Origin of the sequence: Pseudomonas urmiensis, assembly GCF_014268815.2 — a bacterium.
In the GTDB taxonomy this organism is placed as follows: Bacteria; Pseudomonadota; Gammaproteobacteria; order Pseudomonadales; family Pseudomonadaceae; genus Aquipseudomonas; species Aquipseudomonas urmiensis.
The window spans coordinates 918,099-1,033,441 of sequence record NZ_JABWRE020000001.1 but is presented as its reverse complement, the minus strand read 5'-3'; the positions used below and the strand labels follow the sequence as shown (position 1 = coordinate 1,033,441).

The window sequence follows — 115,343 nt, the reverse complement described above, 5'->3', positions numbered from 1 at the left end:
GAACAAGGGCCCGGCCGGCCCCTGCGACCACTGTTGCTCAACCACCCGGCGCTCCTGCGGCGAGGCCAGGGCCAAGCGGTCCAGACTCGCTTGAGGCGCGCCCACCAGGGCCTGCAGCAGGTTCAGCCAGTGCTCGCCCATCCGCTCGATACGGGCCCGGTCGAACAAGTCGCAGGCATAGGTGAAGGTTGCCAGCACGCCGTCGGAACGTTCCACGGTATCGAGCGACACATCGAACTGCGAACTGCCCTCGTCCAGGTCGACCTCCTCGACCACCAGGCCATCCAGGCTCTGGCCGGTGACCTGCTCGCCGAGGTCGCGCAGGTGGTTGTACATCACCTGGAACAAGGGGTTGTGGCCCAGCCCACGCTCAGGCTGCAAGGCTTCGACCAACGCATCGAACGGTACGTCCTTGTTGGCCTGGGCTTGCAGGCTGGCTTCTTTGGTCTGGGCCAGCAACTGCTCGAAGCTGGTGCTGTAGTCCACCTCCAGGCGCAATACCAGGGTGTTGACGAAGAAGCCGATCAAGCCCTCGAGCTCCAGCCGGTTACGGTTGGTCATCGGCACGCCGATGTTGATCTTCTCACTGGCACTGTAACGGGCCAGCAACAGCGCGAACGAGGCCAGGAAGACATGGAACAAGGTGGCGTTGCCGGCCACCGCCAGCTGACGCAAGCCTGCGGTCAATGCGCCGGGCAGGTGAATGTCCAGCCGCCCGCCCCGATAGCTCTGCACCGCCGGGCGCGGTCGGTCTGCCGGCAGCTGCAACACGCTGAAGTCATCCTCCAGGCGTGCTTTCCAGTAACCGAGCTGATCCTCCATCTGCCCTTCGCCAAGCCGCTCGCGCTGCCAGCTGGCATAGTCGGCATACTGCACCGGCAGCGCTGCGAACAGCGGCAGCGGCGCGCCCTTGGCATGGTGGTTGTAGAGCGCAATACACTCGCGAACCATGATGCCCATCGACCAGCCGTCAGAAACGATATGGTGCAAGGTCAGCAGCAACAGGTGCTCATCGGCGCCGACTTGATAGAGCTTGACCCGTATTAGCGGCCCTGCGGCCAGATCGAACGGACGCTGGATCTCGGCCTGCAAGAGCGCGGTCAGCGCCTCGTCCGGCAACTGGCCAAGCCACTGCTGCTCAAGCTTGACCTCAAGTTGCTCGCTGATGCGCAGGCCCGGCACCCCTTGGTACTCTTCGAAGCGGGTGCGCAGGGCTTCATGGCGCTGTACCAGCGCATTGATGGCAGCGCTCAACGCGCCTGGGTCCAACGCGCCGCGAATGCGCACCACCATGGGGGTGTGATACGCCGAGCTGTGCGGATGAATTTTCCAGAACAGCCACTGCCGGTACTGGGCATGGGACACCGGCAGCACCTGGTCGCGCGCCAAGCTGATGATCGGCGCATCGCTGACCTGGCCGAGTGCTGCGACCGCTTCGCTGAAGCGGCGCAGATCGCCAGTGTCGAACAACAGCCGCAACGGGATATCGATCCCCAGCTGGCGCCGGGCACGGGAGACGATCTGCGTGGCCATCAACGAATGGCCGCCCAAGGCGAAGAAATTGTCGCCCAGCCCAACCTGCTCGACCGCCAATACCTCCCGCCACAGACCTGCCAGGCCGATCTGCAATGGGCTGACGGGCGGCTCATAGTGTGGCGCCCGGCATTCCTGCTCCGGCTGCGGCAAACGGGCCAGGTCGACCTTGCCATTGGCGGTCAGCGGCAGGCTGTCGAGAAACAGCACACGCGCGGGAATCATGTGCTCCGGCACGGTCGCCTTGAGCGCCCGCTGCAGGGTGTCCTGCGCCGTGGCGTGATCGGCGCTGCGCTGCACCAGCAAAGGCGCGACCACGTAGGCGATCAGTTGCAACTCATTGGCCTGGGCCCGCGGTCGAACCAGGGCTTTTTCGACGCCTTCAAGCCCCTGCAGACAGGCCTCGACTTCACCCGGTTCGACCCGATAGCCACGGATCTTGATTTGCTGATCACGCCGACCGACGTACAACAGGCGCCCCTCGCGATCACGGCTGACCGCATCACCACTGCGGTACATGCGCGCCCCTGGCGCGCCCGACGGATCTGGCACGAAGCGTTCCGCAGTCAAGCCCGGGCGGCCGATGTAACCACGGGCAAGACCGGCCCCGGAAATGCACAGCTCGCCTTTGGCCTGACCCGGTGCGGTCTGCAGCGATGCATCGAGGACCTGCACACGGCTGTTGAGCAACGGCGTGCCCAGCTGGGCGACTTGCCCCGGCTGCAGCTCGGCGGTCAGCACACCGACGGTGGTTTCGGTCGGACCATAGTGATTGATGATCTTCAGCTCAGGGCGCAACGCGGCGATCCGCGACAACAGCGCCGCTGGACAGGCCTCACCCCCCAGGACCAGGCAGCGCTGCGGCAGTACCCGCGCATCGCCACAGGCATCGAGCAATGCCGCCAGGTGCGAGGGCACGATCTTCAGGGCGTCGATGGCTTGATCATCGAGGTAGCTGGCAAAGCCATCGGCGTCCAGCACCGCATCACGTTGCAGCAGGTGCAGGGTCTTACCCGTGCTCAATGCGCCAAACAGCATGGTATGGCCCAGGTCGGCGGCAGGCGTGGAGATCATCGCCAGCTGTTCGAGCGCAGCCAAGGGCAGGCGCTCGGCCAAGCCATCGAGGTAATTGGCCAAGGCCGCATGGGACACGCCCACGCCCTTTGGCGTGCCCGTGGTGCCTGAGGTGTAGATGATGTAGGCAAGGTTGTCGCCCTGCACCGACGCCGGCGCCTGCAGCACTGGCGCCTGATCTGGGCAAGGCGCATCGAACGCCACTTGCCGCACCTGTGGGCCAAGGTTGTCCATGCCGCCCTGCGGCCCCACGACCAGGGATATGCCGGCGTCACCCAGCATGAACGCCAGACGCTGTCCAGGCTGGCCCGGCTCCAGCGGCACATACGCAGCGCCCGCCTTGAGAATCGCCAGCAGGCCAACCAGCATGTCGACCGAGCGATCAGCCCACAGCCCCACCGCCTGCTCGCTACCCACCCCCAGCGCCTGGAGTTCAAGGCGCAGCGCTTCGGCGCGCAGCTCCAACTGCTGATAGCTCAGCGAGCCCTGACTGCTGACGGCCGCGAGGCGATCCGGGTGCGCCGCCGCCGCTTGGGCGAAGCGCTGATGAACCGGCAGCGGCGCGGGTCGCTCGATCGACGGCAGCGGCACTGGCGCAGCGGCCAGCGGCCAATCGCCAAGCGCCGAGCCGTCATCCTGGCTGAGCGCGGCCAGCAGGCGCAGCCAGTCCTGGCTCATGCCGGCGATGGTTGCCTGGTCGAACAGGTCAAGGGCATAACTGAAGGCCGCGCGCAGCTCCCCAGCCACTTCCACGGTGTCCAGCGTCAGGTCGAAACGGGCGATGTTCTTGCGCAGGTCGAGCTTCTCCAGAACCAGGCCGGAGCCGGTCTGGATGGCGCCTACGTCGGCCACCTGCGCTTGATGGTTGAACAGCACCTGGAACAGCGGGCCATGGGCCGAGTTGCGCTCCACCCCCAGCACTTCGACCAATTTGTCGAACGGCACGTCCTGGTGGGCCTGGGCCTGGGTCGCGCACTGGCGGACCTGGCCCAGCAGTTGGGCGGTGTCATGGGTCGGATCTATGCGGGTCTGCAGGACCTGAGTATTGATGAAGCAACCGATCAGCCCTTCCACTTCGCTGCGATTGCGGTTGGCGATCGGCACCCCGACGCGCACCGTGTCATGCCCGCCGTAGCGATACAGCAAGGTCTTGAAGGCTGCCAGCAGCACCACGAACAAGGTGACGTTGTGGCGCTTGGCGAGGGTCTTGAGGCGCTCGGCCAGGTCCGCTTCGATCGCCACCTCCAAGCGCTCGCCACGATGACTGGGGCGGGCTGGCCGCGGACGATCGCTGGGCAGTTGCAGGACGGGATGCTCGTCGCCAAGGTGCGCCAGCCAATAGGCCAGCTGACGCTCCTGCTCGCCGGCCTCCAGCCAGCTGCGCTGCCACAGGGCAAAGTCGCGGTACTGGATGTCCAGCGCGGCCAGGGCCGATGCGCTCCGGGCGCTAGCCGCATCGTACAGCCTGACCAGTTCGTCGATCAGGATGCCCAGCGACCAGCCATCGGCAATGATGTGGTGCAGGGTGATCAGCAACAGATGCTCCTGCTCGCCGATGCGCAGCAGACGCACACGCATCAGCGGTCCATTGACCAGATCGAATGGCGCTACCGATTCTTCCGCGCAGGTCGACTCGATGCGCTGTTGCTGCGTCTGGCCTTGCAGGTGGCCAAGGTCCAGCAGCTGGACCGCGACCTGCAGATGCGCCTGTACGCACTGGCGCACCTGGTCATCGGCTTCGCGAAACACCGTGCGCAGCGCCTCGTGGCGCTGGACCAGGGTGTCGATGGCGCTTTGCAGGGCGGGCACGTCGAGCACGCCGCGCAGCTTGACCGCCAGGGGCAGGTTGTAGGCGCCGCTGTGCGGATCGAGCTGCCAGGCGAACCACATGCGCTGCTGGGCGTAGGACAGGCTGTCGCGGGCCGGCACCTGGACCCCCGCCGCGATCGGCAGGAGGGCGAAATCCACCCCCTCGCCCTTCATCGCATCCAGGAACAGACGACGCTTGCCAGCGGGCAGCTCGATGAAGCGTCGAGCCAGTTTGAGTGAATCTTGGGCATTCATACTGTCGGTCCTTACTGATCTGCGGCTCGGCCTTGGGCAAAGCGTTTTCAGTAGAACGAGCAGATGAGAAGTGAATTTAGCGGCGTGGCGCAGGCCTGTGTGCAAGCGCCAGGTTGTACGCCACCTGATACGGTGGCGTACGGTGGGAGCCGCGCCAAGGAAGCCTCAGCGAGCCTTCTCGCTGTGCCCCTGCGCCATGGCGACGACGACTTTGCGCGGCCCGGTGAACGGCGCCCGAGCGTGAGCGGCGAGCATGTTGTCGAGCATCAGCACATCGCCCTCCTGCCACGGGAAGCTGATCGCGCACTCGTCCAGCACAGCGCGAATGCGCTCAAGCACTTCATGCTCGATGGGCGTGCCGTCACCGTAGTAGACATTGCGTGGCAGGTCCTCCTCGTCGACGATCTCAAGCAGGCTTTCGCGCACCTCGGCCGGTAGATTGGAGACGTGGAACAAGTGCGCCTGGTTGAACCAGACCTGATCGCCGGTCCATGGATGAGTGGCCACCGCCTGACAGACCTGACGGGTGCGCAGTTCGCCGTCGTCTTTCCACTCCCACTCGATGTGGTGGGCACGGCAGTAGGCTTCGACGACACTGCGATCTTCGGTGTTGAACACCTGCTCCCAGCCCACATCCAGGCCATTGCCATAGTTGCGGACATACATCAGGCGCTTGCTGGCAAAGCGTTCGAGGATGTCGGCCGGCATCCGCCGATAGACTTCGCGGCTGTCGGCGATCGGCGTTTGGCCGCCGGTCTGGGCGGCGATCATGCTGTAGAACCAGATACGCATCGGCCAGTCGAGGCTGTAGGCCTGTTCGTTGTGCAGCGGGATACTCTGGTGCGCCGGGTATTCGGTGGAGGTATACACCCCTTGGGTCACATTGCTGCGTGGGGTGGAACCGAACTCGTAATTGAGCAGCGGATGACCGAACGCCTGGGCGAACTCGCGAAACGCCGCGACCTCCCCCACTTCGAAACCGCGAAACAATATCCCTGCGCAGTGATCCAGGTGCTGCGCCACGATCTCCTTGAGCTCGTCGAAGCTCTCCAGCAGCCCAAGCCCTGGCTCGGGCGCTTCGACCAGCAGCGGCAGCGAGCCGCGCTCAGGCATCAATGGCCGCACCTTGATATCGGCAAGTTCACTCATCTGTGTCTCCCCATCCGCGTCACACGCCACGGCTAAGGTGGCGTGCGCCGCGCATTGGCGTTAATCGTATTCATCACGGGCAGGCCGCCCGCGTTACTTGGGCAAAACCTGTTCAGGCGCTGCGCACCGCTACTGCCAACGCCGCGGCAAACCGTTCTGCGACCTCGTCGATCTGCTCGGCACTGATGATCAACGGCGGCAGGAAGCGCACCACCGCGCCATGGCGGCCGCCCAGCTCAAGGATCAAGCCGCGCTTGAGGCACTCGCGCTGCACCTTGGGGGCCAGCTCGCGCGCTGCCGGTGGATGGCCCAAGCTATCCAGGGCGCCTTGCGGGTCGACCAGCTCGACCCCAAGCATCAAGCCGCGCCCGCGAATATCGCCCAGCTGTGGGTACTGGCGTTGCAGATGCTGCAAGTGGCCGCGCAGGCGCTGGCCCATGGCCTCGGCGTGCTCGGCCAGGCGATGCTCGACCAGGTAATCGATCACTGCGGAGCCTGCGGCCATGGCCATCTGGTTGCCGCGGAAGGTGCCGGCATGGGCGCCGGGGGTCCATTGGTCCAGCCACTCGCGGTACACCACCACCGCCAGCGGCAGGCTGCCACCAATGGCTTTGGACAAGGTCACCACATCCGGGACGATGCCGGCGTGCTCGAAGGCGAACATCCGCCCGGTGCGGGCAAAGCCGCTCTGAATTTCGTCGACGATCAGCGCCACCCCGGCCTGCTCGGTGATCCGCCGTACACCGCGTAGCCATTCGATGTCCGCCGGTATCACCCCGCCTTCGCCCTGCACCACTTCGAGAATGACCGCCGCTGGCAGCGGCACCCCGCCTTCCGGATCGAGCAGCAGGTTTTCCAGGTAGTGCAGGTTGGCCCGCACACCCGCCTCACCGCCCAGGCCGAACGGGCAGCGGTAGTCGTAGGGGTACGGCATGAACTGCACGCCATTGCCGAGCAACGCGCCCAGGGGTTTCTTCGGCCCGTGGCTGCCCATCAGGCTCAATGCGCCCTGGGACATGCCGTGGTAGGCACCCTGGAATGCCAGCACGGTGCTGCGCCCGGTGGCGGTGCGCACCAGTTTCAGCGCAGCTTCCACCGCATCGGTGCCGGTCGGGCCGCAGAACTGGATCTTCGCCTCGCGGCGCAAGGTTTCGGGCAGGATGCCGAACAGGTCCTGGACGAAGCGGTCCTTGACCGGCGTGGTCAGGTCGAGGGTATGCAGCGGCAGCTCGTCCGCCAGCACGCGCTGAATCGCCTCGACCACCACCGGATGATTGTGCCCCAAGGCAAGCGTGCCAGCACCGGCCAGGCAGTCGATGAACTGGCGGCCTTCGACGTCTTCGACATACAGGCCACGGGCGCGCTTGAGTGCCAGGGGCAGGCGTCGTGGGTAGCTGCGGGCGTTGGATTCCTGTTGTTGCTGGCGCACCAGCAGCGGCGAATCGGTGAACTCATACAGCGGTTGCGGCGCTGCGCCTGGCAGGATCTGGGCAAGGCTGGTAGCGGTCGACATCGGAGAATCCCTCGCAAATGAATGGTGGGCCCGCCACGTCCCTGTAACCAGATATGTGTCGGGTGAGCATCGTTTGGAGAACGCTTCAGCGCAGGGAGGATTTAGTGATTGGCTAGCAAGTTTTGTCGCCTCCACGGGCCTCTTCGCGGGCAAGCCCGCTCCTACAGGTACCGCGCTGGCTTCGAGGTCAACGGGGTGCCTGTGGGAGCGGGCTTGCCCGCGAAGAGGCCGGTCGTGACACCACAAAACCGGGCTGGCTGCCGATCTCGGCAGCCAGCGCTTAGTTCAGGCGCCGGCAGTCAAAGCGCCTCCAGCTCGGCCATCAGGTCACTGAGCCGGTCGACCTTGTCGTCGTCCAGCGCCGTGTCCTGCAAGCCCTGCACGTAGCTGGCCAGCTCCTCTACCGTGCTGCACTCGAACATCGCCCGCAGCGGCACGTTGAGCTGCAGCTGCTTCTGCACCCGCGAGGCGATCTGGGTCGCCAGCAACGAATGCCCGCCCAACTCGAAGAAGTTGTCGTGCACCCCTACCCGCTCGGCCTTGAGCACATCGGCCCAGATCCCGGCGAGGGTCTGTTCCAGCTCGTTGCGCGGCGCCAGGTAGGCCTGGCTGTGCTGGCTAGCGATGTCGATGGCCGGCAGCGCCTTGCGGTCGAGCTTGCCGTTGGCGTTGTGCGGCAGGCTGTCGAACCAGCCCCAGTGCAGCGGCACCATGTACTCCGGCAGATCGGCGCGCAGGCGTTGCTTGACCTGTTCGAGCAGCGCGGCGTCGGCGACGATGCCCTGATGCGCGACCAGATAGCCCACCAGGTGCTTGCCGTTGGCGCCCTCCTGCACGCCTACCGCCGCATCGCGAATCTCGCCCTGCTCGTGCAGACGGGCTTCGATTTCGCCCAGCTCGATGCGATAACCGCGGATCTTCACCTGATGGTCAATGCGCCCGACGTACTCGAGCACGCCATCCGGCCGGCGCCGCGCCAGGTCGCCGGTACGATACAGACGCTCGCCCGGCGCGCCATAGGGATGCGGGATGAATGCCAGTGCCGTGCGCACGGGATCGCCGACATACCCACGGCCAACCCCGGTACCGGCGACACACAACTCGCCCACCGCGCCCAAGGGCACCAGCGCCTGGTCCTCGTTCAACAGGTACAGGCGGTTGTTGTCGGTCGGCGTGCCAATCGGCAGGTAGCTGCCCTGGGTCGATTGCGCATCGACGCGGAAGAACGCCACGTCATCCGAGCATTCCGCCGGTCCATAGGCGTTGACCAGGCCAATCGCCGGATAGCGCTGCAGCCACTGCGCGGCCAGCTCAGGCGGCATGGCCTCGCCGGTCGGCAGCATCCAGCGCAGGCCATCCAGGTGCTGGTGATCGTTGGCGAGCATGCCCTGGATCAGCGACGGCACGCTTTCCAGCACGGTGATGCCGCTGGCCTGGACATGCGCCAGCAAGCCTTGCGGATCATGGGCGATGGCATTGGGCACGATCTCTACCCGGGCGCCGAACAACGGCGCGGCGAGGAACTGCCAGACCGAAATGTCGAAACTCTGCGAGGCGGTCTGGGCGATCACGTCCTGCTCATCCAGTACCAGGTACGGCACCTTGCTCAGCTGGTTGTTGAGCATGCCGCGCTGCTCGACCATCACCCCCTTGGGCAGTCCGGTGGAGCCGGAGGTGTAGATCACATAGGCCAGGTTGTCTGGCCCACTGTGAATGCCCAGGTCATGGCTGGCCACAGCGCTGCCCTGGACGTCTTCCCACACCAGCAGTTTCGGTCGTACCGCACCCGCCACTTCATCGAGCAACTGGCGCGCCTGGTCGGCTTGCGCAGCGCTGCACACCAGCACTGGCGTGCGGCTCAACTCGACGATGCGCTGCAGGCGCGCCGCCGGCAAGCCAGGATCCAGCGGCAGGTAGCCGGCGCCGGCCTTGAAGCTACCGACGATCATCCCCAGCAAGGGCAAGCCACGCTCGGCCAGCAGCGCCACCGGTTGATCGAGGGTCACCCCCGCCGCGACCAGGGCATGGCCCAGGCGGTTGGCCGCCAGGTTCAGCCCGGCATAGTCGAACGAGGCCTCCAGGCAGCGCGCGACGATCCGCTCGGGATGCGCGGCAACCCGCGCCTCGAACAGCTCCACATAGCTCTGTTCCAAGCTGTAGGCATGCTCGGTGCGGTTGCACTCATCGAGCAGCAAGCGTTGCTCCTCGGCACCGAGCAATGGCAGCTCGGCGACATCGCCGTCGAAGCCTTCGACCAGCGCCAGCAGCAGGCGCTTGAACTCGGCCAGCAAACGCTCGACGGTCGGGTAGTCGAAGTAGCGCTGGTCGAACGACAGGTGCAGGCCCAGGTCATCGCCCGGGTAGCACACCGCTGTCAGCGGGAAGTTGGTGTGGGTGCGACCTGAGTCGGAGCTGGCGTTGAGGTGCTGGGCGTGATCGAGCACGGCGGTTTCCACCGGCGCGTTCTCGAACACGAACAGGCTGTCGAACAGCGCCTGGCCCTTGGGCAGCTCGCTACGCTCCTGGATCGCCACCAACGGCAGGTACTCGTACTCGCGCAGTTCCATGTTGCGCTCCAGCAGGCCTTGCAGCCACTGGCGCACGCTCTGGCGCTGGCCGGCTGCCGGCAACTGCACGCGCAGGGCGACGCTGTTGATGAACAGGCCAACCGTGCGCTGCATCTGCGGCAGGCTGACCGGACGCCCAGCCACCGTCACCCCGAACACCACGTCACGCTCGCCGCTGTAGCGCGCCAGGAGCAAGGCCCAGGCCGCCTGGGCGAAGGTGTTGATGGTCAGCTGGTGAGCCTGGGCCAGCTCGCGCAGACGCACCCCTTGCGGCACGTCCAGGCGGGTGTAGCAGTCGCCGACGATCATGCCGTCGCCGGCATGGTCATGGCGCAGCGGACGGTCACTGGGGAGCGCCGTGGCGCGCTCGAAACCGGCCAGGTTGGCCTGCCACCACTGGCGCGCCTCGTCGAGGTCCTGGCGTTGCAGCCAGCCGATATAGTCGCGGTAGCGCGGCGGCACCGGCAGTTGCGCCTGGCGGCCTTCGCCGAGGGCCTGGTAGATCTCGAAGAAGTCGTTCATCAACAGCGAGCGGCACCAGGCATCGATCAGGATGTGGTGGTTGCTCATCATGAACCAGTAGCGCTCATCGGCCACACGCACCAGGCGCAGATGGAACGGCGCCTGGCTCAACAGGGCAAAGCCGGCTTCGCGTTCTTCTTTATGCAGGGCCTGCAGGCGCGCTTCCTGGGCCTGCGCGTCGAGGCCGCGCCAATCCTGGTAATCCACCGGGGTCTTGCCCGGCTTGTGGATGATCTGCAGCATCGCTTCGCCGGCATTCCAGCTGAACGAGGCGCGCAGGGCTTCGTGGCGTGCCACCACCGCTTGCCAGGCCTGGGCGAAGCGCTGCGGGTCGAGCGCGCTGTTGATCCGGTAGCGGTCCTGCATGTAGTAGATGCCGGTGCCCGGCTCGAGCAGGGTGTGCAGCAACATGCCTTCTTGCATCGGCGTCAGCGGGTAGACGTCTTCGATCTCGGCCGCGGCGATGGGCAGGCTGTCGATCTGCTCCTGGCTCAGTTGCGCCAGGGGGAAGTCCGACGGGGTGAAGCTGCCGTTGCCCTCTGCCAGGCAGTGCTCGACCAGCGCCAGCAGTTCACGGCGATAGGCCTCGGCCAGCTCGGCGATGGTGCGCGCGTTATACCGCTGGTTGCTGAAGGTCCAGCGCAGCTGCAAGGCGCCGCCATAGACCTGGCCATCGACGCTGAGCCAGTTGGGCAGCGGCGCGTCCAGGTCATGGGCCAGGCCAGCTGGCGCATCCAGCGGCTGGAACAACGCCGCCGCATCGAACTGCTGGTCGAACTGGCCCAGGTAGTTGAAGGTGATCCGCGCCTGGGGCAAGGCCGCCATGCGCTCACGCCCGGCGTCATCGGCCAGGTAGCGCAGCACGCCGTAGCCAAGGCCCTTGTGCGGCACCTGGCGCAGTTGCTCCTTGATACGCTTGATCGAGCCTGCGCGGGCTTGCTCGCCCTCGCCCAGCTCGGGGCTCAAGGCCAAGGGATAGGCATTGGTGAACCAACCGACGCTGCGGGTCAGGTCGAGGTCTTCGAACAAGCCTTCACGACCATGGCCTTCGAGCTGCACCAGCACCTCGCTGTCACCACTCCAGCGGCACAGGGTACGCGCCAGGGCAGTCAGCAACAGGTCGTTGACCTGGGTGTGATAAGCGGCGGGTGCCTGTTGCAGCAGCTGGCGGGTCTGCTCGACATCCAGGCTGATCGCCAGGGTCTGGGCATGACGGTGCAGGTTGCCGCCTTGCGGATGATCACACGCCAGCTCGTGGCGGACACTGGCCAGCTGGCCTTGCCACCAATCGAGCTCATCACGCAACGAATCGCTACCAGCATAGGCCGCCAGGCGCGCCGCCCAGTCGCCCATCGCGTGGGTCTTGGCCGCCAGCGCCTCACCGCGGTACAACGCCTGCAAGTCTTCGAGCAGCACCCGCCAGGACACACCGTCGACCACCAGGTGGTGGATCGCCAGCAGCAGGCGTTGGCCGCCCTGCCCGTCGCTGACCAGCAAGGCGCGCAACAGCGGCCCCTGCTCCAGGTCGAGGCTGCGCTGCACATCGCTGTACAGCGCCTGGCAGTCGTCGAGATTTGCCACGGTAGCGGTCCACAGCAAGGGCTGGGCGCTTGGCTGGGCGTACCGCCCCTGCCAGCGACCGTTCACCTGGGTGAAATTCAGCCGCAGGCTGTCGTGGTGAGCGAGCAAGCCCGCCAAGGCCTGCTCCAGGGTTTGCGCCTGCAACGGTTGGCGCACCTGCAACAGCACGGCTTGGTTCCAGTGCTGCGGCTCGGGCACTTGGCTGTCGAAGAACCAATGCTGGATCGGCGTCAGCGCAGTGCTGCCCTGGCGCGGGCCTTGCTCGATGTCGCTTGGCGCCTCGCTGCGGCTGACCACCGCCGCCAGGGTCTGGATGGTCTGGTGCTGGAACAGGTCACGCGGGGTGAACTGCAAGCCCAGCTGCCGCGCCCGGCTGACCACCTGGATCGACAGGATCGAATCGCCGCCCAGTTCGAAGAAGTTGTCCTGCACGCCCACCCGCGCGACGTTGAGCACCTCGCGCCAGACCTGCGCCAGTTGCGCTTCCAGCTCGTTGGCCGGGGCCTGGTAGTGCTGCCGCGCCTGCTCCAGGTCCGGCGCTGGCAGTGCGCGGCGATCGAGCTTGCCGTTGCCCATCAGTGGCAACTGATCAAGCAGTACCAGGTGCGCAGGCACCATATAGTCCGGCAGGTGGCGGCGGGCATGCGCCTTGACCGCTTCGCGCAGGCTGGCCTGAGCCTCGCTGTCGGCCAGCGCCTGGTCGCAGAGCAGATAGCCGACCAACTGCTTGCCGCCCGGCAGGTCGAGCGCCAGCACGACTGCCTCGTCGACCTCGGCATGTTCTTGCAGGCGGCTTTCGATCTCGCCCAGCTCGATGCGGAAACCGCGGATCTTCACTTGCTGGTCGGCGCGGCCAACGTACTCCACCAGACCGTCAGCGCGCAGGCGGACCAGGTCGCCCGTGCGGTACAGACGCCCCCCATCATGGCTGAACGGATCCGCGACGAAGCGCTCGGCAGACAGCCCCGGCCGGTCATGATAACCCTGAGCCAAGCCGGCACCGCCGACATACAGCTCGCCGATGCCACCTTGCGCCAGCAGCGCCAGGTCTTCATCGAGGATGTACGCGGTACGCGCGCCGATCACCCGGCCAATCGGCACACTGCCGGCATCGGCGGGCAGCGTCTGCGGGGCCACGCAGGCCAGCGGCATGACCACGGTTTCCGTCGGCCCATAGGCATTGAAGAGCTGCTCTGGGGTGAACGCCTGGCGGATGCGTTGCAGGTGCTCACCCGTCAGCGCTTCGCCACCGGTAATGACCAGGCGCACCGGCAATTGCTCGCCAACACTTGCCAGGTACTGGGCGAGCTGGCTGCCGTAGCTTGGGGTGAAACCGAGGATGCTCACCTGCTGCTCGCGCACCAGTTGGCAGATGTCCTCGGCGCCCCACTGGCCTTGGGCGCGGATCACCACCCGCGCACCGCACAGCAACGGCACCAGCAAGCGCTCGGTGGCAGCGTCGAAGTTGATCGAATAGAAGTGCAGTTCGCAGTCGTCGCTGCGCATGCCGAAGGCAGCGATCACCGCCTGGCAGTGCATGCCGATTTCCCCATGGCTGACCACCACGCCCTTGGGCTTGCCAGTGGAGCCGGAGGTGTAGATCAGGTAGGCCTGGTGCTGCGGCAGGTTGAGGTTAGCCAACGGCCCATCGCTGTAGCTGGGCAGTGACGCTGCGTCATCTTCCAGGCACCAGCGCGCTACGCCCGCAGGCAACGGGCCGATACTGTCGAACAGCGCACGCTGGCCCAACAGCAAGCCGATGCGGCTGTCCTCGATCATGTAGTGCAAGCGATCGAGCGGGTATTCCGGGTCCAACGGCACGTAGGCGCCCCCAGCCTTGAGGATCGCCAACAGACCAACGACCATTTCCAGCGAACGCTCCAGGGCCAGGCCGACGCGCACCTGCGGACCGACACCACGCTCGCGCAGGGCACGCGCCAGGCGGTTGGCTTGCTGGTCGAGCTGGGCATAGCTCAGGTGCTGGCCAGCGAAGGTCAGCGCACGGGCGTGCGGCGTGCGCTCGGCCTGGGCGGCGAACAGCCCGTGCAGGGTGTGGCCCAGGTCGAAGTCATGCTCGCCCTGCAATTGGCCAACCAGCACTTGCTGCTCGGCGCCGCTGAGCATCGGCAGTTCGCACAGGCGTTGCTGCGGGTTGTCGATCAGGCCGATCAACAGCTGCTGCCAGTGCTCGGCCATGCGCGCGATGCGTGGCTCGTCGAACAGGTCGCAGCTGTAGGTCAGGCAGCAGCCCAGGCGACCGTCGAGGTCGGTGACTTCCAGATACAGGTCGAACTTGGTCGCGCTGGCGTCGTTGACCAGGTAGTCGACCTGCATGCCGGCCAGCTCACGGCTCTGCTGGAAGGCCCAACGCTGAACGTTGCACATCACCTGGAACAGCGGGTTGTAGGCACTGCTGCGCGGTGGCTGCAGGGCTTCGACCAACTGATCGAACGGCAGGTCCTGGTGCGACTGGCCTGCGACGATGGTCTGGCGCACCTGTTCGAGCAGCTCAGCGCCGCGCATCTGGCCATCGAGCTCGCAGCGCAGCACCTGGGTATTGAGGAAGGCGCCGATCAGGCCTTCGCTTTCCGGGCGAATGCGGTTGGCCACCGGCGCGCCGATGCGCAGGTCGCGTTGGCCGCTGTAGCGGTGCAGCAAAGTGGCCAGGGTAGCGGTCATGGTCATGAACAGGGTCAGGCCACGTTCGCTGTTGAAGGCGCGCACGCGGGCGGCCAGGGCGGGGTCGAGGTCGAAGCGATACAGCGCGCCCTGGTGACTCTGCACTGCCGGGCGCGGGCGGTCCGTCGGCAACTCCAGCACTGGGTGTTCATCGCCTAGGCGCTGTTGCCAGTAGGCCAGTTGCCGTGCGCCTTCGCCCCCTTCCAGCCACTGGCGCTGCCACACGCTGTAGTCCAGGTACTGCACCGGCAACGGCGCCAGGGGCGATTCGCGGTCGTCGACGAAGGCCTCGTACAGCTCGCCCAGTTCGCGGGCGAAGATGTCCATGGCCCAGCCTTCGGTGACGATGTGATGCAGGGTCAGCACGAAGTAGTGCTCACGCTCCTGGGCCTTGACCAGGCAGGCACGCAGCAATGGGCCGCGCTCCAGGTCGAACGGCTGGTGGGCCTGGGCGTCGGCCAATGCCTGCAGACGTTGTTGGCGCTGCGGTGCTGGGGTGGCGCTGAAGTCATGCCATTGCACCTTGAGCGCGCTGTGCTCGGCCACGCACTGGTACGGCACGCCATCGATGCTGGGGAAGGTGGTGCGCAGGGTCTCGTGCCGGGCGATCAGTGCATGCAGGGCGCGCTCGAAGGCATCCACGTGCAAGGTGCCACGCAGGCGGGCCATGCCACCGACGTTGTAGGCGGGGCTATCGGGCTCCATCTGCCAGAGGAACCACATGCGTTGCTGGGAATACGACAGCGGCACCGCCTGACGACGGTCGACCCGGGCGATCTCGCCCTGCTGGTTACGTTCGCCACGTTCGCGGATGCTGGCGATTGCGGCGCAGAACGCTGCCAGCTCACTGGCCTCGAACAGCACCTTCAGCGGCAGCTCGACATCCAGTGCCTGGCGGGTCCGCGAGACGATCTGGGTGGCCAGCAACGAGTGGCCACCGAGGGCGAAGAAATCATCCTGCAGGCCGACTTGTTCCAGGTTGAGCACCTCACGCCAGATGGCCGCGACCTGCTGCTGCAGCTCGGTCTGCGGCTCGACATGCTCACGCTGCTGCCAAACCGGTGCCGGCAGGGCTTTGCGCTCGACCTTGCCGCTTGGGCCCAATGGCATTTGCGCCAGATGGATTAGTTGCGCCGGGACCATGTACGCCGGCAAGCGCTCGGCCAAGGCAGCCAGCAGCGCAGCGCTTTGCTCGACGCCGCTGTAGTAGCCGACCAACTGGGCGCCGACGGCATCCTGGTGAATCAGCACCACCGCCTGTTCGACACCCGCCTGGGCCAGCAGGCTCGCCTGCACTTCTTCGGGCTCGACGCGAAAACCACGCACCTTGACCTGCTGGTCGAGACGCCCGAGGTATTCCAGGGCACCCTGCTCAACCCACCAGCGGGCGCGGTCGCCACTGCGGTACAGGCGCTCGCCGTTACCATCGGCTTGCGGCACGAAGCGCTCGGCGGTCAGCCCAGGGCGGCCCAAATAACCGCGGGCCAGGCCCACCCCACCCAGATACAGCTCGCCGGCAACACCCGGCGCGCTCAGCTCCAGCTGATCATCGAGGACCCGGCACAACACATTGGCCAGCGGCCGGCCAATCGGCGAGCGCTCGCCGTCCGCGCTCTGGCAATGCCAGTGGCTGACGTTGATGGCGGTCTCGGTCGGGCCATAGCGGTTATGCAACTGCACCTGGGGCAGCAGCTGCAGGACGCGCTCGCGCAGGTTGGCCGACAACGCCTCACCGCCAGAGAACAGCCGACGCAGGCTGGTGCAGTTGGCGGCCAGTGGTTCCTGGACGAACACCTGCAACAGCGGCGGCACGAAGTGCAGCGTGGTCACCCCATGCTGCTGGATCAATTGGGCGATGCGCTGCGGGTCGCGATGCTCGCCGGGGCCTGCAAGGACCAGCGTGCAGCCGGTGATCAGCGGCCAGAAGCACTCCCACACCGACACATCGAAGCTGATTGGCGCTTTTTGCATCAGCACATCGCTGTCATCGAGCGCGTACGTGGCTTGCATCCACTGCAAGCGCTCAGCCAAGGCCGCGTGGGTGTTGCCCACGCCCTTGGGCTGGCCGGTGGAGCCGGAGGTGTAGATCACATAGGCGAGGTTGTCGCCGTCCAGGTGCAGGCCCGGCGCCTGGCTGGGCCAGCTGTCCAGGTGCAATTGATCGAGGGCGATGGTGCTGACCCCAGCCACCTGCGGCAGGCGCTCGAGCAGGTTGCTGTGGCTCAACAGCAGGCTGGCCTGGCAGTCGCCGAGCATGTAGGCCAGGCGCTCTGGCGGATAGTCGACATCCAGCGGCACGTAGGCGCCACCGGCCTTGACGATCGCCAGCAGGCCGACCAGCAACAGCGGCGAACGCTCCACGGCGATGGCCACGCAGGTGTCGGGGCCGACGCCCTTGTCGCGCAGGTAATGCGCCAGGCGGTTGGCCTGCTGGTGCAGGCTGGCGTAGTCGAGGCTGCCGCCTTCCCACACCAGCGCGGTGCGTTCAGGCGTCAGCCGCGCCTGTTCGTTGAGTTGCTCGACCAGCAGGCGCTGCGCCACGGGCGCGGGCGCCTGGCCCCAGCCCAACAATTGTGCGCGGGCCTGCTCATCGAGCAACTGCACCTCGCCCAAGGCCAACTGCGGCTGCGCACTGACCTGTTCGAGCAACGCCAGCAAGTGATTGGCCAGGCGCTTGATGGTGCTGGCTTCGAACAGCTCGGCGGCATAGTCGAAGGCCAGGCTCAGGCGGCCTTGATGATCTTCTTCACTGTGCAGTTGCAAGTCGAACTTGGCTTCGCGGCTGTGCCATGGCAGCTCTTCGGCGAGCAAGCCGGGCAGACGGCGCAGCGCCGACAAGTCGCGTTGCTGGTGGTTGAACATGACCTGGAACAGGCCCTGCTCGCGGGCCTGCGGCAAGGCTTCGAGCAGTTGCTCGAACGGCAAATCCTGATTGGCCTGGGCGTGCAGGGTCGCTTGGCGCACCTGGGCCAACAGCTGGGCGAACGACTGCCGACCATCGAGCTGGGCGCGCAGCACCTGGGTATTGATGAAGAAGCCGACCATGCCCTGGGTTTCCAGGCGCGGGCGGTTGGCATTGGGCACGCCGACGCGGATGTCGCCCTGGCCGGTATAGCGGTGCAGCAGGCCTTGCCAGGCGGCCAGCAGGACCATGAACAGGCTGGCCTGCTGCTCGTGCGCCAAACCCTTGAGCGCGTCGGCAAGCTTGGCCGGGACTTTCACACTCAGGCGTGCGGCGCGCTTGTCGCGTTGGCTGGAGCGGGGGTGGTCGCTGCCCAGGTCGAGCACCGGCAGTTCATCGTCCAGCTGGTGTTGCCAGTGTTCGAGCTGACGCGCGGCCTCGCCTTCAGCCAGCCACTGGCGCTGCCAGATAGCGTAGTCGGCATAGCCCAGCGGCAGCGCCGCCAGGCTCGCCTGCTGGCCCTGGCAGCGGGCCGCGTAGAGGCGGGCGAACTCGTCGAGCAGAATATTCAGCGACCAACCGTCGGCGATGATGTGGTGCAGGGTCACCCACAGCTGATGATCCTCGTCATCCAGCCGCGCCAGGGTCACCCGCAGCAACGGTCCTTCGACCAGGTCGAACGGCTGTTGCGCCTCGGCTTCACGACGGGCAGCGACTTCAGTCGCATCCTGCCCGTGCAGATCGACCTGCTGTAGAACAAACCGCTGCTCAGGCAGCACCCGTTGCAGGGCCTGGCCATCGATCTCGCTGAACACCGTGCGCAACGATTCGTGGCGGGCCACCAATGCCTGGAAGCTGTGCTCCAGGGCGGCAACATCCAGCTCGCCGCGCAGGTGCAAGCCAGCCGGGATGTTGTAGGCAGCCGACGTCGGCTCCAGTTGCCACAGCAGCCACAGGCGATTCTGCGCCAGCGATTGCGCCAATGCCTGGCCACGGCCCAGCGTGTCGATGCGGCCATTGCCCTGTCCGCCCTCGGCGAGCAGCGCGGCCACGGCTGCACTGTAGTCGGCCAGCAGCGGCGCCTCGAACAGCGTGCGCAGGCTCAGGTTGATGCCCAACGCGTCGGCCAGCCGCGCAGTGACCTGGGTGGCGGCGATGGAGTTGCCGCCCAGCAGCAGGAAGTGATCGTCTGGCGCAACCGCCTCGACCTTGAGCAATTCGCGCCAAATGGCGGCAATGCGGGTTTGCAGTTCATCAGCCGGCGCAGCGTCTAGCGTCTGCTCGGCGACGGCCGGGAAGCGTGCGTAGCAATCCAGGCTGCCATCGTCCATGCGCAGGCGACAGGCTGAGCGTTGCAGTTTGCCGCTGGAGGTCTTGGGCAAGGCACCCGGGTTGAGCAGCAGCACCACTGCCGGGGCCTGGCGGCAGGCGTCGGCGATGACCTGGCGCAGGGTCTTGATCAGCTCTTGCGGCGTGTGCGCCTTTTGCACATTGCGGCTGATCTCCACGGCAACGCCAATGCCCTCCTCGCCTTGATCATCAACGGCGAACACCGCCACCCGGCCCTTGCGCAGCACATCGACCTCGCGCTCCAAGGTCTGTTCCAGGTCCTGCGGGTAGAGGTTCTGCCCGCGCACGATGAGCATGTCTTTCAGACGCCCAGTGACGAATACCTCGCCCTCGCGCATGAAGCCCAAATCGCCGGTACGCAGCCAGGTCTGGCCGTCCAGCTCGACGAAGGTGCGCGCGCTGGCCTCGGGATTGCGCCAGTAGCCCAGGGCGATGCTCGGGCCACTGGCCCAGATTTCACCGACCAGGTTGTCGCCCAGCACGCATTGGCGCTGCGGGTCGACGATGCATAGCGCATGGCCTGGCTGGGGGTAGCCGCAGCTCATCAGCACGCTGCCTGTGCCTGGCTCGGCGCGGTGGCTGGCAAACGCTTGGGCGTCGATCTCCAGCGCGGCAATGCCCTGGCCACGACGGCTGCCGCTGACGAACAGGGTCGCCTCGGCCAGGCCATAGCTGGCGAAGTAGCTCTGCGGGTCGAAACCGCACACCTGGAACTTGCTGGCGAAGGTCTCCAGGCTGTCCTGGCGGATTGGCTCGGAGCCGGAATACGCCACGCGCCAGCGGCTCAAGTCGAGCCCAGCCAAGGCCGCCTCGCTGACCCGCTCGCTGCACAAGCGGTAGGCGAAGTCCGGGCCGCCGCTGATGGTGCCGCCATATTCGCTGATCGCCTGCAACCAGCGCTGCGGCCGCGCCAGGAAATACCCCGGCGACATCAGCACGCACGGCACGCCGCTGAAGATCGGTTGCAGCAGGCCGCCAATCAGGCCCATGTCGTGGTACAGCGGCAACCAGCTGACGATCACATCGTCCGGGTTCAGGTCGATGCCAAAGCCGTGGCGAATCAGTTGCTCGTTGGCCACCAGGTTGCCGTGGCTGACCTGCACGCCCTTGGGCAGCGCGGTGGAGCCGGAGGTGTACTGCAAAAAGGCGATGTCATTGCCGGCCAACTGCGGCTGGCGCCATTGATCGGCCAAGGCTGGGGCCAGAGGGTCGACGGCCAGCAGCTCAGGCGCGGCGTCACCGGCCAGAGCCTCAAGGCCCTGCAAACTGTCACACAGCGCCTCTACCGTCAGCAGCAAACGCGGTTCGGCATCGTCGATGATCGACAGCAGGCGCTCTTGGTGATGACGGCGCGACGACTCTGGCGGATAGGCCGGCACCGCGATCACCCCGGCATACAGGCAGCCGAAGAATGCCGCGACGTAGTCCGGACCACTGGGGAACAGCAACACCGCCCGATCGCCAAACTCGGCGCGCTGTTGCAGCGCCGCGGCGATGGTTCGCGCACGCAGGTCGAGGTCCCGATAACTGAGTACGGCCTGCTCGCGAGGATCATCGGCCAGAAAGCGCAAGGCGATCCGGTCCGGGGTCTGCGCGGCGCGTTGGGCCAAGGCCTGGACCAGCGAGTGCGGGAGTTCGAAGGCGTCCGTCATGGGGTGTTCCTGCCAGTGTCTGGGTGAGTCGCACCGAACGCCGCCACGCAAGGTTGGAGGGCAGGGTTCGGCAGCTGGATGTACACAGGGGAACGGATGGGCGAGGCAAATAATTAACTGCGCAGAGGGCGGAACAGCGCGTCGCGCGGCTAGCGCGAAGTGAACCGGTTCACGCGGGTAAGCTTAGAACCAATACGAATGGAGTCTCATTAACTTTCGTATTTGACAATCATTATCATTGGGAATAGCTTGTCGACCGTCGTTGGAAGCATGCAGTTACAGGTTGCTTCCTTTCCTCAGAGAACAAGGTGATTTCCATGGCGGAACAACTATCCACAAGTAAGTGCGATTCACCATTACTCCAAGCATTCGTCGACAACCGCAACATCCTGGTCAAAATTGCCGCGCGCATCACCGGCTGCCGTTCGCGTGCCGAAGATGTGGTACAGGATGCCTTCTTTCGGCTCAGCGCAGCGCCGCAGATCACCTCCTCGTTCAAGGCCCAGTTGAGCTATCTGTTCCAGATCGTGCGCAACCTGGCGATCGATCACTACCGCAAGCAGGCGATGGAGCTGAAGTACTCCGGCAGTGAGGAAGAAGGCCTCAACGTGGTGATCCAGAACGCCTCGCCGGAAGCCACCCATATCAACCTGGCGGCCCTCGAACACATTGCCGAGGCGCTCAACGAGCTGCCCCAGCGCACCCGCTACGCCTTCGAGATGTACCGCTTGCACGGCGTACCGCAGAAAGACATCGCCAAAGAGCTCGGCGTCTCGCCGACCCTGGTCAACTTCATGATCCGCGATGCCCTGATCCACTGCCGCAAGACCGCTACCCGTCACTGAGCTGCGGCAAGCACAAGCTGCAAGAAAAAGCCGCACACCGCACCGCTTCTCCTTGCAGCTTGCCGCTCCAAACTTGCAGCTCGAGCCGCTAGGCGAGCGTGCAGCGATCGAAGAAGCGCTCGCGCCCCAGGATCATCAGTGCCGCGCGCTTGTGCGGAAAATCGAACTCCTTCTCGCAGTGAAAGCACTGATCGTGCATGTAGCCAATCATCTTGGCGTTGTCCGCCCGCGGCTCGGCTACCACCCGCTGGGTGCGCGGGTCATCCAGGAACAGGTAATGCACCAGCGCCGACATCCAGCTGGCGACCTTGTGCGGCCCGCGATGGTTTTCTTCACCTACCAGCATGTGGATGCCGCGGTCATAGTCGTCGGCTGGGTAGAACGGCGCGATGCGGTCTTCCTTGGCCCAGTAGGCTTCGAAGTAGGCGAACGGCTGATCATCGAAGCAGCCGATCAGGGTGAGGGTATGGGGGTCGGCTTCAAGTTTGCTCAAGTACTCGCGGTGCTGCTCGAGGCTGCCCTGCTCCTGCCAGAAGTGCGCCACTCGCGGGTTGTTCTGCCAGCGGTTGTAACGCTCAAGATCGTGCTCGATCTCAAGCGTGCGCAGCGACACCCAGGCCCCCAGGCGTGCATCGAAACGTCGATACACTTCACCGCGTGGCTTGGGTGCTCGTAGCGGGTGGCGCTTGCCGTTGCTGATGTGCATTTGCTGGGGATAGACTCCGTCATGCGACTCGCCCAACCACGGCTGGGGCAACTGCCAGAACAACGTGCGTTCGCTGCGGTACACGCCGGCGTCTTCGGTCGCCAGCAACAGGCCGCTGGCTTGGGCTTGCGCCAGCGGATCGCTCAGGTGCCATTGCAGGCGCTGGCATGCAGGGTCGCGCGCAAACAACCAGTAGCTGGCAGCCCACAGAGCCTGCTGGCGGCGCTCGGCACAGATCGCTTGCACGTGCACCTCAAGCACCTCGCCGGGCACCAGCCGGAGCTGGATCAGCGGGCGTCCTTCAAGGGTCAAACTCAGCCGACAGTCGCCCTCATCGGCGCTCAAACTGCGCCAACGTGGCAGGGACAGCGGCTGTGAAGCGGCATCGAACGGCATGGTCTTGGCTCACCGGAAATGAAAGAGAGGCTCACTCCTGAAACGTGGCCACTTCCGGCTAATTTAGTCGACGGGGGCTGCGACGGTGATTCGGTAGGGCTTGAAGATGCGCAATAGCTCGCCATTTTCACGCAGGCGCCGCATGAGTTGCGCGAAGGCCTGGGGGCTGATCGGCGCTTGCGGTCGCAGCAAGGCATAGTGATGGTAGACCTGGTCGACCCGCTCGGAAGCCATCAATTGGCTGCGGCTGTCGGGGTTGCGTGCCAGGAAATCGCTGAAGAACGAGCGCGTGACCAAGGCAATATCGGCCCGCCCGCGCTGGACCATCGACAGGTTGCTGTCATGCGAATAGGTCAGCGTCGCGCCGTAGGTCTGGCGCAGGTAATGCGGATCGGAGTTGAACTCGGCGAAGGCGTAGTGATAGCCGTTGTACAGGGCCAGGCGCTTGCCGCGCAGGTCCTGGAAATACTGCTGATCGCGGCTGCCTTGCTGGTGGGCGACGAAGATCTCGGCATCTTCAAGGCCCATGTCTACCGCCTGGTAGGCAATTTGCTGCCAACCCCATTTGGGGTTCTCGAAGATCGCCATGTCGGTGCGGCCTTGCTGGAAATCACCAAAGCGGCGCTGGATCGAGGTGGGCACCAGGACGAAGCGATAATCATCTTGCAACGCGTTGAGCGCCTCGGCCAGTTGTGCCAGCAAGCCACTTTCGCCGCCCTGCTCGGGGCGCACGGTATAAGGCGGGAAATGCGCCGCACCGATCCTCACCTCGACCACCGCCGCAGCCTGGCCTGCTGCGCCCAGGCACAACGCGGCCAAGCTCAGCAAGCAGGACACGGCCTTGAGGCTGGGGGCTGGAGTCAAGACGAGACACTCATCACGGTATGCGACCTTAATGCGCCTAAGCTAGGCGTTTTCACAGGCGTACACAACCGCCGGATATGCCAAAGTGCCAGGGGATGTCGGACGCCGCAGACTTTGGCTACTCTCTAGCGAGACTTGCGAGGGAGCCTGGCATGGGCCATTGGTTGGTGATCGACCTGGAGGCTACCACCGACGACGGTGGTTGGCCGGTCACGGAGATGGAAATCATTGAAATCGGCGCGAGCCTGGTAACCCGTGAAGGCCGCGAGGTTGACCACTTCCAGTGCTTCGTCAAACCGAAACGGCGACCGCAATTAACGCCCTTTTGCCGTGAGCTGACCCATATCAGCCAGGCTGATGTGGATGCTGCTGCGTGTTTCAAACAGGCCTGGGCGCAATTCGAAGGCTGGCTTGGCCAGCAGGCGCAAGATCTGCAAGCCTGGGTCAGCTGGGGTGACTATGACCGCAGGCAACTGCTACAGGAGTGGCATGACTACAAAGTGCGCAGCATTCTCCAGGAGCTGCCGCACATCAACCTCAAGCAGCGCTTTGCCAAGGCGCGGCACTTGCAGCGCCCGGCTGGCCTGAACAGTGCCCTGCAACTGGCTGGCCTGCAGTTCACTGGCCAGCAGCATCGGGCCCTGGAAGATGCGCGTAATACCGCGCGTTTGCTACCGCTGAGCTTGCCTGTCGAAGGCACCTGAAAGCAGATGACGACGGGGCAGGCCTTGGGCATACTGGCCAGCCCTTTTTTCATCGCTTTTTCAGGAGTCGCCCATGTTCAAGGTCAATGAATACTTTGATGGCACCGTCAAGTCGATCGCCTTCACCGGTAGCGAAGGCCCGGCCACCGTTGGCGTCATGGCCCCGGGCGAATACGAGTTCGGTACTGCCAAGCGCGAGATCATGCACGTGGTTTCCGGCGCGCTGAACGTCAAGCTACCAGGCAGCGACAACTGGGAAAACTTCACCGCTGGCAGCCAGTTCAATGTGCCGGCCGACAGCAAGTTCCAGCTCAAGGTAGCGGTTGAGACCGCTTACCTGTGCGAGTACCGCGACTGATTGTCGTCATAGGGGCTGCTTTGCAGCCCATCGCTGGCTTGCCTGCGATGGGCTGCAAGGCGGCCGCAAAATGCGCTAACCAAGAAACGCCGCAATTCGCTCAGCCGCCGTCTGCAAATGCCCCTCATGGGTCAAGCCCGAGGCCTTCAATGGCTTAAGGTCATGGTCCGCCGCCCCCAGCCAGCACACCTCGATCGCTGGCGACAGCTCATAGCCCTCGACCGCCTCGCGGTTACCCAAGGCATCGCGTTCGCCCTGAATGATCAAGGTCGGCGTGCGCAGCCCGGCCAAATGCTCGACCCGCGGCTTCTCGGGTTTGCCCACCGCATAGAACGGATAACCCAGGCACACCAGTGCATCGGCCTCAAGCTCATCGGCCAGCAAACTGGCCATGCGCCCGCCCATCGACTTGCCGCCAATGGCCAGCTTGCCCGTGACCAAAGGTCGCACCTGCCGGTACACCTCGCGCCAGCATTGCAGTAACACCTTCTGCGGGTTGGGCGGGCGTTTGCCGCCCGTTAGCCGCCGCTCGGCCATGTAGGGGAATTCAAAGCGCACCACCGCTACCCCTTGTGCCGCCAGCCTTTGCGTCATGTCCTGCATAAACCCGCTGTCCATCGGCGCGCCCGCGCCATGGGCCAGGATCAGACCACCCACATAGCCCTGTTCGCCGCCCATTTGCGCAGGATCGCAGCGCAAGCCTGGGACATTTGCCACTTGCGCCCATTGATCCCCGTCAATACCGGCACTTTGCCCATTAATCATGCTTGCCTCGCTGTTTAGCCTGCCTATAACCGTGGATGGGAACCCATACATGAACACAACAACCAGTACCGCCTATAACTACAAGGTGGTCCGCCAATTCGCCATTATGACGGTGGTGTGGGGAATCGTCGGGATGGGGCTCGGCGTTTTCATCGCCGCTCAACTCGCCTGGCCCGCCCTCAACTTCGACCTACCGTGGACCAGCTTCGGCCGCCTGCGACCGCTGCATACCAATGCGGTGATCTTCGCCTTCGGCGGCTGCGCGCTGTTTGCCACCTCCTATTATTCGGTGCAGCGCACCTGCCAGACCACCCTGTTCGCACCAAAACTGGCGGCGTTCTCGTTCTGGGGCTGGCAGCTGGTGATTGTGCTGGCGGCCATCAGCCTGCCGTTGGGCTATACCAGCTCCAAGGAATACGCCGAGCTGGAATGGCCGATCGACATCCTGATCACCATCGTCTGGGTGGCCTACGCGATCGTGTTCTTCGGCACGCTGATCAAGCGCAATACCAAGCACATCTACGTCGGTAACTGGTTCTTCGGTGCGTTCATCCTCACCGTGGCGCTGCTGCACATCGTCAACAACCTGGAAATCCCGGTCAGCCTGACCAAGTCCTACTCGGTGTATGCCGGGGCCACCGATGCCATGGTCCAGTGGTGGTACGGGCACAACGCGGTGGGCTTCTTCCTGACCGCAGGCTTCCTGGGGATGATGTACTACTACGTGCCCAAGCAGGCCGAACGCCCGGTGTATTCCTATCGCCTGTCGATCGTCCACTTCTGGGCGCTGATCACCCTGTACATCTGGGCAGGCCCGCACCACCTGCACTACACCGCCCTGCCCGACTGGGCGCAGTCGTTGGGCATGGTGATGTCGCTGATTCTCCTGGCCCCGAGCTGGGGCGGCATGATCAACGGCATGATGACCCTGTCGGGGGCCTGGCACAAACTGCGCAGCGACCCGATCCTGCGCTTTTTGGTGGTGTCCCTGGCGTTCTACGGCATGTCGACCTTCGAAGGGCCGATGATGGCGATCAAGACGGTCAACGCCCTGTCGCACTACACCGACTGGACCATCGGCCACGTCCACGCCGGCGCCCTGGGCTGGGTTGCGATGATCTCGATCGGCGCGCTGTACCACACCATTCCCAAGATCTACGGCAAAGAGCGCATGTACAGCCTGGGCCTGATCAACGCGCACTTCTGGCTGGCGACCATCGGCACCGTGCTGTACATCGCCTCGATGTGGGTCAACGGCATCGCCCAGGGCCTGATGTGGCGCGCGGTGAACAGCGACGGCACGCTCACCTACTCGTTCGTCGAGACCCTGGTGGCCAGCCACCCAGGCTTCATCGTGCGCTTCGTCGGTGGTGCGATCTTCCTCAGCGGCATGTTCCTGATGGCCTGGAACACCTGGCGCACGGTGCGCGCACCGGCCGCCGTCGCCGCCCCTGCGAACGCCCAGCTGGCCTGAGGAGACAAGCCTGATGAAACATGAAGTCATCGAGAAAAACGTCGGCCTGCTGGCACTGTTGATGGTGTTCGCCGTCAGCATCGGCGGCCTGACCCAGATCGTCCCGCTGTTCTTCCAGGACGTCACCAACAAGCCGGTCGAAGGCATGAAGCCCTACACCGCGTTGCAGCTCGAAGGCCGCGACATCTACATCCGCGAAGGCTGCGTGGGTTGCCACTCGCAGATGATCCGCCCATTCCGTGCCGAGACCGAGCGCTACGGCCACTACTCGGTGGCCGGTGAAAGCGTCTGGGATCACCCGTTCCTGTGGGGCTCCAAGCGCACCGGCCCGGACTTGGCCCGGGTGGGTGGACGCTACTCGGACGACTGGCACCGCGCGCACTTGTACAACCCGCGCAACGTGGTGCCGGAGTCGAAGATGCCGTCCTACCCATGGCTGGTCGCGCACCAGGTCGACAACAGCCATACCGACACCAAGATGCGTGCCCTGCGCACCCTCGGCGTGCCGTACAGCGACGCCGACATCGCTGGCGCCCGGGACGCGGTCAAAGGCCACACCGAGATGGACGCGTTGGTGGCGTACCTGCAGGTGCTCGGCACCGCGATCAAGAACAAGAGGTAAGCGATGGAACTGTCAATCGACATCGGCATGATCCGCGGCCTGGGCACCCTGGTGGTGATGATCGCCTTCATCGGCCTGAGCCTGTGGGTTTTCAACCGTCGCCGCGACCGTGATTTCGCCGAAGCGCGCCTGCTGCCCTTCGACGATGACCGCCTGCCCCCCGCCGGGCAGGAACCTGCCATGAGGAGCACCCAGCAATGACCACCTTCTGGAGTACGTACATCAGCGTACTGACCCTCGGCAGCCTGATCGGCCTGACCTGGTTGCTGCTCGGCACCCGCAAGGGCCAGAGCAAGGACACCACCGACCAGACCATGGGCCACGCCTTCGATGGCATCGAGGAGTACGACAACCCGTTGCCCAAATGGTGGTTCTGGCTGTTCGTCGGCACCCTGGCCTTTGGCGTCGGCTACCTGATCCTGTATCCGGGCCTGGGCAACTGGAAAGGCGTACTGCCCGGCTATCAGGACGGCTGGACGCAAGTGAAGGAATGGCAGAAGGAAATGGACAAGGCCGACGCCCGCTTCGGCCCGATCTTCGCCAAGTTCGCCGCCATGCCGGTGGAGGAAGTGGCCAAGGATCCGCAGGCGCTGAAGATGGGCAGCCGGCTGTTCGCCTCCAACTGCTCGGTGTGCCACGGCTCGGACGCCAAGGGCGCCTATGGCTTTCCCAACCTGACCGACAAGGATTGGCGCTGGGGCGGCGAGCCGGAAACCATCAAGGCCTCGATCATGGGCGGCCGCCATGGCGTCATGCCGGCGTGGTCCGAGGTGATCGGTGAGCAGGGCGTAGCCGATGTGGCGGCGTTCGTGCTGACCCGCATGGATGGTCGCAGCCTGCCGCAAGGGGTCAAGGCTGATCCGCTCAAGGGCCAGGAGATCTTTGCCGCCAACTGCGTGGCGTGTCATGGGCCTGAAGGCAAGGGCACGCCAGTGATGGGCGCGCCTGACCTGACTCACCCACAGGCGTTCATCTATGGGTCGAGCTTTGCCCAGCTGCAACAGACCATTCGCTATGGTCGCCAGGGGCAGATGCCGGCCCAGGAAGAGATTCAGGGGCATGACAAGGTGCATCTGCTGGCCGCTTATGTGTATAGCCTGTCGCAAGAGGAGCCTGCTGAGACTGTAACCGCCAAGTAATCGCCGCAAGCCTTATCGCGGGGCAAGCCCGCTCTCACGCACAACGTGGGAGCAGGCTTGCCCCGCGATGCGTTTCCCCCCTCCCCCTTGCACCCCCCTCGAACAGAACTAAGCTTGTTGCCCAAGTGACCGCGCATCGTGCGCCGGTCTGCGACGCGGCGCATGGCCTGAGGCTGCGCAGAACTTTGGAACGCTTTACCTACGGCTTTGGGATGATGTCTTGCGTGCCCTGGCCCTCGAAAAAAAGCTTGACCGATCGATCAGAAAAAGGTGAAAAACGGTACACATTACAAATATTTATTTGTGTACAATCCTCCGAACCCGACAACCGCGGGACGGCGGTGAGAGGGCCTGGACACGGGTCGGCGCAAGGATCCTTGCGTTGCCATAACCCTAGGGGTTACCGATACTGGCGCCGATTTTTCAACCAACAAGAACTACCCAAACCGTGGAACCTTAGAATGAGCACAGCAATCAGTCCGACTGCTTATAACTATAAGGTCGTCCGCCAGTTCGCCATCATGACGGTGGTCTGGGGGATCCTTGGCATGGGCCTGGGCGTCTTCATCGCCTCGCAACTGGTATGGCCGCAGCTTAACCTGGACCTGCCATGGACGAGCTTCGGACGCCTGCGCCCACTGCACACCAACCTGGTGATCTTCGCCTTCGGAGGCTGTGCACTGTTCGCCACCTCCTACTATGTGGTGCAGCGCACCTGCCAGACCCGGCTGATCTCCGACAGCATGGCCGCCTTCACCTTCTGGGGTTGGCAGGCGGTGATCGTCGGTGCGCTGATCACCCTGCCGATGGGCTACACCACCACCAAGGAATATGCCGAGCTCGAGTGGCCGATCGCGATCCTGCTGGCCATCGTCTGGGTCACCTACGCGCTGGTGTTCTTCGGCACCATCGTCAAGCGCAAGACCAAGCACATTTATGTTGGTAACTGGTTCTATGGCGCGTTCATCGTGGTCACCGCGATGCTGCACATCGTCAATCACATCTCGCTGCCGGTCAGCCTGTTCAAGTCGTATTCGGCGTATGCCGGCGCAACCGACGCGATGATCCAGTGGTGGTACGGGCACAACGCCGTGGGCTTCTTCCTGACCACGGGCTTCCTGGGCATGATGTACTACTTCGTACCCAAGCAAGCCGAGCGGCCGATCTACTCCTATCGCCTGTCGATCGTCCACTTCTGGGCACTGATCACCCTGTACATCTGGGCCGGCCCGCACCACCTGCACTACACCGCGCTGCCTGACTGGGCGCAGTCGCTGGGCATGGTCATGTCGATCATCCTCCTGGCGCCCAGCTGGGGCGGCATGATCAACGGCATGATGACCCTGTCGGGAGCCTGGCACAAACTGCGCACCGACCCGATCCTGCGCTTTTTGGTGGTGTCGCTGGCGTTCTACGGCATGTCGACCTTCGAAGGGCCGATGATGGCGATCAAGACAGTCAACTCGCTGTCGCACTACACCGACTGGACCATCGGCCACGTCCACGCTGGCGCCCTCGGTTGGGTTGCGATGATCTCGATTGGCGCTGTGTATCACATGATTCCCAAGCTCTACGGCCGGGCGCAGATGCACAGCGTCGGGCTGATCAACGCGCACTTCTGGCTGGCGACCATCGGCACTGTGCTGTACATCGCCTCGATGTGGGTCAACGGCATCACCCAAGGCCTGATGTGGCGCGCGATCAACGATGACGGCACGCTCACCTACTCGTTCGTCGAGGCGCTGCAGGCCAGCCATCCGGGCTATATCGTCCGCGCCCTGGGCGGTGCGTTCTTCGCCTCGGGGATGTTGCTGATGGCCTACAACGTGTTGCGCACGGTACGTGCCGCTGATGCCACGCAAGCGGAAGAAGCCGCCAAGATCGTCGTCGTGGGAGCCCACTGATGAAGCATGAAGCAGTCGAGAAGAATATCGGCCTGTTGGCCTTCTTCATGGTCATTGCCGTGAGCATTGGCGGCCTGACCCAGATCGTCCCGCTGTTTTTCCAGGACGTCACCAACAAGCCGGTCGAAGGCATGAAGCCGCGCACTGCGCTGGAACTGGAAGGGCGCGATATCTATATCCGCGAAGGTTGCGTGGGTTGTCACTCGCAGATGATTCGCCCGTTCCGCGCCGAAACCGAGCGTTATGGCCACTATTCGGTGGCCGGTGAAAGCGTCTGGGATCACCCGTTCCTGTGGGGCTCCAAGCGTACCGGTCCGGACTTGGCCAGGGTGGGTGGGCGCTACTCCGATGACTGGCACCGCGCGCACCTGTACAACCCGCGCAACGTGGTGCCGGAGTCGAAGATGCCGTCCTACCCGTGGCTGGTCGAGCACAAGCTCGACGGCAAGGACACCGCGAAGAAGCTCGAAGTACTGCGCACCCTGGGCGTGCCGTACACCGACGCCGACATTGCCGGCGCCGCCGACGCGGTCAAGGGCAAGACCGAGATGGACGCCCTGGTGGCGTACCTGCAAGGCCTTGGCACCATCATCAAGAGCAAACGGTGACGCTGATGGATATCGGAATGATCCGCGGCCTGGGCACCGTTGTGGTGATGGTGGCCTTTGTCGGCCTGGCCCTGTGGGTGTTCAACCCACGGCGCAAGAAGGAGTTCGACGAAGCCACCCAACTGCCCTTCGCGGACGATCCCAAGGCCAGCCGGCACGTCGAGCAAGCGCACGCTAAAGCGCAAGAGAAAGCTTCTGGGAGCAAACAAGAATGACAACCTTCTGGAGTCTGTACGTCACAGTCCTGACGTTGGGCACTATCTTCGCCCTGACCTGGCTGTTGCTGTCGACCCGCAAGGGCCAGCGCGAAGAGGTCACCGACGAGACCGTCGGGCATGCCTTCGACGGGATCGAGGAATACGACAACCCGCTGCCCAAGTGGTGGTTCTGGCTGTTCGTCGGCACCATCATCTTCGCCCTCGGTTACCTGGTGCTGTACCCCGGCCTGGGCAACTGGAAAGGCGTGCTGCCAGGCTACAGCTACCTGGATACCGACAAGCAGACCGAGTTCGCCAACGGCGAGCCAGGCTGGACCGGCGTGCATGAGTGGGAAAAAGAAATGGCCAAGGCCGATGCCCGCTTCGGGCCGATCTTCGCCAAGTTCGCCGCCATGCCGATCGAAGAGGTGGCCAAGGATCCTCAAGCGCTGAAAATGGGCGGGCGGCTGTTTGCCTCCAACTGCTCGGTGTGCCACGGCTCGGATGCCAAGGGCTCGTATGGCTTCCCCAACCTGACCGACAAGGATTGGCGCTGGGGTGGCGAGCCGGAAACCATCAAGACCACCATCATGAATGGTCGTCACGGGGTGATGCCGGCCTGGGCCGAGGTCATTGGCGAGCAAGGCGTGGCCGATGTCGCCGCCTACGTACTGACCAATCTGGACGGGCGCAAGCTGCCGGAAGGGATCAAGGCCGATGCTGCCAATGGCCAGAAGATCTTCGCCGCCAACTGCGTCGCCTGCCACGGGCCTGAAGCCAAGGGTACGCCGGCCATGGGTGCGCCTGACCTGACCCATCCGCAGGCATTCATCTACGGCTCAAGCTTCGCCCAGTTGCAGCAGACCATCCGCTATGGCCGCCAAGGCCAGATGCCGGCCCAGGCTGAGCTGCAGGGCAATGACAAGGTGCACCTGCTGGCGGCCTACGTCTACAGCCTGTCGCACCAGGAGCAAACCACCGAGCAAGCCGAGTGATCTTGCGCAACGGCCCTGCCGCTTCCAACCGGAAGGGCCGTTGCGGATTCGACCGAGCCCGGCAATCGCACCCTTACAGGAACAGCTTCCGGCTTCTGCCCCGTCACTCCCCTCTCAACACTCCCTCCAGCCAGGCGTACCGCCTGACTTACCAAGAGGGAGCTTGCATGACTGATCTGGATCGACGCTTCGAAACCGTTCTGCCGCCCAAACGGCCCGGCCGCCATGGCAACCGCGCTACACCGCGCGCGTTCGTCTTCGCCTCAGACCCCCAGTACCCGTGGACGCCAGCTTCGGATTTGAACCTGGAGCAAAGCGCTGCCGACCGGGACCAGGAATCGGCGCAACTGATCAACCAGCAGTACGCCAATATTGCCGACTACCGCACCCATATGGGCGGCACGGCAATACCGGTGATGATCAACGGCGACATGACGGCCTATGGGCACGGCTGGCAACGCAAGGTGCTGTATCCGATCCTTGAGCGGCACTTGCAGGACAATTACTACTTCGGCCTGGGCAACCACGATTACGAGAACAACACGACCTTCAACAACGGTGCCGCCCGCGACAGCATCCTGGACCTGATCGATCACCACCGTGAGCGGGTCGACACCATGGACATCAGCGCCATTACAGATCTTCAGCAGACCCATTACAGCGGCAGCCTGGCCTACAGCATGAATTTCGGCAGGGTTCGCCTGATCCAGCTCAATAACGAACCCACCTATGAGCTGGGCTTTCAAAGCGGTTGGGCCTGGCCGCTCGAGCATCGCCATCGCTTCGATATCAGTGGCTCGTTGCAGTGGCTCGAAGGCCAATTACAGGAAGCCTACGATAGCGGGCAGATCATCCTGCTGAACCTGCATAAGCCCAACGAATGGGCCAGCCAAGAGGAACGCAACCGGTTCCGCGCGATGATTGCGCACTACCGCGTCGATGCTGTCTTTGCCGGGCACCTGCACCGCGAGGCTGGTCGTTTTTATCGAGACACGAGGGCCGTTGGCTCAATCCCCCTTTACCTGAGTGGCTCAGCCTCGCAGAGCACCTACCTGGTCGCAGAACTAAACGACAGCGCCGACAGCCTGAGCGTACGCCTGGTGCGAGGCAACGACTGGCGCTCAGCCGAGGAGATCGACCAGCTGCAACTGTATAAGCCATGAAGGCAGCAACTAAACGCAATGTTCATGTGGACTGTCAATTGATCCACATCAAATGAACAGCGCATACACCAACCCAGCACTTTACCCAATGCGACCAAAAGTCGCAGGGTGAACCTAGGCGCCACGACGGGCGTATCATGCTCGCAGGCGCCTACTACACCTGACCGCGGCCGGCATGCACTAGCCGCGGCATTTACCACTGCCGTGGGACTTGATGATGAGCAAGCAAATTCCGGTACATGATGTCACCCCGCCTGCCAAACAAGGAAAGGACTCTGTCGACCTCTACGCTGCCCGTGAAAAAATCTACACCCGTGCCTTCACCGGAGTGTTCCGCCGCCTGCGCATGGTCGGCGGTGCTGTCCTGTTCCTGCTCTACTTCGGCACCGTGTGGCTGAACTGGGGCGGTCACCAGGCAGTCTGGTGGAACCTGCCTGAGCGCAAGTTCTACATCTTTGGTGCGACCATCTGGCCGCAAGACTTCATCCTGCTCTCCGGGATCCTCATCGTCGCCGCTTTCGGCCTGTTCTTCATCACCGTGTTCGCCGGCCGCGTCTGGTGCGGTTACACCTGCCCGCAGAGCGTCTGGACCTGGATCTTCATGTGGTGCGAAAAGGTCACCGAAGGCGACCGCAACCAACGCATGAAACTCGACCGCGCACCGATGAGCGCCAACAAGCTGCTGCGCAAGACGGCCAAGCACAGCATGTGGCTGCTGATCGGCTTCGTCACCGGGGTGACCTTCGTCGGCTACTTCTCGCCCATTCGCGAACTGGTGATTGAGTTTTTCACCGGCCAAGCCGACGGCTGGGCCTACTTCTGGGTTGGTTTCTTCACCCTGGCCACCTATGGCAATGCCGGCTGGCTGCGCGAGCAAGTGTGCGTGTACATGTGCCCATATGCGCGCTTCCAGAGCGTGATGTTCGACAAGGACACGCTGATCGTCTCCTACGACCCGCGGCGCGGCGAAACCCGTGGCCCACGCAAGAAAGACCTCGACTATAAGGCCAAGGGCCTGGGCGACTGCATCGACTGCACCATGTGCGTGCAGGTCTGCCCGACCGGCATCGACATCCGCGACGGCCTGCAGATCGAGTGCATCGGCTGCGCGGCGTGCATCGACGCCTGTGACAGCATCATGGACAAGATGAACTACCCCAGGGGCCTGATCAGCTATACCACCGAACACAACCTGTCGGGCCAGAAGACCCACCTGGCCCGCCCGCGCCTGATCGGCTATGCGCTGGTGTTGCTGGTGATGATCGGCGCCCTGGCCACAGCCTTCGCCACCCGCTCGCTGGTCGGTTTCGATGTCAGCAAGGACCGCGTGCTGTACCGCGAGAACGCCCAGGGGCGGATCGAAAACGTCTACAGCCTCAAGGTGATGAACAAGGATCAGCGCGACCACGTCTACGTGCTCGACGCCACTGGCCTGCCGGATCTGAAGCTTGAAGGCCACCGCGAGATTCGCGTTGCCGCCGGTGATATCGTCAGCCTGCCGGTGCAGCTGTCGGTTGCCCCCGAGCAGTTGCCCTCGACCACCAACGAAGTCATGTTCATCCTCAGGGACGCCGACGACAACGGCACCCTGGTTGAAGCCAAGAGCCGTTTCATCGGCCCGCAAATACGCTAAGGAATCGCTGCATGCCTGCCACCGCCACCAGCCCCTGGTACAAGCACCTCTGGCCCTGGATCATCATCGCCATCCTGACCACCTCGGTGTGCCTGAGCCTGACCATGGTCAGCATTGCCGTGCGCAACCCGGACAACCTGGTCAACGACAACTACTACGAAGCCGGCAAAGGCATCAACCGCTCGCTGGACCGCGAGCTGCTGGCGCAGACCCTCAACCTCAAGGCGCGGGTGTACCTGGACGAGCTGACCGGCGAAGTCGAGCTGCGCCTGACCGGTAACAGCGATCCGCAGACGCTGGAATTGAACCTGATCTCGCCGACCCAGCCGAACAAAGACCGCAAGGTTACGCTGGCACGCAGCGAGCCGGGGCGCTATGTCGGCCAACTGGATGACAAGGTCGAGGGGCGGCGTTTCGTCGAGCTGCTGGGCAGCCAGGATGGTCATGTCTGGCGCTTGTTCGAGGAGGAAAAGGTCGAGCATGGGCTGACCCTGGAGCTGGGTGACGAGGCCCTGCAAGGGGCTGAGCGTCACCAGTGAGTAATGCCATGAGCTCGGCTTGCGTACATCACCGCGTGGGCACGGGACACGTGGGAGCTGGACACGTGGGAGCGAGGCGCGTGGGAGCGGGCTTGCCCCGCGATAGCGTCAGTCATGACCACGGGCGTGTCAGAACTGACGCTATCGCGGGGCAAGCCCGCTCCCACGCGCCTCGCTTCCACGACCCTCGCTCCGACGAGCCTAGCTTCCACGCGCCTAGCTCCCACGCGAGCTGCATGCGCGTCCTCCAAAGCAAATTGTGCAAGGCAGTAGACCTGTGACCCAGCCCACCCCCTGCTACCACTGCGCCCTACCCGTCCCTGCCGGCAGTCGCTTTAGCGCCGTGGTCCTTGGTGAACCCCGCGCATTCTGCTGCCCCGGTTGCCAGGCGGTGGCCGAATCCATCGTTGCCGGCGGCCTTGAGCACTATTACCAACACCGCAGCCAGACCAGCGCCAACCCCCAAGCCCTGCCGCAACAGTTGCAGGATGAACTGGCGCTGTACGACCGCAGCGATGTACAACAGACCTTCGTGCACCATGCCGATGACCTCGCCGAAGCGACGCTGATGGTCGAAGGCATCAGCTGCGCCGCCTGTGGCTGGCTGATCGAAAAGCACCTGCGCAACCTGGACGGGGTCGCCGATGCGCGACTCAACCTGTCCAACCATCGCTTGCTGATCAGCTGGGACGACCGCCAACTGGCCCTGTCCAAGCTGATGGCCGAGCTGCGCCACATCGGCTATGCCGCCCACCCGTACCAGCCCGACCAGGCCGCCGAGCAACTGGCCCGGGAAAACCGCAGCGCCCTGCGCCGCCTGGGCGTGGCTGGCCTGCTGTGGTTCCAGGCGATGATGGCGACCATGGCTACCTGGCCCGAATTCAACATCGACCTGAGTGCTGAACTGCACACCATCCTGCGCTGGGTCGCACTGTTTCTCACCACGCCGATCGTCTTCTACAGCTGCGCACCATTCTTCAAGGGCGCTGCTCGCGACCTTCGCACCCGCCACCTGACCATGGACGTTTCAGTCTCGCTGGCCATCGCCCTGGCGTACTGCGCCGGGATCTGGACGGCAATCACCGGCAGTGGCGAGCTGTACTTCGACACCGTCGGCATGTTCGCGCTGTTTCTGCTTACTGGCCGCTACCTGGAGCGCCGCGCCCGCGAACGCACCGCCGCCGCCACCGCGCAACTGGTCAACCTGCTGCCCAGCTCCTGCCTGCGGCTGGACCGCGACGGGCGCAGCGAGCGCATCCTGCTGGCCGAGCTGCAACGGGGCGACCAGGTACAAGTGCTGCCCGGCGCGGTGATTCCCGCCGATGGGCGGATCATCGAAGGCCGCTCGAGCATCGACGAGTCGCTGCTGACCGGCGAATACCTGCCGCTGGCGCGGCGCGTTGGCGACCGGGTGACGGGGGGCACGCTCAATGTCGAAAGCACCCTCACTGTCGAGGTCGAGGCGCTTGGCCAGGAAACACGCCTGTCGGCGATTGTCCGGCTGCTGGAGCGCGCCCAGTCGGAGAAACCGCGCCTGGCGCAGATCGCCGACCGCGCCTCGCAGTGGTTCTTGCTGTTCACCTTGGTCGCCGCAGCCGCTATCGGCCTGCTCTGGTGGCAACTGGACGCGTCGCGGGCATTCTGGATCGTCCTGGCCATGTTGGTCGCGACCTGCCCCTGCGCGCTGTCGCTGGCTACCCCGACTGCACTGACCGCTGCTACCGGCACCTTGCACAAGCTCGGTTTGCTGGTCACCCGTGGCCATGTGCTGGAAGGGCTGAACCAGATCGACACGGTGATCTTCGACAAGACCGGCACCCTCACCGAAGGCCGCCTGGCGCTGCGCAGCATTCGCCCGCTGGGCGCGCTCGCTGCCGACCGCTGCCTGGCGCTTGCCGCTGCGTTGGAAAACCGCTCCGAACACCCCATCGCCCGCGCCTTCGGCCGCGCTGCGCAGCCTGCCGAGCAGGTACAAAACGTGCCAGGCCTGGGCCTTGAGGGCGCCGTCGACGGCCAGCGCCTGCGCATCGGCCAGGCCAGCTTCGTCTGCGCCCTGAGCGGCGCTGAAATACCTGTCGTACCCGAGCCGCGTGGCCAGTGGCTGCTGCTCGGCAACCGCCAAGGCCCACTGGCCTGGTTCGGCCTGGACGATCGCCTGCGCGAGGATGCCAAGGATCTGCTCGACGCCTGCAAGGCGCGCGGCTGGCAGACACTGCTGCTGTCAGGCGACAGCTCGCCGATGGTCACCGAAGTGGCCGCCCAACTTGGCATCGACCAGGCCATTGGCGGCCTGCGCCCGGACGACAAACTGGCACGGCTGCGCGCGCTGCAGGCCGAAGGGCGCAAGGTGCTGATGCTCGGCGACGGGGTCAATGACGTGCCGGTGCTGGCCGCAGCCGACATCAGCATCGCCATGGGCTCGGCCACTGACCTGGCCAAGACCTGCGCCGATGCGGTGCTGCTGTCCAATCGCCTGCAAGCGTTGGCGCAGGCCTTCGACCTGGCCCGCCGGACCCGGCGTAATATCCTCGAGAACCTGCTGTGGGCGACGCTGTATAATGGCCTGATGCTGCCGTTTGCCGCCCTGGGCTGGATCACCCCGGTCTGGGCTGCCATCGGCATGTCGCTCAGCTCGTTGATCGTGGTGCTCAATGCCCTGCGCCTGACCCGGCTCAAAGACGACGCCTTATCGCCGGGCAAGCCCGCTGCCACGCTGCAATCGCTGGCCTGAACCGCCCCGCGATGACAGTTATTGAAGGATGACCGTATGCCTGCCCTCTACATCATGATCCCCGCAGCCCTGCTGATCGTTGGTGTGGCCGTGTACATCTTCTTCTGGGCGGTGGACAGCGGCCAGTACGACGACCTCGACAGCCCCGCGCACAGCATCCTGTTCGACGACCAGGACCCACAGCACCAGGCTGCGGTCAAAGCCGATGGCGACACGCCCAAAGACGAGGACCAAACCCCTCGTGGCTGACCTGCTTCCTCTGCTTGGCTCAGCCCTGGTACTCGGCCTGCTCGGTGGCGGCCACTGCCTAGGCATGTGCGGCGGCCTGATGGGCGCCTTGACCCTGGCCATCCCTCCAGAACAACGCAGCCGGCGCCTGCGCCTGCTGCTGGCCTACAACCTCGGGCGGATCCTTAGCTACACCTGCGCAGGCCTGCTGCTCGGCCTGGCCGGTTGGGCGGTGGCCAGCAGCCCGGCGGCCCAGGGGCTGCGGGTGGCGGCGGCGTTGCTGTTGATCGCCATGGGCCTGTACCTGGCCGGTTGGTGGAGCGGGCTGACCCGCATCGAAGCTCTTGGGCGCGGGCTGTGGCGGCATATTCAGCCGCTGGCCACGCGGTTGTTGCCGGTATCGAGCTTGCCCCGAGCGCTGCTGCTCGGCGCACTGTGGGGCTGGCTGCCCTGTGGACTGGTGTACAGCACCCTGCTGTGGGCGGCGAGTCAGGGCAATGCCGGCTACAGCGCGGCGCTGATGCTGGCGTTTGGCCTGGGCACCTGGCCGGTGTTGCTGGCCACAGGGCTCGCCGCAGAGCGGGTCAACGCCCTGCTACGCCGACGCAGCGTACGCATGGCCGGTGGCTTGCTGGTGATCATGTTTGGTTTGTGGACACTGCCAGGGCCGCATCAGCACTGGCTGATGGGCCATTGATCCACGCTCAACCCAAGAGCCTGTTTCCTTCCATTTCAAGCAACAGCACTTAGAGAAATTTCCCACGCCAGCATCAGACCGGTCTGCTTTTGATCGGGAAGCCCTTCCTTGCACCATCGCTCCCCAACGGATGCCCTGCCCCGCCAGGAGCCATCCCGGCCCATGGATCGGCGATGCAGGAAGCCAAGATGCTCTCTCAACAGGATGTGCGCTTTACCTCCAGTAGCGTTGACGACAGTGCCTTCGCTGTCGTCCGGGTCACACCCGCCCGCTCGGCCACGGAGCACAGCCGATGAGCGCCGCCCCTTCAACTCACCGCGAAGTGGCGCTGGTCCCGGCCAACACCCTGCACCAGAGCGACGTCGACTTCAGCATGAAGAAGCTCGACCAATGGCTGCTGCGCATGACCAACGACACCGTCGGCTGGAACACCATCCACACCGTTGGCTCGGTCTTGCCAGGGGTTGGCGGCGTCTTTGCCGCCATCGATGCTATCGCAGACCTGATTACCCTGATCGATGGCAATCAGGATGACGTCGTTACCTGGATCAGCTTTGGCATCAACGTCTTCGGCATCATGTCCTTCCCCGGCGTCGGCGCCGCCCGGGCGGCAATCCGCCCGACCCTGCACATGCTGCGCAGCCACAGCAAAGCCACCCTTGGCAATGCCTTGCTGACCGCGCTGGAAAGCAACCTCAACGCGCTCGCCCCCGGCGCCATTGAAGACTTTGCCACCGCGCTGCAACAGGGCCTTGCCAGCCTGCTGAGCCAGATCGCCGACAAGATCAAGCAAACCTGCCTCAGCTTCGCCAGCATGATCCGCTCGGTGGCGAGCCCGGAAGGCCAGCGCAAGATCGCGGAAACGGTCAAGAGCGGGAAAAAGTTCGTCGCCTCCACCGGCATTTTGGGCATGGCCATTTCCCTGCTGATCGACGACCCGCGCATGTCCGATGCGACCGTGCGCAAACTGCTGGAAGTGGCCGATACCGCGCAAACCATCGGCGCCAACGCCCACCGGAAAATCAACGCCCTGGCCGACCCGAGCAACACCCAGAGCATTGGCTACCTGGTCAGCATGCTGCTGACCGCCCTGGCCAATCGCAAAGGGCGCAAGGCCCAGGCGCAGAACATCGCCCCGCACGGCACCAGCCAGGCCACTGCGGTGAGTGGCCAGGGCCAACTGGTCGCCCGCTCCAGCGAAGCCCCGGCCAAAGCCGATCCGTCCGCCAAGAAGGACGGCTGCCCCTCGACCTGCCGCAGCATCAGCTTCGCCCGTGGCAGCGAAACCCTCACCCACACTGATTTCAGTTTGCCCGGCTGCTTTGCGCTGCAGTGGTCACGCACCTACCGCTCCAGCCTGGCGGCGTTCGACGGTGGCGTGTTCGGCGCCCGCTGGATCACGCCGTTCTCGACCTGCCTCGATGTGCTCAAGCAGGGCGTGCTCTACCACGCCGCGGACGGTCGCAGCCACACCTACCCGCTGCCGAAAATCGGCAAGCACCATTACGACGCCATCGAAGGCCTGGTGCTGATTCGCACCCAAGAGACGCAACTGGTCATCGCCCGCGGCTATGCCAGCCAGGAAAGCTACCAGCGCCAGGGCGAGCGCTTCGTGCTGCAGAGCATCCGCCAACGCGGCGGCGCGCGTATCGACCTGCACTATGAGCACCATCACCAGGGCACCCCGGTGCTGTCGGACCTAGTGACCTACCAGAACGAGGTGCAGCACCAGCACCTGGCCACCGCGCTCGACGAACACGGTCGGATCAGTGCGCTGTGGCAGGTGCGCAACGGCCAGCCACACCGCCAGCTGGCCGCCTATCGCTACGACGAACACGGCGACCTGCTGCAGGCCGACGATGAGCACCAGGCCAGCTGGAGCTACCAGTACCAAGATCACCTGATCACCCGTTACAGCGACCGCAGCGGGCGCGGCATCAACCTGCAATGGCAAGGCACCGGGCCTGACGCCAAGGCGGTGCGCGAGTGGGCCGACGATGGCAGCTTCGATACCCGCCTGGCGTGGGATGCCGATGTTCGCCTGACCTGCGTCACCGACGCCCACGGCCAGGTCACCAAGCACTACTACGACGGCCTGGGCTTTACCTACCGGGTGATTCATCCCGATGGCAGCGAAGAGTGGTTGCTGCGCGACACCGCCAAGAACATCACCCAGCACCTGCACGCCGATGGCAGCACCGAGCGCTTCGCCTACGACGAGCGCGGCAACCTGCTGCAACATACCCGCGCCGACGGCAGTTGCGTGCACTACGCCTACGACGACCACGACCAGCTGCTCAAGACCCGCGACGCCGAAGGCGGCCTGTGGCGGCGGGACTACGACCAGCGCGGCAACCTCATCGAAACCATCGACCCGCTGGAAAACACCACCCAGTACCGCTACAACAGCGACAACCTGCCCATCGCCGTAGTCGATGCCAATGGCAACGAAAAAACCCTCGCCTACACCGCCGACGGCCTGCTCAGCCAGTACACCGACTGCTCCGGCCACACCCGCCACTGGCACTACGACCCCTGCGGCCAGCTGATCCGCTACACCGACGCCCTCGGCCAAGTCACCGAGTACGCCTACGAAGCCGGCCAACTGGCCCGCCTCACCCACCCCGACCACAGCGTCGAGCAGTTCGAGCGCGACGCCGAAGGCCGCTTGCTCAGCCACACCGACGCGCTGCAGCGGCGCACCTGCTGGGCCTACAACGTCGCCGGCCTGATTGCCACGCGCACCGACGCCCAGGGCCACACCCTCGACTACCGCTGGGACCGCCTCGGCCGCCTGCTCGAACTGCGCAACGAAAACCACAGCAGCGCCCGCTTCAGCTACGACAGCATGGGCCGCCTGCTGAGCGAGACCGGCTTCGACGGTAAAGGCCGCAGCTACCATTACCACGCCGAAAGCGGCGTGCTCGCCCAGCAGCTGGACGAAGACCGGATCATCGAGTTCGCCTTCGACCGGCTCGGCCGCCTCAGCCAACGCCACGCCGGCCACCGCCATGGCCAGCACTGGCAAAGCGAAGCCTTCCACTACGACGGCAACGGCCAGCTGCTCATGGCCGAGAACAGCCAGAGCAAGCTGCAGTGGTTCTACGACCGGGCCGGCAACCTCAGCCGCGAGCACCAGTACTACCGCTTTCTCGACACCCCCAGCGTGGCCATCTGGCAGCACGAGTACGACGCCCTCAACCAACGCTGTGCCACCACCCGCCCGGATGGCCACCGGGTCAGCTGGCTGACCTACGGCAGCGGCCACCTACTGGCGATCAAGCTCGATGACGCCGAGCTGCTCAGCTACCAGCGCGACGCCCTGCACCGGGAAATCGGCCGCGTGCAAGGCAACGGCCTGCAGCAACGCCAGCAATGGACGGCCAACGGCTACCTGCACACGCAAAGCCTCACCCGGCCCGGCAGCAACGACTACCTGCGCAAGCGCCAGCACCACTACGACCCCGCCGGCCAACTGACCACCATCGACGACAGCAACCGCGGCACGCTCAGCTACCGCTACGACCCGCTCAACCGCCTGCTCGGCGCACACAGCCGGCTAGGCGCGGAAACCTTCGCCTTCGACCCCGCCAGCAACCTGCTCGACCCCCACGAAGCGCCCCAGGCCAACGGCCTCAAACGCAGCCGGCAGATGGACAACCTGCTGCACCAGTACCTGGGCAACCACTACCGCTACGACCCCCGCGGCAACCTCAGCGAGCGCTGGCTGGACGGCCAGCACGGCCGCTTCACCTGGGACCTGTACGACCGCCTGGTGGGCTACGAAGACGCCCGGCTCAAGGTCAACTACGGCTACGACGCCCTCGGCCGGCGCCTCTACAAGCAATCGGCTGCCAAGTACCAAGACCGCGCGCAGGCCGGCCCGCTGTGGAACCGCAAGCAACGCCTGGACCTCGATGAGCGCTACGGCTGCAAGAGCAGCATCTATGGCTGGGACGGCGACCACCTGGCGTTTGAAAGCACCTACCACCCGCGCGGCGAACGCACCACACACTACCTCTACGAGCCAGGCACCTTCGTGCCGCTGGTGCAGGCCTCGTACGAGCAACAAATCGCCCTGCTGCCCGAGCCGAGCTATGACGGGCCGTATGACATCGATCAGGATCCGGTCTGGCAATACCAGCCACAGGCACCGGCCTTCAAAGCGCTGGATTGGTACCAATGCGACCACCTAGGAACCCCGCTGGAGCTGACCGATCAGCACGGCGAGATGGTCTGGCGGGCGGACTATCAGGCCTGGGGGCAGGCCCAGGTGAGGCTGAGCGAGGCGGCGCAGCGCAGGAAACTCGACACTGCGCTACGGTTTCAGGGGCAGTACCTGGATGTGGAAACCGGGCTGCATTACAACCGGTACCGGTACTATGATCCGCAGGTGGGGCGGTTTGTTTCGGCGGATCCGATTGGGTATGCCGGGGGGCTGAATCTTTATCAATATGCGCCGAATGCAGTTGAGTGGGTTGATCCACTGGGCCTGGCTTCAAATAGAGACTTCAGACCGACCGCAAACCTCGACAGGAAATTATCCGCCCTGCAAAACGCCCAATCAACTTCGGAAAGAGAACGTATCTTACCGGACGGTAGAGTTAGGTACTATGAAAAAGAGAAACTTTCACGTACTCCAGGGCCAACGAGAGGAAGATCACACGCTACGGAATACAACCCGAGAACGGGACAAGTGAGGGCATGGGAGGAGACTTATGATCACTCAGGAAAAATAAATCGAGTCCACCCAAAAATGAATAACGGCAAACAACTGAATCTCCCTCATTACCCGCCAACTAAAGCAGATATTGACCAAGGATTAGCCACGCCAAACGGCAGGGCAATTACATGCGGATGCCTAAAATAAATGAGCGAAGAAATAAACAAATCGAGAATCGCGAAAGAAATCCTAGAGCACTTACATGCTCATACTTACATCCCCGACCAAATGGCGCTATTTGTATATCTAATATGGCTGGATGAGAAAATATACTTTTACGAAGATGAAAAATTCTGTGAAATCATCAAAGACCTACGAAGCATGGATGCTGGAGATGAATTCACCTATACAAAAGAAGAGATCATAGAAATGCTCACCCCCTACATCACACCCATTGGATAAGAACTGGAAACCCACCATTAAACCCCTGAAAATAATCGAATACAGGATGACTTCTAAAATTTATCCTTAATACGTGGAAAGAGCTTAATCCTATCCTGACACCAAAGTAGCGCTCTTTAATAATTTAGCTCAACCGCGTGCAAGGCAACGGCCTGCAGCGACGCCAGCAATGGACGGCCAACGGCTACCTGCACACGCAAAGCCTCGCCCAGCCGGCAGCAACGACTACCTGCGCGCCGAACGCACCACCCACTACCTCTACGAGCGAGACACATTCGTGCCGCTGGTGCAGGCCTCGTACGAGCAACAAATCGCCCTGCTGCCCGAGCACAGTTATGACGGGGCGTATGACATCGATCAGGATCGGGTCTGGCAATACCAGCCCCAGGCACCGGCCTTCAAAGCGCTGGACTGGTACCAATGCGACCACCTCGGAACCCCGCTGGAGCTAACCGATCAGCACGGCGAGATGGTCTGGCGGGCGGACTACCACGCCTGGGGGCAGGCCCAGGTGAGACTGAGCGAGGCGGCGCAGCGCAGGAAACTCGACACTGCGCTACGGTTTCAGGGGCAGTACCTGGATGTGGAAACCGGGCTGCATTACAACCGGTACCGGTACTATGATCCGCAGGTGGGGCGGTTTGTTTCGGCGGATCCAATTGGGTATGCCGGGGGGTTGAATCTTTATCAATATGCGCCGAATCCAGTTGAGTGGGTTGATCGTCTAGGACTATCAAGAGAAAAATGCAGCTGTAGCATATTCCCTGATGGAAGTATCGGTGAACTGAGAGCAAACGGAAAAAAAGACGCTCACCATATTATCCAAGATGCCGCAGTTAGAGAGCTACCAGGCTATAACACTAATCACGCTCCTGGAGCCCAGCTGGATGGCCCTTCCAATAAGGTAGGAACGTCACATTACTCTGCGACCCAAGTACAGCGACAAGCAGGAGGTGGCACGTATGGTGCTGAAAGACGAATAGGTTATAAGGCATTAAGAGCCGCAGGACTCTCGCCTCAGGATGCGCGCGCTGAGATTTTACGTGCAGATGGCTATTTTGAGGAAATCGGGGTAAGCAAGTCCACAGTCACACGGGCAGTTGGAAATAGACGAGGAGTCAAATAATGGAATCTCACAAGATCCTAGATATGATTTGCAAAGTAGTCTCCTTACTCAGCTCTGAAGAGTATGACGAACTCGAAAAACTCACCTCTGGAACAAGATTATCATCCCAAGAACTAAAACAAGCCATCTTGGAATACGGCGAAAAGATATGCCCACTACCGCCCGAAGCATTGAGAGAAGTAATTATTATTAACATTTGCGGATCAAACCACAAATCATGGTCAGTCACATGTCCTCTATGGACCGATAGCAAAGAACGTTCAGATTTAACCATTGAAATGACCATCAAAGAAAATTATCCAGAGGATATTACAGTTGAGATTGATAACATCCATGCACTCTGAGCACCCGAGCAATCTTATAATGAAATCATGATTTAAAAAACCAACCCAAGTCGCTGACAGAGAGAATTAAAATGCCCGTAGCCCCGCTCAGCGAGATACTCAGCACCTACCTAGATGGAGCCTCACTGGACAACCCTGGCATCATAGACCTACCGAGCTTCTCCACGGCAGCACTGAACGAATCCAACTATTTATTAGTGGGATCAAGAGATGACCTTCATTTTTACGAAAAAGAGCTAAAAACCGACTACAAAAATAAAACAATAAGCATCCAAAATAAAATTTACTACCACCTAGACAAACTAATGTTTATTGGACTGCAAATCGAACCAGCAATACGAGTTACCACTCTAATCAAAAAACACAACAAGAACATCAGGGGCAACGGCACAATCAAAAATATAGAACTTTACCTCACTCACGACCTCAAAGACGGAGCGATCATATTTAATCACAACACCCTATGCAGATTCAGCCAGTGGACCAGCAAAGGCGCATACCTTGCAACGACAATAGAAAGCATTACAAACACACAAGATGAGCTTAAAAACATCTCGCTCAATCAAATTAAAAAAACAATGAACCCCTCCAGCGCCACCATTCACACAAGTTCTTCACCACTCCGTCGCACGCCCGCACTCCATCGACTGACAAGTACAATTACGAGCATCGATGCAACCAAAATATAGAACACCAAAAATTTGAAGGCGACATAAATAACTCACAATGCCCATAAAGAAAATAAACGTAGAAGAATTCAAGCTCATATTGATCAGGTTCTCGGAAATCCAAGAAGCCTTAGTTGCTGCATTTCTAGAGCTGTCAAAAACCAAAGGTCAGTGGCCCACCAAGGGAACCATTCTCCTTAACAACGAACGATGGGCATACAGGAAACATGGAGCAGGGGTTTGTTTCACAAGTAAAAATACAGGAGAAGAAATTGACGCACATTCTGGAATAGAACAAAAGCCATACAAAAAAGACTCATGGCGCCTTGAAATCTACTTTGCATCACTTGACAGGAAAATCGTCTCCTTCAACCAGAGAACTTATGATTCCCACATCGACTGCGACATCAAATGCCTGATGTCAAAACTGGCAAACCAAAATGAATTAAAAGCCATTGGTTACACTTCAGAATAACCGACGCGCTTGCCTATCACTGGTCACACTACTAGCACTTCGGCCAACCCAATCTTAACCGAATGACACTGAATAGATCGAAAAATAAACTTCAACAACAGCTACTCTAGCACTCTTACATTGAGCTACCACACCAACAATTAAAATCAAAGAAAAGCCACGAATACCCTCAACTCAAAAAAAGACAAAAAAACTGTCAAACGTTTCCGCGTCAGAACCGAGTAAGCCGTGATCAAGCTATATTTATCTAGAACAGTGGCAGAAGAGCCCGCCAGCGATTTTGATATGGGTGATATTGAGCTAATCATAGACAGCTTTATTTTCAACTCAAGCGCCAGTCCGCGGCATCAATGCATGATATACATTTCTCTTATAGAGCTGATCGACAAACTGACCGACACGAAAGCAAAACGATTCGAATTTGTAGCCGTAGACTCATCGTTCTCCATAAAATTTAAAAATATAAAATCGACAGTCGAAATCATCCACAACCACCAGATCACGCCCGCCATCGACCGAGTAGAGCTCCTCAAAGCGGTAGACGAAGGCTTGAACGAATTTCTTTCAACGGAAAAGAACTGTCTCCCAACACACAGCCGCATTGCAGCAGATCTTTGCAACGCAATAAACAATTTGAAAACAACCCTCCTAAAATTCGAAAACAATCCACCTTAGCGACATGCAAGCGGCCTACCCAGATCAGAGCTTCAGAATCAGCTGAGCAGCAAAGGACGTAGATGAGCCAATTAGATTAGGCTGCAGAATTGAACGCCCACTGATACTCAAGCGCAAAGCAAACATTCTATGAACAAGACTATTGCAAATGAAATTCACCCCTTACAAGAGAGACCTACTCCACAGAGCAAGCCAGGGCAAAATCATAGTTAATCACCTTGAGAAAAAACTGGAAAAACTATTAATACCCACTCAGGCCCACAAAAATCTCATAGACCTTGCCAAAACCGATAAAATTATTGGAATTCTTAACGAAATGAAGGTCATCGAATGCACCGAGAGAAAATTCACATGCATAAATGAGTGCTTTTCATTCGTAGCATCCGAAGTCTCGGGGCGTAACTGCTACATACTAATTGATGATGACTGGAAATATTGTGGAGCTTTGCATATAGACCCCGAAGTGCGACTAAATACCGAATTCAATTTCGATGAAAACAACAGTGATGAAATAAGATTTATTTTCTGCGACTTAACAACCCAGATAACCATTGACTATTTTCAAGACACAACAAACCCACCATATGAATGTACGCTAAAAAGATACACACCCATATACAGCACCTATCTTATAACCTGAGGAAAATCGATAACTTAAAGTAAATCACACAGCCATAGCCAACGGAACGAGAAAATATTACCTACCCCACCACTGAGCGGTGTCCGCCTGAGCAAGGAAAGCTACAGCAAGAAAATCCGTTCGTTTCACCCGAGATCCGTATGAGTGCAAGGTGGCTTTATGGAACTTTACTCATCGCTCAAAAGCACTTATAACAACTCAAACAACGCCCATGACGACCGCTGAAAAACCTTTCGAAACAACCAAAGACATATTTGTCGACAATGAAACCTTTACAATCAGGAAAAATCCAAAAAACTCCAAAGCCATACTATCCGCCGCACTGATTGCTTATGATTCAGACACGCTCCAAAACACCCAAGCAAAAGCTATAGAAGAGCTTTACAACCAGATACTCAAAAATGTACCGAATTACACCCCCTGGCTTTTAGTCAGCAATGGCGCCATGGTGCAAACAAATCGAATTGTAGAATATTACGGTCTTTGGCGCGCCTTTGAAAAAAACGGAATAGTTTTACCTAAGGGACAACGAACCCAAGAATACGCATTACGCGATGCCAAAGAGGTTCAATATTTTGGTGCCATCCTTCTAGACAACCCTGAATTTTTACAGATTGCAAAATTAACCGCCCCAGACTCTTCCGCTCACCTCATACTGACCAGCAACGCGCGCTCAATTCTTGGACTATTGCAGAAAGGGTGGCACTACGATTCAAAAAAACACCCCACCGACTTACTGCATCATCTTAGCCTAACCTCTAACTGCCTAATCCACCCTATTGGTGAATTCGACGACATTGAGGGTGGAGCAGTAGCAATAGCCTCTCCACAGATTATCAGCAAATGTTTCAGAGACACAGCACATAGGTCTGACTGAGAAAACCTGGACACTCTCACTCCTACTTTATGACTAGAACAGCACCTACACAACCTAGCCTTTTATAACCGCAACCAAAACTGCAGCACTATAAAACGAGATAGGTGAGTTGCATCAGCAGAACTCACTCACCACATAGACAGGTTAACTATTTATACACATACATAAAAACGCAAAGCACTTCGAACACCTGTACCTATTCAAACTGATGGAATATCAAAATGAACCTGATACGACTCTACGAAAAAATAATTGCCAAAGAGGCTTACAGAGACCTCGAAGTATTTTTTTGCGAAATCGATAGTTTTGAAGAGATTCCTTTAATATCGAGAGACAGCAGGCTTGCAAAGCTGCAAAAAATGCTCAAACAGGACGACGCATCTGAATTCTTACTAGGGCTTGCCTATTTTCTCCTCAATACAATTCGCTTGATTGGCCGCTCTAAGAACATCAAATACGGACTGCTTGCAATCACATACGTAGATTTTGATGAGCGTGAATACGGCCCTACACTCAGACCCCACTTATTTTTCTACCCTGACGAACCAGGCCAGAAGCTCTATGACACCCTGCTAAAAAAACAGCCACCAAATGATTCAACAGAAATGTTACACATTAAAAGCACGTTTAAATCTTGCAATCTTTTAGAGCAATTTATTTTTATTGAAAGCCGATGGTTTGACGAGGCGTGCAAGGAAGAACTGATCCGAATATTTGCCATACCAAAACAATCTTAAACACCTGACGGTGCGGCCCAGACTATCACCCCGCAATGACTCATGAATCCACTCAGAGAAAGTCGAAGTGAATGATTCTATATGCACTAGAGGGAATATATCATGAGACGTAGATACTCCCCTGCCCCTAATCGATGGAGTTCGCCATAACCGAGTGAACCTTTAAATTACAACAGGATGGGCATTAGCTGACAAATACATGATAAAAGACTATTTACCGCTTACTCACCTACTGCGCAGGCATGCAGACTTTATTGGAAATGTAAGCACGGGACCGGTAAATCCATAAATACGAACAACATTCGATATCGAGAGGCGAATAGATGATTAATAATGCTGACGAATTTAAAAAATATGTGGAAAGCGACGACAATGAACAGCTTTCAAAGTCAAGAGACTCCGCGCCAGATGAAGTATGGCTAGAAGTTATAAATAAATACCCAGAGCTGTGCTCCCAAGTAGCATCAAACAACACAATCTCAGAATTAATCCTAGAGCAACTATCTTTAAATGAATCGGATGCGATTCGCTGGGATATCGCGATGAAACGGCGTATAAACAGGGCAACATTCGAGCGCCTAGCAAAAGACCCTGAGCCGAGTGTCAGGGAAAGAATCGCGTGCAACCCGAAGGTGCCAAGGGATATTTTAGAGGAACTCTGCAAAGACCCCGACCCACTAGTTTGCAACGCAGCCAATGAGAAATTGAATTTAAAAAAATCTGAATTGTGACCTTGGCTCACCAAAGACTAGCCCAACCGATATACTGCATCACACTGCCAGTGCGACTCAAGCTGAGCGCCCCCCCCCTTGAATCTCCCCACTGCACAGCCCAACCCGCCCAGCGCCTCTACGCCCGTTGATACAAATCAACATGAATTGTTACCGCCCCCCCTAGACTCCGGACACTGCTGCTCCTATACCGGGGACTACCCTCATGCTCGACGACCTGCGTTGGGATGCCGACCTGATCCGCCGCTACGACCTGGCCGGCCCTCGCTACACCTCTTACCCAACCGCGGTGCAACTGCACAGCGAGGTGGGCTCGTTCGACCTGCTCCACGCCCTGCGCGAGAGCCGGCGGGCGGTGCGGCCGTTGTCGCTGTACGTGCACGTGCCGTTCTGCGCCAACATCTGCTACTACTGCGCCTGCAACAAGGTGATCACCAAGGACCGTGCGCGGGCCCTGCCCTACCTGCAACGCCTGGAGCAGGAGATCCAACTGATCGCCTGCCACCTGGACCCCAAGCAAAAGGTTGAGCAGCTGCACTTTGGCGGCGGCACGCCAACCTTCCTCAGTCACGTCGAGCTGCGCCAGCTGATGGCCAGCCTGCGCCAGCACTTCCACCTGCTCGACGACGATTCTGGCGACTACGGCATCGAGATCGACCCGCGTGAGGCCGACTGGTCGACCATGGGCCTGCTGCGCGAACTGGGCTTCAATCGGGTCAGCCTCGGCGTGCAGGATCTCGATCCGGTCGTGCAGCGTGCGGTCAACCGCCTGCAGAGCCTGGAGCAGACCCGCACGCTGATCGAGGCGGCGCGCACCTTGCAGTTCCGCTCGGTCAACCTCGACCTGATCTACGGCCTGCCCAAGCAGACCCCAGAAGGCTTTGCCCGCACCGTCGAAGAGGTGATCCGCCTGCAGCCAGATCGGCTGTCGGTGTTCAACTACGCGCACCTGCCTGAACGCTTCATGCCCCAGCGGCGCATCGACAGCAACGATTTGCCGGCCCCGGCAGCGAAGCTTGAGATGCTCCACGCCACCATCGAGCAACTGACTAACGCGGGTTATCGCTACATCGGCATGGACCACTTCGCCTTGCCGGACGACGAGTTGGCCATCGCCCAGGAAGAAGGCACCCTGCAACGTAATTTCCAGGGCTACACCACCCATGGTCACTGCGATCTGATCGGCCTGGGGGTTTCGGCGATCAGCCAGATCGGCGATCTGTACTGCCAGAACAGCAGCGACCTGAACACCTACAAAGAGACCCTGTCCAGCGCGCAACTGGCGACCCAGCGCGGGCTGCTGTGCAACCAGGACGATCGTATTCGGCGGGCGGTGATCCAACAGTTGATCTGCCACTTCGAGCTGGAGTTCGAGCAGATCGAGCGGCAGTTCACGCTGGATTTTCGCGGCTATTTCAATGCGCTGTGGCCTGAACTGCAGGCCATGCACCGCGACGGCTTGATCAGCCTGGACAGCAAGTGCATCAAGGTCCTGCCGGCTGGGCGGCTGCTGGTACGCTCGGTGTGCATGGTGTTCGATGCCTACCTGGGGCTGCACAATCGTCAGCGCTTTTCGCGGGTGATCTGACGTACAGCGAGACGATCAACCGCATGGACATCCTCGCGTGGCGAGCACACTATTGGCCAGTGACAGGCTGCGGCCAACCAGAATCGCAGCCCGGTCAGCGCGCACCAAAATAGCGCAAGCTGGCCTACAGCCTATGCCGTCGGTTATCCTTACGGCTTATGTGTGCTTTCCCACAAGGATCGAAGAAATGTCCGAGCCAGTTAAACTGCGCCCACACAACCAGGCCCATTGCAAGGATTGCAGCCTGGCCCCCCTGTGCCTGCCCCTGTCCCTTAACCTTGAAGACATGGATGCACTGGATGAAATCGTCAAGCGCGGCCGCCCGCTGAAGAAGGGCGAGTTCCTGTTCCGCCAGGGTGACAATTTCGGCTCGGTCTATGCGGTACGCTCCGGCGCCCTGAAGACGTTCAGCCTGAGCGACAGCGGCGAAGAGCAGATCACCGGCTTCCATCTGCCCAGCGAGCTGGTCGGCCTGTCCGGCATGGACACCGAAGCCTATCCGGTCTCGGCCCAGGCCCAGGAGACCACTTCGGTCTGCGAGATCCCCTTCGAGCGCCTCGATGAGCTGTCGGTGCAACTGCCGCAGTTGCGTCGCCAGCTGATGCGGGTGATGAGCCGGGAAATCCGCGACGACCAGCAAATGATGCTGCTGTTGTCGAAAAAAACCGCCGACGAGCGCATCGCCACCTTCCTGGTCAACCTGTCGGCGCGCTTCCGCGCCCGCGGTTATTCGGCCAACCAGTTCCGCCTGAGCATGTCGCGCAACGAGATTGGCAATTACCTAGGCCTGGCGGTAGAAACCGTTTCGCGAGTGTTCACCCGCTTCCAGCAAAACGGTCTGATCACTGCCGAAGGCAAGGAAGTGCATATCCTCGACCCGATCCAGCTGTGTGCATTGGCGGGCGGTGCAATCGAAGTCTGAAGCTAACGGTTCGGGGTATACTTGCTGCTTGGTTTTTCAGGATACCCCTTTCATGCACAGCGACACCTTCGACCTCAAAGCCCTGATCCGCCCGGTAGTGGACTTTCCCAAACCGGGGGTGATCTTCCGCGATATCACGCCGTTGTTCCAGTCGCCGCGCGGCTTGCGCTATGTGGCCGACCAGTTCATCGAGCGTTATGTCGAGGCCGAATTCAGCCATATCGGCGCCATGGATGCGCGCGGCTTTCTGATCGGCTCGATCATCGCCCACCAACTGAACAAGCCGCTGATCCTGTTCCGCAAGCAGGGCAAGCTGCCGGCTGACGTGCTCTCTGAGGGCTACCAGACCGAATATGGCGAGGCCTTCCTGGAAGTGCATGCCGACAGCCTGTGCGAAGGCGATTCGGTGCTGATCTTCGATGACTTGATCGCCACCGGCGGCACCTTGCTGGCAGCTGCCAATCTGGTGCGTCGCACGGGTGCTGAAGTGTTCGAGGCGGCGGCGATCATCGATCTGCCGGAGCTGGAAGGTTCGCGTCGGCTGCAGGCGGCGGGTGTGCCGACGTTCTGCCTGACTGAGTTTTCGCTGAGCGAATACTGAGTGCGTTCAGTTGATTGATGGGCCAGCCTGGCTGGCCTCATCGCGGGGCAAGCCCGCTCCCACGATAGCGCACCGTAGCGCTGCCAAGTTGGCGCTAGACCCAGATTGGCGTGGGAGCGGGCTTGCCCCGCGATGAGGCCCTATCAAACGCCAGAGATCAGCGCCCGCCCGGCGAAACGATGATCTTCACATTCTCCTCCTTGTTGTTGACCAACTCCTCGAACCCCAGCTCGACAATCTGCTCCAGGCCAATGCGCCCCGTCACCAGCGGGCGGATATCCAGACGCCCATCGGCAATGAAGGCAATCACATCGGCAAATTCGCCGTTGTAGGCCAACGCCCCAAGCACCTGTTTCTCGGTCGAGACCAGATCGAAGAAGTTGAACGCACTGGGCTCCTCGAAGATCCCCACCAGCACGCACTTGCCCGCTTTGCGAATGGCATCGATGGCAAGCTTGGCGGTGTGCTTGTTGCCGATACACTCAAAACTCACATCCGCGCCCAGCCCCGCCGTTAGCCCGCGGATCTCGGCCAGGGCATCGCATTGGCTGGGGTCGAGCACGGCACTGGCGCCCACTTGCAGGGCCTTGGCCTTACGTGCCGAGGACATTTCCAGGGCGATCACCTGCGCCGCGCCCGCCGCCTTGGCACACATGATGGTACACAGGCCGATGGTGCCCGCACCGACCACCACCACGTTCTGCCCCAGCAGGCTGCCGGCCTTCTTAACTGCATGCATGCCCACCGCCAGTGGCTCGATCAACGCCCCCGCCTCACGCGGGAAACCTTCTGGCAAGCGGTACAGCAGGTTGGCCGGTACATTCACTCGCTCGGCAAAGGCACCGTTGTTCATCAGCCCGGTAAAAGCCAGCTGTTCGCAGATGTTGTACAAGCCATGGGTGCAGTAATAGCAGCTGCCGCAATGCTGGCAGGCATCGGCCGCCACTGCATCGCCGACGGCGTAGCCGGTGACACCCTCGCCGAGCTTGGCGATCTCGCCGCAGAACTCATGACCCAGGATGCATTGCCCCTGGATCCCGGTCAGCGGATGCGGCGCCTCGACCGGTATGAACACCGGGCCTGCGACGTATTCGTGCAGGTCCGAGCCGCAGATCCCGCACCAATCCACCTTGATCTGCACCCAGCCAGGCGGCGGATCGTCCGGCAGCGGTACCTGTTCGACGCGAATATCGTGGCGGCCATGCCAAACGGCGGCGCGCATATGGGTGTGGCTCAGGTCGTTCATTATTGTTGTCTCCAGGCTCACGTAAGTGACTCAGTGTTTGCGCAGGAACGCCTGCAAGGCTTGGTTGACCTGCTCGGCAGCCTCCATCTGCACCATGTGCCCAACCCCGTCGATCAGCAGCACTTCGGCTTCTACGCCTTGGCTGTGGCTGGCGGGGATGATCGCGTCCTGACTGCCCCAAACCACCAGGGCCGGATGTTGCCCAAGCACCCCGCGCAAGTCGTGACGCTGGCGATCGCCCTCGGCGATGCTCGCCGCCAGTTGCCGCAGGGCGCTGTCGACGCCTTCCAGGCGCTTGAACTTGAGCATGTCCTCGAGCATCTGCCGGGTCACCAGGCCCTGATCGGCAAACAGCTTGCTCATGTGTGGCTTGAGCGCATTGCGATTGCCCGCCTCGACGAAGCCCTGCAGGTACTGGCCATTGATCTGCGCGCCTAAGCCGGCGCTGGCGATCAGGCTCAGGCTGGCCACCCGCTGGGGTGCCAGGCGCGCCAGGTTGAGGCTGACCGCGCCGCCCATCGAGTGCCCTGCCAGGTGGGCGCGGGGAATGTCGAGGTGATCGAGCAGCGCCAGCAGCGCGTCACTCAATTCATCCAGATCGCCCCGTTGCAGGGCCTTGGCCGACTCACCATGGCCGGGCAGATCGAGCGCTATGACCCGACGCTCGGCCGCCAGCGCCGGGTGGTTGAACAGCCAGTTGTTCAGATCGCCAGCAAAGCCATGCACCAGCACCAGCGGCGTGCCGCCCTCGCCCAGCTCGAACCAGCGCAACAGCCGGCCGCCGACCTCGGCCTTCTGCGGCGTCGGCCCCTGGGCTTGATCGGCGCCGCCGTCGGCCACGAACTCGGCCTGAAAGCGTTGTACCACCGCATCGATCTCAGCCTCTTGCGCCTCGCCTTCGACCACCACCGCCAGCAGCGCACCGACCGGCAAGGTCTCGTCAGGCTTGGCTACTTGCCGGCGCAGCACGCCACTGAATGGCGCCTCGACGCTGCTGCTGATCTTGTCGGTCTCGACATCCAGCACTTCATCGCCTTTGTTGATCTGCTCGCCTTCCTGCTTGAGCCAGGTGTCGACCCGGCCCTCGGTCATCGACAGGCCCCATTTGGGCATGGTCAGGGTATGGATCTGGCTCATGCGGCGCTCCTTGCAGCTTCGATGACCTTGCGCACGGCAGCCTCGATCTTCGCCGCAGTGGGGATGTACAGGTCTTCCAACGCATCGGAGAACGGCACCGGGGTGTGCGGCGCGGTGACCATCTCGATCGGCCCCTTGAGCGATGAGAAGGCTTTCTGTGCCACCAGCGCGCTGATGTCGGTGGCCATCGAGCAGCGCGGGTTGGCCTCGTCGATCACCACCAGCCGACCGGTTTTTTCCACACTTTCCAGGATGCTGTCTTCATCCAGCGGGCTGGTGGTGCGCAGGTCCAGCACTTCGCAGTCGATGCCCTGGCGCGCGAGGTTGTTGGCCGCCTCCATGGCCAGGTGGACCATGCGCCCATAGGTCACCAGGGTCACGTCGTCGCCGTCGCGCAGGTAGTTGGCTTCTCCGAAGGGTACGGTGTAGAGCTCCTCGGGGACCTCGCCTTGCATGCTGTAGAGCAGTTTGTGCTCGCAGAAGATGACCGGGTCGTTGTCGCGAATCGCCTGGATCAGCAAGCCCTTGGCGTCATACGGCGAAGAGGGGCAGACCACTTTAAGGCCGGGGATGTGGGTCCACAGCGAGGTGAGCATCTGCGAGTGCTGGGCGGCGGCGCGCAGGCCGGCGCCGACCATGGTGCGCATCACCAGCGGGGTCACCGCCTTGCCGCCGAACATGTAGCGGAACTTGGCCGCCTGGTTGAGGATCTGGTCCAGGCAGCAGCCCGCGAAATCGACGAACATCAGTTCGCACACCGGACGCAGGCCCTGGGTGGCCGCGCCCACTGCAGCCCCGACGTAGCCGATCTCCGACAGCGGCGCATCCAGCACCCGACCGGGGAACTGGTGGTAAAGACCTTTGGTCACCCCCAACACACCGCCCCAGGCATCGTCCTCGCCAGGCGCGCCGGCCCCGCCAGCCACGTCTTCACCAATGATGAACACGCTCGTGTCGCGGCGCATTTCCTGGGCCAGGGCCTCGTTGATGGCCTGCTGGTAGCTGATCTTTCTTGCCATGATGATTCTCCTGTCGTTGTTGTTGTGCCGGAGTCAGGGATAGGCGACGTAGACGTCGGTGAGCAGGTCGGCCGGTTGCGGCTTGGGGTCGGCTTTGGCGCGGCGCACGGCGTCCTCGATCAGGTCTTCGACCTGGGCATCGATGGCATCGAGTTGCTCGGCGCTGAGCACGCCGCTACGGGTGGTCTTGTTACGGAACTGCAGCAGGCAGTCGCGGGTTTCGCGCAGGTTCTTCACTTCATCCGGGGCGCGGTAAGTTTGTGCATCGCCCTCGAAGTGGCCGTAATAGCGGGTCAGCTTGACCTCGATCAGCGAAGGGCCTTGGCCGGCACGGGCGCGCTCGATGGCAGCGCCAGCGGCTTCATGCACAGCGAAGAAGTCGAAGCCATCGATGGTGACCCCGGGCATGCCAAAGCCTGCCGCGCGGTCGGCGATATGGTCACAGGCCACCGACCAGTTCGACGCGGTAGCCTCGGCGTAGCCGTTGTTCTCGGCCACGAAGATGCACGGCAGGTTCATGATCGAGGCCATGTTCATCGCCTCGAACACCGCGCCCTCGTTGGAGCCGCCATCGCCGAAGAACGCCACCGAAACGTCATCGCGGCCCTTGAGCTTGGCCGCCAGGGCAGCGCCCGCGACCAGCGGCGCACCGGCCCCGACGATGCCATTGGCGCCGAGCATGCCCTTCTCCAGGTCAGCGATGTGCATCGAGCCGCCCTTGCCGCCGCACACGCCGGTCTTCTTGCCGTAGATTTCGGCCATCATCCCGTACACATCGACGCCCTTGGCGATGCAATGGCCGTGGCCGCGGTGGTTGGAGGCAATACAGTCGGAGTCGCGCAGGTGCGCCATGACGCCGGCCGCCGACGCTTCTTCGCCGGCGTACAGATGAACGAAACCGGGGATTTCGCCGGTGGCAAACTCCACATGCAGACGCTCTTCGAAGGCACGGATCGTGCGCATCACTTGATAGGCGTGGAGCAATTGCTCGGAACTGAGGTGAGTGGACATCTTGTTGTTCTCCAGGGTTGTCTCAACACAGGTTTGCAGGGAGCTGCCGGTGACCGCGCGGTACCGCCAGCAGGTGATGACGGGCGGCATGCGCCAGCACGGCCTCGACGTCGATGGTCAGCGGGCCTTGATGGTCGAGGGTGATGGTGGGGGTGTCGTGTTCGGCGAACTCGATCTCGCGTTCGCCATCCAGGGCCAGGGTGCCGCTGGATAGGCTCAATGAGTAGGCGACGCCGGGCGTGAGTGCGCCGCTGGCGGTGATCCCGCAGCCTTGCAGCAGGCCGGGGGCCAGCGGCGCCAACAGGGCCTGCTCAGCGCCGGGATGCAGGCGCACCCAGGCGCCTTCAGCGGCCTGGCGCGACACCGGGCACCACAGCCCGCAGAGCGCCGACAGGCCAATCGCGTGGGGTTCGGCGAAGCAGGCGAACACTTCTGCCAAGTCTTCGCTGCGGCTCAATGCGCGCGCGCCGACGAAACGTTGTGGGGAGACGGCCACTTCGACCAACGCCCATTCGCACAGGCCTTGCTCGGGCACGCGCACCAGCAGGCGCTTGTTGCGACGTAGGCCGATGCTGGAGGGAATGCGACCACTGGCCACCAGGCCACCCGCAAGGCCGGCGCTGGTCGCCTCGCGCAGCTCCGGGAAGGCATTGTTGGTGCCGGTGGAAAGGGTCAACAGCGGCACGTCACCGGCCTCGGCTGCCACCGCCTTATGCGTGCCATCGCCGCCCAGTACCGCGATCAGGCTGGCGCCGCGCTCGACCATCCAGCGCGTGGCCAGACGGGTATCGGCGACCGTCTGGGTCAGTGGCAGATCGAGCACCTGCAGCGCCGGCCAATGCTGGTCGCGGGCAACTGGGCCGCCGCTGGCCTTGAGCACAGCGGCGGCGATCCCGGTCATATCGGTTGGCAACAGCACCTGGGCGATACCGGTGGCGCCGAAGGCTGCGAGCAGACGCTGGATGGCCGAAGCCTTGTCGGTACTGGAATAGAGCCCTGCGTTAGCGGTCAGGCGACGCAGGTCGCGGCCCGAAGCTGGGTTGGCAATGATCCCGACGATTGGCGCGGGTCGCGGCATGGCGCACCTCATTTTCTTGTTTGCCAGGGCTAGAGCAAGGGCGGTGCCAGCTTTGCAACTACACGCGCCAGATGCCGAGCCAGAGCGCTTCCAGCGCGACAAGACCCGCCCCTGCGCCAGCCGCTGCGAGACGCTGCGTACCGGTCAGGCCAGGCGCTGGGCGAGACGCTGAGACGCAGCGTCTCAGCGCCACCGGCAAGCACGTGGCGCTTGTCGCCGCTCGCCCACAAGCGCTTAATGGCCGCATAACGACAAGAACACGAGAACCGGAGGCCCCAATGCTTGCCGCGAACTCCCGAGCCCATGTCGACTGTGTCAGCCGGGTAGTGAAGAACGCCGATCGCCTGCCCCAGGCGCCGGTGCCTGCGCTGATCCTCGACTCCTGGCGTCGGTCCATGGACCTGTACCGTCTCGATCCCGGCTCCCAGCAAGGGCCACGCATCCTTTCGCAGAACCTGCTCAACGAATGCCGCGAGCGCGCCGAACTGTTCCTGCGTATCGCCAGCGACGCGGTAGCGCGCTTGCATGGCCGGGTGAGCGGTGCCGACTATTGCGTACTGCTCACCGACGCCCAAGGGCGGACCATCGACTACCGGGTGGAAGCGGCGATTCGCAACGACTGCCGCAAGGCCGGGCTGTACCTGGGCACCTGCTGGTCGGAAGGCGAGGAAGGCACCTGCGGGGTAGCGGCAGTGCTGACCAACAAGGCACCGGTCACCGTGCACAAGCGCGATCACTTTCGCGCCGCCTTCATTGGCCTGACCTGCACCGCAGCACCGGTTTTCGACCCACAGGGCGAGTTGCTCGGGGTGGTCGATGTGTCGGCCCTGCAATCGCCAGATGACCGCCGCAGCCAACATCTGATTCGCCAATTGGTGGAGCAGACCGCGCGGGAGATCGAAAACGCCTTTTTCATGCACAGCAGCCAGGGCCACTGGGTGATGCGCGCCCATGGCACGCCCGGCTATGTCGAGAGCCAGCCAGACTACCTGCTGGCCTGGGATGGCGATGGCCGCCTGCAGGCGCTCAACAGCCTGGCACGCCAGCACTTGCTCGAGCGCCACGGGCGGTTGCCGGAACATATCGGCGAGCTATTCGACCTCGATCAGCTACGTCGCGCCAGTGACGCCAGTGCCCAGCGCCTGCCCGGCTGGCAACTGTATGGCCGGGTCAGTGCGCCGCGCTGCCTGCGTCCACGCGCCCAGGCGCCGCAACACACCCAGGACCCACGCATCGAGCAGCACCTGCGCCTGGCCACGCGGGTCAAGGACTGCAACCTGGCGGTGCTGGTGCAAGGAGAGACCGGCGCCGGCAAGGAGGTGTTTGCCCGCCAGCTACATGGACAAAGCCAACGCCGCACTGGCCCCTTCGTCACCCTCAACTGCGCAGCGATTCCAGAAAGCCTGATCGAAAGCGAGCTGTTCGGTTATGTCGCCGGCGCCTTCACCGGGGCATCGAGCAAAGGCATGCAAGGGCTGCTGCAACAGGCCGATGGCGGCACGCTGTTTCTCGACGAGATTGGTGATATGCCGCTGAGCCTGCAAACCCGCCTGCTGCGCGTACTGGCCGAAGGCGAAGTCGCGCCCCTGGGTGCGGCGCGGCGTGAGCGGGTGGATATCCAGGTGATTTGCGCCACCCACCGGGATTTGGCGGCGATGGTCAGCGAGGGGCGCTTTCGCGAGGACCTGTACTTTCGCCTGGCCAATGCCCGCTTCGAGCTGCCGCCCCTGCGTGAGCGGGCTGATCGGCTCGGGCTGATTCATCGCATGCTGGCTGAGGAGGCGCAGGCTTGCAGCGTTGAAGTGATGTTGGCCGATGCCGCGTTGGAAGCGCTGCTGACCTATCGTTGGCCGGGTAATCTCAGGCAATTGCGCCAGGTCCTGCGCTATGCCTGTGCGGTGTGTGATGGCGGCCAACTGCGGCTTGAGGATTTACCGCAAGAGGTGCGTGGAGAGGTCGAACCTGCTGCCCAGGCCAGTGCTTCCAGCCCGGCGCGACAGGTGCTGCTCGATGCGTTGATTCGCCATCGCTGGAAGCCGGGGGAGGCCGCCCGGGCATTGGGGATTTCCCGGGCGACCCTGTATCGGCGGGTGCATGAGCACCGGATCGAGATGCCACGGATGAAGGTTTGACGGGTGTCAGTTACGGCCTCTTCGCGGGCAAGCCCGCTCCCACAGGGATTGCACAAAGCTCAAGGTCTGCGCGGTGCCTGTGGGAAATCACTCGACGCCCAGCCCACAGACACAGCGCAAAGCTAAAGGTCTATGCGTTACCTGTGGGAGCGGGCTTGCCCGCGAAGAGGCCGCTACAGCCTCACAGCGAAATCGGCCGACGCCCAGCGAAGGCATGGGCCAAGGTGCCGCCATCCACCAGCTCCAGCTCGCCGCCCAGCGGCACGCCATGGGCGATCCGCGAGGCCACCAGGCCCTTCTCATTGAGCAACTGGGCGATGTAGTGCGCGGTCGCCTCGCCCTCCACCGTCGGGTTGGTCGCCAGGATCACTTCACTGAAACTGCCCTGTTCCTCGATCCGCGCCATCAACTGCGGAATGCCGATCGCCTCCGGCCCCAAGCCATCGAGCGGCGACAGATGCCCCTTCAACACGAAGTAACGCCCGCGATAGCCCGTCTGCTCGACCGCGTAGACATCCATCGGCCCTTCCACCACGCACAACTGGGTATCGTCGCGGCGCGGGTCGGCGCACTGCGGGCACAGCTCCTGCTCGGTCAGGGTCCGGCATTGGCGGCAATGGCCAACGCCTTCCATCGCCTGGGTCAGCCTCTGGGCCAGGCGCAGGCCGCCGCTGCGGTCGCGCTCGAGCAACTGCAAGGCCATACGCTGGGCAGTTTTCTGACCAACGCCCGGCAGAATGCGCAGGGCGTCGATCAGTTGGCGGATGAGGGGGCTGAAACTCATGGGAAAGGCCTGACAGTTCAATGAGAGGCGGTTTATACCGGCCAAGGCAGGCAGCGTCAAATCAGCTACAGCGCAGCGGCAACTGTCCTACCTGCTGTTGCAATTGACACTGGCTGCCCGGCCCGCGTTCACCCCAGGCCGGGCCTTTTCCACCGGCCGTCACTCAGGCCGACTTGACCGCCCCACGCAGGGCTGGGTCTTGGTCGTCGCGCTTGGGTGAGCGCACGGCCAGCACCGCAATCAGCGAGATAGTGACAGTGCCCAACAGATACAGGGCCACCGGTTGCCAGTCACCGTTGTAGCGGCTGAGCAGGTAGGTGGCGATCAACGGTGCGGTGCCGCCAGCCAGTGCTGCGCCCAACTGGTAGCCGAGGGTGATGCCGGTGTAGCGCACGCGGGTGGAGAAGATCTCCGAGCTCATGGTGCCCAACACCGCAGTAATCGGCGCCCAGAGCACGCCGAAGGCGATGATCGTAGCGACCATCAGGCCCCAGGTGCTGCGCGTATCGAGCAGTTTGAAGTACGGCACGATGAACGCCGCCATCAGCAAGATGCCACCGATGTAGACGGCCTTGCGCCCGACCTTGTCCGACAGCCAGCCCATTAGCGGAATCATCAGCGAAGCCACGGCCGCGGCGATCATCACCGCATTCAGGGTGCTGACCTTGTCATAGCCCAGGGTACTTACCGCGTAGCTGACCACGAAGGTCGAGAAGATATAGAAAGGTGCCGTTTCCACCACCTTCAGGCCAGCGGCGATCAGCACTTCACGCCAGTGGTCGCGCAGGGTTTCCACCAGGGGCATCTTGGCGACGTTGCCCGACTCCTTGGCCTTCTTGAAGTCCGGTGTTTCATCCAGGCCGTGACGAATCCACAAGCCGAGGAACACCAGGTCAGCGCTAAGCACGAACGGCACTCGCCAGCCCCAGCTGAGGAACTGCTCTTCAGGCAACATGGCCATCAGGCTGACCGCCATGGTCGCCAGCAGCATGCCGACGGTAACCCCCACCTGCGGCACGCTGCCGAACAGGCCTTTACGCTTGGCCGGAGCGTATTCGTAGGCCAACAGCAGCGCCCCGCCCCACTCCCCGCCGATGCCCAAGCCCTGTACCACCCGCAGAGCGATCAGCAGGATCGGCGCCCAGACGCCGATGTGCTCGTAGGTCGGCAAGCAGCCGATCAGCACCGTGGCGCCACCCATCAAAGACAGGGTGATGACCAGGGTTTTCTTGCGACCGATACGGTCGCCGATGTGGGCGAAAATCACTCCGCCGATGGGCCGTACGAAAAAAGTCAGAGAAAACGACAGGTAAGCCAGCAACAACCCGACCACCGGATCGAAGTTGGGGAAGAACAGCTTGTTGAATACCAGCGCGGCGGCGGTGCCGTAGAGGAAGTAGTCGAACCATTCGATGGAACTGCCGGTAAGGCTGGCGACCAAAGCGCGGCCGCGCCCCTGGGTCGCGGTGGGGGTTGCACTGGACGGCGTCATGCGAGTCTCCGTTTTTTTGATGTTATGTCGGCGAGCACAGGGTGGAGCAAGGCAAAGAGCAACCAGGTTGCACCCATGCCAGCGGATCTTAGTGAAAGCTCTAAAAAAGGTACAACCCAGATTAAACGTTTAACCCGCAATTATTTTCAGAAGACAGTGGAAATGCGCTGTTTTGGTTCAAGTTTTACAGCGGAAATTGCGTATAGCGCCATAGCGGTGCGCACGACTGCGCAGTCACCAAGTTGCCAAACCTCAACACTTTTTTGTTTTTGCTTTTTGTGGTTGCACCCAGTTGCACCCATATTTAAAAAGCCCTTACTCTGAAAAGACATCACAACAACAACCAAGGGGACTTGCCGGTGAAAACGCTGTTTATTGGGTATGGCCGCATGGGCGCTGCATTGGGCGATGCGTGGCTGGCCACAGGCTTGATCGAGCAGTTGAGCATCGTCGATCCGGGGCTAACTGGCGCTGGCGGCGACGGTCGTTATACGCGTCTGGCCGATGTGCCCGACGAGGCATTCGAGCTGATCGTGCTGGCCGTCAAACCGGCTTATGCCAGTGAGGCCCTGGCAGGGCTCAGCGATCGGCAATGTGCGCAAGCCTGCGTGATTTCGGTGGCTGCCGGGGTCACCCAGGCGACCTTGAGTGCAGCCCTGGGGCAGCGCTGCCCGGTGGTGCGAGCCATGCCTAATACTCCAGTGCTGGCCGGAGCCGGTTGCACCGGGCTGTATGCAGGCGACGAGCTGGAGGCGAGTCAGCGCACCAGGATCGGCCAGTTGTTCGAAGCGGTTGGCTTGGCATCCTGGGTCACGACAGAGAGCCAGCTCGATGCGGTTACAGCCATCAGCGGCAGTGGCCCGGCGTATTATCACTTGTTCAGCGAGGCACTGGCGCAAGCAGGGGTCAAACTTGGACTTACTGCTGAATTAGCAGGCGCCCTGGCGGCACAAACTGCGTTTGGCGCAGCAACTTTGCAACAGCGGCATGCCGATTTCGCCGAACTTCGTCTGGCGGTTACTTCGCCAAATGGCACGACGGCGGCGGCGATTGAAGTGTTTGAGAATGGGGAGAAGTTGCGCGACTTGGTCGAAGCGGCAACTGCAGCGGCCTATCGACGATCCGTGGAGTTGTCGCAAAACAGCTGAAGTCAGTTTATTAACTAACCGTTCAAGTTAAAAACGTGCTGCGTTATCTTTTACGGGCACGTTGAGCGTGGCATCGTTGTTGGACGTTGTGACCCTATCGCGGGGCAAGCCCGCTCCTACAGAAATTGTGCAAACGTGTAGGAGCGGGCCTGCCCCGCGATGAGGTCAGATCAAACAGCGCATTTGCGCAACGCTGGATCAGAACGGCATCTTGAAGCCTGGCGGCAACTGCATGCCAGCAGTCATGCCACCCATTTTCTCCTGGCTGTTCTGCTCGACCTTGCGTACCGCGTCGTTGACGGCGGCTGCGATCAGGTCTTCGAGCACTTCCTTGTCTTCCTGCATCAGGCTGTCATCGATGCTGATGCGCTTGACGTCATGACGACCGGTCATCACCACGCTGACCAGGCCCGCGCCCGATTGCCCGGTCACTTCAGCGTTGGCCAGCTCTTCCTGCATCTTGGCCATTTTTTCTTGCATCTGCTGCGCCTGCTTCATCAGGCCGGCCATGCCACCTTTCATCATGGGGTACACCTCGATTGGGTCATGTGATGCGGCCAAGCACGCTGCCGGCCGCACGGATATCGGTTCAATCGCCCTGACTGACCAGGGCCTCTACAGGCTCAATAGTATCCTGACGCACGGTCGCGCCGAACTGCCGGATCATCTGCTGGATGAGCGGATCACGCTCGATCGACACTTCAGCCTCATGCTGACGCTCCGAGCGCTTGCGCGCCGCAGCTTGCGCCGGGGTTTCCTGCTCGGGGCGGATCAGCTCGATGCGCAGCTGCAAGGTGCGGCCCAGGTGCTGGTTGAGCGCCTCGTTGAGTCGCCGCTGCTGGGTCGAGTTGAACAGTGCGCCCTGGGCTGGGTCCAGGTGCAGCAGCCAGTCATCGCCGTCGGCAGCGATCAGGGTACAGTTTGCCGCGATGTTGCCTGTCATGCCGGACACAGGCAACTGCGGGAATAATTCCAGCCATTGCAGCGCAAGACCGGTGGCCGGCTTGGAGGCTGGCAGAGGCTCGGCAACCGGGGCGGTTTCAGCCTCATGGACATGCTCAGCCAACTCATCCAGGTAGCTGAAGCCTGCCGGATCAGACTCGGGCGCGTAGTAATCTTCATCCAGCGGCGGCTCGTCGTCCCGATCCATGCCAACAGCGTCATAGGCAGAGGGATCGAACGGCGGCTGGTCATCGCTTGGCGGCCCGGCTTGCGGCGCAGGCGGCGCGACTGGAGCAGGCGCTTGCAGCACCGGCTCGGCCGGCACTGTCGCCTCCTCCCACGGCAGATCGACAACCTCTTCCTCAATTGGCGCAGGTTCTTGGACGGCAACCGGCGCCTCTGGCGCGGGCTCAGGCTCGATAACCGGCTGCGCGGCAACCGGCTCCAGCACCGCAGGCTGCGCCGTCACAGGCGCTGCAACGGGCTCGTGCGCCTCGACCGGCGCTGGCAGGGCCGGCGGTTCAGCGACCGACGCTGGCGCTGCCACCGGTTTTGCAGAATCAGCTGTGGCCTGGCTGATCCCCACTGGCTTTAGCACCGGGGTCGGCGCGTCGTCGGTATCGGCGGGGCGGAACGCGAGCATGCGCAGCAGGACCATTTCAAAGCCACCGCGCGGGTCCGGCGCCAAGGGCAAATCGCGGCGGCCAATCAAGCCCATCTGGTAGTAGAACTGCACATCCTCGGCGGGCAGCGCCGAAGCCAGGCTCAACACCCGCTCGCGGTCGCCCTGGCCGTTGTCCACCGCCTCAGGCAGCGCCTGGGCAATGGCTACGCGGTGCAGCACGTTGAGCATCTCGGCCAGCACGCCACTCCAATCCGGCCCCTGCTCGGCCAAATCACGCACCGCTTGCAGCAGCGCCCGCGCATCACCTTCGAGCAGCGCCTGCAGGACGCCGTACACCTGGCCATGGTCGAGCGTGCCGAGCATCGCCCGGACATCAGCGGCCAATACCTTGCCTTCACCGAAGGCGATGGCCTGGTCGGTCAGGCTCATGGCGTCGCGCATCGAGCCATCGGCCGCGCGCCCAAGCAGCCACAGGGCATCTTCTTCGAAGGGGACGTTCTCGGCACCGAGCACATGGCTCAGGTGCTCGACCACCCGCTCCGGGCTCATGTTCTTCAAAGAGAACTGCAAGCAGCGCGACAGGATGGTCGCCGGCAGCTTTTGCGGGTCGGTGGTCGCGAGGATGAACTTGACGTACGGCGGCGGCTCTTCCAGGGTCTTGAGCAGGGCGTTGAACGAGTGCGTGGAGAGCATGTGCACTTCGTCGATCAGGTAGACCTTGAAACGCCCACGGCTCGGCGCGTACTGCACGTTATCGAGCAGTTCGCGGGTGTCTTCGACCTTGGTGCGGCTGGCGGCGTCGATCTCGATCAGGTCGACAAAACGCCCTTCGTCGATCTCCCGGCACACCGAACAGGTGCCGCAGGGGGTCGAGGTAATACCGGTTTCGCAGTTCAGGCACTTGGCGATGATCCGCGCGATGGTGGTCTTGCCGACCCCGCGCGTGCCGGTGAACAGGTAGGCGTGATGCAGGCGCTGGTTGTCCAGGGCGTTGATCAAAGCCTTGAGCACATGGGTCTGGCCGACCATTTCGCGGAACGAGCGCGGACGCCATTTTCGTGCAAGAACCTGATAACTCATTAAAAAACCATCGCAAACTGAACGAGCGGAAGATCGCTAATGCTAGCGGAGCGGGGGCAAAATTGCACCCGGCCAATCTCGTCTAAGCTAAGCAACGCACGACTAGGCTCAGACCCTAGGGAGTAATCAGGGAGGAAAACCGTGCGGCGAATCCTGGCGATCCTGCTGTTGTGCTCCACTCACAGCCTGGCCCAACAGCCGGTGCTGCGCTTCTCGGTCGCCGAAAGCTGGAGCATGCCACTGATCCGCATCGAGCACCAACAGCCGGTCGAAGGCATTCTGTTCGACCTGATGCAAGCCGCCGCGCGCGAGGCCGGGGTACGCGCCGAGTATCACCTGATGGCTCGCCTGCGCCTGCAACAGGCGCTTGAAGACGGCGATATCGACGTGCGCTGTTATGTCGCCACCCACTGGCTGATCGAACGGCCGGGCAACTACGTCTGGAGCGTGCCGTTGATCCAGCAGCGCGATTTGCTGGTCAGCCGCAGCGCCGACCTGGCCCCCATCAACCCAGAGCAATTGCCAGCACAGGCCATCGGCACGGTGCTGGGCTATCGCTACCCGACCCTCGATCCGCTGTTCAGCCAAGGCCGGCTGCGCCGCGAAGACAGCCGCAACCAGCAACTCGCCCTGCAAAAGCTCGAGGCCGGACGTTACCGCTATGCCGTGAGCAACCAATTGTCATTGCACTGGTTCAACCGCCAACTCCCTGCAGCGCAGCGCTTGCGCGCACAGAGCGTGCTCGAGGAGCAATCGTTGGGCTGCATGGTGCGCAACGATCCAACCCTGCCCACTCAGGCACTGCTCAGGGCGCTGGTGCGGATCAAGCAGTCCGGAGAAGTCGAACGGATAGTCCAGCGCTACACCAGCCAGGATGCTGCGGGTCAGATCGTCAGCGGCTCAACTCACTGAAAGCCCCAACGCACTGAGGTACAGGCCCAGACCAAATACGCCATGCGTGGTCAGGCTACGCAGGCAGTTTCGCAACGGTGTGGGAGTATTGTTGGCAAACAGACCTGCGCCAAACGCCGGCTGCACCACACACAACGGCACCAGCACCGAAGCCAAGCCGAAGCCCAATGCAGGCAGCAGGGACGGCGTGCGTAGCCAGCCCTCCCCGGCCAGGCCGACCAGCAGCGCTGCGAACAGCAACCCAGTCGCGTAGTGCAGCGCCCATCCCCAGGCCAACTCATGCCTGACCGGCGCAGCCTTGGCGATGGCCGGGTGATACACGCGCCCCTGCAGCAAATGCCCGGCCCAGCGCCCGACCATGGCGTAGTTGAGCGTGGCCACACCCAGCCGTTTGAGCAGCAGCGTCCACAGGTCCATGACCAACGTGGCACCGATACCGATCAGCGCAATGTAAGTAATGAAGGTAGTAGCAGTCATGGCGAAACCCTTGGCAGATTGACGGAAAGGCCCAATGCCGCGCAGCATAGAAGTTGAAGTCAACTTCAAGTCAAGGGACCACCCATGGACATCGCCGATGTCGCCAAACGCACCGGAGTACCGGCTTCGACGCTGCGTTACTACGAGAACAAAGGTTTGCTCAAGTCGCTCGCAGGCAAAGGCCAGCGCCGCCAGTTCGCTGCCGACGTGGTGGATCGCCTGGCGGTGATCGCCTTGGGCCAGGCAGCCGGGTTCTCGCTCGATGAAGTGGCGAGCATGCTGGTCGATTTGCAGGTGAACCGCGAAATGTTAGTGGCCAAGGCTGACGAGATCGATGCACGGATCAAGCGCTTGCAGGCCATGAGCAAGGGGCTGCGTCATGCGGCGGCGTGTCCAGAGGAAGACCATCTGGCGTGTCCGAAATTTCAGCGACTGCTGAAACTGTCGGCTGCTGGCGTGCTGGCTGTTGAGCGCAGTCAGATGCGGAGCTAGACGTTAGGGATGCCGTCGTTTGAACCGGCCACCTCGCAGGCAAACTTGCGAAAAGTCAGACACGATCAGCCACCTACCACGCAGGCAAGTGATGAAAATTCTTCGCAAGGAGGCGGCGAAAACACTATCAGGCCAAGGAGACGGAGCGTTTTCCGACCCCTGAAATGGAGGCGGCCCCACCAGCCACACCCCGGCACTCGATGTCCCCGCCTTGGCTGCTCCCTTCCGGGCCTGACCAGGTAAACGGGTAATCAATGCGGGGGGACCGATGGGGCCACCACTACGCTGCTCGCCGTGTGACGAGCCGCGCCATTGTACCGGTCTGAGGCGAAGTTACAACCTCTGCCTCAAGAAAAAACCATCATTTCTCAATGACTTGTCCCGTCGGGCGATTAGACGGCGATGCCCTGCTCGGCCAAGAAGGCGATAAACGCGTCTTCATCCAGCACCTTGACCCCCAGTTCGCTGGCCTTGGCCAGCTTGGAGCCGGCACCTGGGCCTGCGACCACGCAGTGGGTCTTGCCGGAGACCGAACCGGCGACCTTGGCCCCGAGGCTTTCCAGCTTGTCCTTGGCGATGTCGCGACTCATGCGCTCCAGGCTGCCGGTGAGCACCCAGGTCTGCCCGGCCAGGGGCAGCCCTTCGACCACTTTCTTCTCGCTGGCCCAGTGCATGCCAAATGCCTGCAACTGCGCTTCGATAGCACGCGCCAACTGTTGATTGGCCTCGCTCTTGAAGAACTCGCGCACGGCATCGGCCTGTTTGCTATTGAGGGCTTGGCGCAGATCGATGCCATCGGCTTGGATGATCTGGTCCAGGCTACCGAGTTTGGCCACCAGCTTTTCAGCGCCGGTCGGGCCGACCGAGGCGATATCGAGCTTGGCGATCATCCCGGCCAAGGTGGTGCTGGCGGCGAACTCCGCGGCCAGCTCGCCTTCTTCCTGCAACTGCATGCCGCTGGCGAGCAACTGCTGGATGACGTCGCGGTTGTGCTGGTCTTCGAAGAAGTTGTGGATCTCGTGGGCGACTTCCAGGCCGATGTCGGGCAGATAGGTCAGCACCTGCGGCAACGCCTGCTGTACGCGCGCCAGACTACCCAGCGAGCGCGCCAGGACCTTGGCAGTCTCCTCGCCGACATCAGGAATGCCAAGGGCATAGATGAAGCGCGCCAGGCTCGGCCGCTTACTGTTTTCAATCGCTTCGAGGAGTTTGTTGCTGGACACCTCGGCAAACCCTTCAAGCTCGACAATTTGCTCGAACTTGAGGCTGTACAGGTCGGCTGGCGAGCGGATCAGGCCTTCGTCGACCAGTTGCTCGACGCTCTTCTCGCCCAGGCCATCGATATCCATGGCACGGCGCGAAACGTAGTGAATGATCGCCTGCTTGAGCTGCGCAGCGCAGGCCAAGCGGCCGACGCAGCGATACACCGCGCCTTCGCTAGTGGTTTCCTTGCCCTTGCTGCGCTTGACCAGCTGGGTGCGCTCGACCTGCGAGCCACACACCGGGCATTGGCTGGGCACCTGCACCGGGCGGGCATCCTCGGGGCGGCGTTCGAGCACCACCTGCATCACCTGGGGGATCACGTCGCCGGCCCGGCGAATGATCACCGTGTCGCCGATGCGCAGGCCCAGGCGGGCGATTTCGTCCATGTTGTGCAAGGTCGCGTTGGACACCGTCACGCCGGCCACCTTCACCGGCTTCAAGCGCGCGACGGGCGTGACCGCACCGGTACGGCCGACCTGGAACTCGACATCGAGCACTTCGGTAAGCTCTTCCATGGCCGGGAACTTGTGGGCGATCGCCCAGCGCGGCTCGCGGGCGCGAAAGCCCAGCTCACGCTGGGAGGCCAGGTTGTTGACCTTGAACACCACGCCATCGATCTCATAGGGCAGATCATTGCGCCGGGCACCGATGTCCCGGTAGTAGGCCAGGCACTCTTCGATGCCTGCGGCGTGCTTGAGCTCGCGACTGATCGGCAGGCCCCAGGCCTTGAGCTGCTCAAGAATGCCGATATGGCTGTCGCCGATAGTTTCCGACACTTGGCCCAGGCCATAGCAACAGAACTCCAGCGGGCGGCTGGCGGTAATTTTCGAATCCAGCTGACGGAGGCTGCCAGCGGCAGCATTGCGTGGGTTGGCGAAGGTCTTGCCGCCGCTTTCGGCTTGCGCGGCATTGAGCCGGTCGAAGCCGGCCTTGCTCATGAACACTTCACCACGCACCTCCAGCACCGCCGGCCAACCACTGCCCTGCAGCTTGAGCGGGATGTTGCGCACAGTCCGCACGTTGGCACTGATGTCTTCACCGGTGCTGCCATCGCCACGGGTAGCGCCCTGCACCAGCTGGCCATCGCGGTACAGCAGGCTGACCGCCAGGCCATCGAGCTTGGGCTCGCAGCTGTAGTCGACCGCGCCTGGCTGATCGAGACCTTCCACCACCCGCCGATCGAATTCGCGCAGGTCGGTTTCCTCGAAGGCGTTACCCAGGCTGAGCATGGGGATCTCATGACGCACCTGGCTGAATGCCGCCAGCGCCGCACCGCCGACACGCTGGGTTGGCGAGTCGGGGGTTACCAGGTGCGGGTGCTCGGCTTCCAGCGCCTTGAGCTCATTGAACAAGCGGTCGTATTCGGCGTCCGGCACGCTGGGTTCATCGAGCACGTAATAGCGGTAGTTGTGCTGATCGAGCTCGGCACGCAGTTCATGGATTCGGGATTCGGCGTTCATGGTCATCTTCTCTTGCAAAGCAAAAGAGCAGCCCCGGGGCTGCTCTTGCGCTTGAATCATTCGCGGGCGGGATCGAGGCAGGATCCGCCCGCTCGGGTGTTACAGCTTTGAGCGATCAGCGCTTCTGGGTCAGCGCGCGGCGCTCGAACTCGACGATGCGCTGGCGGTAGTGCTCGATGGTCTGCGCGGTCAGCACGCTGCGCTGATCGTCCTTGAGCTCGCCATTGAGCTCATGGGCCAGCTTGCGCGCTGCGGCAACCATCACATCGAAGGCTTGCTTGGGATGACGCGGGCCTGGCAGACCGAGGAAGAAGCTCACCGCCCGGGTGCTGAAGTGGTCGATGTCATCCAGGTCGAAGATACCCGGCTTGACCGCGTTGGCCATCGAGAACAGCACTTCGCCGTGGCCAGCCATGCTTTCGTGGCGGTGGAAAATGTCCATCTCGCCGAAGCGCAGACCGCTCTCAAGGATGTTCTGCAGCAGGGCTGGGCCCTTGAAGCCGCCTTCATCACGAGAGATGACGCTGATCACCAGCACTTCTTCAGCCGGCGGCAACTCTTTGACCGAGCTGTTGCTGGACGAAGACGAGCCACTGCTGCGGCTGTTCTCGGCGGCGTAGTCATCGTCGGCATCGGCGAACAGGTCGGGTTCACGCGAGTCGGCCGCCAGGTTCAGGTCGCCCTGCTGTGGCTCGCTATGGGCACGTTTGCCGCGCTTGGCCGCCTTGGCCGGTTTGGCTTCGCGCTCACGCTCGCGTTCGCGCACCGGGGCGCTCATCGAAGGCAGGTCGGTTTCGTCCAGCTCGGGCTCTTTGTGCTGGCCTTCGAGCACGCGTGCAGGGCCGAGCACCTCGGCGCCGCCCTCTTCATCGGGCAGGTTGGAGTAGCTGCGATCCAGACGGAATTTCAACTTGCCCTTGCCGCCACGCATGCGTCGCCAGCCGTCGAAAAGAATACCGGCGATGACAATGATGCCGATGACGATCAGCCACTCGCGCAGACCGATTTCCATGTAATCCCGTGCCTCTATAAAAAATATGCTTGAAAACAAAGGGTTCAAAGCCCTTTAACACGTGGCGCCAACTCTATGTTCTGACAGGCGTTTTACCCACGCAAAATACACGTGACATTAAGCTAGCACGACCAAAGGCAACTTTACACCGTCTGTCGCACATGACAGGGGGTTTTACCTACAGAAAACGCCCTATCTTCGCTCATCAGGTATCAACCATGGCCATTGCTTCCTCCACATCAACTGCAACAAGACGTGAACAGCCCGGTTCGTGCATGGTCACCCCCATCAGTTGATCGGCCATTTCCATGGCAATCTTGTTATGGGTGATGTAGATGAACTGCACGGTCTCGCTCATTTCCTTGACCAGCCGGGCGTACCGCCCGACGTTGGCATCGTCCAGCGGCGCATCGACTTCATCGAGCATGCAGAACGGTGCCGGGTTGAGTTTGAAGATGGCAAATACCAACGCCAGGGCGGTCAGGGCTTTTTCGCCGCCGGACAGCAAGTGGATCGTGCTGTTTTTCTTGCCCGGCGGGCGCGCCATGATCGTCACCCCAGTATCGAGTAAATCTTCGCCCGTCAGTTCCAAGTAAGCACTGCCGCCACCGAAAACTTTTGGAAAAAGTGCCTGTAAACCGGCATTTATCTGATCAAAGGTATCCTTGAAGCGGTTGCGGGTTTCCTTGTCGATCTTGCGAATGACGTTTTCCAAGGTGTCCAACGCTTCGACCAGATCGGCATCCTGAGCGTCCAGGTAACGCTTGCGCTCGGACTGCTGCTGGTACTCTTCGATGGCCGCCAGGTTGATCGCCCCCAAGCGCTGGATGCGCGCCTCGACCTGCTCGAGCTCCTGCTCGGTGCCCTGTTCGCTGGCGTCGGCTTCGAGGGTGGCGAGCACCCCTTGCAGGTCGAAGCCATCGGCGAGCAACTGCTCCTGCAGGGTGGTGCGGCGCAGCACCAGGCCTTGGGATTCCAGGCGTGACTGCTCAAGCTGGCCGCGCAGCAACTGGGCCTGTTGCTCGGCCTGGGTGCGGCGCTTCTCAGCGTCGCGCAATTCACGGTCGGCTTCGTCCATGTGCAGGCGCGCCAGACGCATTTCTTCATCGACGCTCATGCGCCGTTCGAGCAGCTCTTCGAGCTTCAGGCGCAATTCCTCTTGCGGCGCCTCGCCCTCCTCCAGGTTCAGGCTCAGTTGCTCCTGGCGCTCACTCAGGCGCGCGGCTTGCTGCTCGAGACGCTCCAGGGCCTGGCGGGTGGAGTCATGCTGGGCGCGCAACGAGCCCAGGCGCACCGCCAGTTGATGGGCGTGATCCTTGTGCTGGCGCGCTTCCTGGCGGACCCGATCGAGGCCTTCGCGCAAGGTATCGCGACGGGCCATCAACTGCTCGCGCTGCTCGGTATCCTGGGCCATCAGGTCCAGGGCCTCTTGCAGAATCAGCCGGGCCTCACCCAGCTGCTCATGCTCGATGGCGCGTTGTTCGTTTAGCTCGGTGAGCTCTTCTTCGAGACGGCGGCGGCGCAGTTCCAACTGTTCGGCGCGGGCGCGGCCAGCTGACAGGCGGGCCTTGAGCTCACCCTGCTGGCGGTTCTCATCCTGGCTGCGGCGGCGCAATTGCTCGCGCTGCTCTTCCAAATCCCGCTGCTGCTCGCGCTGCCCCTGAAGCTGCTGCTCCAGTTGTTCGAGCAGGGCCTGCTGCTCCAGCTGCTCCTGGGCCAGGCGCTCGATTTCCTGCCCGCGAGCCAGCACGCCACCTTCGGCCTCACCGGCGCGGCTGACCCGCAAGAAATGCCGCCCCACCCAGTAACCATCGCGGCTGACCAGGCTCTGCCCTTCGCTTAATCCGGCACGCTGAGCCAGTGCCTGCTCCAGGTTTTCTACCGGACGCACCTGCCCCAGCCAGGGGCTCAAGTCAGTGCGCCCCTCGACCTTGTCCAGCAGGCTGCCCGGCAGCCGCGCAGCCTCGCCTACAGCCAGCAGCAGGCGCAGATCGCCCTGCTCGAGCGCGGCGAAATCAAGCTGGGTGAAGTCATCCACCAGCACCGCTTGCAGGTCGGCGCCCAGCACAGTTTCCACCGCCAGCTCCCAACCCGACTCGACGCGCAGCCCCTCGGCCAGTCGCGGGCGTTGCTCAAGGCCTTGGCCGCGCAGCCAGTCGGCGGCGCCAGCGGCAGGCTCCAGGGCCGCTTGCTGCAAGGCTTCGAGAGACGCCAGGCGACCGCCCAGGCGCTGCTGATCGCCCTGCAACTGCTGATGTGCCTGAGTCGTTTGCTGGAGCTGCTCACGCACTCCTTCCAGGCGCTCGACCACCTCCTGCTCGGCCATCTGCAGCTCTTCGAGCAGCAGCTCGCTGCTGGCAACCTGCTCGGTCAGCTCAAGCGTAGCGGCGTCCTGCGGGTCGGCGCCAAGCTGGTCGCGTTCCTCGCCTAACTTGCGCTGGCGCTCAGAGAGCCGCTCAAGGCTGGATTCGAGTTGCTGCAAGCGCGACTGCTGAACCTCGGCCTGCCGCCGGGGTTCGGCCGAGCGGGTATTGAAGCTGTCCCACTGCTCCTGCCAGCCGTGCATGCCCAGCTCGGCTTCTTCCAGGGTGGCGGCGGCCTCCTCGGCGGCGGCCAGGGTCATTTCCTGCTCCGGCTCGAGCATCGCCAGCTCTTCACCGAGGGTGGCCAGCAAGGTACGGTCGTGGCCCAGGTGAGACTCGGTTTCCAGGCGGGTGCGCTCGGCTTCTTTCAGATCATCCTGCAACTGACGCAGGCGCTGCTGGCCGTGCTGGATGCTCTGCTCGACGCGGGCAATATCACCGGCCACCGAATAAAAACGCCCCTGCACCTGATTGAAGCGTTCGGACAGCTCATGATGGCCATCACGCAGGCGCTCGATACTCGCATCAGCATTGCGCTGCTCGGCCACCAGGGCCTCGAAGGCCACTTCCTGATCGCCGATGATGGTTTCACGCTGGCCCACCCGCTGGTCCAGATCGCGCCAGCGCAGGGCCGACAGGTGCGCTTTGAGCTGACGCTCGCTGGCCTTGTACTCGCGGTACTTCTCGGCGGCCTGGGCCTGGCGGTGCAGGCGTTCGAGCTGGCGTTCCAGCTCATCGCGCAGGTCGGTCAGGCGCGCCAGGTTCTCTTGGGTGCGGCGAATGCGTGTCTCGGTCTCGCGGCGGCGCTCCTTGTACTTGGAGATGCCCGCTGCTTCCTCGATGAAGTTGCGCAGTTCTTCAGGCTTGGCCTCGATCAGCTTGGAGATCATGCCCTGCTCGATGATCGAGTAGCTGCGCGGGCCCAGGCCGGTGCCAAGGAAGATATCGGTGATGTCACGCCGACGGCACTTGGTGCCGTTGAGGTAATAGGTGTTCTGCGCATCGCGCGTCACTTTGCGCCGGATCGAGATCTCGGCGTAGGCGGCGTATTCGCCGACCAGGGTGTTGTCGCTGTTATCGAACACCAGCTCGATGCTGGCCTGGCTGACCGGCTTGCGGCTGGTCGAGCCATTGAAGATGACGTCGGTCATCGACTCGCCACGCAGGTTTTTCGCCGAGCTTTCGCCCATCACCCAGCGCACCGCATCGATGATGTTGGACTTGCCGCAGCCATTGGGCCCGACCACAGCGGCCATATTGCTGGGGAAGTTGACCGTGGTCGGGTCGACGAACGACTTGAACCCGGCCAGGCGAATGCACTTGAGGCGCATCGATCAGGTCCGCGCCAACGCCGCCAGCACCAGCTCGCAGCTGCGCTGGCAGTAGGCGACCAGCACCTCGCGGATGCGCGGCAGATCGCGCGCGACCACAGCCTCGAGCAGGCGCGAGAACAGCTCGAGGTAATCGAGCATGTTCGCCTGGCGCTGATCCAGGGCCAGGTAATAGGCGCGGCTCATGGCCGGCTGCAGGTTTTCTACGGTTTCTTGCAGGTACGGATTGTCGGCGAACGGATAGGCGGCGCGCATCACGGCAAAGCTTTCGGCGACGAAGGTCTTGATGTCGGTACTGCTGTAGGCCTGCTGCAGGCGCTGCTGAATCGCCAGGAACGGCAGCAGGTCGCTGTCAGTCCGCCATTTCTGCGCGACGGCATTGCCCAACAGGATGTAAAACTCGCCCATCAGCGCGCACAGGCTGCGCACACTGCGCTCGTCGAGTGTGGTCACATGGGCGCCACGACGCGGCAGGATCGCGACCAGATGGCGACGTTCGAGGATCAACAGCGCCTCGCGCACCGAGCCGCGGCTGACGTTCAGGGCCTGGGTGACTTTTTGCTCCTGGATGCGTTCGCCCGGCGCCAGCTCGCCGCGGATGATCCGCTCGGCCAGGTAATGGGCGATCTGCTCGGAGAGGCTGTCCGGCGCCTTGAACGTCATGGTTTTCCTTCAAAATCATTGAACTGGGTACAAGGGGCGGATTGTAGCGCACTTGCCTGGAGGGCGAGCAGAGGGGCGTGGCGGTTTATTCGAGCGGTTATTGCCGATACGGGGAAGCGCTTGAAGGAGCAAGCCAAGCGCCTACCCGCCTCAATGGTCAGATGAATATTGTCCCGCGCAGATACAACGCGCCCTTGCCACTGATGATCACCCGGCCATTACCAGGCACCTGGCAGTGCAATTGCCCCTTGCGCGCGCCACCCTGCTCGCAGCTCAGGCTGCTCTGATCCAGGCGCTCGGCCCAGTATGGCGCCAGCGAGGTGTGGGCAGAACCGGTCACCGGGTCTTCATTGACCCCTACGCGCGGCCCGAACCAACGGGTGACGAAATCATACCCACGGCCCGGCGCGGTCACCGCGATCCCGCGCACATCAAACCCGGCCAACGCGACGAAGTCCGGCGCCAGGGTCTCGATCAGCGAGGCATCGTCAATCACCACCAAATAATCGTCTGTGCGATAGACCCCGCGAGCGCGGCTCAGGCCGAGCGCTTCGAGCAAGCCCGACGGCGTCTCGACCGCCACCGGCTGTTTGGCCGGGAAATCCATCGCCAGCAAGCCATCAGCGCCACGGCTGACGCGCAACTCGCCGCTGCGGGTATTGAACCGCAACACCTTCGCCTGCTCCCCCAGCTGCTCGAACAGCACCCAGGCTGCCGCCAAGGTCGCATGCCCACACAGGTCGACCTCCACCGTCGGGGTGAACCAGCGCAAGTCATAGCCCGCCTGGTTTTTCACCAAATAAGCGGTCTCGGAGAGATTGTTCTCTTCGGCAATGCGTTGCAGCAGCTCATCGGGCAGCCAGTTTTCAAGGGGGATCACCGCTGCCGGGTTGCCACCAAAGGGCTGGGCGGAAAACGCATCTACCTGGAAGATCTCAAGTTGCATGCAAAAAGCTCCACGGACGGAAAACGAAAAAGCTCAAGGACGAACTGGGGTCAATACCGACTCGCCAGCGAAGAATGCCTGCAGGTTACGCAGCACCAGGGCCACGGTATCGCGTGCAGCTTCCGGCGATTGCCCGGCAACGTGAGGCGTCAGCACGGTGTTGCCCAGCGCCTTGAGCGCATCGGGCACTGCCGGCTCGTCATCGAACACATCCAAGGCAGCGCCCGCGATCGTGCCTTGCTGCAAGGCTTCGACCAGCGCCTGGGTGTCGACCACGCTGGCGCGGGCGATATTGACCAGATAGCCCTCGGCACCCAGCGCCTGAAGCACCTGCGCGTCCACCAGATGGTGGGTGTTGGCACCGCCCGGGGTGGCGACCACCAGAATATCGACCGCCTCGGCCAGGTGTTGCGGGCTGTCGTACCAGCTGTATGCAACGTCTTCACGCGGGGTACGACTGTGGTAGCTGATGGGCATGTCAAAACCCAGCGATGCACGCTTGGCAATCGCCAGCCCGACCGCACCCAGGCCGAGAATCCCTAAGCGCTTGCCCGACACCGAGGGGCTGATGACCCGGTTCCACTCAGCGCGGCGGGTACTGGCATCGGCGCGGGGGATATCGCGCAGCAGTGCCAGCAGCAGGGCCAGGGTGTGGTCGGCGACGGCAGGCGCATTGGCGCCAGCGCCATTGGTCACGGTAATGCCGCGCGCCGCTGCGGCAGGCAAGTCGACCTGCTCGTAGCCCGCGCCGATCACGCAGATGATCTGCAACTTGGGCAGGGCGTCTATTTCAGCGGCGGTCAGGCCCAGTGGCCCGCGGGTAAGGACTGCATCGATCTCGCCGGCATGGCGCACGATGGCGTCGGCGCGCAGTTGTGGCGATGGCGCGCGAATCAGGCGGTAGCCGGCCTGTTCGAGCAATGGCAGGTAATCGTCGACGGTTTCAACCAGTACCAGGACTGTCTTGCTCATGCACCCCTCCGGCTCAATGCGAGGGGGGATTATGCGCGGTTAGTGGTCAGTACAGTCAATTGGAGAATTAGGCGCTGACTGTACTGTATTGGTTGGCTAATTCTAGCGGTGTCCCTATTGGGCGAAGGCACGCCCCAGGCCGCCCGGCACACCGCTGCTATCGGTCTCCTGCCACGGCCCATCCGGGCTCAGCGACCAGCTCCAGCCGCCGTCATAGCGGTAGTAGGTGCGCTGGCGGTAGAAGGTGTTGGGTTTCTTCTCCAGCACATACACGCCCAGCTTCGGATCCCAGTGGCTGGCGCCGCCCGGTGGCGGTGCGAAGCTGGCCGAGGTGCGCGGCATCGGCTTGGGAATCGCCGCTGGTTTGCTCGGCTGGGTACCCGGCTGACTGCCCGGTAGCGGCTTGACTGCCGGGCCTGGACGCGGCGGTACGCTTTCGATCGGTGGCAATGGCTGCTCGACCGGCTCGCGCACCGTACACGCAGACAGACCCAGGGCCAGGGTGATCAGGGTCAAGCGGACGGTGCTGTTCATGACGGGGTTCTCTTAGCGGTCGGGGCTGTCGATGGTCAGGTGCTGAGTGCCGGCAGTGCGGTTGCTCAGCGGCGCGCTCTGGCCAACCCATTCACCTTGGGTCGGTTGGCCTGCGCGCGAGACGCGTGCAACCAGTTGGACTTCGCTGAAATCGGACAGTTTCATCTGCGGCATCATCGCGTCGGCATCGGACAACTCGACGTCGATTGGCAATTGCGCAATGGTCACCCGCTTGGCCGCGACCGGCATGGGCGGGCCTTTGCTGGCGCGGGCAAAAATGAACACGGTATCGCCCGGCTGGACTTTGTCCTTGAGCGCCGCGGCCAGTTCAACTCGCACTTTCAAACGCGCTGCAGGCGCCGCTTGCGCAGGCTTGCCAGCAGTAGCGGAAAGTTTCTCGGCGGCGCGATCGATCCCCCCTTGTAACGCCGCTCGCGAGGCATCACCCTCGGGCAGTTGCGCCAGCAAGCGCTGCCAATAATCGATAGCCTCCTGATAGCGCTCGCCCTCGAACGCAGCGATGCCACGCAGCCCCAGGCTGGTCACTTCTTTTGGATCAGCTTTGAGGGCTTCGTCGGTCAGCGTCTGCACCTGCGCGCTCCACTGCTTGTCAGCCGCGAAATACAAGGCTTGCGCCCACTGCCCCAGCAATTCGGGCTGACGGCCTGCCAAGGCTACCGCGCGCTCGAAGGTTCGCGCAGCGTCCGCCGGGCGCTGATCGGCCATATAGGCGCGACCGAGGAAATACAGGCCCTCGGCAGAATCCGGCTGCGCCTGAACCGCTCGCTCCAGACGGCTGGTCATCTCCTGCATGGACTTGGGCGCCTCGGCGAATTCGCGGGTCAGCTCGACCTGCTCGGCAGCGCCGAAATGCAGATACAGCCCCAACCCCATCACCGGCACCAGTACCGCCGCCAGCAGCGGCAGTGCCTTGCCCAGATGGCCCTGGGGCGGCGCTTGGGCCTCTTCGGTATCGGCCAGCAGCTCGCGCGCCGCTTCATCACGGCCGCTCGCCAGTTGCTCGGCATCGAGCACGCCGGCAGCCTGTTGTGCAGTCAATTCGGCAACCCGCTCCTGGTACAGGGCCACGTTGAGGGCGGTGCGGTCTTCTTCCTGCTGGCGACGACGGCCACGCAGGATCGGGATCAGCAAAAAGCCGAGGGCAGCGAGCAACAGCAGGCCCGCGCTAAGCCAGAATTCAGTCATGGGTACGTTCTTTTTCCAGCAGTTTGGCGAGACGTTCGCGTTGTTCGGCAGACAGCTCCTGGGAGCCAGCGGCCACTGGGCGCCGACGCCGACGGACGATCACCGCCAGCACCACGAAGCCACCGAGCAGAAGGATCCCTGGGCCGAACCAGAGCAGCCAGGTGCGCCCGCTCAGGGCCGGTTTGTAGCGCACGAAATCGCCGTAGCGGTCGACCATGAACTCGACGATCTGCTGATTGCTCTTGCCTTCGCCGAGCATGCGGAAGATCTCCCGGCGCAGGTCGGCGGCGATCGGCGCGTTGGAGTCGGCGATGTCCTGGTTCTGGCACTTGGGGCAGCGCAGCTCCTTGGTCAGTTGCTGATAGCGCTCGCGCTCGGCGTCGTCACGAAACTGATAGGTATCGATGGCCGCCCTGGCCACCCCGGCCAGGCCCAAGCCCAGAAAGAGCCCCAGCACAGCGGCTGCCAGCCCCCGCTTCATGGCTTGGCCTCATCAACCAGGCCCTGGTACAGCGGCGCCAACTGCTCGCGCCACACCGTGGCATCGACGACGCCGACATGCTTGTAGCGAATGATGCCCTTGGCATCGATCAGGAAGGTCTCCGGCGCGCCATACACGCCCAGGTCCAGCCCGAGGCTGCCCTGCTCATCGCGGATGTCCAGCTGATAGGGGTTGTGGAATTCGGCCAGCCATTTCAGCGCGGCGGCGTTGTCGTCCTTGTAGTTGACGCCATGAATCACCACGCCCTGCTCGGCCAACTGGTTCAGGTACGGGTGCTCGACCTTGCACGATGGGCACCAGGTGCCCCACACGTTGACCAGCGCCGGGCGGCCCAACAGATCCGCCTGGGTCAGGGTTCGCTCGCCCTGCACCGAGGCCAGGGAGAACGCCGGGAACGGCTTGCCGATCATTGCCGAAGGCAGTTCGTCGGGCTTGAGGAACAGCCCCTTGTAGAGAAACACCGCCATCAGCAGGAACACCGCCAATGGCACGACCATGATCCAACGCTTCATGCAGTTGCTCCAGACACGCCCAGGACATCACGCACCCGGGTCTTGACCTTGACGCGGTAGCGCCGGTCGAAGGCCGCCAGCAAGCCGCCCAGGCCGGTCAACAGACCGCCCAGCCAGATCCAGCGAACGTAAGGCTTGATGTGCACCCGCACCGCCCAGGCGCCGTTCTCCAACGGCTCGCCGAGGGCGACATACAGGTCACGGGTGAAGCCGGCATCGATGCCGGCCTCGGTCATCATCGACTGCTGCACGGTGTACAGGCGCTTCTCGGGATGCAGCACGGAGATCTCCCGACCATCACGCGAGACCCGCACAGTGCCCTTGTCGGAGATGAAGTTCGGCCCCTCGAAGTGCTTGGCGCCTTCGAACAGGAAGTGATAGCCGCCCAGCTCGACACTCTCGCCCGGCGCCATGCGCAGGTCGCGCTCGGCGCTGTTGTTGCTCGACAGCACCACGCCCAGGGCGCACACCGCCAGGCCCAGGTGCGCCAGGTGCATGCCCCAGTAGCTGCGCGACAGGCCGCGCAGGCCCTTGCCCAGGCCTTTGTGGCGGGTCTTGTCGAGGATGTCGCGCAGCCCGGCCAGAACCACCCAGGCCGCCAGGGCGAAGGTCGCCAGCGCCGGCCAGTCGAAGTCGTCGGCGATAAACCCTGCGACCGGCGCGAGGATCGCGCTGCCAATCAGTACCGGGGTCAGCATGCTTGCCAGCCACTTGCCGGGGGTATCTTTCCAGCGCACCAGTACGCCGACACCGAGCACCACCATCAGCAGCGCCATCAACGGCAGGAACAAGGCATCGAAATACGGCGGGCCGACCGACAGCTTGGCGCCGGTCAGGGCATCGAGCACCAGTGGGTAGAGGGTGCCGAGCAGGATCATCGACGCGGCCACCACCAGCACCAGGTTGTTGGCCAGGAGCAGCGTCTCACGCGACCACAGGGCGAAACCTACGTGGCTCTTGACCACTGGCGCGCGCAGGGCGAACAAGGTCAGCGAGCCGCCGACCACGAACAGCAGGAAGATCAGGATGAACACGCCGCGTGAAGGGTCGGCGGCAAACGCGTGCACGGAGGTCAGCACCCCGGAGCGAACCAGGAAGGTGCCCAGCAGGCTCAGCGAGAAGGCGGCAATCGCCAGCAACACCGTCCAGCTCTTGAACACCCCGCGCTTTTCCGTGACGGCCAGCGAGTGGATCAGCGCCGTGCCGACCAGCCAGGGCATGAACGAGGCGTTTTCGACCGGGTCCCAGAACCACCAACCGCCCCAGCCCAACTCGTAGTAAGCCCACCACGAGCCCAGGGTGATACCGACGCCGAGGAAGGCCCAGGCGACGATGGTCCACGGCCGCGACCAACGCGCCCAGGCCGCATCCAGGCGGCCGCCGAGCAAGGCGGCGATGGCGAAGGCGAAGGCCACCGAGAACCCGACATAGCCCATGTAGAGCATCGGCGGATGGACGATCAGGCCGAAGTCCTGCAGCAAGGGGTTGAGGTCGCGACCATCGGTCGGCACCTGCGGCAACAGGCGCTGGAACGGGTTGGAGGTGATGATCAGGAACGACAGGAAGCCGACGCTGATCATGCCCATCACCGCCAGCACCCGGGCCAGCATCACCTGTGGCAACTGGCGCGAGAACACCGATACGGCAAAGGTCCAGCCGCCGAGGATCAACGCCCACAGCAGCAGCGAGCCCTCGTGCGCGCCCCACACCGCGCTGAACTTGTAGTACCAAGGCAAGGCGCTGTTGGAGTTGCTGGCGACATAGGCGACCGAGAAGTTGTCGGTCATGAAGGCGTGGGTCAGGCAGGCGAAGGCAAAGCTGAGGAAGGCGAACTGGCCCCAGGCCGCAGGGCGCGCCAGGCTCATCCACAGGCTGTCGCCGCGCCAGGCGCCGAGCAGCGGCACGCTGGCCTGCACTACGGCAAAGCAGATCGCCAGGATCATCGCCAGCTGGCCCAGTTCAGGGATTACCAAGGCTGCGTTCATGGTTTGCGCTCCACGCCATTTGCCGCCTGGCCGCTTTCCTTGAGGGCTTTGGTGACCTCTGGCGGCATGTATTTCTCATCGTGCTTGGCCAGTACTTCGTCGGCCACCACCTCGCCCTGGGCATTGAGTTTGCCCAGGGCGACGATGCCCTGCCCTTCGCGGAACAGGTCAGGCAGGATGCCGCGGTAGGTGATTGGCACCGACTTGTTGAAGTCGGTGACCACGAAGCGTACGTCCAGCGAATCGGACGAGCGCTGTACCGAGCCTTTCTCGACCATGCCGCCAGCGCGGATGCGGGTGTCCTGTGGCGCTTCGCCGTTAGCGATCTGGGTCGGTGTATAGAACAGGTTGATGTTCTGCTGCAGGGCACTCAGGGCGAAGCCAAGGGCGATGCCGACACCGACCAGCAGGCCGAGGATGAGCAACAGGCGTTTCTTGCGCTGCGGATTCACTGGTTGTTCTCCCGGCGCAGACGGCGCGCCTCTTCTTGCAGGTAGCGACGTCGGGCCAGCAGTGGCGCCGCGACATTGAGCGCCAGCACGGCCAGGCAGATGCCGTAGGCCGACCAGACGTACAGGCCATGGTGGCCCATGGCGAGAAAATCGCCGAACGAGGCAAAGCTCATCGCACCGCCCTCTGACCCAGACTGTTCAACACTTCCTCCCTGACCCAACTGGCGCGCGCCTCGCGCTTGAGCACTTCAAGGCGCATGCGCAGCAGCAGCACCGCGCCGAAGAAGCAGTAGAAGCCCAGCACCGTCAGCAGCAACGGCAGCCACATCTCGACCGGCATGGCGGGCTTTTCGGTAAGGGTGAAGGTCGCGCCCTGGTGCAGGGTGTTCCACCACTCAACCGAGTACTTGATGATCGGAATATTGACCACGCCGACGATCGCCAGCACCGCGCAGGCCTTGGCCGAGCTGTCACGATTGCTGATCGCCTGGCCCAGCGCAATGATGCCGAAGTACAGGAAAAGCAGGATAAGCATCGACGTAAGGCGGGCATCCCAGACCCACCAGCTACCCCAGGTCGGCTTGCCCCAGATCGCCCCGGTCAGCAATGCCACCGCAGTCATCCAGGCGCCAATGGGCGCCGCGCACTGCAGGGCGACGTCGGCGATCTTCATCTTCCATACCAGACCGACGATGCCGGCCACCGCCAGCAGCACGTAGCACGACTGCGCCAGCATGGCAGCAGGCACGTGGATATAGATGATGCGAAAGCTGTTGCCTTGCTGGTAGTCCTGCGGGGCGAACGCCAGGCCCCAGGTGATGCCCACCGCCAGCAGCGCGATGGCAGCGATGGTCAGCCACGGCAGCATGCGGCCGCTGATGGCATAGAACCATTTGGGGGAACCGAGCTTATGGAACCACGTCCAGCTTATTTTCATCAGGGTACATCCGGTCTTGGCTGGGCTTTAGGCGTCAATCCGTAGGCCCAGATCTCGTTATTCGCCGACGCTGATCTTCAGGCCGGCCGCTATCGCAAAGGGTGCCAAGGTCACAGCCAGGGCAGACAGGCTGGCCAGCCACAACAAATGGCCGGTCGCCGGCATATTCTGCAACGCCGCTTGCAAGGCGCCACTGCCCAGGATCAATACTGGGATATACAACGGCAAGATCAGCAACGCCAGCAGCAAACCGCCGCGCTTGAGACCGACCGTCAGCGCCGCGCCCACCGCACCGAGCAAACTCAGTATCGGCGTGCCCAGCAGCAGCGAGGCGAGCAACACCGGCAGGCAACTCGATGGCAGACCGAGCATCAGTGCCAGTAGCGGAGCCAACAATACCAGCGCCAGCCCGGAAAAGATCCAGTGCGCCAGCACCTTGGCCAGCACCAGCATCGGCAACGGATGCGGCGACAGCACCCATTGCTCGAGCGAGCCGTCCTCGAAATCACTGCGAAACAGCCCGTCCAGCGAGAGCAATACCGCCAGCAAAGCGGCGACCCAGACCAGCCCCGGCGACAAGGTTTGCAACAATTGTGTCTCAGGGCCGACCGCCAGTGGAAACAAGGCGACCACGATCGCGAAGAACACCAAGGGGTTGGCCAACTCCGCCGGGCGGCGGAACAACAAGCGGGCCTCGCGCCGCAACAACAGGACAAATACGCTCATGCCGCCCACTGCCCCACATTCAGTTCACGATAACCGGACGGCTTGCGCTCGAGGGTGTGATGGGTGGTCAACACGACCGTGCCACCGGCTTCGCAGTGGGCCGCCAGATGCGCCTCAAGCTGAGCCACACCCTGTTTATCCAGGGCAGTGAACGGTTCGTCGAGGATCCACAGCGGTGGGCTGTGCAGATACAGTCGAGCCAGCGCCACGCGGCGCTGCTGGCCGGCCGACAAGGTGTGACACGGCACATCCTCGAAGCCGCGCAGGCCCACCGCTGCCAGCGCCTGCCAGATAGCCTCGGGGGTGGCGGGCTGGTGCAGGGCGCACAGCCATGCGAGGTTCTCTTCGGCAGTGAGCAGGTCCTTGATGCCAGCGGCATGGCCGATCCACAAGAGGATGCTGGCCAGGGCATGGCGCTGCTCGGTCAACGGCTGGCCATTGAGCAGGATCTGTCCGGCAGTCGGCTGCATCAACCCCGCCAACAGGCGCAGCAGACTGGTCTTGCCGCTGCCGTTAGGGCCGCTGACCTGGAGCATGTCGCCAGGGCGCAGCTGAAAATCCAGGTGCTCGAACAGCAGGCGCCAGTCGCGCTCGCAGGCCAGGCCAGTGGCTTGAAGGTCCAGGGTCACGGTTTCGCCTTATTCTGTGTCGGGTCTCGGCCAATATCTCAAGTCACCCCCTGCCCTGCCGTTATAGTGGGCAGTGGCGGGCGGCGCGGGCGGCATTATTACATGCGACGACTCGCTGCCAAGAGGGCTGGCTCCACAGGTTGTATACAATCATGACCGAAATCAATAGTCTCGGCGCACAAACCGCGCTAGGCCCGCAAGCGGCCAAGGCCGCCATGACCGGCGAACTGCTGCGCCTGCTGCAGCCGCAGCCCGGTCTCGTGCCGCCTGGCGAAACGGCCAAGGCCGAGGTAATGTCCTTGCGCCAGCTGGGCGTCGACTTCCAGTTGCTGCTGCGCCTGACCCTGGCCAACGGTACCCAGAGCCAAGTTCAGACCACTGCCAGCCAGCCACTGCCACCCGGCACTCAGTTGATGGTCAGCCAGGCTGACGGCAACCGCCTGGCGGTCATGGTGCAGCAGGCCAACGCCAGCAACGTCAGCACCCTCACCCGCCTGGACACCGCACAAATACCGGTGGGCACCCTGCTGCAAGGCAAAGTGCTGACTAACCAGGCGCTGCCGGTCAATCCGGGCGAGGCGGCCAGTTTCCGTTCGCTGGTCAGCCTGCTCAACAGCAGCCAGGCCGGCGCCACCTTGAGCATCGAAAGCCCCCGGCCACTGGCGGTTGGCAGCCTGCTCAGCGCCTTGGTGCAAAGCGATCAATCTTTGCGTTTCGTGCCGCTGAGCGGTCGTCAGGATCAATTGCTGGTCTCCCAGCAGCTGGCCTCGCAACAGAGCCGACAGGCATCGCTGCCAGGGGTATTGAACGCGCTGCAACAATTGACCAGCAGCCCTGGTGGCACTGGCGAACTGCGCGCCAGCGCCGAGCGCCTGTTGGCCAGCCTGCCGCAGGCCAGTCAACTGGGCGATGCCAAGGCGGTGGCGCAGGCGCTGAACAACAGCGGCGCATTTCTCGAGGCGAAACTGCTGGGCGGCTTGAGCGCAGGCATCGTGCCCGACCTCAAGGCGCAGTTGGTCAGGCTGGTGGCGCAAGCTTTGCCCGGCGTGCCGGGCAACCCAATGCTCAATCCGACCATTGCCGCTAACACCCTGGCCCAAGTGCTGCCTGGCATGGCGCGCAGTGCCTTGGGGATGCTCGACAAGGTTAGCCCGCGGCCACAACCGGGTAGCTTTCCGCTGCCCTCGCGCCTGCTGCAAAACCTTGAGCAGGAGGCCGACCTGCAACAGCTGCTGCGCCTGGCCGCCGCCGCCATCTCGCGCCTGCAAAGCCATGCCCTGTCCAGCTTGCAGCAGACCGGTACGCTGGATAACGGCAACCTGCAGACCACCTGGCAAACCGAGATCCCCGTGCGTCATGGCCAGGACTTCATCCCCTTGCAGGTCAAACTGCAACGCGAGGAGACGCCGCAGCAGCAAGCCGACCCGCAGCGTGAGCAACGTGATCCACAGCAATCGCTATGGCGCATCGAGCTGGCATTCGACCTGGCCCCGCTTGGCCCGTTGCAGGTGCAGGCGCAACTGAGCCAAGGCCGGCTGTCCGGGCAGTTGTGGGCGGAGCTACCGCGCACCGCCGAGCTGATCGACAGCCAACTGGGCCACCTGCGAGAGCGTCTGCTCCAGCGTGGCCTGGATGTAGGGGATCTGGAGTGCCGCCCCGGTATCCCGCCGCAAGGCCCTCGGACCCGACTGGAGCAACGCTGGGTGGACGAAACCGCATGAGCAAGCAACCGCCACGTCAGGCCATCGCCCTGAGCTATGACGGCCAGCAGGCGCCCACCCTCAGCGCCAAGGGCGATGACGCCCTGGCCGAAGCGATCCTGGCGATCGCCCGCGAACACGAAGTGCCAATCTACGAGAACGCCGAGCTGGTCCGCCTGCTGGCACGCCTGGAGCTGGGCGAACAGATTCCCGAAGCGTTGTACCTGACCATCGCCGAAATCATTGCCTTCGCCTGGCAGCTACGCGGCAAGGTCCCGGCGGGTTTCAATGATGACGCGGCCAGCGAGCGCGATATCACCCCACCGCTGCTGGGCCTGCCGAACGGGCGTAGCACTATCTAGCACCTGCTGGCCTGGGTCTTGGCCGAACCTGCAGTTTTCCCAGCTCAGGTTCAGCTAGCCATGCCTTATCTCAACCCCTCTCCCGCTGACCTAGTGCGCGAAGCGCTCGACGGCTTCCCGCGCCCGGACCAGCATGCCGAAACCCTGCTAAAAGACTGGTTGCACGAGCGCGGCGTATCCACCGCCCCGCGCGACATCGATGTGGTCACCCTGCACTACCAGAACGCGCCCAATAGCCGTGACTCGGGATGGCATGACAATGCCGTGGTCAGTCAGAAAATGAATCTGGTCGAGGCGCTGCTGAGCAACTGGCAAGGCGAACCTGCCGAGGGTTACCACGGTTTCCATTACGGCGATTGGGCTGGGCTTGCGCCAAGTCACACGGCCAGGCTGGTCGACCATCTGCATCGGCCTGGGGCATTGTCCAACTACTCCGAGTACCTGGTGTTCAATGGTCTGTACACGCACCGGGCAGAGACCGAATATAGCCCAAGCAACCATATAGGCATCCGTGCCGAAGATTTCCAGGACTTTATCTGGAACTTGGATTTTCATCAGCACTTCAAGCAGAGTCTCGACCGCTATTGGCAGCATCGCATGCCTCTGTACCAGCGTGCTCTGAAGATCAGCTTGATAGCCGCCTGCAACAAACAGGTCGAGGAAGGCAGCATGTCGGAACAAGGGCGGCGCCTGGCCTGGCAGGCGCTGGGGTTGATTCGCCAGCGCGGCGCAACACTGCAGGCGTCGCTGCTCAACGTCTACGGTTACACCGCCACCGCGATCCTCTGCCTGAAGCATTCGAACAGTGATTTCACCCTGCTGTACCTGCCCGGCAACGCTTCTCCTTTGCACGAGTTCGCCGACCAATCGGCCATGAAGCACTGGTTTGCCCAACAGTGTCAGGACTCCGCTCGACGCACCGCGCTACTCGATTGCTTCGCCCGCGCCGACTGGCCCGATGGTCTGGACTTCAGTGGTCTTGAGACTGCTCTGCAAGGGCTTGGCCTGTACCCCAAGCCGCACCGACTGAGCAGCAACCACAGCGGCCTGGCCACCAGCGGCTTGTGGCAACCCAATGAGATGATCAACTACAAAGCCGATAAGTACAGCCCGCCGATCCAGGGCGATTTGTTCGAGTACCTCGCCAAACGCTACAAGGATCGCGCTTATCAGGATGCCGACCAGCAGATCATCAGCAATCAGCAGATCGACAAGGGCAAATGGGGCCGTTATCTGAATGTCGCGATAGCCTTGCTGGCACCTGTAGTGCTAGTGGTGCCGGAGCTTACACCGCTACTGGTGGCCGGCGGTCTGGCGCAGTTCGCCCTGGGTTTGGATCAGGCCATCAATGGCAAGATGCTCGCCGATAAAGCCGAAGGGGTGGTTAACCAGACATTCGGCCTGTTCAATGCGCTGCCCCTGGCCGCAGGCATCCTGAGCGGCCCCGAGGCAATCTTTCGCTACCGTCGGCCAGGCTGCTACATGTCGCCACGGCTACGCGAGCTGCTTGAACAGGCCCCGCGCACCAGTAGCCCGCCCGCCGAGCTCGAACTGCCACCGGCTGAACTCGCCTTTCGCCAGGATGAAGTGGTGAGTGCCACCGCTGGGGCGGCGCTGAGCACTCACATTGACGCCGAGTTCACCCCGCGCTTTTCGGCGCTGCTCGATGAGGCCACCGGCCCGGTGAACGCTTGGGTCTACTACGACCTCGATAGCGACAGCTTCATCAAGGTTGACGAGCTGGCCCTGCTCAACCCACCCAGATGGATCACCACTAGCAATACCGCCAGCGCCCTGGTAAGGCGACCTGCCGGACGCACCGTCACCGACCGACAGCGCATGCGCAGCCTGCATGCATTAGGTATTCGACTGGATCTGCCGATCGAACTTGCGCCTCCCGATAACGTCACCCGCACAGCTATTCCTCGACTGATCTCCAGCCTTTGGGTCGGTGATCGCATTCTCGATGGGGCATTTCTTGCCGCCCTGCAACACAACGCCCAGGTGGTGAGCGCAAGCCGCTACCGCTATCAACTGTTCCTGTCACGGATGAATCCCCAGGCGTATCAGAACAACCGTGCACTGCTCATGGCCAAGGCGCCAAATCTTATCGTGCGCCCCCTGGAAGACGAACCGTTCTTTCAGCACTTTGAGCGCTCGCCCTACTTTGCCCAGTACCAAGCGGCTATCGAAGGTAATGGCGGTGCTGCAACCAATTTCAGCTCGGCCAGCGACATTCTGCGTTATCGACTACTCAACGAGATCGGCGGGATCTACCTGGACGCTGACGATCGCCTACTGCCGTCGCCCTCGGTCAAGGGCCGCGAACATTTGCTGGGACAACTTGAGCTGCGTGCCAGTGCGCGAGAGCTGCTGCTCGCCCCACCGGTATCGAACGACCAGCTGGGCATGTACTTCAAGTACAACAACAGCCTGATTGGCAGTCATCCGGGCAACCCAACGCTGGAAGCGATCTCCGAGGAGATCCTGCGGCGCTATGCACAAGACCCCACCTTCTACGATGTACGGCCTGACCCCGATCTGCAGCCGATGGCATTCAACGCTTATGCCCGCCGCCTTAGCCGCCTGACCGGACCGGCGGTCCTGAACGATGTAATCGACCAGCAGCTGCCGTCATTGAGCCAGCTGCGCGAACTGTGCGTACTGGTCACCTCACCGCTGCGCGATCTGCACCAGACCCTCGATCTGAGCCAGTTCGTCAAACTGGTGCACAGCCAATTGCCACTGGGCAAGCTTGCCGAGATTGGCCATGCGCACAGTTGGCGGACGGCCTGAGACACACGCACTTAACAGATCGCGGGTGGCGGCATTATTTACCGCTGCGGCACCCACCAGATCGGCAAACCTGTCGGCTCACTTTCCAACCCGGTGACCGACATGCCCGTACCTTTCATCAGCAGCGCTGGCGTACAGTACGTACGCGACCACTTGGCGAACTTCCCTCGTCCTGACCGTGAGGCCGCTCAGGCCGTACGCGACTGGGCATCGAGCAACGGCCAGGCCCTGGATCCAGACCGGATCGATGTGGTTACCTTGCACTATCGCCCTGATGGCCCGCAGCGCTATCAGGCGCTGATCACGCAGCGCCTGAGCCTGACTCAGGCGGTGCTGGGCAACTGGCAAGGCGAATCCAACAACGACGCCATCGGCGCCCTGTTTTCGGCCCCCTGGGCGGGCACTTTGCCCAATGGCCCAATCAAGATCGTCGAGCACCTGGCGCCGCTCGGGCCGTTCGATAACAGCGCCGCGTTTGAAGTGTTCAATGGGTTGTTCCGCCGCACCGACCCGATGCGCTACGAGCCCGCCACACAGGTACACATACCCGCGGAAAAATTCCAGCGCTTTATCGAAAAGCTCGATTTTCACTCCCGCTATCGAGCGCAGCTCGACCGTTATTGGCAACAACATCTGGACAGTCATCGCCTGTCCAACAAGCTCAACTTCATTGCTGCCTGCAATAAGCAAGTCAGCGAAGGTAGTCTCAGTGACATGGCACGCAAGCTGGTCTGGCGTGCCGCGAGGCTGATACCACGAGGACGCAAACTGCGCTTGAGCACCTTGACCGTTTACGGGTATGCCGCAACAGACCTTCTGTTCATCAACGACGGCGAGACTGACCTGAGCCTGCTGTACCTACCCGGCAACAGTTCGCCGTTTCTGGAGTTTGCCAACCAAAACCTGCTCAAGGACTGGTTCGGCGAACAGTGTCAGTCCTCCGCCAAACGTCAAGCGCTCAAACAGTATTTCAACCTCGCCGATGGACCAGATGGCCTCGACTTCAGTGGCCTTGACACAGCCCTGGCGGGCATGGGCGATTACCCTGCCGTCCATCGACTGTCTTCTGATCGACCAGGTTTTACTACTGATGGACGCTGGTCGCCACGCGACTATGTCAACTACCGACCGGTAAAGTACAACCCACGGCTAACCGGCGATCTGTTCATGGCTGTGACGCTGCGACAACAGCAGCGCAGTTACGCCGATGCCGACTTCATCATCACCAGCAATAGCGAGGTCACCAAGGCCAGATGGCGTGGCTATCTCACCTCTGCGCTCAATCTGCTACTGCCAATGACGTTTGTAATACCTGGCCTGGCCCCGCTGCTCGCGCTCGGTGGCATAGCCCAGCTAGGCCTGGGGTTGGATCAGGCGATCAATGGCAAGACGCTGGAGGCGAAGGCCGATGGCGTCAGCAACATTGCTTACGGTTTGTTCAATGCCACGCCCTTGGCAGTGGAGAGCCTGACCAAAAGTGCAGAAGTCTTCCGGGTCAAAGCCGATGGTTTTGTCTTGCCGAGCCGAGTCAACGACCAGATAGGCTACCCACTGGGCCCGAGCTACCCGCCGCGGCTGCCCGAACTGGATGTCGCGCCCTACTTCCACAGCCCCGATCCCACTGCCCCACTGGATGAGCTGCCCTCTGGAGCAAGTCCGGTTTCACGCATTCCTCAGTACACAGGTATGCCCGACCGGCTGAGTGCTGTGGAGATCATTGAAGGCAACTACCTAGTCGAGCTGGAGCTGGTCTATGACATGGAGTTCGATCTGTTCATTGAGCAAAGCCGCCTCAATGAGGTCGACGCATCCTACTACCAGGCTACTCCAGGTGAATTCGACGTCAAACGCGCTGACCCACATGCTCGAACCGTCACCAATCCGATGCGGATCACCACCCTGCGCAGTCTGGGGGTAGACCTACCTATACCGCTAGAGCTACCTGTGCCAATACGTGGCGAGGCGATTCCCAAGACAATCACCTCGCTCTGGGTCGGAGACAAGGTCATCGATACAGAGCTGTTGGAAAATATTGCCAAGAACGCCAAGCGGCTCAAGGGCGGCGCCTATCAGTATCGGTTGTACCTGTCCAACGCAGACGCCGTCGCGCACACGGAAAACCTGCGTCTACTCAAGAGCAAGGCCCCTGACCTGCAAGTTCATACACTGGAGGAGCAACCTTTCTTCATCTCATTCAAGCAAAGCAAGTATTTCGCTCAGTACCAGGACGCTTTGGATGGCAATGCAGGAGTTGCCACCAACTACCCGTCAGCCTGCGATGTACTGCGCTACCCAATGCTGCACCATGAGGGCGGTTTGTACATGGACCTGGATGATGAGTTACTGGCCGCAAGCGGCAATCGCTTGGGCTGTATTGGCGCCGGAGCGTGCGTGGCAGAGGCGATCGATGAAGTGGAGCTGGCGACCAGCAAAAACGGCTTGCTGCTTCATCCGGCGATGTCCAATGAAAAACTAGGGATGCACTTTCAGTACAATACCAGCATGATCGGCAGCCACCCAGGTAACCCGACCTTGGTGGCCATTTCTGATGAAATGCATGCACGCTATCAGAATGAACCGGATTTCTATCGTACAAAGCCAAGCCTGGCTGAAGACCCAACAGGATTTTATGAGTATGCCAGTCGCTTGAATTGCCTCACCGGGCCGGCCCTGTTCACCGATGTGGTTGACCGATTGCTCCCCGATCTGTACCGACTGCGCCAGGTCAGAAAGCTGTATGGCATGCCCCGCACCAAAAGCTGGTTGTACGTGAATCTACAGGCTTGGATGCTCGTTGAAAAAGAGCTATTGCCCCTCAGCCGCTTTGCCAAAGTCGGTGGCCAGCATGCGTGGATCAATACCTAAATGAAAACAGGCGACCCTGGTCGCCTGTTCTGCTCACTCGCCACGGTGCAACTTACTCATCAGTTGCGCCTCGGCCTGGGTCAAGCCGCAGGTTTGAGTCAGCTCCTCGACGCTGGCGCCCATTCCCACCAGCTTGGCCGCCTGCGTGAAGGTCACGTCATTCGGGTCACGCTGCTCCAGCTGCTGGAGTTTATCCGGCAACGGCGCAACCACCGCACGCAGCTCATGGAGCGCTTCACCCATGCGCACCGTGCCATTCTGGTAGTCGTCCAGGCGCTTGGCCAGGTCCTTGATGCGCTGGTCGCGCAGCGCATCACCTTGAGCCTGCTGGGCGGCCAGCTCACGCTGACGCTTGCTGTAGTTGAGAAAAAACCACAGGCTCAGCGCCCACAACAGCGCCAGGAAGATGACAGCAACCTCGAAAATCAACTCAGATGTTCTCCAGCTCGGACCATTCTTCCTCGGTCATCATCTTGTCCAGCTCGACCAGAATCAGCAGCTCACCATTCTTGTTGCACACGCCCTGGATGAACTTGGCCGACTCTTCGTTACCCACGTTTGGCGCGGTCTCGATCTCCGACTGACGCAGGTAGACAACTTCCGCGACGCTATCGACCAGGATGCCGACCACTTGCTTGTCGGCCTCGATGATGACAATACGGGTGTTGTCGGTCACTTCGGTCGGCACCAGGCCAAAGCGCTGGCGGGTGTCGATCACGGTGACCACGTTACCGCGCAGGTTGATGATGCCCAGCACGTAGCTCGGCGCACCCGGAACCGGAGCAATCTCGGTGTAACGCAGGACTTCCTGCACCTGCATGACATTGATGCCATAGGACTCGTTGTCCAGGCGGAAGGTTACCCACTGCAGGATCGGATCTTCGGAACCTTGTGCGGACGACTTTTTCATTCCCCTACCCCTCAAAATCCGCCATCGGCGGTGTGCTCGGTGTGGCCGCGGCAGCAGCGGCCGTCATTTATTAGTGTTTGGCGTGCAACTGCTTGACGGCGCCGCTGGCGATCAACTCGGCCAGTTCAGCGACATCGAGCAAGGCACACATGTGTTCGATCACCGTGCCGGCCAACCACGGACGTTGCCCGCGCTGGCTGCGCCACTTGATCTCGTTCGGGTCCAGGCGCAACGAACGGCTGACCTGATGCACCGCCAGCCCCCACTCATAGCCCTGGACAGAAATCACGTACTGCAAGCCCTGGCGCAAGTCATCGCGGTAGCGGTCCGGCATCACCCAGCGCGCGGTATCCAGCACCTTGAGATTGCCCGCCTGGCAGCTGAGGATGCCGAGGAACCAGTCCGGCTGGCCAAACAGTGGCGTCAACTCCTGGCCGGCCAGGCTATAGATCGACCCCAGGCATACCAGGGGTACCGCCAGGGTCAGCCCGGCGACATCGAACAGCAAGCATTCGAAAGGCTCGGCGGCCCACTGCGGCCGGCCGTCAACCGTCGCTGGCGGCGCTGGAACGTTGGGCGCAGGCAGGTGCACTTCGACCAACGGCGCGACTGGCTCAGGCGCCTGAACTTCGGTGAGCACCGGAATACTGGCTTCGACCACCACCTGGGCCTCGACCACGGTGACCACAGGTTCTGCCACTGGCGCGGCAGGCGCCAGCACCGTGGCGAGCACCTTGGGTTGCGGCTCGGCAAAAGGCCGTGAGGCTAACGTTGGCGCAGGCTCGACCTGACGCTGGGCGTCGCGGGCCTGCTCTTCGCGTACCGCAGCCTCGAAGTCTTCGCTCGGCGCAGGCTCTGCAGCGGGCGCCTCGAACGTCTCGGTAGCTTCCTGCAGCAAGCCGTCCAGATAGGACTGCAAGGCCAACTGCGGCTTGCTGGTAATGGGCCGGGCTGAGTTCATCAGGCCACCTGCAGTGCGGATTTGTAGGTGAGCAAGTGCTTGAGCAAGGCGCGATAGGCAACCACCCCGCGGCTCTTGCCGTCGAACTGCGAAGGCGTGACGCCCGCCCGGCTAGCATCGCGCAGACGCGTGTCGACCGGGATATAGCCCTGCCAGACGTTCTCGGCGTAGGTATCGCGCAGCACTTTGAGCGTGCCCAAGGAAGCCTGGGTACGGCGATCGAACAGAGTCGGCACGATCTGGTAGGGCAGCGCCTGCTTGCGCGAGCGGTTGACCATGGCCAGGGTGCCGACCATCCGCTCCAGGCCTTTGACCGCGAGAAATTCGGTCTGCACCGGAATCACCAGCTGCTGACTGGCGGCCAGGGCATTGACCATCAGCACGCCGAGCAAAGGCGGGCTGTCGATCAGGGCGAAGTCGAAATCCTGCCACAGCTGCGCCAGACTCTTGGCGATCACCAGGCCCAGGCCACTCTGCCCTGGCGACTGGCGTTCGAGCACGGCCAGCGCGGTACTCGAAGGCAGCAGGGAAATACGCTCATCACTGGTCGGCAGCAGCAATTGCCCCGGCAGCCCATCAGGCACCGTGCCCTTGTGCAGGAACAGGTCATAGCAGCTGTGCTCCAGCGCATCGGGATTGTGCCCGAAATAGCTGGTCATCGAGCCGTGGGGGTCAAGGTCGACCACGACCACGCGCTTGCCCGCCTCGGCCAGCAGCCCGGCCAGAGCGATGGTAGTGGTGGTCTTGCCGACGCCACCTTTTTGATTGGCTACTGCCCAGACTCTCATGGTGCCTTGCTTCCTCCCGGTATGGCCGCCTGCCCTGCCGGGAACGGTGTGAATGTGGGTGACGGGGATTTGACGGGGCTAGCCCCCTCCCGCCGCTGCAGGCGTTGCAGGTGCACTTTGTGTGCCAGCGCGGCGCAACGCAGAATCCGGCGTGGCATTGGCGCTGCCGGTACCGGTGAGGCTGCGGCGCACTTCCAGATTGCGCGAAATCACCAGCACCACCCGGCGGTTACGCGCACGCCCTTCGGCGCTGTCGTTGCTCGCCACCGGTTGGTATTCGCCATAGCCCACCGAGGCCATCCGCCCAGGGTTGACGCCGTTCATCGCCAGCAGGCGGACGATGCTCGCCGCGCGCGAGGCCGACAGTTCCCAGTTGGTTGGGTACTGGGCAGTCCGGATCGGCATGTTGTCGGTAAAGCCTTCGACATGCACCGGGTTGGCGAACGGCTTGAGGATATTGGCCACCTTCTCGATGATCTCGAAGGCAACGTCGCTGGGCATGGCATCGCCACTGCCGAACAGCAACGCCGAGTTGAGCTCGACCTCGACCCACAGCTCATTGCCACGCACAGTCATCTGGTCAGATTTGATCAAGTCGCCAAACGCTTCGCGCACATCGTCGCTGATGGTCTGCAAAGGATCGTTGCTGGTTTGCGCCAGGCCCGCGTCGGTCTGCTCGCTGTCCTTGATCAGAGGCTCGGCCGGCCTCACGCTCAGCGGCTGCTCATCGCCGATCGGGATCGGCTTCATGCTCCGCTCAGGGTCGTTGAACACCCCGAGCAGGGCCTGGGAAATGACCTTGTACTTGCCCTCGTTGATCGAGGAGATCGAGTACATGACCACGAAGAAGGCGAACAGCAAGGTAATGAAGTCGGCATATGACACCAGCCAACGCTCGTGATTCTCGTGTTCCTCGGTGTGACGACGGCGACGCATGGCTTACTCCATGAAGCCTTGCAGCTTCAGCTCGATCGAGCGTGGGTTTTCGCCTTCGGCGATCGACAGCAGGCCTTCGAGGAGCATCTCGCGATAGCGCGACTGACGCATGACGATGGCTTTGAGCTTGTTGGCGATCGGCAGCAGGATCAAGTTGGCACTGGCCACGCCGTAGATGGTGGCAACGAAGGCCACGGCGATGCCATTGCCCAATTGCGAAGGATCGGCCAGGTTGCCCATCACATGGATCAGGCCCATCACCGCGCCGATGATGCCGATGGTCGGCGCGTAGCCGCCCATGCTTTCAAATACCTTGGCGGCCTGGATATCACGGCCTTCCTGGGTCAGGAAGTCGACCTCAAGGATACTACGAATAGCCTCCGGCTCAGCGCCATCGACCAGCAACTGCAAGCCCTTGCGCGCATACGGATCAGGTTCGCCATCGGCCACCCCTTCCAGCCCCAGCAGGCCTTCCTTGCGAGCGGTGAGGCTCCAGTTGACTACCCGATCGATACCGCCAGCCAGGTCTACCCGCGGCGGGAAGATGATCCAGCGGACAATCTGCAGCGCGCGCTTGAACGACGACAACGGCGCCTGCAACAACGCCGCCGCCAGGGTGCCGCCCAGCACGATCAGCGCCGCCGGGCCATTGAGCAGCGCACCCACGTGGCCACCCTCGAGGAAGTTGCCACCGACGATGGCGACGAAGGCGAGGATCAGGCCAATCAGGCTCAAGACATCCATCAGACGCAGGCCTCGACCAGGTGCTTGCCGATCTCGTCCAGGCTGTATACCGCATCGGCCAGGTTGGCCTTGACGATGGCCATGGGCATGCCATAGATCACGCAGCTGGCTTCATCCTGGGCCCACACGGTGCTGCCGCCTTGCTTGAGCAAACGCGCGCCTTCGCGGCCGTCCGCGCCCATGCCGGTGAGTACCACCGAGAGCACTTTGTCGCCGTAGGACTTGGCTGCCGAGCCGAAGGTAATGTCCACGCAGGGCTTGTAGTTCAGACGCTCGTCACCCGGCAGGATCTTCACCGTGCCACGGCCGTCGACCATCATCTGCTTGCCGCCCGGGGCCAGCAGCGCCAGGCCTGGGCGCAGCACATCACCGTCTTCGGCTTCCTTCACGCTGATCTTGCACAGCTTGTCGAGGCGTTCGGCGAAGGCCTTGGTGAAGGCTGCCGGCATGTGCTGGATCAGCACGATCGGCGCCGGGAAGTTGGCCGGCAGCTGGGTCAGCACCCGCTGCAGGGCCACCGGGCCACCGGTCGAGGTCCCAATCGCCACCAGTTTGTACGGCTTGCGCTTGGGCGCGGGCGAGTGCGTTGCAGCGGGAGCCGCGGCGCTACGCCCAGGTGCAGGTGCAGGCGCGGCAGCACGCACCGGAGCACTGCTGGCAAAGCTGCTGGAAGGCGCGTGGCTGCTCGACGCTGGGCTTGCAGCCGGCGCAGGCGCGGCGTAGCTGCCCAGGCGGCGGTTGCTGCGCGAAATGGTGTGGACCTTTTCGCAGAGCATCTGCTTGACCTTGTCAGGGTTGCGCGAGATGTCTTCGAAGTTCTTCGGCAGGTAGTCCACCGCACCGGCATCCAGCGCATCGAGGGTCACCCGGGCGCCTTCATGGGTCAGCGAGGAGAACATCAACACCGGCGTCGGGCAGCGCTGCATGATGTGGCGCACGGCGGTGATGCCGTCCATCATGGGCATTTCATAGTCCATGGTGATCACATCGGGCTTGAGCGACAGCGCCTGGTCGATTGCTTCCTTGCCATTGGTCGCGGTCCCCACGACCTGAATGGTCGGGTCGGCCGAGAGAATTTCCGAGACACGGCGGCGGAAGAAACCGGAATCATCCACCACCAGGACCTTGACTGCCATAAACACTCCATTAGGCGGCGCAACCGCCAGGCTGCGCCACCGAAATCAATAACGCTTGGCGGCGTAACGCTTGAGCATGCTCGGGACGTCGAGGATCAACGCGATGCGGCCGTCGCCAGTGATGGTGGCGCCAGACATACCCGGCGTGCCCTGAAGCATCTTGCCCAACGGCTTGATCACCACCTCTTCCTGACCAACCAGTTGGTCGACGACGAAGCCAATGCGCTGGGTGCCAACCGAGAGAATCACCACGTGGCCCTCGCGTTGCTCCTCGTGCACCTGGTCCTGGACCAGCCAGCGCTTGAGGTAGAACAGCGGCAACGCCTTGTCGCGCACGATCACCACTTCCTGACCGTCGACCACATTGGTGCGCGACAGGTCGAGGTGGAAGATCTCGTTGACGTTGACCAGCGGGAAGGCGAACGCCTGGTTGGCCAGCATCACCATCAGGGTCGGCATGATCGCCAAGGTCAGCGGCACCTTGATGACGATCTTCGAGCCCTGGCCCTTGGCCGAGTAGATGTTGATCGAGCCGTTGAGCTGGGAGATCTTGGTTTTCACCACGTCCATGCCCACGCCACGGCCAGACACATCGGAGATCTCGGTCTTGGTCGAGAAGCCCGGGGCGAAGATCAGGTTGTAGCAGTCCGACTCGCTCAAGCGATCGGCTGCGTCCTTGTCCATCAGGCCCTTTTCCACCGCCTTGGCGCGCAGGATGTTCGGGTCCATGCCCTTGCCGTCATCGGAGATCGACAGCAGGATATGGTCGCCTTCCTGCTCGGCCGACAGCACCACCTTGCCGGTGCGCGCCTTGCCAGAGGCTTCGCGCTCGTCAGGCATTTCCACGCCATGGTCGACTGCGTTGCGCACCAAGTGCACCAGCGGATCGGCCAGGGCCTCGACCAGGTTCTTGTCGAGGTCGGTTTCTTCACCGACCAGTTCCAGGTTGATTTCTTTCTTGAGCTGGCGCGCCAGGTCACGGACCAGGCGCGGGAAGCGGCCGAAGACCTTCTTGATCGGCTGCATGCGGGTTTTCATCACCGCAGTCTGCAAGTCGGCGGTGACCACATCGAGGTTGGACACAGCCTTGGACATGGCCTCGTCGCCACTATTGAGGCCCAGGCGCACCAGGCGGTTACGCACCAGCACCAGTTCGCCGACCATGTTCATGATCTCGTCCAGGCGCGCGGTATCGACCCGCACGGTGGTTTCCGCTTCGCTGACGTGCTTTTCGCCAGTTGGGGCCGGGGCACGGGCTGGGGCGGCCGGTTTGGCAGCAGCAGGTGCAGGCGCTGCAGCGGGCGCCGGGGCTGGTTTGGGCGCAGGCGTTGGTGCAGGCTGAGCTTGGGCCTTGGCCGCTACCGGTGCGGCAGCAACGGCAGCCGCTGGGGTTTCGGCAGTGGCCGTGTCGCCAGAGAACTTGCCCTTGCCATGCAACTGGTCGAGCAAGGCTTCGAACTCATGCTCACTGATCTCATCGCCCGACGCCGCAGGCGCGCCAGCAGCGGCAGGCGCCGCCGTGGCTGGCAATGCATCGGCGGCGAAGGTGCCCTTGCCATGCAACTGGTCGAGCAGCGCTTCGAATTCGTCGTCGGTGATTTCATCGCCAACCGGCGCCTGAGCAGCGGCCTCAGCAGCGCTGGCCACGACCTCAGGCGAGAACTGGCCCTTGCCATGCAACTGATCGAGCAGAGATTCGAACTCAGCGTCGCTTATTTCGTCGCCTTCAGCGCTGGGTGCTTCGCCCTGCAGCTGTTCGGCAGCGGCCGCTTGGGCCTTGACCGCATCGAGCGAGTCGAGCAGTTGCTCGAATTCGGTGTCGGTGATGTCCGGTTCGGCGGCGGGTGCCTGGGCCACCGGGGCTTCTTCGACGACTGTCGCCACGGGCTCAGCGGCGCCGGGCTCAGCCAGACGCGACAAGGCCGCCAACAGCTCAGGCGTGGCCGGGGTGACTTCGCTACGCTCGCGAACCTGGCCGAACATGCTGTTGACCGTGTCCAGCGCTTCGAGGACCACGTCCATCAGCTCGGCGTCGACCCGACGTTCACCTTTGCGCAGGATGTCGAAGACGTTCTCCGCGATATGGCAGCACTCCACCAGCTCATTGAGCTGAAGGAAGCCGGCGCCCCCTTTTACAGTGTGAAAACCGCGGAAAATTGCATTGAGCAAGTCGGCATCATCCGGTCGGCTTTCCAGCTCGACCAATTGCTCGGACAGTTGCTCAAGAATTTCGCCGGCTTCTACCAGGAAATCCTGAAGGATTTCTTCATCGGCGCCGAAGCTCATTAAACGTGCTCCCTAAAAACCCAGGCTGGACAGCAGATCATCGACATCGTCCTGACCGGACACGACGTCTTCACGCTTATCGGCATGAATCTGCGGACCTTCACCCCGAGTCGGATGTTTTTCTTGATCTTTTTCAGCGCGCAGCTGTTGGTGGTCATGTTCGATACCGGCGAAGCGGTCGACTTGACTGGCCATCAGCACGAGCTTGAGCAGATTGCTTTCTACTTCGGTGACCAACGCGGTGACGCGCTTGATCACCTGCCCGGTCAGGTCTTGGTAGTCCTGAGCCAGGAGAATGTCGTTCAGATGCCCGGAGACCTTGCGGTTCCCTTCAGCGCTGTGCGTCAGGAAACTGTCGACCCGCTTGACCAACTCGCGAAATTCCGGCGCGGCCACTTCGCGGCGCATGAAGCGCTGCCAGTCAGCGCTCAGCGCCTGGGCTTCGCTGGCTAGATCGTTGAGCACCGGGGTGCTCTGTTCGACCAGGTCCATGGTGCGGTTGGCGGCGCCCTCGGTCAGCTTGACCACGTAGGACAAGCGCTCGGTGGCATCGGTGATCTGCGAGACTTCCTCGGCCTGCGGCATGGCCGGGTCGATCTGGAAGCTGACGATCGCGCTGTGCAGCTCGCGGGTGAGTTTGCCGACTTCCTGATACAGGCCGCGGTCGCGCGTCTGGTTAAGCTGATGGATCAGCTGCACCGCGTCGCCAAACCGGCCGCGCTCAAGGCTCTCGACCAGTTCCTGGGCATGCTTCTTCAGGGTCGTTTCGAACTCACCCAGAGACGTGTTGTTTGACTCCATGGCGCCCCCTGGCGTGACTTAGCCGTTCACGCGTTCGAAGATCTTTTCGATCTTTTCTTTGAGCACCTGGGCTGTGAAAGGCTTGACCACATAGCCATTGACGCCGGCCTGGGCCGCTTCAATGATCTGGTCGCGCTTGGCTTCGGCAGTGACCATCAACACCGGCATGCCCTTGAGGCGCTCGTCGGCCCGCACCTGGCGCAGCAGGTCGATCCCGCTCATGCCCGGCATGTTCCAGTCGGTCACCAGAAAGTCGAAGTGCTCGCTGTGCAGCATCGGCAGCGCGGTGACGCCGTCATCGGCTTCCTTGACGTTGGTGAAGCCCAGATCACGCAACAGATTCTTGATGATCCGCCGCATCGTCGAGAAGTCGTCAACGATGAGGATTTTCATGTCTTTGTTCAAGTAGACCTCCAAGCAGTCTTAAACGCGCTCGGCCCCCGAGCGCGCATTCAATCAATTCAGTACAACGTGAAAACGACTGCAGCGAACCCCGGTTACCGCGCCCGCCATTCACCCAAGCGACTGCGCAGACGCGCCGCGCACTGGCTATGCAACTGGCTGACACGCGACTCGCTGACCCCCAGCACCTCACCAATTTCCTTGAGGTTCAGCTCTTCGTCGTAGTACAGCGCCAGCACCAGGCGCTCACGCTCCGGCAGATTGGCGATCGCATCGGTCAGCGCGGCCTGGAAGCGCTCGTCTTCAAGGTCACGCGACGGCTCGATCTGGCCGCTGGCTCCATCCTCGTGCAGGCCTTCATGTTCGCCGTCCTGCAACAGGTCGTCGAAACTGAACAGGCGGCTGCCCAGGGTATCGTTCAAAATCCCGTAGTAATCATCGAGACTCAATTGGAGTTCGGCAGCAACCTCGTGATCTTTAGCGTCGCGACCGGTTCTTGCTTCAACGGCGCGCATCGCGTCGCTGACCATGCGGGTGTTGCGGTGCACCGAACGCGGCGCCCAATCGCCCTTGCGCACCTCATCGAGCATGGCGCCACGGATGCGGATGCCGGCGTAGGTTTCGAAGCTAGCGCCCTTGCTGGCGTCGTATTTATTGGCCACTTCCAACAGGCCAATCATGCCTGCCTGGATCAGGTCTTCGACCTGCACATTGGCCGGCAGACGCGCCAGCAGGTGATAAGCGATGCGCTTGACCAGCGGCGCGTAGCGCTCGATCAACTCATACTGGGCATCTTTGGACGCCTTGCTGTACATCTTGAAACCGCTTGCACTCATAGGACGGGTCCCGCGCTGGTGGGCTGCACCAGTCGCTCGACGAAAAACTCCAGGTGCCCACGCGGGTTGGCAGGCAACGGCCAGCTGTCGACCTTCTGCGCAATGGCCTTGAATGCCAATGCACACTTGGACCGTGGGAAGGCCTCATAGACCGCGCGCTGCTTCTGCACCGCCTTGCGCACACACTCGTCGTACGGCACGGCGCCGACGTATTGTAGGGCGACGTCAAGGAAGCGATCCGTGACCTTGGTCAACTTGGCGAACAGGTTGCGCCCTTCCTGCGGGCTCTGCGCCATGTTGGCCAGGACGCGGAAACGATTCATGCCGTAGTCGCGATTGAGCAGCTTGATCAGCGCGTAGGCGTCGGTGATCGACGTAGGCTCATCGCACACCACCAGCAGCACTTCCTGGGCGGCGCGCACGAAGCTCACCACCGAGTCGCCGATGCCGGCAGCGGTGTCGATCACCAGCACATCGAGGTTGTCGCCAATCTCGCTGAACGCCTGGATCAGGCCCGCGTGCTGTGCTGGCTGCAGGTGGACCATGCTCTGGGTGCCGGAGGCGGCGGGGACGATGCGCACGCCACCTGGCCCCTGCAGCAGCACATCGCGCAGCTCGCAGCGGCCTTCGATAACGTCAGCCAGAGTGCGCTTGGGCGTCAGCCCCAGCAGCACGTCGACATTGGCCAGGCCCAGGTCGGCGTCCAGCAGCATGACGCGACGACCCAGCTCGGCCAACGCCAGGGACAGGTTCACTGAAACGTTAGTCTTGCCGACGCCACCTTTGCCACCGGTCACGGCGATCACCTGTACGGGATGCATGCTACCCATATTTGTTCTTTACCTTGTCTCGCTTGGACCGAGGCCACATGTGGGGCTGTTCTCGAAGCCCTTGATGTAGGTATTTTGCATTACGTTCTCCCTCAACCCGCGCGTTTGCCAGAGTTGTGGTAGAGATCAGCGAACATATCGGCCATGGCCTCTTCGCTGGGGTCTTCCTGCATTTGCACACTGACTGCGCGACTAACCAACTGGTGCTTGCGCGGCAGGTGCAGGTCGTCAGGAATGCGCGGGCCATCGGTGAGATAGGCAACCGGCAGTTCATGACTGATGGCCAGGCTCAATACTTCGCCGAGGCAGGCCGTTTCATCGAGTTTGGTCAGGATGCAACCGGCCAGGCCACAGCGCTTGTAGCTGTGGTAGGCAGCGGTGAGCACCTGTTTCTGGCTGGTTGTGGCCAGCACCAGGTAATTCTTGGCGGCAATCCCGCGCCCTGCAAGTGTTTCAAGCTGCATGCGCAGTGCCGGGTCGCTGGCTTGCAGGCCAGCGGTATCGATCAGCACCACGCGCTTGCGCAGTAGCGGCTCCAGCGCCTGGGCCAGCGACTCGCCAGGATCGACGTAGGTCACCGACACGTTGAGGATCCGCCCAAGGGTCTTGAGCTGCTCCTGGGCGCCGATGCGGAAGCTGTCCATGCTCACCAGAGCCAAGTTGCTGGCGCCGTACTTGAGCACGTAACGTGCGGCCAGCTTGGCCAGCGTGGTGGTCTTGCCCATGCCGGCCGGGCCGACCATGGCGATCACCCCGCCCTCCTCGATCGGTTCGATCTCGGGCACATCGATCATCCGCGCCAGGTGCGCCAGGATCATCCGCCAAGCCTGGCGCGGTTCGTCGATCTCGGCCACCAGGTCGAGCAGCTCGCGGGCCAGTGCGCCAGACAATCCGACGCGTTGCAGACGCCGCCAGAGGTTGGCCTGCATTGGCTTGCTGCCTTGCAACTGGCTCCAGGCCAGCGAGCCGAGCTGCACTTCGAGCAGCTCGCGCAGACCGGAAAGCTCCGAGCGCATGGCATCGAACAGGCGCGGATCGACTGGCGCCGGCGCGGGTGCGGCGGCAGCCGGCGGCACATCGACGTGCGGCTCGATCAACGGCTCGGATGCGGTCAGCGACAGTCCCGCGAACAACTGGCGGTTGCCTTCATCGGTATCGTTGCGGCTGCTCAGCTCGGCCTGGGCGGTGGCGATGCGCGACTGGGTCTTGCGCAGCTCATCTTCAAGCTCGGCATTGGGCACGCGCGGGGCCAGCGCGGACAGTTTGTAGTCCAGCGCGGCCGTCAGCTCGACACCGCCGGCAATGCGCCGGTTGCCGATGATGGCGGCATCGGCGCCCAGCTCATCACGGACCAGCTTCATGGCCTGACGCATATCGGCGGCGAAAAAACGCTTAACTTGCATAACCCACTACCTCAGCCGTTGGGGCCCACGGTGGCAACGATGGTGACTTGCTTGTTGTCAGGTATTTCCTGATACGCCAAAACATGCAAATTCGGTACAGCCAGGCGACCGAAGCGCGACAGCATGGCGCGGATCGGGCCGGCCACCAGCAGGATAGCTGGCTGGCCTTGCATCTCCTGACGCTGGGCCGCTTCGATCAACGAACGCTGAAGCTTCTCGGCCATGCTCGGTTCAAGAAGAACACCATCTTCCTGACCTTGCCCGGCCCTTTGCAGACTATTGAGCAAAATCTGTTCCAACCTTGGCTCCAAGGTGATCACAGGCAGCTCGGACTCAACGCCGACAATGCTTTGCACGATGGCGCGACACAATCCGACGCGCACTGCGGCAACCAGCGCGGCGGTATCTTGACTCTTGCCGGCGTTGTTGGCGATTGCCTCGGCGATACTGCGGATGTCACGCACCGGCACTTGCTCGGAAAGCAGTGCTTGCAGGACCTTGAGCAGCCCCGACAAGGAAATGACGCCCGGCACCAGCTCCTCGGCAAGCTTGGGCGAAGCCTTGGACAGCACCTGCAGCAACTGCTGGACCTCTTCGTGGCCGATCAGCTCGTGGCAGTGCTTCTGCAAAATCTGGTTCAAGTGGGTGGCGACCACGGTACTGGCGTCGACCACGGTGTAGCCCAGCGACTGCGCCTGGGCGCGCTGGGCGACATCGATCCACACCGCTTCCAGGCCGAACGCCGGGTCGCGCGCAGCGATACCATTGAGGGTGCCGAAGACCTGGCCAGGGTTGATCGCAAGCTCGCGATCCGGATAGATCTCCGCCTCGGCCAGGATCACCCCCATCAGGGTCAGGCGATAGGCACTGGGTTGCAGGTCGAGGTTGTCACGGATGTGCACGGTAGGCATGAGGAAGCCCAGATCCTGCGAGAGCTTCTTGCGCACGCCCTTGATCCGCGCCAGCAACTGCCCGCCCTGGTTACGATCGACCAGCGGGATCAGCCGGTAACCGACTTCCAGGCCGATCATGTCGATCGGGGTGACGTCGTCCCAGCCCAGCTCCTTGGTTTCCATGGCACGCTGCGGCGACGGCAGCAGGTCTTGCTGACGCTGCACTTCCTCCTGCGCCTTGACCTTGGCCGCCTGCTGCTTGCGCCACACCAGGTAGGCGCCACCGGCACACATCAGGCCAAGGCTGATGAAGGCGACATGCGGCATGCCCGGCACCACGCCCATTACCAGCATGATGCCGGCCGAGACCGCCAATGCCTTGGGCGAGTCGAACATTTGTCGATTGATCAGCTTGCCCATGTCCTCGGAACCCGAGGCACGCGTGACCATGATTGCGGCAGCGGTCGACAGCAGCAGCGATGGCAATTGCGCCACCAAACCGTCACCGATGGTCAGCAGCGCGTAGATCTTGCCTGCTTCGCTAAAGCCCATGTTGTGCGAGAACATGCCGATCAGGATGCCGCCGATCAGGTTGATGAACAGGATCAACAGACCGGCGATTGCGTCGCCGCGGACGAACTTGCTGGCACCGTCCATCGAGCCGTAGAACTCGGCCTCTTGGGCTACTTCGGCACGGCGCGACTTGGCCTGTGCCTGGTCGATCAGGCCGGCGTTGAGGTCGGCGTCGATGGCCATCTGCTTGCCAGGCATGGCGTCGAGGGTGAAGCGCGCGCTCACCTCGGAAATCCGCCCGGCGCCCTTGGTCACGACCACGAAGTTGATGATCATGAGGATGGCGAACACCACCGCACCGACCACGTAGTTACCGCCGATCACCACTTCGCCGAAGGCCTGGATGACCTTACCTGCCGAGCCGTGGCCTTCGTGGCCATGCAACAGCACCACCCGGGTCGAGGCGACGTTCAGCGCCAGGCGCAACAGCGTGGCCACCAGCAAGATGGTTGGGAAGGCGGCGAAGTCCAGTGGGCGCAAGGCGTACACGCAGACCAGCAGGACCACGATCGACAGGGCGATGTTGAAGGTGAAGAACACGTCGAGCAGGAACGGCGCTATCGGCAACATCATCATTGCCAACATCACCAGCAATAACAGCGGCACGCCCAGGTTGCCCCGGCCGAGTCCGGCCAGGTTGTTGCGGGCGTTGCTGATTAACTGAGTGCGATCCACCGCGAGTCCTCTTCAAGCAAAACTTTGACGCGTTAAGGGCGCCTGGCGCTGCCTTTGCAAGAAGCTGTCCAACTTTTTCGTTAGGTGGGAGATTGTGGGGGTTTGGGTTTGGGTTTGGGTTTGGGTTTGGGTTTGGGTTTGGGTTTGGGTTATTTGAGCTTATCCGTTTGATGTGGCGATGCCACTGGCCCCTTCCGCCCTTACGGCGGCTTACTTTTCTCTTGGGAAAAGTAAGCAAAACCGCTCGCTCCTACATACGGCCCTACGCTGCGCTTCGGGTCCCTTCGCGCCGGCGCCTTCCGGGCCCGCGCGGCCTACGATTTGCTGCGCAAATCTACATCTCGCGCCTTCGGCTACGCCGAAGGGTGCTATCGCACCTGGCCCTCCAGGCACCTCTGCTCAGCCTCCTGAAGTCGCGAATCTGCGGCGCCTGGAATTGCGCGCATGAAGATCAAGAGCAGGCGAATCGCTGCGCTCTCGCCAAAGCCAAAGCCAAAGCCAAAGCCAAAGCCAAAGCCAAAGCCAAAGCCAAATTTTAATTTTTCTATTTTGTGTTGTTTGTTTTGGCCTCTTCGCGGCGGTTCGGCGCCCCGACAAGCCCGCTCCCACAGGTACCGCGCAGATTTCAGTTCAGCGTTGAGCCAGCACTGGCACTACGCAGATACTGCAAACCCCACGAACCCTGTGGGAGCGGGCTTGCCCGCGAAGAGGCCAGAGCATCCACCACACCTGCCACAGATACCGCGCCTCACTTCCGGCTGGCGGTGAATCCGTGGGAGCGGGCTTGCCCCGCGATGGCGTCCAACTATCCACCACACCTGCCACTATCGCCAGATAACGCCACCCCAGGCGCCGCCACTAACTTCGCGACTTCAGGAGGCCGAGCGTAGGTGTCTGGAGGGGCAGGTGCGATAGCACCCTTCGGCGTAGCCGAAGGCGCGAGATGTAGATTTGCGCAGCAAATCGTAGGCCGCGCGGGCCCGGAAGGCACCAAAGCGAGGGGATCCCGCCACGGGCGGGACTGATGGTGGAGCGCACGGCTTTTGGTTACTTTTGGCCACGACCAAAAGTGACCCGCCGTAAGGGCGGAAAGGTGAATCAGCGTCTCCATCGCAAATGGATCTGCTCACAAACCTACAAACCTACATATCAAGAATCACGCCGCAAATCCGGCGGAATCGGCAAATCCTTCTTCAACGGATCCGGCGCCTTCCCCTTGCCAGCCCGGTACTGCCGAATCTGGAACACATAAGCCAACACCTGCGCCACCGCCAAATACAACCCAGCCGGAATCTCCTGCTCAAGCTCGGTAGAGTAATAGATCGCCCGCGCCAACTCCGGCGACTCCAAAATCTGCACCTTATGCTCAGCAGCAATCTCACGCATCTTCAACGCAATGAAGTCGGTGCCCTTGGCCAGCAGCAGCGGCGCCGCCGAGCCCTTATCGGGGTCATACTTCAGGGCCACCGCATAGTGCGTCGGGTTGGTAATGATCACGTCAGCCTCAGGCACCGCAGCCATCATGCGCCGCTGCGAAACCTCCCGCTGCAACTGACGGATCCGCTGCTTGACCTCAGGCTTGCCTTCACTGTCCTTGTACTCGTCGCGCACTTCCTGCTTGGTCATCTTCAACTTCTTGTGCGTTTGCCACAGCTGGAACGGCACATCCAGCGCGGCAATCAGCAACAGCCCCGCTGCCATCCACATGGCACTCCATCCGACCACCTGGACACTGTGAATAATCGCCTGCTCAAGCGGCTCATTGGCAATCGCCAGCAACGCCTGGCGGTCGTTGGAAAGCACCACCAGCGCCACCACCAAGATCATGAAAAACTTCGCCAATGCCTTGAGCAGCTCGGTCAAGGCATTCAAGGAGAACATGCGCTTGATCCCCGCCAAGGGATTCATGCGACTGAATTTGGGCTGCAGCAAGCTGCCTGAGAACAGGAACCCACCCAGAGCAATCGGTGCAATGAAAGCGACCACGAACAACAGGACCAGGATCGGCTGCACAGCCCAGATGGCCATCTTGCCCGAGTTGAGCAAATAGGCGGCCATGGACCCTTCAGCCATCAACACCTCACGCGGCAAGCTGAAGTTCAGCCGCATCAGCTCCATCAGGGTCTCGCCCAGATAACCCCCAAAGGCCAACAGCGCGCCTGCCCCGCCAAGGGTGACGGCGACGGTGTTCAGCTCCTTGGAGCGGGCCACCTCACCTTTCTCGCGCGCCTGCGTCTTGCGCTTGTCGGTGGGCTCTTCCGTCTTGTCCTGACCACTCTCGCTCTCGGCCATGCTTAGCGCGCCCGTGCCAGTTCACGCAGCCACTGCAGCGCTTCGCTGGCCAATGCCTGGTAGTGGGAAAGAATGTCGGCCAGACCCACCCAGAAGATGGCCATGCCCAACACCAATGTCAGCGGGAAACCGATCGAGAAGATGTTCAACTGCGGCGCTGCACGGGTCATCACGCCGAAGGCAACGTTGATCACCAACAGCGCAGCGATCATGGGAAGCACCAGCAACAATCCGGCCCCCAGCACCCAGCCCAAGCGCCCAGCCAGCTCCCAGAAGTGATTGACCAACAGCCCACTCCCGACCGGCAAGGTCGTGAAGCTCTCAGTCAAGACCTCGAACACCACCAGATGGCCGTTCATCAGCAAAAACAGAATACTGACCAGCATGGTCATGAATTGGCTGACCACCGCGACGTTGACGCCATTGGCCGGATCGACCATCGAGGCAAACGCCATCCCCATTTGCACCGCGATGATCTGCCCCGCCACCACGAACGCCTGAAACAGCATCTGCAATGAGAATCCAAACACCGCCCCGATGATCACCTGCTCGCCACACAGCAAAAAGCCTCGCAGGCTCAGCGGTTCGAACTCGGGCAATGGCGGCAGACCCGGCACGATCACGACAGTGATGGCCAGGGCCGCATACAGGCGAATGCGCGCCGGGAGCATCTTGGTGCCGAAGATCGGCATGGTCATCAGCACCGCGGTGACGCGGAACAGCGGCAACATGAAGGTCGCAACCCAAGTCCCAATCTGCGCGTCGGTCAGCTCCAGCATGGCCGCCTCACCCGATCAGCTGCGGAATGCTGGTGTACAGACCAATGAAGTACTCCATGAACTTCTGGGTAAGCCATGGCCCGGCGACAATCAAGGTCACCAGCATCACCAGCAAGCGCGGCAGGAAGCTCAGGGTCTGTTCGTTGATCTGGGTGGCAGCCTGGAACATCGCCACCACCAGGCCGACCAGCAGGCTTGGCACCACCAGCACGGCCACCATCAGGGTGGTCAGCCAGAGGGCATCGCGGAACAGGTCGACAGCAACTTCAGGTGTCATGCAAGGCTCTCCTTGACGGCGTCAGACGCCGCCGAAACTGCCAGCCAGGGTGCCCATGATCAGCGCCCAGCCATCGACCAGCACGAACAGCATGATCTTGAACGGCAAGGAAATGATCAGCGGCGACAGCATCATCATACCCATCGCCATCAGCACGCTGGCGACCACCATGTCGATGATCAAAAACGGGATGAAGATCATGAAGCCGATCTGGAACGCGGTCTTGAGCTCGGAGGTCACGAACGCCGGCACCAGGATGGTCAGCGGCGCCTGGTCCGGGCTGGCGATATCGGTGCGCTTGGACAAGCGCATGAACATGTCCAGATCGCTTTGCCGGGTCTGCGCGAGCATGAAGTCCTTGAGCGGAACCTGTGCCTTGTCGATGGCCTGCTGGGCAGTCATCTGCTCGTTCAGATAGGGCTGGATCGCCGTCTGGTTCACCCGGTCGAACACCGGCGCCATGATGAAGAAGGTCAGGAACAGCGCCATGCCGGTCAGCAGTTGGTTCGATGGCGTCTGTTGCAGGCCCAGGGCCTGACGCAGGATGGAGAAGACGATGATGATGCGGGTAAAGCTGGTCATCAGGATGACGAACGCTGGAATGAAACTCAGCGCCGTCATGATCATCAGGATCTGCAGGCTGACCGAATATTCCTGCTGCCCATCCGCCCCGCTGGACAGGGTGATAGCCGGGATCGACAGGGGGTCGGCGGCCAGCGCCTGCGGCGCCACCAACCACAGCACGACTGGCAACAAGGTGCTCAACAGGATGCGCAGGGCGCCACTCATTACTTCTTGTCCTTCTGATCCTTGCCCATCAGCTCGAGCAGCCGCTGGGCGAATTCAGGCGTGGCCGGACGGGCACCGGCGGGCACCTCGACCGGTTCGGCCAGCACATGCAGGGCCTCGATGCTGCCCGGGCTATGCCCGATCAGGATCTGCTCCTTGCCCACCTGTACCAACAACAACCGATCACGCGGACCGATGGCGCGCGTACCGACGATTTCGATCACTTGCCCACTACGCGGCGCGGCGCCTTGCATACGGCGCACCAGCCAGGCGAGCAGGAAGATCAGCCCGACCACCAGCAACAGCCCGAAGACCATCTGCGCCAGTTGCCCACCGAGGCTACCTGGGGCTCCAGGGGCAGGCGTGGCAGGGATCGTCGCAGCGATCGCTACCTCACTGGCGAGCAGCGCCGCCAGGGCCGTCGCGGCCCGCATCAGCGCCTTCACTCAGCGCAGCTTCTTGATACGTTCGCTTGGGCTGATCACGTCGGTCAGGCGAATGCCGAACTTCTCGTTGACCACCACGACCTCGCCATGGGCGATCAGCGTGCCGTTGACCAGCACGTCGAGCGGCTCGCCGGCCAGGCGGTCAAGCTCGATCACCGACCCCTGATTGAGCTGCAGCAGGTTGCGGATGTTGATTTCGGTGCTGCCCACTTCCATCGAGATGCTCACCGGAATATCCAGGATCACATCCAGGTTGGGGCCTTCGAGGCTGACATTTTCGTTCGGCTTGGGCGAGCTGGCGAACTCTTCCATTGGCAGTCGGCCGGCACCGGAGTTGCCCGCGTCCGCCGCCAGCAGCGCATCGATGTCGGACTGGCCGGCATCGCCGGTCTCTTCCAGGGCTGCTGCCCACTCATCTGCCAAAGCCTGCTCCTCGGGGGAGCTGATCTCGTTTTCGTTAGCCATAATGTCCTCGACAAGCATTCAATTCGGGGGTTGCGAGCGGCACGCCTTCAGCGGCGCTCGATCGGATCGATGATCTGCAGCGACAGGGTGCCCTTGTGCGACCCCAGCCGCGCCTTGAACGACGGCACGCCGTTGGCACGCAGCACCAGGTGCTCAGGCAGCTCCACGGGAATCACATCGCCAGGCTGCATGTGCAGGATGTCGCGCAGCTTTAGCTGACGCCGCGCCACAGTGGCCGAGAGCGGCACGCTGACGTCCAGCACGTCCTCGCGCAGGGCCTTGACCCAGCGCTCGTCCTGATCGTCCAGGTCGGACTGGAAGCCCGCGTCGAGCATTTCGCGCACCGGCTCGATCATCGAGTACGGCATGGTCACGTGCAGGTCGCCGCCACCGCCATCGAGTTCGATGTGGAAGGTCGACACCACCACCGCCTCGCTTGGGCCAACGATGTTGGCCATGGCCGGGTTGACCTCGGAGTTGATGTACTCGAAGTTGACCGGCATGATCGCCTGCCAGGCCTCCTTGAGGTCGACGAAGCACTGGTCCAGGACCATGCGCACTACCCGCAGCTCAGTCGGGGTGAACTCACGCCCTTCGATCTTGGCGTGACGCCCGTCGCCACCAAAGAAGTTGTCCACCAGCTTGAACACCAGCTTGGCATCGAGGATGAACAGCGAGGTGCCGCGCAGCGGCTTGATCTTGACCAGGTTGAGGCTGGTCGGCACGTACAGCGAGTGCACGTACTCACCGAACTTCATCACCTGCACGCCACCGACCGCGACATCGGCGGAGCGGCGCAGCAGGTTGAACATGCTGATCCGGGTGTAACGGGCAAAGCGCTCGTTGATCATCTCCAGGGTCGGCATGCGCCCACGCACGATCCGGTCCTGGCTGGTCAGGTCATAGCTTTTGACGCTACCGGGCTCGGCTGCGCTTTCAGTCTGTACCAGCCCATCATCGACGCCGTGCAACAGGGCATCGATCTCATCCTGGGACAGCAGGTCCTGTACGGCCATTGCGGACTCCTACTGCAATACGAAATTGGTGAACAGCAGCTGGTCGACGACCGGCTTGCCGACTTCCTTTTGCGCCACTTCCTGAACCACCGCAGTGGCCTTCTGGCGCAGCATTTCCTGGCCGACCGAGCTACTGGCCAAGGTGTCGAAACCTTGACCGGAGAACATCATCACCAGGTTGTTGCGAATGACCGGCATGTGCACTTTGAGCGCGTCCAGGTCAGCCTGGTTACGGCCCTGCATGGTGATGCTCACCTGCATGTAACGCTGGCGGCCGTTCTGATTGAAGTTGACCACGAAGGCTGGGGCCAGGGGCTCGTAGATCGCTGCCGGCTTGATGTTGGCCAGGGCTGGGTCCGCTGCCGGAGCCGACTCGCTCTTGTGCATGATGAACCAGGTGGCGCCCACCGACAGGCCGACGGCCAGTAGCAGGGCTACTACCAGCAGCAGGATCAGCTTGAGTTTGCCTTTCGTGGCGGGGTCTTTCACTGCGTCGCTCTTCGCCATGCCAATAATCCGTCGTCCATCGGGGTTTCAAAGGAGGATGACGTGGCTTGAGCAAGTGTTATGCCAGAATCGCCGGGAGGGGCGATTGCCGGGCCAGGTGAATGATAAACCGCTGTGGTGCATGGCCAGGGCTGCGCCCTGGTC

94 protein-coding genes and 1 other RNA gene (1 of these 95 only partly in view) are annotated in these 115,343 nt (G+C 62.3%); 39 read left to right on the top strand and 56 right to left on the bottom strand.

All coding sequences use genetic code 11. The annotated features are described in order from the left end of the window. The 4 genes from HU737_RS04665 to HU737_RS04650 all read right to left on the bottom strand — a co-directional run. Window positions 1–4,671, bottom strand: partial view of a non-ribosomal peptide synthetase gene (locus tag HU737_RS04665; protein ID WP_186555675.1) — the 5' portion only. 1,866 nt of this gene lie to the left of the window's left edge; the window shows 4,671 of its 6,537 coding nt (coding positions 1–4,671); the start codon lies at window positions 4,669–4,671; the stop codon falls past the left edge of the window. A 165-nt stretch (window positions 4,672–4,836) separates the two neighbouring features. Further along, a complete protein-coding gene (locus HU737_RS04660; protein ID WP_186555674.1) occupies window positions 4,837–5,820 on the bottom strand; it encodes a TauD/TfdA family dioxygenase in 984 nt (327 codons plus the stop codon). A gap of 112 nt (window positions 5,821–5,932) precedes the next feature. Next, the gene (locus HU737_RS04655) at window positions 5,933–7,333 is read right to left on the bottom strand and encodes an aspartate aminotransferase family protein (RefSeq protein ID WP_186555673.1); all 1,401 of its coding nucleotides are present in this window, start codon (window positions 7,331–7,333) and stop codon (window positions 5,933–5,935) included. 299 nt (window positions 7,334–7,632) lie between these two features. After that, window positions 7,633–20,586: a non-ribosomal peptide synthetase gene (locus tag HU737_RS04650; protein ID WP_186555672.1), complete on the bottom strand. Its 12,954-nt coding sequence runs from the start codon at window positions 20,584–20,586 to the stop codon at window positions 7,633–7,635. Window positions 20,587–20,903: 317 nt separating this feature from the next. On the opposite strand from HU737_RS04650, the gene HU737_RS04645 reads away from it, so the two are divergent. Further along, complete coding sequence (locus HU737_RS04645) at window positions 20,904–21,431, top strand: RNA polymerase factor sigma-70 (RefSeq protein WP_186555671.1); 528 nt, start codon at window positions 20,904–20,906, stop codon at window positions 21,429–21,431. 88 nt (window positions 21,432–21,519) lie between these two features. On the opposite strand, the gene HU737_RS04640 is transcribed toward HU737_RS04645, so the two are convergent. Next, window positions 21,520–22,533, bottom strand: coding sequence for a GNAT family N-acetyltransferase (locus HU737_RS04640; protein ID WP_186555670.1), 1,014 nt, complete (start codon window positions 22,531–22,533; stop codon window positions 21,520–21,522). Window positions 22,534–22,596: 63 nt separating this feature from the next. Then, entirely contained in the window at window positions 22,597–23,397 is an 801-nt protein-coding gene (locus HU737_RS04635) for a substrate-binding periplasmic protein (protein ID WP_186555669.1), read from the bottom strand. 152 nt (window positions 23,398–23,549) lie between these two features. Here HU737_RS04635 and HU737_RS04630 point away from each other — a divergent pair, with 152 nt between their 5' ends. Both HU737_RS04630 and ppnP read left to right on the top strand, forming a co-directional pair. Beyond that, window positions 23,550–24,101 (top strand): 3'-5' exonuclease, encoded by a 552-nt coding sequence (locus tag HU737_RS04630; protein WP_186555668.1) that lies wholly within the window; start codon window positions 23,550–23,552, stop codon window positions 24,099–24,101. 73 nt (window positions 24,102–24,174) lie between these two features. Beyond that, complete coding sequence (ppnP, locus tag HU737_RS04625; protein ID WP_186555667.1) at window positions 24,175–24,459, top strand: pyrimidine/purine nucleoside phosphorylase; 285 nt, start codon at window positions 24,175–24,177, stop codon at window positions 24,457–24,459. A 75-nt stretch (window positions 24,460–24,534) separates the two neighbouring features. Here the strand turns inward: ppnP and HU737_RS04620 are convergent, their stop codons facing one another. After that, window positions 24,535–25,224, bottom strand: coding sequence for an alpha/beta family hydrolase (locus HU737_RS04620; RefSeq protein WP_367616007.1), 690 nt, complete (start codon window positions 25,222–25,224; stop codon window positions 24,535–24,537). A 49-nt stretch (window positions 25,225–25,273) separates the two neighbouring features. Between HU737_RS04620 and ccoN (HU737_RS04615) the strand changes: the two genes are divergently transcribed. From ccoN (HU737_RS04615) to HU737_RS04480, 28 genes are all read left to right on the top strand, one after another. Continuing rightward, window positions 25,274–26,698 (top strand): cytochrome-c oxidase, cbb3-type subunit I, encoded by a 1,425-nt coding sequence (gene ccoN / locus HU737_RS04615; RefSeq protein WP_186555666.1) that lies wholly within the window; start codon window positions 25,274–25,276, stop codon window positions 26,696–26,698. Window positions 26,699–26,711: 13 nt separating this feature from the next. Beyond that, a complete protein-coding gene (gene ccoO, locus HU737_RS04610; RefSeq protein WP_186555665.1) occupies window positions 26,712–27,320 on the top strand; it encodes a cytochrome-c oxidase, cbb3-type subunit II in 609 nt (202 codons plus the stop codon). Between the two features lie 9 nt (window positions 27,321–27,329). Beyond that, on the top strand, window positions 27,330–27,521 hold the full coding sequence (locus HU737_RS04605) for a cbb3-type cytochrome oxidase subunit 3 (RefSeq protein WP_186555787.1): 192 nt from the start codon (window positions 27,330–27,332) through the stop codon (window positions 27,519–27,521). Continuing rightward, entirely contained in the window at window positions 27,518–28,459 is a 942-nt protein-coding gene (ccoP, locus tag HU737_RS04600; protein ID WP_186555664.1) for a cytochrome-c oxidase, cbb3-type subunit III, read from the top strand. Before HU737_RS04605 ends, ccoP (HU737_RS04600) begins: the two co-directional genes overlap by 4 nt. A 461-nt stretch (window positions 28,460–28,920) precedes the next feature. Continuing rightward, entirely contained in the window at window positions 28,921–30,363 is a 1,443-nt protein-coding gene (ccoN, locus tag HU737_RS04595; protein WP_186555663.1) for a cytochrome-c oxidase, cbb3-type subunit I, read from the top strand. Further along, complete coding sequence (gene ccoO, locus HU737_RS04590; protein WP_186555662.1) at window positions 30,363–30,971, top strand: cytochrome-c oxidase, cbb3-type subunit II; 609 nt, start codon at window positions 30,363–30,365, stop codon at window positions 30,969–30,971. Before ccoN (HU737_RS04595) ends, ccoO (HU737_RS04590) begins: the two co-directional genes overlap by 1 nt. A gap of 5 nt (window positions 30,972–30,976) precedes the next feature. Next, the gene (locus HU737_RS04585; RefSeq protein ID WP_186555786.1) at window positions 30,977–31,186 is read left to right on the top strand and encodes a cbb3-type cytochrome oxidase subunit 3; all 210 of its coding nucleotides are present in this window, start codon (window positions 30,977–30,979) and stop codon (window positions 31,184–31,186) included. Next, the gene (ccoP, locus tag HU737_RS04580; RefSeq protein WP_186555661.1) at window positions 31,183–32,163 is read left to right on the top strand and encodes a cytochrome-c oxidase, cbb3-type subunit III; all 981 of its coding nucleotides are present in this window, start codon (window positions 31,183–31,185) and stop codon (window positions 32,161–32,163) included. Before HU737_RS04585 ends, ccoP (HU737_RS04580) begins: the two co-directional genes overlap by 4 nt. A gap of 167 nt (window positions 32,164–32,330) precedes the next feature. Further along, window positions 32,331–33,326, top strand: coding sequence for a metallophosphoesterase family protein (locus tag HU737_RS04575; RefSeq protein WP_186555660.1), 996 nt, complete (start codon window positions 32,331–32,333; stop codon window positions 33,324–33,326). A gap of 217 nt (window positions 33,327–33,543) precedes the next feature. Then, window positions 33,544–34,959 (top strand): cytochrome c oxidase accessory protein CcoG, encoded by a 1,416-nt coding sequence (ccoG, locus tag HU737_RS04570; RefSeq protein ID WP_186555659.1) that lies wholly within the window; start codon window positions 33,544–33,546, stop codon window positions 34,957–34,959. Window positions 34,960–34,970: 11 nt separating this feature from the next. Then, window positions 34,971–35,498, top strand: a complete 528-nt coding sequence (locus HU737_RS04565; RefSeq protein ID WP_186555658.1) for a FixH family protein — start codon at window positions 34,971–34,973, stop codon at window positions 35,496–35,498. Between the two features lie 277 nt (window positions 35,499–35,775). Then, window positions 35,776–38,229 carry a heavy metal translocating P-type ATPase gene (locus HU737_RS04560; RefSeq protein ID WP_186555657.1) on the top strand — a complete coding sequence of 818 codons (2,454 nt, stop codon included), beginning with the start codon at window positions 35,776–35,778 and terminating at the stop codon, window positions 38,227–38,229. Between the two features lie 36 nt (window positions 38,230–38,265). Beyond that, window positions 38,266–38,478 carry a cbb3-type cytochrome oxidase assembly protein CcoS gene (gene ccoS / locus HU737_RS04555; RefSeq protein WP_186555656.1) on the top strand — a complete coding sequence of 71 codons (213 nt, stop codon included), beginning with the start codon at window positions 38,266–38,268 and terminating at the stop codon, window positions 38,476–38,478. Beyond that, window positions 38,471–39,154 carry a sulfite exporter TauE/SafE family protein gene (locus tag HU737_RS04550; RefSeq protein WP_186555655.1) on the top strand — a complete coding sequence of 228 codons (684 nt, stop codon included), beginning with the start codon at window positions 38,471–38,473 and terminating at the stop codon, window positions 39,152–39,154. The genes ccoS and HU737_RS04550 overlap by 8 nt, the downstream gene beginning before the upstream one ends. Window positions 39,155–39,446: 292 nt before the next feature. Continuing rightward, window positions 39,447–44,024, top strand: coding sequence for an RHS repeat-associated core domain-containing protein (locus HU737_RS04545; RefSeq protein ID WP_217838521.1), 4,578 nt, complete (start codon window positions 39,447–39,449; stop codon window positions 44,022–44,024). Further along, window positions 44,025–44,279: a hypothetical protein gene (locus tag HU737_RS04540; RefSeq protein WP_186556046.1), complete on the top strand. Its 255-nt coding sequence runs from the start codon at window positions 44,025–44,027 to the stop codon at window positions 44,277–44,279. Window positions 44,280–44,448: 169 nt separating this feature from the next. Beyond that, a complete protein-coding gene (locus HU737_RS04535; protein ID WP_186556045.1) occupies window positions 44,449–45,405 on the top strand; it encodes an RHS repeat-associated core domain-containing protein in 957 nt (318 codons plus the stop codon). Continuing rightward, window positions 45,405–45,749, top strand: a complete 345-nt coding sequence (locus HU737_RS04530) for a DUF7668 domain-containing protein (protein WP_186556044.1) — start codon at window positions 45,405–45,407, stop codon at window positions 45,747–45,749. Before HU737_RS04535 ends, HU737_RS04530 begins: the two co-directional genes overlap by 1 nt. 71 nt (window positions 45,750–45,820) lie before the next feature. Further along, window positions 45,821–46,438, top strand: a complete 618-nt coding sequence (locus tag HU737_RS04525) for a hypothetical protein (protein ID WP_186556043.1) — start codon at window positions 45,821–45,823, stop codon at window positions 46,436–46,438. A 37-nt stretch (window positions 46,439–46,475) separates the two neighbouring features. Beyond that, window positions 46,476–46,892 (top strand): DUF6896 domain-containing protein, encoded by a 417-nt coding sequence (locus tag HU737_RS04520; protein WP_186556042.1) that lies wholly within the window; start codon window positions 46,476–46,478, stop codon window positions 46,890–46,892. 228 nt (window positions 46,893–47,120) lie between these two features. Continuing rightward, the gene (locus HU737_RS04515) at window positions 47,121–47,567 is read left to right on the top strand and encodes a hypothetical protein (protein WP_186556041.1); all 447 of its coding nucleotides are present in this window, start codon (window positions 47,121–47,123) and stop codon (window positions 47,565–47,567) included. 148 nt (window positions 47,568–47,715) lie between these two features. After that, a complete protein-coding gene (locus HU737_RS04510; RefSeq protein ID WP_186556040.1) occupies window positions 47,716–48,207 on the top strand; it encodes a hypothetical protein in 492 nt (163 codons plus the stop codon). Between the two features lie 211 nt (window positions 48,208–48,418). Further along, window positions 48,419–49,084, top strand: coding sequence for a hypothetical protein (locus HU737_RS04505; RefSeq protein WP_186556039.1), 666 nt, complete (start codon window positions 48,419–48,421; stop codon window positions 49,082–49,084). Between the two features lie 221 nt (window positions 49,085–49,305). Beyond that, on the top strand, window positions 49,306–49,821 hold the full coding sequence (locus HU737_RS04500; RefSeq protein ID WP_186556038.1) for an Imm15 family immunity protein: 516 nt from the start codon (window positions 49,306–49,308) through the stop codon (window positions 49,819–49,821). A 323-nt stretch (window positions 49,822–50,144) separates the two neighbouring features. After that, window positions 50,145–50,552: a hypothetical protein gene (locus HU737_RS04495; RefSeq protein WP_186556037.1), complete on the top strand. Its 408-nt coding sequence runs from the start codon at window positions 50,145–50,147 to the stop codon at window positions 50,550–50,552. 205 nt (window positions 50,553–50,757) lie between these two features. After that, entirely contained in the window at window positions 50,758–52,140 is a 1,383-nt protein-coding gene (gene hemN, locus HU737_RS04490; RefSeq protein WP_186556036.1) for an oxygen-independent coproporphyrinogen III oxidase, read from the top strand. A gap of 187 nt (window positions 52,141–52,327) precedes the next feature. After that, complete coding sequence (fnrA, locus tag HU737_RS04485; protein WP_186556035.1) at window positions 52,328–53,062, top strand: Crp/Fnr family transcriptional regulator FnrA; 735 nt, start codon at window positions 52,328–52,330, stop codon at window positions 53,060–53,062. 52 nt (window positions 53,063–53,114) lie between these two features. Further along, window positions 53,115–53,663, top strand: a complete 549-nt coding sequence (locus HU737_RS04480; RefSeq protein WP_186556034.1) for an adenine phosphoribosyltransferase — start codon at window positions 53,115–53,117, stop codon at window positions 53,661–53,663. Between the two features lie 157 nt (window positions 53,664–53,820). Here the strand turns inward: HU737_RS04480 and HU737_RS04475 are convergent, their stop codons facing one another. From HU737_RS04475 to HU737_RS04455, 5 genes are read right to left on the bottom strand one after another with little or no spacing between them, the layout of a single operon-like run. Beyond that, entirely contained in the window at window positions 53,821–54,885 is a 1,065-nt protein-coding gene (locus HU737_RS04475) for a 2,3-butanediol dehydrogenase (protein WP_225915660.1), read from the bottom strand. Between the two features lie 54 nt (window positions 54,886–54,939). After that, window positions 54,940–56,046: an acetoin dehydrogenase dihydrolipoyllysine-residue acetyltransferase subunit gene (locus HU737_RS04470; RefSeq protein ID WP_186556032.1), complete on the bottom strand. Its 1,107-nt coding sequence runs from the start codon at window positions 56,044–56,046 to the stop codon at window positions 54,940–54,942. Then, window positions 56,043–57,065: an alpha-ketoacid dehydrogenase subunit beta gene (locus HU737_RS04465; protein ID WP_186556031.1), complete on the bottom strand. Its 1,023-nt coding sequence runs from the start codon at window positions 57,063–57,065 to the stop codon at window positions 56,043–56,045. The genes HU737_RS04470 and HU737_RS04465 overlap by 4 nt, the downstream gene beginning before the upstream one ends. Window positions 57,066–57,098: 33 nt before the next feature. Next, the gene (locus HU737_RS04460; RefSeq protein WP_186556030.1) at window positions 57,099–58,076 is read right to left on the bottom strand and encodes a thiamine pyrophosphate-dependent dehydrogenase E1 component subunit alpha; all 978 of its coding nucleotides are present in this window, start codon (window positions 58,074–58,076) and stop codon (window positions 57,099–57,101) included. Between the two features lie 22 nt (window positions 58,077–58,098). Beyond that, window positions 58,099–59,154: an ATP-NAD kinase family protein gene (locus HU737_RS04455; protein ID WP_186556029.1), complete on the bottom strand. Its 1,056-nt coding sequence runs from the start codon at window positions 59,152–59,154 to the stop codon at window positions 58,099–58,101. A gap of 278 nt (window positions 59,155–59,432) precedes the next feature. Here HU737_RS04455 and HU737_RS04450 point away from each other — a divergent pair, with 278 nt between their 5' ends. Beyond that, a complete protein-coding gene (locus tag HU737_RS04450; RefSeq protein ID WP_186556028.1) occupies window positions 59,433–61,286 on the top strand; it encodes a sigma-54-dependent Fis family transcriptional regulator in 1,854 nt (617 codons plus the stop codon). Window positions 61,287–61,467: 181 nt separating this feature from the next. On the opposite strand, the gene recR is transcribed toward HU737_RS04450, so the two are convergent. Continuing rightward, window positions 61,468–62,070 carry a recombination mediator RecR gene (gene recR / locus HU737_RS04445; protein ID WP_186556027.1) on the bottom strand — a complete coding sequence of 201 codons (603 nt, stop codon included), beginning with the start codon at window positions 62,068–62,070 and terminating at the stop codon, window positions 61,468–61,470. 163 nt (window positions 62,071–62,233) lie between these two features. Then, on the bottom strand, window positions 62,234–63,562 hold the full coding sequence (locus HU737_RS04440; RefSeq protein ID WP_186556026.1) for an MFS transporter: 1,329 nt from the start codon (window positions 63,560–63,562) through the stop codon (window positions 62,234–62,236). Window positions 63,563–63,921: 359 nt separating this feature from the next. Here HU737_RS04440 and proC point away from each other — a divergent pair, with 359 nt between their 5' ends. After that, a complete protein-coding gene (gene proC / locus HU737_RS04435; RefSeq protein WP_186556025.1) occupies window positions 63,922–64,710 on the top strand; it encodes a pyrroline-5-carboxylate reductase in 789 nt (262 codons plus the stop codon). A 198-nt stretch (window positions 64,711–64,908) separates the two neighbouring features. Here the strand turns inward: proC and HU737_RS04430 are convergent, their stop codons facing one another. Both HU737_RS04430 and dnaX read right to left on the bottom strand, forming a co-directional pair. Continuing rightward, window positions 64,909–65,235: a YbaB/EbfC family nucleoid-associated protein gene (locus HU737_RS04430; protein WP_186556024.1), complete on the bottom strand. Its 327-nt coding sequence runs from the start codon at window positions 65,233–65,235 to the stop codon at window positions 64,909–64,911. 64 nt (window positions 65,236–65,299) lie between these two features. Next, window positions 65,300–67,357, bottom strand: a complete 2,058-nt coding sequence (gene dnaX, locus HU737_RS04425) for a DNA polymerase III subunit gamma/tau (RefSeq protein WP_186556023.1) — start codon at window positions 67,355–67,357, stop codon at window positions 65,300–65,302. Between the two features lie 141 nt (window positions 67,358–67,498). On the opposite strand from dnaX, the gene HU737_RS04420 reads away from it, so the two are divergent. Next, window positions 67,499–68,269, top strand: a complete 771-nt coding sequence (locus HU737_RS04420) for a substrate-binding periplasmic protein (protein WP_186556022.1) — start codon at window positions 67,499–67,501, stop codon at window positions 68,267–68,269. Here HU737_RS04420 and HU737_RS04415 read toward each other — a convergent pair. Next, window positions 68,258–68,746 carry a DUF2938 domain-containing protein gene (locus HU737_RS04415; RefSeq protein ID WP_186556021.1) on the bottom strand — a complete coding sequence of 163 codons (489 nt, stop codon included), beginning with the start codon at window positions 68,744–68,746 and terminating at the stop codon, window positions 68,258–68,260. The genes HU737_RS04420 and HU737_RS04415 overlap by 12 nt on opposite strands. Before the next feature lie 84 nt (window positions 68,747–68,830). On the opposite strand from HU737_RS04415, the gene HU737_RS04410 reads away from it, so the two are divergent. Next, window positions 68,831–69,238, top strand: coding sequence for a helix-turn-helix domain-containing protein (locus HU737_RS04410; protein WP_186556020.1), 408 nt, complete (start codon window positions 68,831–68,833; stop codon window positions 69,236–69,238). A gap of 174 nt (window positions 69,239–69,412) precedes the next feature. Here HU737_RS04410 and ffs read toward each other — a convergent pair. From ffs to ccmA, 17 genes are all read right to left on the bottom strand, one after another. Next, window positions 69,413–69,509, bottom strand: an RNA gene (gene ffs / locus HU737_RS04405) — signal recognition particle sRNA small type. Between the two features lie 121 nt (window positions 69,510–69,630). Then, the gene (gene ligA / locus HU737_RS04400; RefSeq protein WP_186556019.1) at window positions 69,631–71,961 is read right to left on the bottom strand and encodes an NAD-dependent DNA ligase LigA; all 2,331 of its coding nucleotides are present in this window, start codon (window positions 71,959–71,961) and stop codon (window positions 69,631–69,633) included. A gap of 115 nt (window positions 71,962–72,076) precedes the next feature. After that, on the bottom strand, window positions 72,077–72,973 hold the full coding sequence (gene zipA / locus HU737_RS04395; RefSeq protein ID WP_186556018.1) for a cell division protein ZipA: 897 nt from the start codon (window positions 72,971–72,973) through the stop codon (window positions 72,077–72,079). A gap of 205 nt (window positions 72,974–73,178) precedes the next feature. Continuing rightward, window positions 73,179–76,667, bottom strand: coding sequence for a chromosome segregation protein SMC (gene smc / locus HU737_RS04390; protein ID WP_186556017.1), 3,489 nt, complete (start codon window positions 76,665–76,667; stop codon window positions 73,179–73,181). 3 nt (window positions 76,668–76,670) lie between these two features. After that, window positions 76,671–77,330 carry a GntR family transcriptional regulator gene (locus tag HU737_RS04385; RefSeq protein WP_186556016.1) on the bottom strand — a complete coding sequence of 220 codons (660 nt, stop codon included), beginning with the start codon at window positions 77,328–77,330 and terminating at the stop codon, window positions 76,671–76,673. Between the two features lie 157 nt (window positions 77,331–77,487). Next, entirely contained in the window at window positions 77,488–78,276 is a 789-nt protein-coding gene (locus HU737_RS04380; protein ID WP_186556015.1) for a PhzF family phenazine biosynthesis protein, read from the bottom strand. Between the two features lie 33 nt (window positions 78,277–78,309). Continuing rightward, window positions 78,310–79,248 carry a 2-hydroxyacid dehydrogenase gene (locus HU737_RS04375; RefSeq protein ID WP_186556014.1) on the bottom strand — a complete coding sequence of 313 codons (939 nt, stop codon included), beginning with the start codon at window positions 79,246–79,248 and terminating at the stop codon, window positions 78,310–78,312. 114 nt (window positions 79,249–79,362) lie between these two features. Continuing rightward, window positions 79,363–79,782 carry a hypothetical protein gene (locus HU737_RS04370; protein ID WP_186556013.1) on the bottom strand — a complete coding sequence of 140 codons (420 nt, stop codon included), beginning with the start codon at window positions 79,780–79,782 and terminating at the stop codon, window positions 79,363–79,365. 12 nt (window positions 79,783–79,794) lie between these two features. Continuing rightward, window positions 79,795–80,988, bottom strand: coding sequence for a c-type cytochrome biogenesis protein CcmI (gene ccmI / locus HU737_RS04365; RefSeq protein ID WP_186556012.1), 1,194 nt, complete (start codon window positions 80,986–80,988; stop codon window positions 79,795–79,797). After that, complete coding sequence (locus tag HU737_RS04360) at window positions 80,981–81,469, bottom strand: cytochrome c-type biogenesis protein (protein WP_186556011.1); 489 nt, start codon at window positions 81,467–81,469, stop codon at window positions 80,981–80,983. The genes ccmI and HU737_RS04360 overlap by 8 nt, the downstream gene beginning before the upstream one ends. Then, the gene (locus HU737_RS04355; RefSeq protein ID WP_186556010.1) at window positions 81,466–82,002 is read right to left on the bottom strand and encodes a DsbE family thiol:disulfide interchange protein; all 537 of its coding nucleotides are present in this window, start codon (window positions 82,000–82,002) and stop codon (window positions 81,466–81,468) included. Before HU737_RS04355 ends, HU737_RS04360 begins: the two co-directional genes overlap by 4 nt. Beyond that, entirely contained in the window at window positions 81,999–83,987 is a 1,989-nt protein-coding gene (locus HU737_RS04350; RefSeq protein ID WP_186556009.1) for a heme lyase CcmF/NrfE family subunit, read from the bottom strand. The genes HU737_RS04355 and HU737_RS04350 overlap by 4 nt, the downstream gene beginning before the upstream one ends. Continuing rightward, window positions 83,984–84,439 carry a cytochrome c maturation protein CcmE gene (gene ccmE / locus HU737_RS04345; RefSeq protein ID WP_186556008.1) on the bottom strand — a complete coding sequence of 152 codons (456 nt, stop codon included), beginning with the start codon at window positions 84,437–84,439 and terminating at the stop codon, window positions 83,984–83,986. Before ccmE ends, HU737_RS04350 begins: the two co-directional genes overlap by 4 nt. After that, complete coding sequence (gene ccmD / locus HU737_RS04340) at window positions 84,436–84,612, bottom strand: heme exporter protein CcmD (protein WP_084858204.1); 177 nt, start codon at window positions 84,610–84,612, stop codon at window positions 84,436–84,438. Before ccmD ends, ccmE begins: the two co-directional genes overlap by 4 nt. Next, window positions 84,609–85,376 carry a heme ABC transporter permease gene (locus tag HU737_RS04335; protein ID WP_186556007.1) on the bottom strand — a complete coding sequence of 256 codons (768 nt, stop codon included), beginning with the start codon at window positions 85,374–85,376 and terminating at the stop codon, window positions 84,609–84,611. The genes ccmD and HU737_RS04335 overlap by 4 nt, the downstream gene beginning before the upstream one ends. Window positions 85,377–85,433: 57 nt before the next feature. Continuing rightward, window positions 85,434–86,102, bottom strand: coding sequence for a heme exporter protein CcmB (gene ccmB, locus HU737_RS04330; protein ID WP_186556006.1), 669 nt, complete (start codon window positions 86,100–86,102; stop codon window positions 85,434–85,436). Then, window positions 86,099–86,731 carry a cytochrome c biogenesis heme-transporting ATPase CcmA gene (gene ccmA, locus HU737_RS04325; protein WP_186556005.1) on the bottom strand — a complete coding sequence of 211 codons (633 nt, stop codon included), beginning with the start codon at window positions 86,729–86,731 and terminating at the stop codon, window positions 86,099–86,101. The genes ccmB and ccmA overlap by 4 nt, the downstream gene beginning before the upstream one ends. 152 nt (window positions 86,732–86,883) lie before the next feature. Here ccmA and fliK point away from each other — a divergent pair, with 152 nt between their 5' ends. The 4 genes from fliK (at window position 86,884) to HU737_RS04305 (ending at window position 94,454) form a co-directional block, all read left to right on the top strand. Beyond that, window positions 86,884–88,452: a flagellar hook-length control protein FliK gene (fliK, locus tag HU737_RS04320; protein ID WP_186556004.1), complete on the top strand. Its 1,569-nt coding sequence runs from the start codon at window positions 86,884–86,886 to the stop codon at window positions 88,450–88,452. After that, entirely contained in the window at window positions 88,449–88,793 is a 345-nt protein-coding gene (locus HU737_RS04315; protein ID WP_186556003.1) for an EscU/YscU/HrcU family type III secretion system export apparatus switch protein, read from the top strand. The genes fliK and HU737_RS04315 overlap by 4 nt, the downstream gene beginning before the upstream one ends. 60 nt (window positions 88,794–88,853) lie before the next feature. Then, a complete protein-coding gene (locus HU737_RS04310) occupies window positions 88,854–91,589 on the top strand; it encodes a dermonecrotic toxin domain-containing protein (RefSeq protein WP_186556002.1) in 2,736 nt (911 codons plus the stop codon). A gap of 102 nt (window positions 91,590–91,691) precedes the next feature. After that, on the top strand, window positions 91,692–94,454 hold the full coding sequence (locus tag HU737_RS04305) for a dermonecrotic toxin domain-containing protein (RefSeq protein ID WP_186556048.1): 2,763 nt from the start codon (window positions 91,692–91,694) through the stop codon (window positions 94,452–94,454). Between the two features lie 33 nt (window positions 94,455–94,487). Here HU737_RS04305 and HU737_RS04300 read toward each other — a convergent pair whose 3' ends face one another. From HU737_RS04300 to fliL, 22 genes are all read right to left on the bottom strand, one after another. Next, a complete protein-coding gene (locus tag HU737_RS04300; protein WP_186556001.1) occupies window positions 94,488–94,883 on the bottom strand; it encodes a DUF2802 domain-containing protein in 396 nt (131 codons plus the stop codon). 1 nt (window position 94,884) lies between these two features. Beyond that, window positions 94,885–95,364: a chemotaxis protein CheW gene (locus HU737_RS04295; protein ID WP_119143286.1), complete on the bottom strand. Its 480-nt coding sequence runs from the start codon at window positions 95,362–95,364 to the stop codon at window positions 94,885–94,887. A 70-nt stretch (window positions 95,365–95,434) separates the two neighbouring features. Beyond that, entirely contained in the window at window positions 95,435–96,325 is an 891-nt protein-coding gene (locus tag HU737_RS04290; RefSeq protein ID WP_186556000.1) for a CheW domain-containing protein, read from the bottom strand. Further along, window positions 96,325–97,113 carry a ParA family protein gene (locus HU737_RS04285; protein WP_186555999.1) on the bottom strand — a complete coding sequence of 263 codons (789 nt, stop codon included), beginning with the start codon at window positions 97,111–97,113 and terminating at the stop codon, window positions 96,325–96,327. Before HU737_RS04285 ends, HU737_RS04290 begins: the two co-directional genes overlap by 1 nt. A 78-nt stretch (window positions 97,114–97,191) precedes the next feature. Next, entirely contained in the window at window positions 97,192–98,049 is an 858-nt protein-coding gene (gene motD, locus HU737_RS04280; protein WP_186555998.1) for a flagellar motor protein MotD, read from the bottom strand. 3 nt (window positions 98,050–98,052) lie between these two features. Then, window positions 98,053–98,793 carry a flagellar motor protein gene (locus HU737_RS04275; RefSeq protein ID WP_186555997.1) on the bottom strand — a complete coding sequence of 247 codons (741 nt, stop codon included), beginning with the start codon at window positions 98,791–98,793 and terminating at the stop codon, window positions 98,053–98,055. Continuing rightward, window positions 98,793–99,929, bottom strand: a complete 1,137-nt coding sequence (locus tag HU737_RS04270; protein ID WP_186555996.1) for a protein-glutamate methylesterase/protein-glutamine glutaminase — start codon at window positions 99,927–99,929, stop codon at window positions 98,793–98,795. The genes HU737_RS04275 and HU737_RS04270 overlap by 1 nt, the downstream gene beginning before the upstream one ends. A gap of 45 nt (window positions 99,930–99,974) precedes the next feature. Next, complete coding sequence (locus tag HU737_RS04265) at window positions 99,975–102,215, bottom strand: chemotaxis protein CheA (RefSeq protein WP_186555995.1); 2,241 nt, start codon at window positions 102,213–102,215, stop codon at window positions 99,975–99,977. A 12-nt stretch (window positions 102,216–102,227) separates the two neighbouring features. Then, entirely contained in the window at window positions 102,228–103,016 is a 789-nt protein-coding gene (locus tag HU737_RS04260; protein ID WP_186555994.1) for a protein phosphatase CheZ, read from the bottom strand. A gap of 18 nt (window positions 103,017–103,034) precedes the next feature. Beyond that, entirely contained in the window at window positions 103,035–103,409 is a 375-nt protein-coding gene (locus tag HU737_RS04255) for a chemotaxis response regulator CheY (RefSeq protein ID WP_186555993.1), read from the bottom strand. Between the two features lie 104 nt (window positions 103,410–103,513). Then, the gene (fliA, locus tag HU737_RS04250; protein WP_186555992.1) at window positions 103,514–104,254 is read right to left on the bottom strand and encodes an RNA polymerase sigma factor FliA; all 741 of its coding nucleotides are present in this window, start codon (window positions 104,252–104,254) and stop codon (window positions 103,514–103,516) included. Further along, window positions 104,251–105,084, bottom strand: a complete 834-nt coding sequence (gene fleN, locus HU737_RS04245) for a flagellar synthesis regulator FleN (protein WP_186555991.1) — start codon at window positions 105,082–105,084, stop codon at window positions 104,251–104,253. The genes fliA and fleN overlap by 4 nt, the downstream gene beginning before the upstream one ends. Window positions 105,085–105,176: 92 nt before the next feature. Next, window positions 105,177–106,487 (bottom strand): flagellar biosynthesis GTPase FlhF, encoded by a 1,311-nt coding sequence (gene flhF, locus HU737_RS04240; protein ID WP_186555990.1) that lies wholly within the window; start codon window positions 106,485–106,487, stop codon window positions 105,177–105,179. 11 nt (window positions 106,488–106,498) lie between these two features. After that, entirely contained in the window at window positions 106,499–108,628 is a 2,130-nt protein-coding gene (flhA, locus tag HU737_RS04235; protein WP_186555989.1) for a flagellar biosynthesis protein FlhA, read from the bottom strand. 1,149 nt (window positions 108,629–109,777) lie between these two features. Further along, window positions 109,778–110,920, bottom strand: a complete 1,143-nt coding sequence (flhB, locus tag HU737_RS04230; protein ID WP_186555988.1) for a flagellar biosynthesis protein FlhB — start codon at window positions 110,918–110,920, stop codon at window positions 109,778–109,780. 2 nt (window positions 110,921–110,922) lie between these two features. Beyond that, on the bottom strand, window positions 110,923–111,699 hold the full coding sequence (fliR, locus tag HU737_RS04225) for a flagellar biosynthetic protein FliR (protein ID WP_186555987.1): 777 nt from the start codon (window positions 111,697–111,699) through the stop codon (window positions 110,923–110,925). A gap of 7 nt (window positions 111,700–111,706) precedes the next feature. After that, the gene (gene fliQ, locus HU737_RS04220) at window positions 111,707–111,976 is read right to left on the bottom strand and encodes a flagellar biosynthesis protein FliQ (protein ID WP_186555986.1); all 270 of its coding nucleotides are present in this window, start codon (window positions 111,974–111,976) and stop codon (window positions 111,707–111,709) included. Window positions 111,977–111,997: 21 nt separating this feature from the next. Further along, window positions 111,998–112,765 (bottom strand): flagellar type III secretion system pore protein FliP, encoded by a 768-nt coding sequence (gene fliP, locus HU737_RS04215; protein WP_186555985.1) that lies wholly within the window; start codon window positions 112,763–112,765, stop codon window positions 111,998–112,000. After that, the gene (gene fliO, locus HU737_RS04210) at window positions 112,765–113,199 is read right to left on the bottom strand and encodes a flagellar biosynthetic protein FliO (protein WP_186555984.1); all 435 of its coding nucleotides are present in this window, start codon (window positions 113,197–113,199) and stop codon (window positions 112,765–112,767) included. Before fliO ends, fliP begins: the two co-directional genes overlap by 1 nt. 12 nt (window positions 113,200–113,211) lie before the next feature. Beyond that, on the bottom strand, window positions 113,212–113,676 hold the full coding sequence (fliN, locus tag HU737_RS04205; RefSeq protein ID WP_186555983.1) for a flagellar motor switch protein FliN: 465 nt from the start codon (window positions 113,674–113,676) through the stop codon (window positions 113,212–113,214). A gap of 47 nt (window positions 113,677–113,723) precedes the next feature. Next, window positions 113,724–114,692, bottom strand: a complete 969-nt coding sequence (gene fliM / locus HU737_RS04200; RefSeq protein ID WP_186555982.1) for a flagellar motor switch protein FliM — start codon at window positions 114,690–114,692, stop codon at window positions 113,724–113,726. A 9-nt stretch (window positions 114,693–114,701) separates the two neighbouring features. Further along, entirely contained in the window at window positions 114,702–115,199 is a 498-nt protein-coding gene (fliL, locus tag HU737_RS04195; protein ID WP_186555981.1) for a flagellar basal body-associated protein FliL, read from the bottom strand. Window positions 115,200–115,343 lie beyond the last annotated feature (144 nt).

Bases quoted from the DNA above. Each gene is read 5' to 3' on its own strand.
- HU737_RS04660 (WP_186555674.1), bottom strand. From the start codon at position 5,820: ATGAGTGAACTTGCCGATATCAAGGTGCGGCCATTGATGCCTGAGCGC.
- HU737_RS04655 (WP_186555673.1), bottom strand. From the start codon at position 7,333: ATGTCGACCGCTACCAGCCTTGCCCAGATCCTGCCAGGCGCAGCGCCG.
- HU737_RS04650 (WP_186555672.1), bottom strand. From the start codon at position 20,586: ATGACGGACGCCTTCGAACTCCCGCACTCGCTGGTCCAGGCCTTGGCC.
- HU737_RS04645 (WP_186555671.1), top strand. From the start codon at position 20,904: ATGGCGGAACAACTATCCACAAGTAAGTGCGATTCACCATTACTCCAA.
- HU737_RS04640 (WP_186555670.1), bottom strand. From the start codon at position 22,533: ATGCCGTTCGATGCCGCTTCACAGCCGCTGTCCCTGCCACGTTGGCGC.
- HU737_RS04630 (WP_186555668.1), top strand. From the start codon at position 23,550: ATGGGCCATTGGTTGGTGATCGACCTGGAGGCTACCACCGACGACGGT.
- ppnP (WP_186555667.1), top strand. From the start codon at position 24,175: ATGTTCAAGGTCAATGAATACTTTGATGGCACCGTCAAGTCGATCGCC.
- HU737_RS04620 (WP_367616007.1), bottom strand. From the start codon at position 25,224: ATGATTAATGGGCAAAGTGCCGGTATTGACGGGGATCAATGGGCGCAA.
- ccoN (WP_186555666.1), top strand. From the start codon at position 25,274: ATGAACACAACAACCAGTACCGCCTATAACTACAAGGTGGTCCGCCAA.
- ccoO (WP_186555665.1), top strand. From the start codon at position 26,712: ATGAAACATGAAGTCATCGAGAAAAACGTCGGCCTGCTGGCACTGTTG.
- ccoP (WP_186555664.1), top strand. From the start codon at position 27,518: ATGACCACCTTCTGGAGTACGTACATCAGCGTACTGACCCTCGGCAGC.
- ccoN (WP_186555663.1), top strand. From the start codon at position 28,921: ATGAGCACAGCAATCAGTCCGACTGCTTATAACTATAAGGTCGTCCGC.
- ccoO (WP_186555662.1), top strand. From the start codon at position 30,363: ATGAAGCATGAAGCAGTCGAGAAGAATATCGGCCTGTTGGCCTTCTTC.
- HU737_RS04585 (WP_186555786.1), top strand. From the start codon at position 30,977: ATGGATATCGGAATGATCCGCGGCCTGGGCACCGTTGTGGTGATGGTG.
- ccoP (WP_186555661.1), top strand. From the start codon at position 31,183: ATGACAACCTTCTGGAGTCTGTACGTCACAGTCCTGACGTTGGGCACT.
- HU737_RS04575 (WP_186555660.1), top strand. From the start codon at position 32,331: ATGACTGATCTGGATCGACGCTTCGAAACCGTTCTGCCGCCCAAACGG.
- ccoG (WP_186555659.1), top strand. From the start codon at position 33,544: ATGAGCAAGCAAATTCCGGTACATGATGTCACCCCGCCTGCCAAACAA.
- HU737_RS04565 (WP_186555658.1), top strand. From the start codon at position 34,971: ATGCCTGCCACCGCCACCAGCCCCTGGTACAAGCACCTCTGGCCCTGG.
- ccoS (WP_186555656.1), top strand. From the start codon at position 38,266: ATGCCTGCCCTCTACATCATGATCCCCGCAGCCCTGCTGATCGTTGGT.
- HU737_RS04545 (WP_217838521.1), top strand. From the start codon at position 39,447: ATGAGCGCCGCCCCTTCAACTCACCGCGAAGTGGCGCTGGTCCCGGCC.
- HU737_RS04540 (WP_186556046.1), top strand. From the start codon at position 44,025: ATGAGCGAAGAAATAAACAAATCGAGAATCGCGAAAGAAATCCTAGAG.
- HU737_RS04535 (WP_186556045.1), top strand. From the start codon at position 44,449: ATGGACGGCCAACGGCTACCTGCACACGCAAAGCCTCGCCCAGCCGGC.
- HU737_RS04530 (WP_186556044.1), top strand. From the start codon at position 45,405: ATGGAATCTCACAAGATCCTAGATATGATTTGCAAAGTAGTCTCCTTA.
- HU737_RS04525 (WP_186556043.1), top strand. From the start codon at position 45,821: ATGCCCGTAGCCCCGCTCAGCGAGATACTCAGCACCTACCTAGATGGA.
- HU737_RS04520 (WP_186556042.1), top strand. From the start codon at position 46,476: ATGCCCATAAAGAAAATAAACGTAGAAGAATTCAAGCTCATATTGATC.
- HU737_RS04510 (WP_186556040.1), top strand. From the start codon at position 47,716: ATGAAATTCACCCCTTACAAGAGAGACCTACTCCACAGAGCAAGCCAG.
- HU737_RS04505 (WP_186556039.1), top strand. From the start codon at position 48,419: ATGACGACCGCTGAAAAACCTTTCGAAACAACCAAAGACATATTTGTC.
- HU737_RS04500 (WP_186556038.1), top strand. From the start codon at position 49,306: ATGAACCTGATACGACTCTACGAAAAAATAATTGCCAAAGAGGCTTAC.
- HU737_RS04495 (WP_186556037.1), top strand. From the start codon at position 50,145: ATGATTAATAATGCTGACGAATTTAAAAAATATGTGGAAAGCGACGAC.
- hemN (WP_186556036.1), top strand. From the start codon at position 50,758: ATGCTCGACGACCTGCGTTGGGATGCCGACCTGATCCGCCGCTACGAC.
- fnrA (WP_186556035.1), top strand. From the start codon at position 52,328: ATGTCCGAGCCAGTTAAACTGCGCCCACACAACCAGGCCCATTGCAAG.
- HU737_RS04480 (WP_186556034.1), top strand. From the start codon at position 53,115: ATGCACAGCGACACCTTCGACCTCAAAGCCCTGATCCGCCCGGTAGTG.
- HU737_RS04475 (WP_225915660.1), bottom strand. From the start codon at position 54,885: ATGCGCGCCGCCGTTTGGCATGGCCGCCACGATATTCGCGTCGAACAG.
- HU737_RS04470 (WP_186556032.1), bottom strand. From the start codon at position 56,046: ATGAGCCAGATCCATACCCTGACCATGCCCAAATGGGGCCTGTCGATG.
- HU737_RS04465 (WP_186556031.1), bottom strand. From the start codon at position 57,065: ATGGCAAGAAAGATCAGCTACCAGCAGGCCATCAACGAGGCCCTGGCC.
- HU737_RS04460 (WP_186556030.1), bottom strand. From the start codon at position 58,076: ATGTCCACTCACCTCAGTTCCGAGCAATTGCTCCACGCCTATCAAGTG.
- HU737_RS04455 (WP_186556029.1), bottom strand. From the start codon at position 59,154: ATGCCGCGACCCGCGCCAATCGTCGGGATCATTGCCAACCCAGCTTCG.
- HU737_RS04450 (WP_186556028.1), top strand. From the start codon at position 59,433: ATGCTTGCCGCGAACTCCCGAGCCCATGTCGACTGTGTCAGCCGGGTA.
- recR (WP_186556027.1), bottom strand. From the start codon at position 62,070: ATGAGTTTCAGCCCCCTCATCCGCCAACTGATCGACGCCCTGCGCATT.
- HU737_RS04440 (WP_186556026.1), bottom strand. From the start codon at position 63,562: ATGACGCCGTCCAGTGCAACCCCCACCGCGACCCAGGGGCGCGGCCGC.
- HU737_RS04430 (WP_186556024.1), bottom strand. From the start codon at position 65,235: ATGATGAAAGGTGGCATGGCCGGCCTGATGAAGCAGGCGCAGCAGATG.
- dnaX (WP_186556023.1), bottom strand. From the start codon at position 67,357: ATGAGTTATCAGGTTCTTGCACGAAAATGGCGTCCGCGCTCGTTCCGC.
- HU737_RS04415 (WP_186556021.1), bottom strand. From the start codon at position 68,746: ATGACTGCTACTACCTTCATTACTTACATTGCGCTGATCGGTATCGGT.
- HU737_RS04410 (WP_186556020.1), top strand. From the start codon at position 68,831: ATGGACATCGCCGATGTCGCCAAACGCACCGGAGTACCGGCTTCGACG.
- ligA (WP_186556019.1), bottom strand. From the start codon at position 71,961: ATGAACGCCGAATCCCGAATCCATGAACTGCGTGCCGAGCTCGATCAG.
- zipA (WP_186556018.1), bottom strand. From the start codon at position 72,973: ATGGAAATCGGTCTGCGCGAGTGGCTGATCGTCATCGGCATCATTGTC.
- smc (WP_186556017.1), bottom strand. From the start codon at position 76,667: ATGCGCCTCAAGTGCATTCGCCTGGCCGGGTTCAAGTCGTTCGTCGAC.
- HU737_RS04385 (WP_186556016.1), bottom strand. From the start codon at position 77,330: ATGACGTTCAAGGCGCCGGACAGCCTCTCCGAGCAGATCGCCCATTAC.
- HU737_RS04380 (WP_186556015.1), bottom strand. From the start codon at position 78,276: ATGCAACTTGAGATCTTCCAGGTAGATGCGTTTTCCGCCCAGCCCTTT.
- HU737_RS04375 (WP_186556014.1), bottom strand. From the start codon at position 79,248: ATGAGCAAGACAGTCCTGGTACTGGTTGAAACCGTCGACGATTACCTG.
- HU737_RS04370 (WP_186556013.1), bottom strand. From the start codon at position 79,782: ATGAACAGCACCGTCCGCTTGACCCTGATCACCCTGGCCCTGGGTCTG.
- ccmI (WP_186556012.1), bottom strand. From the start codon at position 80,988: ATGACTGAATTCTGGCTTAGCGCGGGCCTGCTGTTGCTCGCTGCCCTC.
- HU737_RS04360 (WP_186556011.1), bottom strand. From the start codon at position 81,469: ATGAAGCGGGGGCTGGCAGCCGCTGTGCTGGGGCTCTTTCTGGGCTTG.
- HU737_RS04355 (WP_186556010.1), bottom strand. From the start codon at position 82,002: ATGAAGCGTTGGATCATGGTCGTGCCATTGGCGGTGTTCCTGCTGATG.
- HU737_RS04350 (WP_186556009.1), bottom strand. From the start codon at position 83,987: ATGAACGCAGCCTTGGTAATCCCTGAACTGGGCCAGCTGGCGATGATC.
- ccmD (WP_084858204.1), bottom strand. From the start codon at position 84,612: ATGAGCTTTGCCTCGTTCGGCGATTTTCTCGCCATGGGCCACCATGGC.
- HU737_RS04335 (WP_186556007.1), bottom strand. From the start codon at position 85,376: ATGAAAATAAGCTGGACGTGGTTCCATAAGCTCGGTTCCCCCAAATGG.
- ccmB (WP_186556006.1), bottom strand. From the start codon at position 86,102: ATGAGCGTATTTGTCCTGTTGTTGCGGCGCGAGGCCCGCTTGTTGTTC.
- fliK (WP_186556004.1), top strand. From the start codon at position 86,884: ATGACCGAAATCAATAGTCTCGGCGCACAAACCGCGCTAGGCCCGCAA.
- HU737_RS04315 (WP_186556003.1), top strand. From the start codon at position 88,449: ATGAGCAAGCAACCGCCACGTCAGGCCATCGCCCTGAGCTATGACGGC.
- HU737_RS04310 (WP_186556002.1), top strand. From the start codon at position 88,854: ATGCCTTATCTCAACCCCTCTCCCGCTGACCTAGTGCGCGAAGCGCTC.
- HU737_RS04305 (WP_186556048.1), top strand. From the start codon at position 91,692: ATGCCCGTACCTTTCATCAGCAGCGCTGGCGTACAGTACGTACGCGAC.
- HU737_RS04295 (WP_119143286.1), bottom strand. From the start codon at position 95,364: ATGAAAAAGTCGTCCGCACAAGGTTCCGAAGATCCGATCCTGCAGTGG.
- HU737_RS04290 (WP_186556000.1), bottom strand. From the start codon at position 96,325: ATGAACTCAGCCCGGCCCATTACCAGCAAGCCGCAGTTGGCCTTGCAG.
- HU737_RS04285 (WP_186555999.1), bottom strand. From the start codon at position 97,113: ATGAGAGTCTGGGCAGTAGCCAATCAAAAAGGTGGCGTCGGCAAGACC.
- motD (WP_186555998.1), bottom strand. From the start codon at position 98,049: ATGCGTCGCCGTCGTCACACCGAGGAACACGAGAATCACGAGCGTTGG.
- HU737_RS04275 (WP_186555997.1), bottom strand. From the start codon at position 98,793: ATGGATGTCTTGAGCCTGATTGGCCTGATCCTCGCCTTCGTCGCCATC.
- HU737_RS04270 (WP_186555996.1), bottom strand. From the start codon at position 99,929: ATGGCAGTCAAGGTCCTGGTGGTGGATGATTCCGGTTTCTTCCGCCGC.
- HU737_RS04265 (WP_186555995.1), bottom strand. From the start codon at position 102,215: ATGAGCTTCGGCGCCGATGAAGAAATCCTTCAGGATTTCCTGGTAGAA.
- HU737_RS04260 (WP_186555994.1), bottom strand. From the start codon at position 103,016: ATGGAGTCAAACAACACGTCTCTGGGTGAGTTCGAAACGACCCTGAAG.
- HU737_RS04255 (WP_186555993.1), bottom strand. From the start codon at position 103,409: ATGAAAATCCTCATCGTTGACGACTTCTCGACGATGCGGCGGATCATC.
- fliA (WP_186555992.1), bottom strand. From the start codon at position 104,254: ATGAGTGCAAGCGGTTTCAAGATGTACAGCAAGGCGTCCAAAGATGCC.
- fleN (WP_186555991.1), bottom strand. From the start codon at position 105,084: ATGGGTAGCATGCATCCCGTACAGGTGATCGCCGTGACCGGTGGCAAA.
- flhF (WP_186555990.1), bottom strand. From the start codon at position 106,487: ATGCAAGTTAAGCGTTTTTTCGCCGCCGATATGCGTCAGGCCATGAAG.
- flhB (WP_186555988.1), bottom strand. From the start codon at position 110,920: ATGGCCGAGAGCGAGAGTGGTCAGGACAAGACGGAAGAGCCCACCGAC.
- fliR (WP_186555987.1), bottom strand. From the start codon at position 111,699: ATGCTGGAGCTGACCGACGCGCAGATTGGGACTTGGGTTGCGACCTTC.
- fliQ (WP_186555986.1), bottom strand. From the start codon at position 111,976: ATGACACCTGAAGTTGCTGTCGACCTGTTCCGCGATGCCCTCTGGCTG.
- fliP (WP_186555985.1), bottom strand. From the start codon at position 112,765: ATGAGTGGCGCCCTGCGCATCCTGTTGAGCACCTTGTTGCCAGTCGTG.
- fliO (WP_186555984.1), bottom strand. From the start codon at position 113,199: ATGCGGGCCGCGACGGCCCTGGCGGCGCTGCTCGCCAGTGAGGTAGCG.
- fliN (WP_186555983.1), bottom strand. From the start codon at position 113,676: ATGGCTAACGAAAACGAGATCAGCTCCCCCGAGGAGCAGGCTTTGGCA.
- fliM (WP_186555982.1), bottom strand. From the start codon at position 114,692: ATGGCCGTACAGGACCTGCTGTCCCAGGATGAGATCGATGCCCTGTTG.
- fliL (WP_186555981.1), bottom strand. From the start codon at position 115,199: ATGGCGAAGAGCGACGCAGTGAAAGACCCCGCCACGAAAGGCAAACTC.